This window comes from Bradyrhizobium sp. WSM1417 (assembly GCF_000515415.1).
Lineage (GTDB): Bacteria > Pseudomonadota > Alphaproteobacteria > Rhizobiales > Xanthobacteraceae > Bradyrhizobium.
Map to the genome: position 1 here is coordinate 3,105,724 of NZ_KI911783.1, position 111,428 is coordinate 3,217,151.

110 protein-coding genes, 1 tRNA gene and 1 pseudogene (2 of these 112 only partly in view) are annotated in these 111,428 nt (G+C 64.7%); 65 read left to right on the forward strand and 47 right to left on the reverse strand.

All coding sequences use genetic code 11. From position 1 onward, the window contains the following. Window positions 1–2,377, reverse strand: the 5' portion of a protein-coding gene (locus BRA1417_RS0114970; protein WP_035969399.1) for a phosphoketolase. 38 nt of this gene lie to the left of the window's left edge; 2,377 of the gene's 2,415 nt are visible here — the first part of the coding sequence; its start codon is at window positions 2,375–2,377; the stop codon falls past the left edge of the window. Between BRA1417_RS0114970 and BRA1417_RS44795 the strand changes: the two genes are divergently transcribed. From BRA1417_RS44795 to BRA1417_RS0114990, 5 genes are all read left to right on the forward strand, one after another. Beyond that, window positions 2,376–2,558 carry a hypothetical protein gene (locus tag BRA1417_RS44795; RefSeq protein ID WP_197031178.1) on the forward strand — a complete coding sequence of 61 codons (183 nt, stop codon included), beginning with the start codon at window positions 2,376–2,378 and terminating at the stop codon, window positions 2,556–2,558. The two genes, BRA1417_RS0114970 and BRA1417_RS44795, sit on opposite strands and share 2 nt — an antisense overlap. A gap of 30 nt (window positions 2,559–2,588) precedes the next feature. Further along, window positions 2,589–3,752, forward strand: coding sequence for a PA0069 family radical SAM protein (locus tag BRA1417_RS0114975; protein WP_027516435.1), 1,164 nt, complete (start codon window positions 2,589–2,591; stop codon window positions 3,750–3,752). A 24-nt stretch (window positions 3,753–3,776) separates the two neighbouring features. After that, a complete protein-coding gene (locus BRA1417_RS0114980; protein WP_027516436.1) occupies window positions 3,777–4,232 on the forward strand; it encodes a VOC family protein in 456 nt (151 codons plus the stop codon). 77 nt (window positions 4,233–4,309) lie between these two features. Then, window positions 4,310–5,167, forward strand: a complete 858-nt coding sequence (locus tag BRA1417_RS0114985; protein ID WP_027516437.1) for a ribonuclease HII — start codon at window positions 4,310–4,312, stop codon at window positions 5,165–5,167. A 98-nt stretch (window positions 5,168–5,265) separates the two neighbouring features. Next, window positions 5,266–6,774 carry a glycosyltransferase family 39 protein gene (locus tag BRA1417_RS0114990; RefSeq protein WP_027516438.1) on the forward strand — a complete coding sequence of 503 codons (1,509 nt, stop codon included), beginning with the start codon at window positions 5,266–5,268 and terminating at the stop codon, window positions 6,772–6,774. A 125-nt stretch (window positions 6,775–6,899) separates the two neighbouring features. Here BRA1417_RS0114990 and BRA1417_RS0114995 read toward each other — a convergent pair whose 3' ends face one another. Continuing rightward, a complete protein-coding gene (locus tag BRA1417_RS0114995) occupies window positions 6,900–7,709 on the reverse strand; it encodes a uracil-DNA glycosylase family protein (protein WP_027516439.1) in 810 nt (269 codons plus the stop codon). A 135-nt stretch (window positions 7,710–7,844) separates the two neighbouring features. Here BRA1417_RS0114995 and BRA1417_RS0115000 point away from each other — a divergent pair, with 135 nt between their 5' ends. The 3 genes from BRA1417_RS0115000 to BRA1417_RS0115010 all read left to right on the forward strand — a co-directional run bounded on the left by BRA1417_RS0115000 (window position 7,845) and on the right by BRA1417_RS0115010 (window position 12,557). After that, the gene (locus tag BRA1417_RS0115000) at window positions 7,845–9,506 is read left to right on the forward strand and encodes an electron transfer flavoprotein-ubiquinone oxidoreductase (RefSeq protein ID WP_027516440.1); all 1,662 of its coding nucleotides are present in this window, start codon (window positions 7,845–7,847) and stop codon (window positions 9,504–9,506) included. 335 nt (window positions 9,507–9,841) lie between these two features. Then, window positions 9,842–11,644 (forward strand): tetratricopeptide repeat protein, encoded by a 1,803-nt coding sequence (locus tag BRA1417_RS0115005; protein WP_027516441.1) that lies wholly within the window; start codon window positions 9,842–9,844, stop codon window positions 11,642–11,644. A gap of 28 nt (window positions 11,645–11,672) precedes the next feature. Next, on the forward strand, window positions 11,673–12,557 hold the full coding sequence (locus BRA1417_RS0115010) for a 4-(cytidine 5'-diphospho)-2-C-methyl-D-erythritol kinase (RefSeq protein ID WP_027516442.1): 885 nt from the start codon (window positions 11,673–11,675) through the stop codon (window positions 12,555–12,557). Here the strand turns inward: BRA1417_RS0115010 and BRA1417_RS0115015 are convergent. From BRA1417_RS0115015 to BRA1417_RS0115035, 5 genes are all read right to left on the reverse strand, one after another. Beyond that, window positions 12,554–13,414, reverse strand: coding sequence for an alpha/beta fold hydrolase (locus BRA1417_RS0115015; protein ID WP_027516443.1), 861 nt, complete (start codon window positions 13,412–13,414; stop codon window positions 12,554–12,556). The genes BRA1417_RS0115010 and BRA1417_RS0115015 overlap by 4 nt on opposite strands. Before the next feature lie 7 nt (window positions 13,415–13,421). Beyond that, window positions 13,422–14,054 (reverse strand): LysE family translocator, encoded by a 633-nt coding sequence (locus tag BRA1417_RS0115020; RefSeq protein WP_027516444.1) that lies wholly within the window; start codon window positions 14,052–14,054, stop codon window positions 13,422–13,424. 60 nt (window positions 14,055–14,114) lie between these two features. Continuing rightward, a complete protein-coding gene (gene fabF / locus BRA1417_RS0115025; RefSeq protein ID WP_027516445.1) occupies window positions 14,115–15,371 on the reverse strand; it encodes a beta-ketoacyl-ACP synthase II in 1,257 nt (418 codons plus the stop codon). 1 nt (window position 15,372) lies between these two features. Then, complete coding sequence (locus BRA1417_RS0115030) at window positions 15,373–15,888, reverse strand: helix-turn-helix domain-containing protein (RefSeq protein ID WP_027516446.1); 516 nt, start codon at window positions 15,886–15,888, stop codon at window positions 15,373–15,375. 313 nt (window positions 15,889–16,201) lie between these two features. Continuing rightward, the gene (locus tag BRA1417_RS0115035) at window positions 16,202–17,209 is read right to left on the reverse strand and encodes a polyprenyl synthetase family protein (protein WP_007594965.1); all 1,008 of its coding nucleotides are present in this window, start codon (window positions 17,207–17,209) and stop codon (window positions 16,202–16,204) included. A 132-nt stretch (window positions 17,210–17,341) separates the two neighbouring features. On the opposite strand from BRA1417_RS0115035, the gene BRA1417_RS0115040 reads away from it, so the two are divergent. The 6 genes from BRA1417_RS0115040 to glyS all read left to right on the forward strand — a co-directional run bounded on the left by BRA1417_RS0115040 (window position 17,342) and on the right by glyS (window position 23,023). Then, the gene (locus BRA1417_RS0115040) at window positions 17,342–17,569 is read left to right on the forward strand and encodes a DUF2007 domain-containing protein (RefSeq protein WP_007594964.1); all 228 of its coding nucleotides are present in this window, start codon (window positions 17,342–17,344) and stop codon (window positions 17,567–17,569) included. Further along, window positions 17,562–18,332, forward strand: coding sequence for a tRNA1(Val) (adenine(37)-N6)-methyltransferase (locus BRA1417_RS0115045; protein ID WP_027516447.1), 771 nt, complete (start codon window positions 17,562–17,564; stop codon window positions 18,330–18,332). Before BRA1417_RS0115040 ends, BRA1417_RS0115045 begins: the two co-directional genes overlap by 8 nt. Window positions 18,333–18,543: 211 nt before the next feature. Further along, a complete protein-coding gene (locus BRA1417_RS0115055) occupies window positions 18,544–19,452 on the forward strand; it encodes a S49 family peptidase (RefSeq protein ID WP_027516448.1) in 909 nt (302 codons plus the stop codon). A gap of 116 nt (window positions 19,453–19,568) precedes the next feature. Further along, window positions 19,569–19,760 carry a hypothetical protein gene (locus tag BRA1417_RS0115060; RefSeq protein ID WP_007607173.1) on the forward strand — a complete coding sequence of 64 codons (192 nt, stop codon included), beginning with the start codon at window positions 19,569–19,571 and terminating at the stop codon, window positions 19,758–19,760. Between the two features lie 228 nt (window positions 19,761–19,988). Then, the gene (locus BRA1417_RS0115065; RefSeq protein ID WP_027516449.1) at window positions 19,989–20,924 is read left to right on the forward strand and encodes a glycine--tRNA ligase subunit alpha; all 936 of its coding nucleotides are present in this window, start codon (window positions 19,989–19,991) and stop codon (window positions 20,922–20,924) included. After that, window positions 20,924–23,023 carry a glycine--tRNA ligase subunit beta gene (glyS, locus tag BRA1417_RS0115070; RefSeq protein ID WP_027516450.1) on the forward strand — a complete coding sequence of 700 codons (2,100 nt, stop codon included), beginning with the start codon at window positions 20,924–20,926 and terminating at the stop codon, window positions 23,021–23,023. Before BRA1417_RS0115065 ends, glyS begins: the two co-directional genes overlap by 1 nt. 248 nt (window positions 23,024–23,271) lie before the next feature. Here the strand turns inward: glyS and BRA1417_RS0115075 are convergent, their stop codons facing one another. After that, the gene (locus tag BRA1417_RS0115075) at window positions 23,272–23,625 is read right to left on the reverse strand and encodes a DUF1236 domain-containing protein (RefSeq protein ID WP_027516451.1); all 354 of its coding nucleotides are present in this window, start codon (window positions 23,623–23,625) and stop codon (window positions 23,272–23,274) included. Between the two features lie 222 nt (window positions 23,626–23,847). Here BRA1417_RS0115075 and BRA1417_RS42810 point away from each other — a divergent pair, with 222 nt between their 5' ends. From BRA1417_RS42810 to BRA1417_RS0115095, 3 genes are all read left to right on the forward strand, one after another. After that, window positions 23,848–24,003 carry a DUF3096 domain-containing protein gene (locus BRA1417_RS42810; protein ID WP_007594951.1) on the forward strand — a complete coding sequence of 52 codons (156 nt, stop codon included), beginning with the start codon at window positions 23,848–23,850 and terminating at the stop codon, window positions 24,001–24,003. A 96-nt stretch (window positions 24,004–24,099) separates the two neighbouring features. Continuing rightward, the gene (gene ppdK / locus BRA1417_RS0115090) at window positions 24,100–27,054 is read left to right on the forward strand and encodes a pyruvate, phosphate dikinase (RefSeq protein WP_027516452.1); all 2,955 of its coding nucleotides are present in this window, start codon (window positions 24,100–24,102) and stop codon (window positions 27,052–27,054) included. Window positions 27,055–27,550: 496 nt separating this feature from the next. Beyond that, a complete protein-coding gene (locus tag BRA1417_RS0115095; protein ID WP_027516453.1) occupies window positions 27,551–29,005 on the forward strand; it encodes a cell wall hydrolase in 1,455 nt (484 codons plus the stop codon). Window positions 29,006–29,167: 162 nt separating this feature from the next. Here BRA1417_RS0115095 and nadC read toward each other — a convergent pair whose 3' ends face one another. Genes nadC through nadA form a run of 3 tightly spaced genes read right to left on the reverse strand, consistent with a single transcriptional unit; the run spans window position 29,168 to window position 32,775 of the window. Then, window positions 29,168–30,046 carry a carboxylating nicotinate-nucleotide diphosphorylase gene (gene nadC, locus BRA1417_RS0115100; protein WP_027516454.1) on the reverse strand — a complete coding sequence of 293 codons (879 nt, stop codon included), beginning with the start codon at window positions 30,044–30,046 and terminating at the stop codon, window positions 29,168–29,170. Window positions 30,047–30,057: 11 nt separating this feature from the next. Continuing rightward, window positions 30,058–31,659, reverse strand: a complete 1,602-nt coding sequence (locus BRA1417_RS0115105) for an L-aspartate oxidase (RefSeq protein ID WP_027516455.1) — start codon at window positions 31,657–31,659, stop codon at window positions 30,058–30,060. Window positions 31,660–31,668: 9 nt separating this feature from the next. After that, entirely contained in the window at window positions 31,669–32,775 is a 1,107-nt protein-coding gene (nadA, locus tag BRA1417_RS0115110) for a quinolinate synthase NadA (RefSeq protein WP_027516456.1), read from the reverse strand. 329 nt (window positions 32,776–33,104) lie between these two features. On the opposite strand from nadA, the gene BRA1417_RS0115115 reads away from it, so the two are divergent. From BRA1417_RS0115115 to BRA1417_RS0115150, 8 genes are all read left to right on the forward strand, one after another. Then, window positions 33,105–34,358 (forward strand): MFS transporter, encoded by a 1,254-nt coding sequence (locus BRA1417_RS0115115; protein WP_027516457.1) that lies wholly within the window; start codon window positions 33,105–33,107, stop codon window positions 34,356–34,358. A 39-nt stretch (window positions 34,359–34,397) separates the two neighbouring features. After that, complete coding sequence (locus BRA1417_RS0115120) at window positions 34,398–35,384, forward strand: MDR family oxidoreductase (RefSeq protein ID WP_027516458.1); 987 nt, start codon at window positions 34,398–34,400, stop codon at window positions 35,382–35,384. 112 nt (window positions 35,385–35,496) lie between these two features. Then, window positions 35,497–36,096, forward strand: a complete 600-nt coding sequence (locus tag BRA1417_RS0115125; RefSeq protein WP_027516459.1) for a hypothetical protein — start codon at window positions 35,497–35,499, stop codon at window positions 36,094–36,096. Between the two features lie 160 nt (window positions 36,097–36,256). Beyond that, window positions 36,257–36,508 (forward strand): hypothetical protein, encoded by a 252-nt coding sequence (locus tag BRA1417_RS0115130; protein WP_027516460.1) that lies wholly within the window; start codon window positions 36,257–36,259, stop codon window positions 36,506–36,508. A 207-nt stretch (window positions 36,509–36,715) separates the two neighbouring features. Further along, entirely contained in the window at window positions 36,716–38,449 is a 1,734-nt protein-coding gene (locus BRA1417_RS0115135; protein WP_027516461.1) for a methyl-accepting chemotaxis protein, read from the forward strand. A gap of 410 nt (window positions 38,450–38,859) precedes the next feature. After that, window positions 38,860–40,929, forward strand: coding sequence for a methyl-accepting chemotaxis protein (locus BRA1417_RS0115140; RefSeq protein WP_027516462.1), 2,070 nt, complete (start codon window positions 38,860–38,862; stop codon window positions 40,927–40,929). Between the two features lie 193 nt (window positions 40,930–41,122). Beyond that, on the forward strand, window positions 41,123–43,093 hold the full coding sequence (locus BRA1417_RS0115145; RefSeq protein WP_027516463.1) for a methyl-accepting chemotaxis protein: 1,971 nt from the start codon (window positions 41,123–41,125) through the stop codon (window positions 43,091–43,093). A gap of 284 nt (window positions 43,094–43,377) precedes the next feature. Further along, complete coding sequence (locus BRA1417_RS0115150) at window positions 43,378–45,066, forward strand: methyl-accepting chemotaxis protein (protein WP_027516464.1); 1,689 nt, start codon at window positions 43,378–43,380, stop codon at window positions 45,064–45,066. A 3-nt stretch (window positions 45,067–45,069) separates the two neighbouring features. Here BRA1417_RS0115150 and BRA1417_RS0115155 read toward each other — a convergent pair whose 3' ends face one another. The 6 genes from BRA1417_RS0115155 to BRA1417_RS0115180 all read right to left on the reverse strand — a co-directional run bounded on the left by BRA1417_RS0115155 (window position 45,070) and on the right by BRA1417_RS0115180 (window position 51,574). Next, on the reverse strand, window positions 45,070–47,784 hold the full coding sequence (locus BRA1417_RS0115155; RefSeq protein ID WP_027516465.1) for a DUF2339 domain-containing protein: 2,715 nt from the start codon (window positions 47,782–47,784) through the stop codon (window positions 45,070–45,072). A 49-nt stretch (window positions 47,785–47,833) separates the two neighbouring features. Then, window positions 47,834–48,802, reverse strand: a complete 969-nt coding sequence (locus BRA1417_RS0115160) for an NAD regulator (RefSeq protein WP_027516466.1) — start codon at window positions 48,800–48,802, stop codon at window positions 47,834–47,836. 19 nt (window positions 48,803–48,821) lie between these two features. Next, window positions 48,822–49,328: a tyrosine phosphatase family protein gene (locus tag BRA1417_RS0115165; RefSeq protein ID WP_027516467.1), complete on the reverse strand. Its 507-nt coding sequence runs from the start codon at window positions 49,326–49,328 to the stop codon at window positions 48,822–48,824. Window positions 49,329–49,458: 130 nt separating this feature from the next. Further along, a complete protein-coding gene (locus tag BRA1417_RS0115170; protein WP_027516468.1) occupies window positions 49,459–50,073 on the reverse strand; it encodes a YfbR-like 5'-deoxynucleotidase in 615 nt (204 codons plus the stop codon). After that, window positions 50,070–50,696 (reverse strand): DNA-3-methyladenine glycosylase I, encoded by a 627-nt coding sequence (locus BRA1417_RS0115175; protein ID WP_027516469.1) that lies wholly within the window; start codon window positions 50,694–50,696, stop codon window positions 50,070–50,072. Before BRA1417_RS0115175 ends, BRA1417_RS0115170 begins: the two co-directional genes overlap by 4 nt. Then, on the reverse strand, window positions 50,693–51,574 hold the full coding sequence (locus BRA1417_RS0115180; protein ID WP_027516470.1) for a folate-binding protein YgfZ: 882 nt from the start codon (window positions 51,572–51,574) through the stop codon (window positions 50,693–50,695). Before BRA1417_RS0115180 ends, BRA1417_RS0115175 begins: the two co-directional genes overlap by 4 nt. A gap of 101 nt (window positions 51,575–51,675) precedes the next feature. Here BRA1417_RS0115180 and BRA1417_RS0115185 point away from each other — a divergent pair, with 101 nt between their 5' ends. From BRA1417_RS0115185 to BRA1417_RS0115205, 5 genes are all read left to right on the forward strand, one after another. After that, a complete protein-coding gene (locus tag BRA1417_RS0115185) occupies window positions 51,676–53,010 on the forward strand; it encodes a dihydroorotase (RefSeq protein WP_027516471.1) in 1,335 nt (444 codons plus the stop codon). 155 nt (window positions 53,011–53,165) lie between these two features. After that, window positions 53,166–54,035 carry a sulfurtransferase gene (locus BRA1417_RS0115190; protein WP_027516472.1) on the forward strand — a complete coding sequence of 290 codons (870 nt, stop codon included), beginning with the start codon at window positions 53,166–53,168 and terminating at the stop codon, window positions 54,033–54,035. A gap of 87 nt (window positions 54,036–54,122) precedes the next feature. Beyond that, a complete protein-coding gene (locus BRA1417_RS0115195) occupies window positions 54,123–54,827 on the forward strand; it encodes an RNA polymerase sigma factor (RefSeq protein ID WP_027516473.1) in 705 nt (234 codons plus the stop codon). A 91-nt stretch (window positions 54,828–54,918) separates the two neighbouring features. Then, window positions 54,919–55,452, forward strand: a complete 534-nt coding sequence (locus tag BRA1417_RS0115200) for a DUF4142 domain-containing protein (RefSeq protein ID WP_027516474.1) — start codon at window positions 54,919–54,921, stop codon at window positions 55,450–55,452. Window positions 55,453–55,462: 10 nt separating this feature from the next. Continuing rightward, entirely contained in the window at window positions 55,463–55,780 is a 318-nt protein-coding gene (locus tag BRA1417_RS0115205) for a cupredoxin domain-containing protein (protein ID WP_007594893.1), read from the forward strand. 113 nt (window positions 55,781–55,893) lie between these two features. On the opposite strand, the gene BRA1417_RS0115210 is transcribed toward BRA1417_RS0115205, so the two are convergent. The 4 genes from BRA1417_RS0115210 to BRA1417_RS0115225 all read right to left on the reverse strand — a co-directional run bounded on the left by BRA1417_RS0115210 (window position 55,894) and on the right by BRA1417_RS0115225 (window position 57,826). Further along, window positions 55,894–56,160 carry a hypothetical protein gene (locus tag BRA1417_RS0115210; RefSeq protein ID WP_007594892.1) on the reverse strand — a complete coding sequence of 89 codons (267 nt, stop codon included), beginning with the start codon at window positions 56,158–56,160 and terminating at the stop codon, window positions 55,894–55,896. Between the two features lie 285 nt (window positions 56,161–56,445). Continuing rightward, window positions 56,446–56,823, reverse strand: a complete 378-nt coding sequence (locus BRA1417_RS0115215) for a TIGR02301 family protein (protein WP_007607220.1) — start codon at window positions 56,821–56,823, stop codon at window positions 56,446–56,448. A 49-nt stretch (window positions 56,824–56,872) separates the two neighbouring features. Further along, a complete protein-coding gene (locus BRA1417_RS0115220) occupies window positions 56,873–57,307 on the reverse strand; it encodes an NUDIX hydrolase (RefSeq protein ID WP_027516475.1) in 435 nt (144 codons plus the stop codon). A gap of 18 nt (window positions 57,308–57,325) precedes the next feature. Next, window positions 57,326–57,826, reverse strand: coding sequence for a hypothetical protein (locus tag BRA1417_RS0115225; RefSeq protein ID WP_027516476.1), 501 nt, complete (start codon window positions 57,824–57,826; stop codon window positions 57,326–57,328). Window positions 57,827–57,889: 63 nt separating this feature from the next. On the opposite strand from BRA1417_RS0115225, the gene BRA1417_RS0115230 reads away from it, so the two are divergent. Further along, window positions 57,890–58,645, forward strand: a complete 756-nt coding sequence (locus BRA1417_RS0115230) for an SOS response-associated peptidase (protein WP_027516477.1) — start codon at window positions 57,890–57,892, stop codon at window positions 58,643–58,645. A gap of 12 nt (window positions 58,646–58,657) precedes the next feature. Here the strand turns inward: BRA1417_RS0115230 and BRA1417_RS0115235 are convergent, their stop codons facing one another. From BRA1417_RS0115235 to BRA1417_RS0115260, 6 genes are all read right to left on the reverse strand, one after another. Then, the gene (locus BRA1417_RS0115235; RefSeq protein ID WP_027516478.1) at window positions 58,658–59,851 is read right to left on the reverse strand and encodes a CaiB/BaiF CoA-transferase family protein; all 1,194 of its coding nucleotides are present in this window, start codon (window positions 59,849–59,851) and stop codon (window positions 58,658–58,660) included. Between the two features lie 36 nt (window positions 59,852–59,887). Next, window positions 59,888–60,817, reverse strand: a complete 930-nt coding sequence (locus tag BRA1417_RS0115240; protein WP_027516479.1) for a glycine reductase — start codon at window positions 60,815–60,817, stop codon at window positions 59,888–59,890. A gap of 70 nt (window positions 60,818–60,887) precedes the next feature. Further along, entirely contained in the window at window positions 60,888–61,469 is a 582-nt protein-coding gene (locus BRA1417_RS0115245) for a GDP-mannose pyrophosphatase (RefSeq protein WP_027516480.1), read from the reverse strand. A gap of 9 nt (window positions 61,470–61,478) precedes the next feature. Continuing rightward, the gene (locus tag BRA1417_RS0115250) at window positions 61,479–61,922 is read right to left on the reverse strand and encodes a GNAT family acetyltransferase (RefSeq protein ID WP_027516481.1); all 444 of its coding nucleotides are present in this window, start codon (window positions 61,920–61,922) and stop codon (window positions 61,479–61,481) included. Continuing rightward, a complete protein-coding gene (locus BRA1417_RS0115255; RefSeq protein WP_027516482.1) occupies window positions 61,919–63,346 on the reverse strand; it encodes an FAD-binding oxidoreductase in 1,428 nt (475 codons plus the stop codon). The genes BRA1417_RS0115250 and BRA1417_RS0115255 overlap by 4 nt, the downstream gene beginning before the upstream one ends. Window positions 63,347–63,368: 22 nt before the next feature. After that, on the reverse strand, window positions 63,369–64,358 hold the full coding sequence (locus tag BRA1417_RS0115260; protein WP_027516483.1) for an L-threonylcarbamoyladenylate synthase: 990 nt from the start codon (window positions 64,356–64,358) through the stop codon (window positions 63,369–63,371). Between the two features lie 68 nt (window positions 64,359–64,426). Between BRA1417_RS0115260 and BRA1417_RS0115265 the strand changes: the two genes are divergently transcribed. The 3 genes from BRA1417_RS0115265 to BRA1417_RS0115280 all read left to right on the forward strand — a co-directional run bounded on the left by BRA1417_RS0115265 (window position 64,427) and on the right by BRA1417_RS0115280 (window position 66,718). Beyond that, window positions 64,427–64,503 (forward strand) — tRNA-Pro (locus tag BRA1417_RS0115265). A 332-nt stretch (window positions 64,504–64,835) separates the two neighbouring features. Then, window positions 64,836–65,678, forward strand: a complete 843-nt coding sequence (locus tag BRA1417_RS0115275; RefSeq protein WP_027516484.1) for a hypothetical protein — start codon at window positions 64,836–64,838, stop codon at window positions 65,676–65,678. Window positions 65,679–65,743: 65 nt separating this feature from the next. Beyond that, the gene (locus tag BRA1417_RS0115280; RefSeq protein ID WP_027516485.1) at window positions 65,744–66,718 is read left to right on the forward strand and encodes a tripartite tricarboxylate transporter substrate binding protein; all 975 of its coding nucleotides are present in this window, start codon (window positions 65,744–65,746) and stop codon (window positions 66,716–66,718) included. Window positions 66,719–66,750: 32 nt separating this feature from the next. On the opposite strand, the gene BRA1417_RS0115285 is transcribed toward BRA1417_RS0115280, so the two are convergent. From BRA1417_RS0115285 to BRA1417_RS0115300, 3 genes are all read right to left on the reverse strand, one after another. After that, window positions 66,751–67,077: a hypothetical protein gene (locus BRA1417_RS0115285; RefSeq protein WP_027516486.1), complete on the reverse strand. Its 327-nt coding sequence runs from the start codon at window positions 67,075–67,077 to the stop codon at window positions 66,751–66,753. A 214-nt stretch (window positions 67,078–67,291) separates the two neighbouring features. Further along, window positions 67,292–67,516, reverse strand: coding sequence for a hypothetical protein (locus BRA1417_RS0115295; protein ID WP_027516487.1), 225 nt, complete (start codon window positions 67,514–67,516; stop codon window positions 67,292–67,294). A 142-nt stretch (window positions 67,517–67,658) separates the two neighbouring features. Further along, window positions 67,659–67,919, reverse strand: coding sequence for a hypothetical protein (locus tag BRA1417_RS0115300; RefSeq protein WP_027516488.1), 261 nt, complete (start codon window positions 67,917–67,919; stop codon window positions 67,659–67,661). 174 nt (window positions 67,920–68,093) lie between these two features. On the opposite strand from BRA1417_RS0115300, the gene BRA1417_RS0115305 reads away from it, so the two are divergent. The 6 genes from BRA1417_RS0115305 (at window position 68,094) to BRA1417_RS0115330 (ending at window position 73,685) form a co-directional block, all read left to right on the forward strand. Continuing rightward, a complete protein-coding gene (locus tag BRA1417_RS0115305; RefSeq protein WP_027516489.1) occupies window positions 68,094–68,552 on the forward strand; it encodes a hypothetical protein in 459 nt (152 codons plus the stop codon). A gap of 192 nt (window positions 68,553–68,744) precedes the next feature. Beyond that, a complete protein-coding gene (locus BRA1417_RS0115310; RefSeq protein WP_027516490.1) occupies window positions 68,745–69,704 on the forward strand; it encodes an N-carbamoyl-D-amino-acid hydrolase in 960 nt (319 codons plus the stop codon). 1,195 nt (window positions 69,705–70,899) lie between these two features. Then, on the forward strand, window positions 70,900–71,520 hold the full coding sequence (locus BRA1417_RS0115315) for a TetR/AcrR family transcriptional regulator (RefSeq protein ID WP_035968551.1): 621 nt from the start codon (window positions 70,900–70,902) through the stop codon (window positions 71,518–71,520). Between the two features lie 52 nt (window positions 71,521–71,572). Then, window positions 71,573–72,766: an MFS transporter gene (locus BRA1417_RS0115320; protein WP_027516492.1), complete on the forward strand. Its 1,194-nt coding sequence runs from the start codon at window positions 71,573–71,575 to the stop codon at window positions 72,764–72,766. A 139-nt stretch (window positions 72,767–72,905) separates the two neighbouring features. Beyond that, window positions 72,906–73,325 carry a hypothetical protein gene (locus BRA1417_RS0115325; protein ID WP_027516493.1) on the forward strand — a complete coding sequence of 140 codons (420 nt, stop codon included), beginning with the start codon at window positions 72,906–72,908 and terminating at the stop codon, window positions 73,323–73,325. Window positions 73,326–73,475: 150 nt separating this feature from the next. Next, window positions 73,476–73,685 carry a hypothetical protein gene (locus BRA1417_RS0115330; RefSeq protein WP_027516494.1) on the forward strand — a complete coding sequence of 70 codons (210 nt, stop codon included), beginning with the start codon at window positions 73,476–73,478 and terminating at the stop codon, window positions 73,683–73,685. Window positions 73,686–73,942: 257 nt separating this feature from the next. Here the strand turns inward: BRA1417_RS0115330 and BRA1417_RS0115340 are convergent, their stop codons facing one another. Beyond that, window positions 73,943–74,908, reverse strand: a complete 966-nt coding sequence (locus BRA1417_RS0115340; protein WP_027516495.1) for a LysR family transcriptional regulator — start codon at window positions 74,906–74,908, stop codon at window positions 73,943–73,945. A 122-nt stretch (window positions 74,909–75,030) separates the two neighbouring features. Between BRA1417_RS0115340 and BRA1417_RS0115345 the strand changes: the two genes are divergently transcribed. The 9 genes from BRA1417_RS0115345 to BRA1417_RS0115385 all read left to right on the forward strand — a co-directional run bounded on the left by BRA1417_RS0115345 (window position 75,031) and on the right by BRA1417_RS0115385 (window position 84,212). After that, window positions 75,031–76,068 (forward strand): class 1 fructose-bisphosphatase, encoded by a 1,038-nt coding sequence (locus tag BRA1417_RS0115345; RefSeq protein WP_027516496.1) that lies wholly within the window; start codon window positions 75,031–75,033, stop codon window positions 76,066–76,068. Between the two features lie 12 nt (window positions 76,069–76,080). Continuing rightward, window positions 76,081–76,956, forward strand: a complete 876-nt coding sequence (locus BRA1417_RS0115350) for a phosphoribulokinase (protein ID WP_027516497.1) — start codon at window positions 76,081–76,083, stop codon at window positions 76,954–76,956. Window positions 76,957–76,972: 16 nt separating this feature from the next. Next, window positions 76,973–78,994 (forward strand): transketolase, encoded by a 2,022-nt coding sequence (gene tkt, locus BRA1417_RS0115355; protein ID WP_027516498.1) that lies wholly within the window; start codon window positions 76,973–76,975, stop codon window positions 78,992–78,994. Window positions 78,995–79,008: 14 nt separating this feature from the next. Next, window positions 79,009–80,094, forward strand: coding sequence for a class II fructose-bisphosphate aldolase (gene fba / locus BRA1417_RS0115360; protein WP_027516499.1), 1,086 nt, complete (start codon window positions 79,009–79,011; stop codon window positions 80,092–80,094). 31 nt (window positions 80,095–80,125) lie between these two features. Next, complete coding sequence (locus BRA1417_RS0115365; protein ID WP_027516500.1) at window positions 80,126–81,586, forward strand: form I ribulose bisphosphate carboxylase large subunit; 1,461 nt, start codon at window positions 80,126–80,128, stop codon at window positions 81,584–81,586. 11 nt (window positions 81,587–81,597) lie between these two features. Further along, window positions 81,598–82,005, forward strand: coding sequence for a ribulose bisphosphate carboxylase small subunit (locus BRA1417_RS0115370; protein ID WP_007594833.1), 408 nt, complete (start codon window positions 81,598–81,600; stop codon window positions 82,003–82,005). 97 nt (window positions 82,006–82,102) lie between these two features. Then, entirely contained in the window at window positions 82,103–83,038 is a 936-nt protein-coding gene (gene cbbX, locus BRA1417_RS0115375) for a CbbX protein (protein ID WP_027516501.1), read from the forward strand. Further along, on the forward strand, window positions 83,035–83,772 hold the full coding sequence (gene rpe, locus BRA1417_RS0115380; protein ID WP_027516502.1) for a ribulose-phosphate 3-epimerase: 738 nt from the start codon (window positions 83,035–83,037) through the stop codon (window positions 83,770–83,772). Before cbbX ends, rpe begins: the two co-directional genes overlap by 4 nt. A 227-nt stretch (window positions 83,773–83,999) precedes the next feature. Further along, window positions 84,000–84,212: a hypothetical protein gene (locus BRA1417_RS0115385; RefSeq protein WP_027516503.1), complete on the forward strand. Its 213-nt coding sequence runs from the start codon at window positions 84,000–84,002 to the stop codon at window positions 84,210–84,212. A gap of 115 nt (window positions 84,213–84,327) precedes the next feature. On the opposite strand, the pseudogene BRA1417_RS40530 reads toward BRA1417_RS0115385, so the two are convergent. After that, window positions 84,328–85,163 (reverse strand): annotated as a pseudogene (locus BRA1417_RS40530) (universal stress protein). A gap of 208 nt (window positions 85,164–85,371) precedes the next feature. Here BRA1417_RS40530 and BRA1417_RS0115395 point away from each other — a divergent pair. Together BRA1417_RS0115395 and BRA1417_RS0115400 are read left to right on the forward strand one after the other, a co-directional pair. After that, window positions 85,372–86,907 (forward strand): Do family serine endopeptidase, encoded by a 1,536-nt coding sequence (locus tag BRA1417_RS0115395; protein WP_027516504.1) that lies wholly within the window; start codon window positions 85,372–85,374, stop codon window positions 86,905–86,907. 265 nt (window positions 86,908–87,172) lie between these two features. Continuing rightward, window positions 87,173–87,535 (forward strand): hypothetical protein, encoded by a 363-nt coding sequence (locus BRA1417_RS0115400; RefSeq protein WP_007607279.1) that lies wholly within the window; start codon window positions 87,173–87,175, stop codon window positions 87,533–87,535. Between the two features lie 6 nt (window positions 87,536–87,541). Here the strand turns inward: BRA1417_RS0115400 and BRA1417_RS0115405 are convergent, their stop codons facing one another. Together BRA1417_RS0115405 and BRA1417_RS0115410 are read right to left on the reverse strand one after the other, a co-directional pair. Continuing rightward, a complete protein-coding gene (locus tag BRA1417_RS0115405; protein WP_027516505.1) occupies window positions 87,542–87,859 on the reverse strand; it encodes a DUF6496 domain-containing protein in 318 nt (105 codons plus the stop codon). A gap of 86 nt (window positions 87,860–87,945) precedes the next feature. After that, on the reverse strand, window positions 87,946–88,158 hold the full coding sequence (locus tag BRA1417_RS0115410) for a DUF3072 domain-containing protein (protein ID WP_027516506.1): 213 nt from the start codon (window positions 88,156–88,158) through the stop codon (window positions 87,946–87,948). Between the two features lie 115 nt (window positions 88,159–88,273). Here BRA1417_RS0115410 and BRA1417_RS0115415 point away from each other — a divergent pair, with 115 nt between their 5' ends. Together BRA1417_RS0115415 and BRA1417_RS42820 are read left to right on the forward strand one after the other, a co-directional pair. Beyond that, entirely contained in the window at window positions 88,274–88,495 is a 222-nt protein-coding gene (locus BRA1417_RS0115415; RefSeq protein WP_027516507.1) for a hypothetical protein, read from the forward strand. Window positions 88,496–88,511: 16 nt separating this feature from the next. Continuing rightward, on the forward strand, window positions 88,512–88,721 hold the full coding sequence (locus tag BRA1417_RS42820; protein WP_084462248.1) for a hypothetical protein: 210 nt from the start codon (window positions 88,512–88,514) through the stop codon (window positions 88,719–88,721). 98 nt (window positions 88,722–88,819) lie between these two features. On the opposite strand, the gene BRA1417_RS0115425 is transcribed toward BRA1417_RS42820, so the two are convergent. Next, window positions 88,820–89,068, reverse strand: a complete 249-nt coding sequence (locus BRA1417_RS0115425; protein WP_027516508.1) for a hypothetical protein — start codon at window positions 89,066–89,068, stop codon at window positions 88,820–88,822. 96 nt (window positions 89,069–89,164) lie between these two features. Beyond that, a complete protein-coding gene (locus tag BRA1417_RS0115430; RefSeq protein ID WP_027516509.1) occupies window positions 89,165–89,422 on the reverse strand; it encodes a hypothetical protein in 258 nt (85 codons plus the stop codon). 138 nt (window positions 89,423–89,560) lie between these two features. Between BRA1417_RS0115430 and BRA1417_RS0115435 the strand changes: the two genes are divergently transcribed. Next, on the forward strand, window positions 89,561–89,782 hold the full coding sequence (locus BRA1417_RS0115435; RefSeq protein ID WP_027516510.1) for a hypothetical protein: 222 nt from the start codon (window positions 89,561–89,563) through the stop codon (window positions 89,780–89,782). On the opposite strand, the gene BRA1417_RS0115440 is transcribed toward BRA1417_RS0115435, so the two are convergent. Next, the gene (locus tag BRA1417_RS0115440; protein ID WP_027516511.1) at window positions 89,779–91,269 is read right to left on the reverse strand and encodes an HWE histidine kinase domain-containing protein; all 1,491 of its coding nucleotides are present in this window, start codon (window positions 91,267–91,269) and stop codon (window positions 89,779–89,781) included. The two genes, BRA1417_RS0115435 and BRA1417_RS0115440, sit on opposite strands and share 4 nt — an antisense overlap. A gap of 13 nt (window positions 91,270–91,282) precedes the next feature. Continuing rightward, on the reverse strand, window positions 91,283–97,570 hold the full coding sequence (locus BRA1417_RS0115445; RefSeq protein WP_027516512.1) for a HAMP domain-containing protein: 6,288 nt from the start codon (window positions 97,568–97,570) through the stop codon (window positions 91,283–91,285). A 280-nt stretch (window positions 97,571–97,850) separates the two neighbouring features. Between BRA1417_RS0115445 and BRA1417_RS0115450 the strand changes: the two genes are divergently transcribed. Further along, complete coding sequence (locus BRA1417_RS0115450) at window positions 97,851–98,132, forward strand: hypothetical protein (RefSeq protein ID WP_027516513.1); 282 nt, start codon at window positions 97,851–97,853, stop codon at window positions 98,130–98,132. Between the two features lie 15 nt (window positions 98,133–98,147). On the opposite strand, the gene BRA1417_RS0115455 is transcribed toward BRA1417_RS0115450, so the two are convergent. Then, window positions 98,148–98,660, reverse strand: a complete 513-nt coding sequence (locus BRA1417_RS0115455; protein ID WP_027516514.1) for a DUF4142 domain-containing protein — start codon at window positions 98,658–98,660, stop codon at window positions 98,148–98,150. A gap of 96 nt (window positions 98,661–98,756) precedes the next feature. Between BRA1417_RS0115455 and BRA1417_RS0115460 the strand changes: the two genes are divergently transcribed. Together BRA1417_RS0115460 and BRA1417_RS0115465 are read left to right on the forward strand one after the other, a co-directional pair. Next, on the forward strand, window positions 98,757–98,951 hold the full coding sequence (locus BRA1417_RS0115460) for a hypothetical protein (RefSeq protein WP_027516515.1): 195 nt from the start codon (window positions 98,757–98,759) through the stop codon (window positions 98,949–98,951). A 314-nt stretch (window positions 98,952–99,265) separates the two neighbouring features. Beyond that, entirely contained in the window at window positions 99,266–99,472 is a 207-nt protein-coding gene (locus tag BRA1417_RS0115465; RefSeq protein ID WP_027516516.1) for a hypothetical protein, read from the forward strand. Between the two features lie 164 nt (window positions 99,473–99,636). Here the strand turns inward: BRA1417_RS0115465 and BRA1417_RS0115470 are convergent, their stop codons facing one another. Beyond that, window positions 99,637–99,885: a hypothetical protein gene (locus BRA1417_RS0115470; protein WP_027516517.1), complete on the reverse strand. Its 249-nt coding sequence runs from the start codon at window positions 99,883–99,885 to the stop codon at window positions 99,637–99,639. Between the two features lie 176 nt (window positions 99,886–100,061). Between BRA1417_RS0115470 and BRA1417_RS44800 the strand changes: the two genes are divergently transcribed. After that, window positions 100,062–100,229, forward strand: a complete 168-nt coding sequence (locus tag BRA1417_RS44800) for a hypothetical protein (RefSeq protein ID WP_198034836.1) — start codon at window positions 100,062–100,064, stop codon at window positions 100,227–100,229. Here the strand turns inward: BRA1417_RS44800 and BRA1417_RS0115480 are convergent. The 7 genes from BRA1417_RS0115480 to BRA1417_RS0115510 all read right to left on the reverse strand — a co-directional run bounded on the left by BRA1417_RS0115480 (window position 100,226) and on the right by BRA1417_RS0115510 (window position 105,529). Next, a complete protein-coding gene (locus tag BRA1417_RS0115480; protein WP_027516518.1) occupies window positions 100,226–100,714 on the reverse strand; it encodes a hypothetical protein in 489 nt (162 codons plus the stop codon). The two genes, BRA1417_RS44800 and BRA1417_RS0115480, sit on opposite strands and share 4 nt — an antisense overlap. After that, window positions 100,714–101,061 (reverse strand): DUF3147 family protein, encoded by a 348-nt coding sequence (locus BRA1417_RS0115485; protein WP_027516519.1) that lies wholly within the window; start codon window positions 101,059–101,061, stop codon window positions 100,714–100,716. Before BRA1417_RS0115485 ends, BRA1417_RS0115480 begins: the two co-directional genes overlap by 1 nt. Beyond that, window positions 101,058–101,642, reverse strand: coding sequence for a phosphatase PAP2 family protein (locus BRA1417_RS0115490; protein ID WP_027516520.1), 585 nt, complete (start codon window positions 101,640–101,642; stop codon window positions 101,058–101,060). The genes BRA1417_RS0115485 and BRA1417_RS0115490 overlap by 4 nt, the downstream gene beginning before the upstream one ends. Window positions 101,643–101,741: 99 nt before the next feature. Beyond that, window positions 101,742–102,632, reverse strand: a complete 891-nt coding sequence (locus BRA1417_RS0115495) for an SDR family oxidoreductase (RefSeq protein WP_027516521.1) — start codon at window positions 102,630–102,632, stop codon at window positions 101,742–101,744. A gap of 236 nt (window positions 102,633–102,868) precedes the next feature. Then, the gene (locus BRA1417_RS0115500; protein ID WP_027516522.1) at window positions 102,869–103,420 is read right to left on the reverse strand and encodes a DUF4142 domain-containing protein; all 552 of its coding nucleotides are present in this window, start codon (window positions 103,418–103,420) and stop codon (window positions 102,869–102,871) included. Window positions 103,421–103,505: 85 nt separating this feature from the next. Next, window positions 103,506–103,733 (reverse strand): hypothetical protein, encoded by a 228-nt coding sequence (locus tag BRA1417_RS0115505; protein ID WP_007594757.1) that lies wholly within the window; start codon window positions 103,731–103,733, stop codon window positions 103,506–103,508. A gap of 8 nt (window positions 103,734–103,741) precedes the next feature. After that, window positions 103,742–105,529 (reverse strand): thiamine pyrophosphate-requiring protein, encoded by a 1,788-nt coding sequence (locus BRA1417_RS0115510; protein WP_027516523.1) that lies wholly within the window; start codon window positions 105,527–105,529, stop codon window positions 103,742–103,744. 156 nt (window positions 105,530–105,685) lie between these two features. On the opposite strand from BRA1417_RS0115510, the gene BRA1417_RS0115515 reads away from it, so the two are divergent. The 7 genes from BRA1417_RS0115515 to BRA1417_RS0115545 form a co-directional block, all read left to right on the forward strand. Further along, a complete protein-coding gene (locus tag BRA1417_RS0115515; protein ID WP_027516524.1) occupies window positions 105,686–106,060 on the forward strand; it encodes a PRC-barrel domain-containing protein in 375 nt (124 codons plus the stop codon). 24 nt (window positions 106,061–106,084) lie between these two features. Next, entirely contained in the window at window positions 106,085–106,243 is a 159-nt protein-coding gene (locus BRA1417_RS44805; RefSeq protein WP_007594751.1) for a hypothetical protein, read from the forward strand. 194 nt (window positions 106,244–106,437) lie between these two features. Continuing rightward, on the forward strand, window positions 106,438–107,592 hold the full coding sequence (locus BRA1417_RS0115525) for an HlyD family secretion protein (RefSeq protein ID WP_027516525.1): 1,155 nt from the start codon (window positions 106,438–106,440) through the stop codon (window positions 107,590–107,592). Then, window positions 107,589–109,208 (forward strand): DHA2 family efflux MFS transporter permease subunit, encoded by a 1,620-nt coding sequence (locus BRA1417_RS0115530; RefSeq protein WP_027516526.1) that lies wholly within the window; start codon window positions 107,589–107,591, stop codon window positions 109,206–109,208. Before BRA1417_RS0115525 ends, BRA1417_RS0115530 begins: the two co-directional genes overlap by 4 nt. Before the next feature lie 110 nt (window positions 109,209–109,318). Beyond that, window positions 109,319–110,320 carry a nitronate monooxygenase family protein gene (locus tag BRA1417_RS0115535; protein WP_027516527.1) on the forward strand — a complete coding sequence of 334 codons (1,002 nt, stop codon included), beginning with the start codon at window positions 109,319–109,321 and terminating at the stop codon, window positions 110,318–110,320. Between the two features lie 107 nt (window positions 110,321–110,427). Beyond that, window positions 110,428–110,847 (forward strand): hypothetical protein, encoded by a 420-nt coding sequence (locus BRA1417_RS0115540; RefSeq protein ID WP_027516528.1) that lies wholly within the window; start codon window positions 110,428–110,430, stop codon window positions 110,845–110,847. Window positions 110,848–110,964: 117 nt separating this feature from the next. Then, window positions 110,965–111,428, forward strand: partial view of an alkaline phosphatase gene (locus BRA1417_RS0115545; protein ID WP_027516529.1) — the 5' portion only. The gene runs 1,102 nt beyond the window's last position; only the first 464 of its 1,566 coding nucleotides appear in the window; it begins with the start codon at window positions 110,965–110,967; the stop codon falls past the right edge of the window.

Sequence of the window (111,428 nt, forward strand, 5' to 3'; positions counted from 1 at the left end):
TGTTCTGCCAGACCCATTCCTGGATTTCCGGCATGTCCTCGCCGTATTCGCGCACATAGCGCGAATGCTCGATCAGCTTGTCGCGGAATTGCTGCTTCACCTGCGCCGCCCTGGTCGCGAGCCCCGGCACGCGCTCGATCGCCTCGATCGCGAGGTGATAGCGGTCGAGCTCGTTGAGCACGACCATGTCGAACGGCGTCGTCGTGGTGCCTTCCTCGGCAAAACCGCGGACGTGCATGCCGGCGTGGCTGGTGCGGTTATAGGTCAGCCGGTGGATCAGATAGGGATAGCCGTGATAGGCGAAGATCACCGGCTTGTCGCGGGTGAACAGGCCGTCGAAGTCGCGGTCGGACAAGCCGTGCGGGTGCTGCTCCCTGGGTTGCAGCGTCATGAGGTCGACGACGTTGACGACGCGGATCTTCAGCTCGGGCAGCGCCTTGCGCAGCAGATCGACGGCGGCGAGCGTTTCCAGTGTCGGCACGTCGCCGGCGCAGGCCATCACGACATCGGGCTCGCCATTCGCGTCTTCAGTGCCGGCCCAGCTCCAGATGCCGATGCCGGCATCGCAGTGCGTGGCTGCCTCCTGCATCGACAGCCATTGCGGCGCCGGCTGCTTGCCGGCGACGATGACGTTGATGCGGTCATAGGTGCGCAGGCAGTGATCGGCGATCCACAGCAGCGTGTTGGCGTCCGGTGGGAAGTAAATGCGGACGATGTCGGCCTTCTTGTTGGCGACGAGATCGACGAATCCGGGGTCCTGATGGCTGAAGCCGTTGTGGTCCTGCCGCCAGACATGCGATGTCAGCAAATAGTTGAGCGAGGCAATCGGGCGTCGCCACGGCAGATGCCGCGTCACTTTCAGCCATTTGGCGTGCTGGTTGAACATGGAATCCACGATGTGGATGAACGCCTCGTAGCAGGAGAAGAAGCCGTGGCGTCCGGTGAGCAGGTAGCCCTCTAACCAGCCCTGGCAGAGATGCTCGCTCAGGACTTCCATCACGCGTCCGTCCTGGGCGAGATGCACGTCGTAAGGTTTTGTCGGCTCCATCCAGACCCGTTCGGTGGCCTCGAACACCGCATCGAGCCTGTTTGACGCCGTTTCGTCCGGGCCCATGATGCGGAAGTTGCGGGCCTCGGCGTTGAGGCGGATGACGTCGCGCAGGAATTTGCCGAGCTCGCGGGTTGCCTCCGCCACGATGCCGCCCGGTTGAGGGACCTCGACGGCGAAGCTGCGGAAGTCCGGCAGCTTCAGCTCCTTCTTCAGAAGGCCGCCATTAGCGTGCGGATTAGCGCCCATGCGGCGATGGCCTTCGGGCGCGAGCGCCTGGAGCTCGGCAATGAGCGCGCCGTTCGCGTCGAACAGCTTTTCCGGCTCGTAGCTGCGCATCCAGTCTTCGAGAATCTTCAGATGCGCCGGATTCTCGCGACAGTTCGCGACCGGCACCTGATGTGCACGCCAAAAACCTTCGACCTTCTTGCCGTCGACTTCCTTGGGGCCGGTCCAGCCCTTGGGGCTGCGCAGCACGATCATCGGCCAGCGCGGGCGTTCGACGCTCTCGCGGCCGTCGCGGGCGTGCTGCTGGATCGACCGGATGCTGGCGAGCGCGACGTCGAGCGCGTCCGCCATGGCCTGGTGCATCAATTTAGGATCGTCGCCCTCGACGAACAGCGGCTCGTGGCCGAGCCCGCGGAAGAGATCGCGGATCTCGTCGTCGCGCATCCGCCCGAGCACGGTTGGATTGGCAATCTTGTAACCGTTGAGATGCAGGATCGGCAGCACCGCGCCGTCATGCGCTGGATTGAGGAACTTGTTGGAGTGCCAGGACGCCGCGAGCGGGCCGGTCTCGGCCTCGCCGTCTCCGACGACACAGGTGACGATCAGGTCGGGATTGTCGAAGGCCGCGCCATAGGCATGCACCAGCGCGTAACCGAGCTCACCGCCTTCGTGGATCGAGCCCGGCGTTTCCGGCGCCGCGTGACTCGGGATGCCGCCGGGGAAGGAGAATTGCCTGAACAGCTTGCGCAACCCCTCGGCATCGCGCGCGATATCGGGATAGATCTCGCTGTAGCTGCCTTCGAGATAGGTGTTGGCGACCATGCCGGGGCCGCCGTGGCCGGGACCGCAGACATAGATCACGCTCAGGTCCAGCGCGCGGATGACGCGGTTGAGATGGGCATAAATGAAGTTCAAACCGGGAGTCGTGCCCCAATGGCCGAGCAAACGCGGCTTGATGTGCTCGGGCCGCAACGGCTCGCGCAGCAGCGGGTTGTCGAGAAGGTAGATCTGCCCGACGGAGAGATAGTTCGCGGCGCGCCAATAGCGGTCAACGAGGTCGAGGTCGCTGCTTGCTGCGGCCAATTGTTGTTGATTTGTCATGTTCCTGCCGACCTTCACCCGGGATCGTCACCAACCGAGTTCCGGCGAGATCGATCCCTCGGCAGCATCAAACGAGATCGCCGTGACGCCACTGTTGCGTGAGGTCAAAAGCGGGCGCGCGAAGTTTGGGCAGCTCTACTGTGCATGGGGTTGTTTTCACGTTTTTGGTTTGTGTTCTTGATTTGTTCCTTCGACGTGCTATCTTAGCTTCATGAGTCCAGCATCCTCTCATGCTCTCAAGCACCCGACGGTCACGGCGCCCTCCGAGCCGGCGGGTGCGCCTTCTGACTTCCCTGAGCTGGCGGTCGCCATCGACCGCCAGCGCAGGCGAGGCCGGGGCGCGCAGTCTAACGCCAGCGGCCGCTTTGAGGCCGAGGCGCGCGTCGCATTCGACGATGGCTGGCAGAGCCTTGAAGAACTGCCGCCGTTCAAGACCACGGTCGGGATCGACACCTCGCGCAAGGTGATCACCCGCAACGAATCTCCCGACATCGGCTTCGACCGCTCGATCAATCCCTACCGCGGCTGCGAGCACGGCTGCGTCTATTGCTTCGCGCGGCCGACGCATGCCTATCTCGGCTTGTCGCCGGGGCTCGACTTCGAGTCGAAGCTGTTCGTGAAGCCCGAGGCGCCGGCGCTGCTTGAGAAGGAGCTTGCGGCGCCGGGCTACGAGCCGCGGATGATCGCGATCGGCACCAACACCGATCCCTATCAGCCGATCGAACGCGAGCGCAAAATCATGCGCGGCATTCTGGAGGTGCTGGAGCGCGCCGGCCATCCCGTCGGGATCGTCACCAAGTCGGCGCTGGTGACCCGCGACATCGACATTCTCGCGCGCATGGCCAAGCGCAACCTCGCCAAGGTCGGCATCTCCGTGACCTCGCTCGATCCGAAACTGGCGCGCACCATGGAGCCGCGGGCGTCCACGCCGCCAAAGCGGCTGGAGGCGCTGAAGCAGCTTTCCGAGGCCGGCATTCCGACCACCGTCATGGTCGCGCCCGTCATCCCCGCGCTGAACGATTCCGAGATCGAACGCATCCTGGATGCTGCGGCCCATGCCGGCGTCAAGGAAGCCTCCTACGTGCTGCTGCGGTTGCCACTCGAGGTGCGCGATCTCTTCCGCGAATGGCTGATGGCGAACTATCCGGACCGCTATCGTCACGTCTTCACGCTGATCCGCGACATGCGCGGCGGCCGGGACTACGACGCGAAATGGGGCGAGCGCATGAAGGGCACCGGCCCGATGGCCTGGACCATCGGCCGCCGCTTCGAGATCGCCTGCGACAGGCTCGGGCTGAACAAGCGGCGCTCCAAGCTGACGACGGATCATTTTGCCAAGCCGAAGCGGAACGGCGATCAGCTCAGCCTGTTCTGAGGGACGAAGTGAGAGAGGCGGCGTATGAGCAAGGAACTGCCAGCTCCAATCCCGCGACTTACCGTCATCACGCTGGGCGTGAACGACATCCGTGCCAGCATTGCCTTTTACGACGCGCTCGGCTTTTCGCGCCGGCTCAAGGCGACCGGCGAGGCCGTTGCGTTCTATGACACCGGCGGTCCGGTGCTCGCGCTGTTTTCCTGGGATCAGCTCGCGGTCGACGTCAAATTGCCGGATCATCCGAGGCCATCGACGTTCCGCGGCATGACGCTCGCCTGGAACTGCCGCGCGCGTGAGGAGGTGGATGCGGTGCTGGCCTTCGCCGTCGGCAAGGGAGCCGCGCTGCTGAAGGCCGCACACGAGACCGACTATGGCGGTTATTCCGGCTATTTCGCAGATCCTGACGGCCATCCCTGGGAAGTCGTGGTCGCGCCCGGCATCGACGTCGGCGAGGACCGGCGGGTGCATCTGGCGGAATAGGGCGGCTGACTTGAATAACGGGAATTGTCCGAGGTTCCCGGTTGCGCAGACCATGCCGCTTGCGCACGATCCCGGCCATGATTCGGGATCAATCCGCCAAGAAGCCGGCCAAAGGCGCGTCCAAGAAGGTTGCGCCTGAGAACAAGAAGGTTGCGCCTGAGAAAGAGAAGGCTGCGCCGAAAAAAATCGCCAAGGCGCTGGCCGGCACGAAGGCAGCCATTATTGTCGCCCCAAGCTTCCGCCGGGAGCGCGCGTTGATCAAGCGCGGCGTCTGGCCGGTGGCGGGCTGCGATGAGGCCGGCCGCGGGCCGCTGGCCGGTCCGGTGGTGGCGGCGGCGGTGATTCTCGATCCCGACCGCATCCCGCGCGGCATCGACGATTCCAAGCGCCTGACCGCCGAGGAGCGCGAAAGGCTGTTCGACAAGATCTGCGAGACCGCCCAGGTCTCGGTGGCCGTCGCCTCGCGCGCCCGCATCGACCGCGACAACATCCTGCGCGCCTCGCTGTGGGCGCTGAAGCGCGCCGTCGTGGCGTTGCCCGAGCAGCCCCGGCACGTCTTCGTCGACGGCCGCGACCGGCTCGACACGGCATGCGATTGCGAGGCCGTGATCGGCGGTGACGGCATCGTCCTGTCGATCGCAGCGGCCTCGATCGTCGCCAAGGTGACGCGGGACCGCCTGATGTGCGCGCTGGCTCAGGACTGCCCCGGGTACGGTTTCGAGCAGCATAAGGGCTACGCCGTGCCCGAGCACCTCGATGCGCTCAACCGCCTCGGCCCCACCGTCCACCACCGCAGCTTCTTCGCCCCCGTCGCCGCCGCACGCGCCAAGCACATGCCATGGACGGTCGAGCCGGCGCAGGATCTGTTTGCGGTGACCGAGATCGAGCTGCAGGTGGATACGGGCTTGGAAGTCGACGTGTCGGCAAATCTCTAGACGAGACTCGGTTGCCACGACGCGCCGCGCCCTCTATCAAAATAGTCGTGAGCGAATAGGGCCGGCTTCACGGGTTGGCTGCATCTTTCGGACGTTGCATGCGGTTTACCTCCCTGGTCATCGAGCTCATTCGCGCGCGGCCGCGACTGATCGTCTGGATCGCCGTGCTGCTCCAGGCCGCGATGTGGCTGTTCGTGGCGCTGGTGTTTTATCGCAGCCCGCCCGGCAGCCTCGCGACTCTGCTGGCCTTCGGCCGCGAATACCAGGTCGGCACTGATTTAGGCCCGCCCTTGCCGGTCTGGCTCGCCGACATCGCCTATCGCGCTGCCGGCGGCCACGTGTTCGGCGTCTACGTCCTGGCGGAGCTCTGTGGGGTCGCGACCTTCATTGCGCTCTATCATCTGTCCCGCGCGGTGGTCGGCGCCCAACAGGCAGTGCTGGCCGTGCTGCTGACCATGACGCTGCTGGCCTTCTCCTCGCCCGTACTCGACTTCGGCCCGCTGGTGCTGGCGCGGCCGCTCTGGGCGCTGCTGCTGCTGCATTCCTGGCAGATCATCGGCCAGCGCCGCGGCAACGCCTGGTTCGCCTGGTCGATCGAGGCCGGCCTCTTGCTGCTGACGACCCCGGCTGCGATCTTCCTGCTGCTGCTGATCGTCGTCTTCGCGCTCGCAACCGCGGATGGCCGCCGCACGTTGCGCGCATTCGACCCGCTGTTTGCGCTGGTGGTGGTCGCCGTGCTGGCATTGCCCTATGCCGTCTGGCTGATGCGCGCCGAGGTGCTCGTCCTGCCGGCCTTGCCTGCGGTTAGCGAGCTCAATGCCCGCGCCCTGCACGCGGCTTGGCTGCTCGGGGGTCTTCTGCTCGGCGCGGCGGCGATTCCGGCTCTGACGGTGCTCAACACCGGCCTGTTCGTTCCCAAGAGCGAGGAGGCGCCGATCATCTATCGTCCACCGGTCGAGCCGCTCGCGCGCAATTTTGTCTATTTCTTCGCGCTGGCGCCGGCGCTCGGCGCGGTGCTGATCTCCGGCCTGCTGGGCCTCGACGCCGTCCTCGGCGGCGCCGGTGTCGTGCTGGTCTTGTCGGGGCTTGCCGTGGTCGTGGGGGCCGGCGACCTCATCGCGATGCGCCGCGCGAGGATGCTGCGGATGGTCTGGGCGGCCGCGGTCATCGCGCCCGCAATCGGCGTCGCGCTCGCCGTCTTGCTCCTGCCGTGGACCGGTGCCAACGAGATCGCGACCTCGATGCCGGCGCGCGCGATTTCCGACTTCTTCGACGAGAGCTTTGCCCGCCGCACCAATCATCGTCTGCGCGCGGTCGCCGGCGAGACCCAGCTTGCGAGCTTGATCACGCTGCATTCCGGCCGTCCCCATCTCTTCATCGATGCCGAGCCCGCGCGGACGCCCTGGATCAATCAGGCCAAATTCAGCGAGACCGGGGGCGTCGTTGTCTGGCGCGCTTCCGATACCGCCGGCACCCCGCCGCCGGACATTCTCGCGCGCTTTCCCGGCATCGTCCCGGAAGTCCCGCGCGCCTTCGAATGGCTGGTGACCGGACGCCAGCAACTCCTGCGCATCGGCTGGGCCATCGTGCGGCCGAAGGGGACGTAGTCGCTCGCTCTTTTCCGTCGTCATTGCGAGGAGCCCTTGCGACGAAGCAATCCAGAGTCCCTCCGCAGAAAGATTCTGGATTGCTTCGCTGCGCTCGCAATGACGGCGAGAGGTCGTACGCCTCCTCACGCGCCCGCCAGCACCTTCGCGATCGCGCGCAGATCCTGCCAGGCCAGCCGCTTGTACGACGGCGAGCGCAACAGATAGGCGGGATGGAAGGTCGGCAGCGCGCGGATGGTGCGCCCGCCCGTCTCGTAGTCGAACCAGCGGCCGCGGGTGCGCATGATGCCTTCGCGGGTCGACAGCAGCGTCTGAGTCGAGGGATTGCCGAGCGTCACCAGCACATCCGGATTCACCAGCTCGATCTGGCGCTGGATGAAGGGCAGGCAGATTTGCGTCTCCTGCGGCGTCGGCGTGCGGTTGCCCGGCGGCCGCCAGGGAATCACGTTGGCGATGTAGGCGGTGGTGCGGTTGAGGCCTATGGCTCCTATCATCAAATCGAGCAGCTTGCCGCTGCGCCCGACGAAGGGGAGCCCCTCGATGTCCTCGTCGCGGCCCGGTGCCTCGCCGACGAACATGATGCGCGCCTGCGGATTACCGTCGGCGAAAACCAACCGTGTCGCCGTGTGCTTCAGCGCGCAGCCGTCAAAGCTCTGCATCAACTCGCGCAGCGCCTCTAAGGTCGGCGCGGTGCGTGCGGCCTCGCGCGCCGAGGCGATCGCGATGTCGGGCGCGGGCGCGGCCTCGCCGCGGATGACCGCGGGAGCCGCAACCGGCCGTGGGGCCTCGACCGGAGGTGCGGCGCGCGGGGCCGGAGGCGGGGCATCCAATTCCGCCAGGCGGTCGATCGGTTCCTCCGCGAGCGTGCAATCGACTCCGGCCTCCAGATAGAAGGCGAGAAGCTCTCGGACCGTGGGTGCGGGTTCTGGGATCATGGGAAAGTCTGACTATTAGTCCAGTTTGGGGCGCCTTGCACCCCGGCGAAACGCATTTCCGAGGTTGTCCTACCCGGAAAAATCGGAAACAAGAGGGCGCAATCGACCAAGGACCGTCTCAAGGGCTGAGATCAGATGAGCACCGAAGAACTTCCCCCGCGCGAATCCATGGAATTCGACGTCGTCATCGTCGGCGCCGGCCCCTCGGGCCTTGCTGCGGCGATCCGGCTGAAGCAGATCAATGCCGATCTCAATATCGTCGTGGTGGAGAAGGGCTCCGAGGTCGGTGCGCATATTCTCTCCGGCGCCGTGATCGACCCGGCCGGGCTCGACAAGCTGATTCCTGACTGGCGCGAGGATTCCGATTGTCCGCTCAAGACGCAGGTCAAGGACGACCGCTTCTTCTGGTTCACCGAGACCAGCGCGATCAAGCTGCCGAACTTCATCATGCCGCCGCTGATGGACAACCATCACTGCTATATCGGCTCGCTCGGGAATGTCTGCCGCTGGCTGGCGCGCAAGGCGGAAGCGCTAGGTGTGGAGATCTATCCCGGTTTTGCCGCGGCCGAAGTGCTCTATGACGACAATGGCGCGGTGCGCGGCATCGCCACCGGCGACATGGGGATCGGCCGGGACGGCAAGCCGAAGGACTCCTTTACCCGCGGCATGGAATTGCTCGGCAAGTACACGCTGTTCGCCGAAGGTGCGCGCGGCAGCCTGACCAAGCAGCTGATCTCGAAATACGCGCTCGACACCAAGAGTGAGCCGCCGAAATTTGGCATCGGGCTGAAGGAAGTCTGGCAGATCGATCCGGCCAAGCATCAGAAGGGCCTCGTGCAGCACGCCGTTGGCTGGCCCTTGAACAATAACACAGGCGGTGGGCTGTTCTTCTACCATTATGACGAGAACCTGGTGTCGATCGGTTTCGTCGTTCATCTGAACTACAACGACCCCTATTTGTCGCCATTCGACGAATTCCAGCGCGTCAAGAACCATCCGGCCGTCCGCGCGACGCTTGAAGGCGGTAAGCGGCTGGCTTACGGCGCGCGCGCCATCACCGAAGGCGGGTACCAGTCGGTGCCGCGGCTGAGCTTCCCGGGCGGTGCGCTAATCGGCTGCGCGGCCGGCTTCGTCAACGTGCCCCGGATCAAGGGCGTGCACAATGCCATGGGCACCGGCATGCTTGCGGCAGAACATGTTAACGCGGCTCTCGCTGCGGGCCGCGCTAATGATGAACTGGTCGAATACGAGAACGCTTGGCGCGATTCCGTCGTCGGTAAGGACCTCTATCCTGTTCGCAACGCCAAGCCGCTGTTGTCGAAGTTCGGTACCTTCATTGGCGCCGGGCTCGGCATCTTCGACATGTGGTGCAACACGCTGTTCGGCGGCTCGCTGTTTGGCACCCAGTCGCACGCGAAGCCCGATCGCGCGACGCTCGATCCGGCCAAGACCCACGCGCCGAGGACCTACCCGAAGCCGGACGGCAAGATTTCCTTCGACAAGCTCTCGTCGGTGTTCCTGTCCAATACCAACCATGAGGAAGACCAACCGGTCCATCTCAAGGTCACGGACATGAACCTCCAGAAAACCTCCGAGCACGACGTGTTTGCAGGTCCTTCGAATCGTTATTGCCCGGCCGGCGTCTATGAGTGGATCGAGGAAGGTTCGGGCCCGCGCTTTCAGATCAACGCCCAGAACTGCGTCCACTGCAAGACCTGCGACGTGAAGGACCCCAATGGCAACATCACTTGGGTTCCCCCTGAGGGCGGCGGCGGTCCAAACTACGAGGCGATGTAGCCGGGGTCAGCGAGCCACGATCCATGTGGCCAAGGCCCAATCTGACCAAAGTCGCGTGATCTTCGCCCTGTGACGCACGTTCGCGTGAGAACCCGGCCGCGGTCGCGGTCCGTGGTCACGATAAGGCCATACTGGCGGCGTCTTGGGGCGCTCTTGACCGGTCACTTGGCCGATTTGGGCCGTGCGGAGGGGATCGTCCGGCCCGAATCCTTGCGGTGAAGCGCCAAAAGCGGCATTGTCGGCCCGACGGTTCCGGGTCCCCATGCCACCGGCCGCGTTCGCATGCGATACGGCCTTCTTCAGACCCAGGCACTACCAACTCAAGGCGAGCCCTGATGTTTTCAAATCGTTTCAACCGCTGGACTGTTGCCGCCATCGCCCTCATGGGCACAGCGATCGCGACGGTCCCCGGCAGGGTCCTGGCGCAGACGCCGGATCATCCGTCCGACACGGCGGCGCAGTTTCCGACCCGAAACGATCTGAAGGCGCTGACCACTTCCGGCAGCTATCTCGCCGCCCGCCACGCCAGCGTCGAGCGCGATGCGGCCTCCGCCGCCGCGTTCTATCGCTCGGCCCTGCGCACCGATCCCAAGAACAACGAGCTGCTCGACCGCGCCTTCATCTCCTCGGTTGCCGACGGTGACATCGACGAAGCCGTCAAGCTCGCCGAGCGCATCCTGACCATCGACAAAACCAACCGCGTTGCGCGCCTCGTCGTCGGCGTGCACGATCTCAAGTTCAAGAAGTACGCGACCGCGCAGACCAACATCAACCAGTCGATCCGCGGTCCGATCACCGATCTCGTCGCCACGCTGCTGTCGGGCTGGGCCGCCTATGGTGCGGGCGATGCCAAGGGCGGTGTCGCCACCATCGACAAGCTGGCCGGTCCGGAATGGTATCCGCTGTTCAAGGATCTCCACGCCGGCATGATCCTCGAGCTCGCGGGCAAGGAGAAAGACGCCGGCACCCGGTTCGAGCGTGCCTACAAGCTCGACGATTCCATGCTGCGCGTCACCGAGGCCTATGCGCGCTGGCTGTCGCGCAACAAGGACTCCGCCGCCGCGACCACGGTCTACCAGGCTTTCGACAAGAAGCTCGCCCGCCATCCGCTGATCGTGGAGGGGTTGCGCGACACCAAGGCAGGCAAGAAGATGCCGCCGCTGGTCGATAGCGCGCAAGCCGGCGCCGCCGAAGCACTCTACGGCATCGGCGCCACACTGACCCGCCGCGGCGGCGAGGATCTGGCGCTGGTCTATCTCCAGCTCTCGCTCTACCTCCAGCCCACCCATCCCCTGGCGCTGCTTTCGCTTGCCGATCTCTATGAATCGGTGAAGCGGCCGCAGATGGCGATCAAGGTCTATGAGCGGGTGCCGGCGTCCTCGCCGCTCAAGCGCAATGCCCAGATCCAGCTCGCCATCGATCTGGATTCCGCCGACCGCACCGAGGAGGCGATCAAGATCCTCAAGGGCGTCACCACTGAGGATCCCAAGGATCTCGAAGCGATCATGGCGCTCGGCAACATCGAGCGCGGCCGCAAGAAGTTTGGCGAATGCGGCGCGACCTATTCGCAAGGCGTCGACGTGCTGCCGGCCGGCAACGACAAGGCCAACAGCGTCTGGTATTATTATCGCGGCATCTGCGAGGAGCGCTCCAAGCAGTGGGGTAAGGCCGAAGCCGACATGAAGAAGGCCCTCGAGCTGCAGCCCGACCAGCCGCACGTCCTCAACTATCTCGGCTATTCCTGGATCGACCAGGGCATCAATCTCGACGAAGGCATGAAGATGATCAAGCGGGCGGTCGAGCAGCGCCCGGATGACGGCTACATCGTCGACTCCCTTGGCTGGGCCTATTACCGCATTGGCAATTACGAGGACGCGGTGAAGAACCTCGAGCGCGCCATTGACCTCAAGCCCGAGGATCCCACCATCAACGATCACCTTGGCGACGCCTATTGGCGCGTCGGCCGCACGCTGGAAGCCAAGTTCCAGTGGGCGCACGCCCGCGATCTCAAGCCCGAAGCGGATGAGCTTCCGAAGATCGAGGCCAAGATTGCCAACGGAATGACCGACGACAATTCGAACTCCTCGGCTGCGCAGGCGGAGAAGGAGAAGAAGAAGGACGACGGCAAGGGCGGCTGAGCGAGTTGAAGTTGGGGGCGTGTCGTCAATGCCGGCGTTGATTGAAGAAGGGCGCGCGAAGGTCAATCTGAGCCTTCGCGTGGTCGGCCGTCGTGCCGACGGCTATCATGATCTCGAAAGCGTGGTCGCCTTTGCCGACTGCGCCGACCGGCTCACGCTGGAGCCCGGCGGCGAGCTGAAGCTCACCACGACGGGGCCGCTCGCGGCGGCCTGCGGCGATATGGCCGACAACCTCGTGTTCAAGGCGGCCAAGCTCCTGGCCGAAGCCGTCCCGAACCTGAAGCTGGGCGCCTTCGCGCTCGACAAGGTGCTCCCGGTCGCCGCCGGCATCGGCGGCGGCTCGGCCGACGCCGCGGCGGCGCTGCGGTTGCTGGCGCGTCTCAACGATCTGTCGCTCGACGACGCCCGCCTCCAGAAGGTTGCGCTTGCGACCGGTGCCGACGTGCCGGTGTGTCTGTTCTCGCGCGCCTGTGACATGACCGGTGTCGGCGAACAGCTGCTGCCGCTCGCGTTGCCGAGTATGCCCTGCGTGATGGTCAATCCGCGCGTGCCGGTCGCGACCAAGGATGTGTTCCAGGCGCTGGGCCTGCGCAACGGCGAACTCCTGGTCGGCGCCACCTCCGTCTTCGACGGTCCGGCCTGGCCGGGCGAGGGCGCCTCCATTGCCGATTGGGTCGACACCCTCGAGACCGTCGCCAACGATCTCGAAGCCCCCGCGATGCGCATCGAGCCTGTCATCGGCAACGTGCTGGAAGCCTTGCGTGGCTCCGCTGGAGTCAAGCTCGCCCGCATGTCCGGCTCGGGTGCGACGTGTTTTGCGATCTATGGCGCATCTGCCGAGGCGCATGCCGCCGCCGAGAAGGTCCGCAGGGATCATTCCGGCTGGTGGGTGCACGCGGGGACGCTGAGCTAGGCCAGCCCGAGAAACCGCCGGATCTCGCCCAACACCTCCTGCGGCTTGTCATGTTGCAGCCAGTGTCCGGCGCCGGCGATGGTCTCGACACGCGCCTGCGGAAAGTAGCGCTCCAGGCCCGCGGCCCTCGCGCCAGCCAGAAAGCTTTCGCCGGCATTCAAGAGCAGCGTCGGACAGGTGATGCGCGACCACAGCGCGATGTGATCGTCCGGCCAAAGCCGGTGCGGTGCAGAGGCGCGCTGGTAGGGGTCGAACTTCCAGCTATAGGTGCCGTCCTCGTTCTGCCGCGCGCCGTGGGTGGCGAGATGCAGCGCGAGGTCGCGGGACAGCCGCTTGTTGTGAAGCACCATCTGCGCCGCCGCATCTTCGAGCGTCGAATAGCGGCGCGGTGCGCGGTCGTGCAGCTTGTCGAGCTGACCGACCCATTTGCCGATCCGCTCATGCACCGGCGGTTTTGGTGTATCCGGCAGCATCGTCACGCCGTCGAGCACGACCAGCTTCGAGACCTGTTCGGGGAATGCCCCTGTAAAGATCAGGCTGACCATGCCGCCCATGGAATGGCCGACGAGAGTGACTTGAGGCGCCGCAATGGCACGGACGAGCTGGGCCAGATCGTACACATACTCCGTCAGCGCGTAGCTGCCACCTTTGGTCCAGTCGGAATCGCCGTGACCGCGCAGGTCGGGTGCGACCACGTGAAAATGCGGCTGCAGCGACCGGGCGATGACGTCCCAGCTCCGGCAATGATCGCGGCCGCCATGAACCAGGATGGCGACCGGCGCGCCGTCGTTGCCCCAGTCGGCATAGTGCAGTCGCAAGCCGTGAGACTCGTAAGTGCGGCTTTGCGGGGCGAGCATGGTGGAGCTATCCATTCGCGGGCCGCCGCGCCAGTGCGAGCGACAGGCCGAGCCCTGCGATGAAGACGCCGGAGCCCTGGGTGAGACGTCGCATCAGATGCGGCCTTCCGATCAACTGCGTGCGTGTCGCGGAGGCCATCAGCACCACCACGATATCGGCGAGCGTATTCAGCGTCACCGAGATCGCGCCCAGCATGATGAATTGCAGCGTCGGGTTCGATCCCGCCGGGTCGAGGAACTGGGGAATGAAGGCGAGGAAGAATGCGGCGGTCTTCGGGTTCAGCGCCTCGACCAGCACGCCGTCGCGAAAGGCGCGCTTGTCGCCGACGGGCTTGCTGTCGAATGACAGCACGCGGCTGGCGCTGCGAAAAGTCCTGATGCCGAGCCAGACCAGATAGAGTGCGCCGACGAATTTCACGGCGCCAAACAGCTCGGCGCTAGCAAGAATGATCGCGGAGATGCCGAGGCTGCCTGCGACCACATGAACCAGCCCGCCGAGCGCGGTGCCCGCGGTCGATGCAAAACCGCTGGCGCGCCCTTCCGACAAGGTCCGTGCCGCGACGTAGAAAATGCCGGGGCCGGGAACGGCGGCGATGAGGCAAGCGGCGGCCAGGAACAGCCAGAAATTCGTGTTGATCATCCTGCTTTGGTAGCGATGCTTGCCGCGATTGCAAGGCCCGTCGTTTGCAAGGCCCGTCGTTCAGCCCATCCGGCGGAAAATCACGCTGGCATTCACTCCGCCGAAGCCGAACCCGTTCGAGATCGCGTGCTGCATCGGCATCGGGCGCGCCGCACCGGCGACGATGTCGATGCCGTCAGCGGCGGGATCAGGGTTTTCGAGATTGAGCGTCGGCGGTGCGATCTGGTCGCGCAGGGCGAGCACGGTGAAGACCGCTTCCAGGCCACCGGCAGCGCCAAGCAGATGGCCGGTGGCCGATTTGGTCGCGCTCACCGCGATGCCGCGGTGGCGGCCGAACAGCGCGGCAATCGCGCCGAGCTCGCTCTCGTCGCCGGCGGACGTCGAGGTCGCATGCGCGTTCAGGTGCTGCAAATCCGCGGGCGCAAGCTTGGCCTGCCGCAGCGCGATCTCCATGGCGCGCCGGGCGCCGTCGCCGTCAGGCGGACCCGACGTCATGTGATAGGCGTCCGCGGTCGTGCCGTATCCGACGATCTCCGCGATCGGCGTCGCGCCACGTGCTAATGCATGCTCCAGCTCCTCGATCACCAGGATGCCGGCGCCTTCGCCCATGACAAAACCGTCGCGGTCGCGATCGAACGGGCGCGAGGCGCGCGCGTCATTGAACCCGCTCGACAATGCGCGGGCCGCGGCGAAACCGCCGAGGCTGACGATGTCGATGCAGGCTTCCGTGCCGCCGCAGATCGCGACATCAGCCTCGCCCGCGCGGATCATGCGCGCGGCATCGCCGATCGCCTGAACGCCGGCGGCGCAGGCCGTGACCGGTGTGCCAAGCGCTCCCTTGTAGCCGTATTTGATCGAGACGTGGCCGGCGGCGAGATTGGCGAGGAAGGAGGGGATCGTGAACGGCGACAGCCGGCGCGGGCCGCGCTGTTCGGTGATGCGTACCGCTTCCGCCATCGCCGGAAAGCCGCCGACGCCGGAGGCGATGATCGTCGCAGTCCTCTCCAAAGCCGCCGCGTCCTGCGGCGTCCAGCCGGCCTGCGCAACCGCTTCTGCGGTGGCGAGCAGCGCGAACAGGATGAAGCGGTCCATCTTGCGCTGGTCTTTCGGCGCGGCGGCCTGCGCGGGATCGAAGCCGCCGTCGGCGTCATCGGCCTTATCCGGCACGAGGCCGGCAATACGCGCGGGCAGCGCCTGCGACCATTCCGGCAGCGGGCGCAGCCCGCTTTGACCGGCCAGTAGCCGGCGCCAGGACAGTTCGACACCGCAGCCAAGCGGCGACACCGCGCCCATTCCCGTCACGACGATACGACGCATGTCAGTCTCCAGCCGGCGCGACGGCCGGGTTCATGGCTTTGAGCGAGGTCAGCCGTTTACGCATGAGACGGCTGGCGCAGGGACCGGCGATGATGACCGCATTGGTGAGCGTGATCGGCTGCATGTCGGCGGCATCGACCACGACCGGATTGAACGGACGACGATCGTGCCGGTTCGCCAGCAGGATCGCTTCGCCCTTCGGTGCGAGATGCTTGTTGCCCCAGGCGAGCAAGGTTGCGACCACGGGAAAGAAGTCTCGGGCCTTGTCCGTCAGCACATATTCATAGCGCGGCGGCCGTTCATTGTAGCGGCGGCGGACGAACATGCCGCTTTCGGTGAGATGGGCCAACCGCCGCGATAGGATGTTCGGCGCGATCCCGAGGCTTTGCCAAAATTCGTCGAACTTCGTTGCGCCCTGGAACGCATCCCGCAAGATCAAAATGCTCCACCATTCGCCGACCGTCTCCACGGCGCGGCCGACCGGACATTCCTGAATGGAAGGAGATTTGGGCTGCATGGCGTGAAGCTAGGCAAGTTACTTGCAAAATGCAAGTCACTGGGCGAGCAGTGGCCGATTCGGGTGGAGGGAGCCAAGGCAGCTGCGAAGCTGGAGCTGTCGCTGCGCTCGCAATGACGGTGTTGATGAAGTGGCGAGGCTATCTCAACGATGTCGTCCCGGCGAAGGCCGGGACCCATACCCACGACTGTTGTTGTGGTGCACGATGGTGGCCAGAGCCGCTAAGACAACGCTGACCGGGGTAATGGGTCCCGGCCTTCGCCGGGACGACACTGAGGGTGTGGCGACCAGCAAGCGCTAGGGATGCGAAAAGCTAATGCGACCGTGCCAGGCAGAACGCCACGACCTGCTCCAGCGCACTCTTCATCGGGGAGGACGGGAACAGCGCCAGCGCGTCCACCGCCATGGCGCCGTAGTGCTGGGCGCGGCTGCGCGTGTCTTCGAGCGCACGATGCTTGTTCATCAACCCGATGGCGTGGTCGAGGTCGGTGTCGCCGATCTCGCCGCGCTCGAGCGCGCGGATCCAGAAGGCGCGCTCGGTGTCGTTGCCGCGGCGGAAAGCGAGCACGACGGGCAGCGTGATCTTGCCCTCGCGGAAATCGTCGCCGGTGTTCTTGCCGAGCTTGGCGCTCTTGCCGCCATAGTCGAGCACGTCGTCGACGAGCTGGAAGGCGATGCCGAGATTCATGCCGACCGAGCGGCAGGCGGTCTGCTCCGCCTTGGGGCGGTTGGCGATCACGGGGCCGACCTCGCAGGCGGCCGCAAACAGCTCGGCGGTCTTGCCGCGGATCACGGCGAGATATTCGTCCTCGGTGGTCGCTGTGTTCTTGGCGGCGGCAAGCTGCATCACCTCGCCCTCGGCGATGGTGGCGGCGGCCGCGGAGAGAATGTCGAGCGCGCGGAGCGAGCCGACCTCGACCATCATGCGGAAGGCCTGGCCGAGCAGGAAGTCGCCGACCAGCACGCTCGCCTCATTGCCCCAGAGCATGCGCGCCGACAGCTTGCCGCGGCGCATCTCGCTCTCGTCGACGACGTCGTCATGGAGCAGGGTGGCGGTATGCATGAACTCGACGCTGGCGGCGAGCTTGATATGGCCGTCGCCGGTGTAGCCGGCGAGGTTGGCCATGGCCAGCGTCAGCATCGGCCGCAGGCGCTTGCCCCCGGAGGAGATCAAATGGTTGGCGACTTCCGGGATCATGGTCACGTCCGAACCGGTCCGCGACAGGATCGTGGCGTTGACGCGCTCCATGTCACCGGCGACAAGGGCAACCAGCTCTTCGATCGACGCGCCGGGAGTTTCGAAAGGTACGATGACGGCCACGCCGGTCTCCAATATTTGCCCCGGAAGGGCTATTCTGATGGAAAGACAATAGAAACTGGACGGGGATGCGGCAAGGGCCGTGGAACCATTGACATTTGGCGCTTAATCCCCGTCAGGCAGGAGGCCTGTGTTTTGCGAGAACTGGTTCGGACCAACGATATGGTGCTGGTGTCGGCGATCGGCGCGCTGCTCGACGGCGCCAACATCCATCATCTGGTGCTGGACCAGAACATGAGCATCATCGAGGGCTCGCTCGGCATTTTGCCGCGGCGGATCCTGGTCCATGAGGACGACGCCCTCGAAGCCCGGCAGCTTCTGACCGAGGCCGGCCTCAGCCACGAACTGCGCGGCGATGAGTGAAGCCCTGGCAGACCTCACCGAGGACGCCTTTCTCGGCGGGCAATTGCGGCTGAAGCAGAAGCGGTCCGGCCATCGCGCGGGGCACGACGCCATTCTGCTCGCGGCGGCGACGGAGGCGAGCGCGGGCGACCGCGTCGTCGATCTCGGCGCCGGCATCGGCACGGCCGGGCTTGCGTTGGCGCGGCGCGTTGCCGGGATCAGGCTCGGCCTGGTCGAGATCGATCCCGAGCTGGCGGAGCTTGCGCGCGCCAATGCGGCAGCGAATGCGATTGCCGCCGAGACGATCGTGCTCGACGTCACCGCGGACGCGCAGGCCTTCGCGGCCAGCGGGCTCGCGCCGGACAGCGTCGACGTGGTGCTGATGAACCCGCCCTTCAACGATCCCGCTCGCCATCGCGGCTCGCCCGATCAGGTGCGCCAGCTCGCGCATGTGGCGACGGATGAGACGCTGAATGCCTGGGTGCATGCGGCGCGGCGCATCCTCCGCTCGAATGGCGCGCTGACATTGATTTGGCGCGCAGATGGGATCGCGGAGGTTTTGGCGGCACTGTCTCGCGGCTTCGGCAGTCTCGCGATTCTGCCGGTTCACGGTGAAGCCGGGCGGCCCGCGATCCGGGTGCTGGTGCGCGCAATCAAGGGCGGGAGGGCACCGGCACGATTGTTGCGGGGCCTCGTGCTCAACGAGGAGTCACGCATGCCTAAAAAAGAGGTGACGGATATTCTGGAGGGAAGGGCGGTTCTACCCCTGGTGGAACCGTGCTGAGCTATTGCGGAAGCGATTCCGACTGCTGCTCTTGCGGAGTCGTCAGGCGGATCGCCATGAACAGCGCACCGATCAGCAGCATCAGCAGATAGATTTTCATGGTGTTCTCCGCTGGCCCATTGCAGCCTCTCAACGGGATTTCTGCAAAACACGTTCCGGGCCCTTCCAATGACAGTCGCGTGATAAGAAATAGTTAATCAGAGGTAACGGCATGGCCGAACAATTGAACGATCGTGAGAGTTCCGGCCTGGCCGACAAGCTCATGCAATATCTGCCGGCGCGCTTCCGTCCCGGCGCGGCCGTGGTGCCGGTGGTGCGGCTGTCCGGTGTGATCGGCGCAGTGACGCCGCTTCGCCCGGGCATGACGCTCGCGACTGTTTCGCGGGTGCTGGAGCGGGCGTTTTCGACGCGTAACGCCAAGGCGGTGGCGCTGGTGATCAATTCGCCCGGCGGTTCGCCGGTGCAGTCGCGCCAGATCTACCTGCGCATAAAGCAGCTCGCGGCGGAGAAGAAGCTGCCGGTGCTGGTGTTCGTCGAGGACGTCGCGGCCTCCGGCGGCTACATGATCGCCTGCGCCGGCGACGAGATCATCTGCGATCCGTCCTCGATTCTCGGCTCGATCGGCGTGGTCGGCGGCAGCTTTGGTTTCCAGGAGGCGATCAAGCGGCTCGGCATCGAGCGGCGCCTCTACACCGCCGGCGCGCACAAGGCGATGCTCGACCCGTTTCTTCCTGAAAACCCCGACGACGTCGCCAAGCTGAAGGCGCTCCAGCGCGAGATCCATCAGATCTTCATCGCGCTGGTGAAAGAGAGCCGCGGCGCGCGCTTGAAGGGCGCCGACGATACCCTGTTCACGGGCGAATACTGGGCCGGCGAGAGTTCGATCGCGCTCGGGCTTGCCGACAGCATCGGCGATCTCCGCTCAACTCTTCGTGCCCGCTTTGGCGAGAAGGTTCTCACCCCCGTGATTGCCCAGCCGACCGGTCTGCTCTCCGGCCTTTTGGGTCGGAAATCGCCCGGCGCGGGGCAGCTTTCGGCCATGGAATCAATGGCCAGCCTGCCGGACGACCTGATCTCGGCGGTCGAGACGCGGGCGATCTGGGCGAAATTCGGGTTCTAGGCGGAGCCGCGCCGCGCCATTTGGCCCCAAGGAGACTTGAAGCCGTGCCAATTGCGGCCCGGCCCGGTCTGCGCAAGAATGCACGTGGGGGCTGAGCACTGAACAAGGAACGACCGATGCCGCCGTTCGTCGCATTCGCGGGCGTCCTGGGCGGTCTTGCCGTGGTCCGCTGGGCCTACAAGACCGCTGTCCGGATCAACCAGGAGCTGGAGGAGATGCGCCTCTCACGCGTCGCCGAGGCCGCCCATAGGGGGGCCGTCCAGACGCTGAAACAGGATCCCGTGACCGGAGCCTATCGGCCGGGTTAGCTCTCTCCACGCGGGCGGCGCGCTCCCTCTCCCGCTTGCGGGGGAGGGCCGGGGAGGGGGTATCTCCGCGGGCGAGAGCGCCCAAGAGGATAGAGCCCTCACCCGCGCCTTCGGCGCGACCTCTCCCGCAAGCGGGAGAGGTAAGAACCGCCCCTCTGCCTTGATTCCCACCCCTGCCGTCGATACGGTCCCGCGCGATTCAACCCCCCGCGAGAGCCCGATCTGACGATGGACGCCTCCTTGCCCGCCCATATGCGCCCGGAACGCTCGTTCCAGGGCTTCATCCTCGCACTCCAGCGGTTCTGGGCCGAGCAGGGCTGCGTGATCCTGCAGCCCTACGACATGGAAATGGGTGCGGGCACCTTCCATCCGGCGACCACGCTGCGCGCGCTCGGGCCAAAGCCCTGGAATGCGGCCTATGTGCAGCCCTCGCGGCGGCCCAAGGACGGCCGCTACGGCGAGAATCCGAACCGGCTGCAGCACTACTACCAGTTCCAGGTGATCATGAAGCCGTCGCCGCCGAACCTTCAGGAGCTGTACCTGAAGTCGCTCGCCGCGATCGGCATCGATTCCGCCGTGCACGACATCCGCTTCGTCGAGGACGATTGGGAGAGCCCGACGCTGGGTGCCTGGGGCCTCGGCTGGGAGTGCTGGTGCGACGGCATGGAAGTGAGCCAGTTCACCTATTTCCAGCAGGTCGCGGGTGTCGAATGCGCGCCGGTCGCGGGCGAGCTCACCTACGGGCTCGAGCGGCTCGCGATGTACGTGCAAGGCGTCGATCGCGTCTATGACCTCAACTTCAACGGCCGCGACGGCGACGCCAAGGTCACCTATGGCGACGTCTTCCTGCAGGCCGAGCGGGAATATTCGAAGCACAATTTTGAGATCGCCGACACCGCGATGCTGTTCGAGCAGTTCAAGATGGCGGAAGCCGCCTGCCGGAAATACCTCGATGCGGGTTGGAAGGACAGCAAGCGCGAGGCGCATCTGATGTCGCTGCCGGCCTATGACCAATGCATCAAGGCGAGCCACGTGTTCAACCTGCTCGACGCGCGCGGCGTGATCTCGGTGACGGAGCGGCAGAGCTACATTCTTCGCGTGCGCGAACTGGCAAAGGCTTGCGGCGAGGCCTGGATACATACTGAAGCGGGCGGAGCGGCCTGATGCCCGATCTTTTGCTTGAACTGTTCTCCGAAGAAATCCCCGCGCGCATGCAGGCCAAGGCGGCGGAGGATTTGCGCCGCATGGTCACCGACAAGCTCGTCGCCGAAGGTCTCGTCTACGAAGGCGCGAAGGCGTTCGCGACGCCGCGCCGCCTCGCGCTGACCGTGCACGGCATCCCTGCGCGCCAGCCTGACCTGAAGACCGAACGCCGCGGACCGAAGATCGGCGCGGCCGATGCGGCCGTGCAGGGGTTTCTGAAAGCGACGGGTTTGACGTCGCTGGATGAGGCCAAGATCCAGCGCGACCTGAAGGGCGACTTCTACATCGCGCTGATCGAAAAGCCCGGCCGCGATGCGATCGACGTGCTCGCGGAAATCCTTCCCGTCATCATCCGCACTTTCCCCTGGCCGAAATCGATGCGCTGGGGCGCGCGCTCCGGCAAGCCGGGCTCGCTGAGCTGGGTGCGCCCGCTTCATGCGATCACCGCGACGTTCGGACCGGAGACGGAAGAGCCCGATGTCGTCAAATTCTCGGTGGACGGCATCGAGGCCGGCCAGACCACCTACGGCCATCGCTTCATGGCACCTAGTGCGATTTCCGTGCGCCGCTTCGAGGACTACGAAGCGAAGCTGAAGGCGGCAAAAGTCATCCTCGATCCGCAGGCGCGCAAGGACATCATCTTCGCCGATGCCAAGGAGCTGACCTTCGCGCAAGGCTTCGAGCTCGTCGAGGATCAGGTGCTGCTCGACGAGGTCTCGGGCCTCGTCGAATGGCCCGTCGTCATGATGGGATCGTTCGAAGCGGAATATCTCGCGATCCCGGACGAGGTGATCCGCGCCACCATCCGCAACAACCAGAAATGCTTCGTCGTCAAAGATCCCAAGACGGGCAAGCTGACCAACAAGTTCGTGCTCACCGCCAACATCGAGGCGCCCGACGGCGGCAAGACCATCGTCGCCGGCAACGAGCGCGTGATCCGTCCGCGTTTGTCGGATGCAAAATTCTTCTATGAGACGGACCTGAAGACCAAGCTAGAAGACCGGCTGCCGAAGTTCGAGCAGATCGTGTTTCACGAGAAGCTCGGCACACAGGCTGAACGCATCAAGCGCATCGAGCGTCTCGCCGCCGAGATCGCGCCGCTGGTCGGCGCCGATGTCGCAAAGGCCACGCGGGCCGCGCATCTGGCGAAGGCGGATTTGTTGACCGAAGTCGTCGGCGAATTCCCCGAGGTGCAGGGCCTGATGGGCAAGTACTACGCGCTGGCCCAGGGCGAGGACGCCTCCGTAGCGGCGGCTTGCGAGGAGCATTACAAGCCGCAGGGGCCTGCTGATCGCGTGCCGACCGATCCGGTTAGCGTCGCGGTGGCGCTCGCGGATAAGCTCGACACACTTATCGGCTTCTGGGCGATCGACGAAAAGCCGACGGGCAGCAAGGACCCGTATGCGCTGCGTCGTGCGGCGTTGGGTGTGATCAGGCTGATCACCGAGAACGGACTACGTCTGTCGCTCATGAAGATGGCGGCATCCGCACTCGCCGGCTTGTCCTTGAAGCCTGCCGATGCGCAGAAGCTTCCGAGCGACCTGCTTGCTTTCTTCGCCGACCGTCTGAAAGTCCAGCTCCGCGAACAGGGTGCGCGCCACGATCTCGTCGACGCCGTGTTCGCGCTCGGTGGCCAGGACGATCTCTTGATGATCGTTCGCCGCGTCGAGGCGCTCGGCAAGTTTCTCGAGACCGACGACGGCAAGAATTTGCTCGCCGGGATCAAGCGCGCCAGCAATATCCTCGGCATCGAGGAGAAGAAGGACAAGCGCAGCTTCGACGGCGCGCCCGATGCAGCGCTCTACGGCCTCGGCGAGGAGAAGGCGCTGGCTAAGGCGATCGGCGAGGTGAAGGCGGAGGCAAGCGCTGCTGTCGTGAAGGAAGACTTCGCTGCCGCGATGAGTGCGATGGCAAAACTGCGCCCGCCGGTCGATGCGTTCTTCGAGAAAGTTCGCGTCAACGACGAGGATGCGAAGGTGCGTGAGAACCGCCTGAAGCTGCTGGGCGAGATCCGCAGCGCCACGCGTGCGGTGGCGGATTTCTCGAAGATCCAGGATTGAGCGCGGTCTCGCGGCCACCAACACTGTCATTCCGTGGCGCGCCACTTGGCGCGGCCCGGAATCCATTTCTCCCCATCACGCACCGCATGATGGAGTCTTAGCTCGTGCTTCGCGGGCCTCGAACAACGAAAGCACAAAAAGCCCCGCCCGGCGGGGGGAGGACCGGGCGGGGCCTGATGTCCGACTCTACTGCTCGCGTCAGCCTGATTGATGTGACGCGCCGGACACCTAGTCGATTCCTGAAGACGCTAGTCCATCACCTCGACGATGCGCCGTGAGCGCGGCTCGACCAGCACGGTCTCGCCGTTCACGACGGTATAGCGATAGGTGGTGGCGCCGAAACGTTGCGGCACGTCATAATAGGTGACGCCGCTTTCAGGTAAGGTGGCACCGACCACCACGCGATCCGGGATGCGGAAGGCCGGCACACGTTGCTCGACGACATAGTCGCGGAAAGCCGGCCGCTGCTCGACCGCGATGGTCGGGCCGCTGTCGACGACGACGGGCGCGCGTCCCACGGTGACGCTGGTTTGCGCCTGCGCCGCAAGGGGCCAGCCGATCGCGGCCGCGAGCGCTGCAAGAGCAAGAATCCTGTTCCGCATGGGCAACTCCTTCGAGAAGGTTTTCGGAAGCGCCAATGGCGCGACCGGTTGCCAATGCACGCGTCTTCGCGATGTTCCGGAAAACGCCCGCCGCATTCGCGGCATTTTCGGGCAGTTTTCGCGAAGCCGGGAACTCGTGCGGGCCTAGTGCGTCTCTACCCGCGGAACCCAGTCCGCTATGATCCCGCCGCGATTCGCCCCCACCGCACGGAAAGAAAGTTCATGCACATCACCGTCGCCCACATCTCGCCGATCCTGTCGCTGCTTGCGGGTGTGCTCATCCTGATCATGCCGCGCCTCCTGAATCTTATCGTCGCGATTTTTCTCATCATAAATGGTGCGATCGGGCTCGGATTGTTGAAGTGGCTCCATCTCTAGGCCTTCATTCTACGGAACTCTTCGACTTGCGCGGACCTGCCCAAAGTGGTGTAAGGCCCGCAATTACCCATTCCTCTCGCAGGTTGTGTGCAAGCTATGGCCAAAGTCGCCTCGAAAACTTCAGCGAAAATGCCAGCGAAATCAAAGTCCTCCGCCAAGACGAAAGCCGCGCCGGCGGCGCGCAAGGCACTTGCCAAGCGCGCCCCGAAGCCGGTTGCCAAGGCTGCCGCCAAGCCGGCTGTGAAGCCTGCCGCCAAGGCCGTTTCAAAGGCTGTTGCGAAGGCGCCAAAGAAGCCGGTTGCGCCGAAGGTCGCCGCGAAGCCGGCACCGAGCAAGGCTGCCCTAACCAAGGCTGCGCCTGTTGCGGCCAAGGCCGGCAAGTGGGTGTTCACCTTTGGGGACGGCAAGGCCGAAGGCAAAGCGGAGATGCGCGACCTGCTCGGCGGCAAGGGCGCCAACCTCGCCGAGATGGCCAATCTCGGCCTGCCGGTCCCTCCGGGCTTCACCATCCCGACCTCGGTCTGCACCTATTTCTACGCGCACGACAAATCCTACCCCAAGGAACTGCGGTCTCAGGTTGAGAAGGCGCTCGATCATATCGGCAAGTTGACCGGCAAGATCTTCGGCGATTCCAAGAACCCGCTGCTCGTCTCCGTGCGCTCCGGCGGCCGCGCCTCGATGCCGGGCATGATGGACACGGTGCTCAATCTTGGCCTCAACGACGAGACCGTGGAAGCGCTGTCGGAACTCTCGGGCGATCGCCGCTTCGCTTATGACAGCTATCGCCGCTTCATCACCATGTATTCGGACGTGGTGCTCGGCTTCGAGCATCATCATTTCGAGGAAATCCTCGACACCTTCAAGGACAGCCAGGGCTACACGCTCGACACCGATCTCACCGCCGACGACTGGGTCGATCTGGTCGGCAAGTACAAGGACGCCGTCGCGCGCGAAACCGGCAAGGATTTTCCGCAGGATCCGCACGACCAGCTCTGGGGCGCGATTGGCGCGGTGTTTTCATCCTGGATGAACGCGCGCGCGGTGACCTACCGCAGGCTGCATGATATTCCGGAATCCTGGGGCACGGCGGTCAACGTGCAAGCCATGGTGTTCGGCAACATGGGCGAGACCTCGGCGACCGGCGTTGCCTTCACGCGCAATCCCTCGACCGGCGAGAGCAAGCTCTACGGCGAGTTCCTGATCAACGCGCAAGGCGAGGACGTGGTGGCGGGCATTCGCACGCCGCAGGACATCACCGAGGAAGCGCGCAATGACTCGGGCTCCGACAAGGCGTCGATGGAATCGGCGATGCCGGAGGCCTTTAAGGAGCTGACGCGGATCTACACGCTGCTCGAGAAGCACTACCGCGACATGCAGGACATGGAGTTCACGGTCGAGCAGGGCAAGCTCTGGATGCTGCAGACCCGCGGCGGCAAGCGTACGGCCAAGGCGGCGCTGCGCATCGCGGTCGAGCTCGCCAATGAAGGCCTGATCACCAAGAAGGAAGCGGTGACGCGGATCGACCCCGCCTCGCTCGACCAGCTGCTGCATCCGACCATCGACCCCAACGCCAAGCGCGACGTGATCGCGACCGGCCTGCCGGCCTCGCCGGGTGCGGCCTCCGGCGAGATCGTGTTCTCCTCGGACGAAGCGGCCAAGCTTCAGGCCGACGGCCGCAAGGTGATCCTGGTCCGGATCGAGACCAGCCCCGAAGACATCCACGGCATGCACGCTGCCGAAGGCATCTTGACCACCCGCGGCGGCATGACCTCGCACGCTGCAGTGGTCGCGCGCGGCATGGGCAAGCCCTGCGTCTCCGGCTGCGGCACCATCCGCGTCGATTACGGCCGCGGCACCATGAGCATCGGCTCGCGCACCTTCAAGACCGGCGACGTCATCACCATCGACGGCTCGCTCGGCCAGGTGCTTGCCGGCCGCATGCCGATGATCGAGCCCGAGCTGTCCGGCGAGTTCGGCACGCTGATGAAATGGGCCGACCAGGTCCGCAAGATCGGCGTGCGCGTCAACGCGGACACGCCGGAGGACGCGCACACCGCGATCAAGTTCGGCGCGGAAGGCATCGGCCTCTGCCGTACCGAGCACATGTTCTTCGAGGAGACGCGCATCCGCACGGTGCGCGAGATGATCCTCTCCGAGGACGAGCAGTCGCGACGCGCTGCGCTGGCAAAGCTGCTGCCGATGCAGCGCGCCGACTTCGTCGAGCTGTTCGAGATCATGAAGGGCCTGCCCGTCACGATCCGCTTGCTTGATCCGCCGCTGCACGAGTTCCTGCCGCACACCCATGCCGAGGTCGAGGAAGTGGCGCGCGCCATGAACACCGACCCGCGGCGCCTGGCCGACCGCGCGCGCGAGCTGTCGGAGTTCAATCCGATGCTCGGCTTCCGCGGCTGCCGTATCGCGATCGCCTATCCCGAGATCGCCGAAATGCAGGCGCGTGCGATCTTCGAAGCAGCGGTCGAGGCCGAGAAGCGCACCGGCAAGGCCGTCGGCCTCGAGGTGATGGTGCCGCTGATCGCCACCAAGATGGAGCTCGACCTTGTCAAGGCGCGAATCGATGCCACCGCGAAGGCGGTGATGCGCGACACCAACACCAAGCTGACCTATCAAGTCGGCACCATGATCGAGCTGCCGCGCGCCTGCCTGCTCGCGGCCGAGATCGCGGAGAGCGCCGAGTTCTTCTCATTCGGTACCAACGACCTCACGCAGACGACGTATGGCATCAGCCGTGACGATGCCGCGAGCTTCCTGGGGACTTACGTGTCCAAGGGCATCCTGCCGATCGATCCCTTCGTCGCGCTCGACCAGGAAGGCGTCGGCGAGCTCGTCAAGATCGGCGTCGCACGCGGTCGTAAGACGCGCGCCTCGCTCAAGGTCGGCATCTGCGGCGAGCACGGCGGCGATCCCGCCTCCGTCGCCTTCTGCCATGCGATCGGCCTCGACTACGTCTCCTGCTCGCCCTACCGCGTCCCGATCGCCCGCCTCGCCGCCGCGCAAGCCGCGCTCGGCAAGGCGGTCGCGAGCCAGGCATAAGCCGATTTGAAATGCTGAATGCGGAGAGGCGGGGCCAAACCCCGCCTCTTTCTTTTTGAGGCTCGACTGCTTCCGCACCGTCATTGCATCACCACACACTCGCTGTCATCGCCCGGCTTGACCGGGCGATCCAGTACGCCGAGACGTGAGTGCTAGAACGTAGAAGCCGCGGCATACTGGATGCCCCGATCAAGTCGGGGCATGACAGCGGATGATGTTGCAACACCGGGAACCCATCGCACGTCCCGCAATGACACGTGCGCGCAACAGTTCCTTCACCATTCGCGTTGACCAATTGTTTACCCCGTCGCGTGAGGGCGCATTTACCAACGCGCATCATCACCCCGTGAAAACACCTGCGATTGCTTGCGTGTGCCGCATGCGCAACGCCGATTAACGCCCCGGCAACCTAAATTAGATACTCACGATAAAGATCGAATTGCACGGATGTACTGCGGCTCGATTTTTCTAGCGTAAGCGTAGCGTGAGCGTATCGATGTTTTTGTTGCGTACCCATCCGAAGGGCGCGCGGTTCGCGTCCTTCGGCATCGGTCTCTGCATCTTCGCATTGATGCCGAGAGAGACCGGCTATCAGGACATTGCCTCGCTGCTGGCGCGCCAACCCGGCGTCGCGGAGCGTTGGCAGAAGCAGGTGTTCTCTGCTGCGTCCTCCATACAGCTCGCCACCTACAGTTTTTCCCGGCCGATCGGCACTTCGGCGCCGCAGAGCGCTATGGTTCGCCTCGCGAGCCTCGACGGCCGCGATGTCACCGGCGCGATCAGCCGCAATCCGGCGCTTCAGGCGCCGCCGCGCTACCAGGCCGCCGATTTTCCCAAGGTCGATCGCTCCATGAAGGGTGACCGCCTCGCAACCGTCACACCGACGCAGGCTCCCGAAGCGGGCGCGCCGACGGCAGCGCCGACGCAGGAAGATCCCGCGACGTCGAACAGCTCGGTGTTCGGCGCCAAGACCGTCGCGCTGCCACAGGCGATGTCGCCGGAGTCCGCGGCCGCGCTGGATCCTGAACTCGCGGAAGCGCTGCGCGCGCCGCCGCTGCCGCAATACACCAATGCGCCACAAGCCAGTGACGTTGCGCGCTCGATCGCGCTCCAGCCGCTTGAAGCGCTGAAGCAGGCCACCATTCCGGCTGCGCCGCCGCGCGATCCATTCCGCGTCAAGACGTCGAACCTGTTCTTCGGCAGCTCCTCGCTCGGCGGCAACGTCGAGAGCATCGAGAGCTGGCAACCCGGTGCAGAGCCGCTGATCGTGATGCCCGACCCCGACATGAAGGTGACGGCCTCGCTGTCGCCGCCGTCGCAGGATATTGCGAAGGATATCGAGAGCGGCGAGAGTGTCGCGCCGAAGGGAGAGGTCAACGTCGACAACCAACGCGCCAGATCGCCGGCGGAACGGCTCGCGCTCGACGACAAGTCGCGCGCGAAGTCCGAAAAATGCCTCGCGGAGGCCGTCTATTTCGAGTCCCGCGGCGAGGCCGTGCGCGGTCAGATGGCGGTTGCGCAGGTGGTGATGAACCGCGTGTTCTCCGGCAAATATCCGGACACCGTGTGCGGCGCGGTCTATCAGAACAAACACCGCCATCTCGCCTGCCAGTTCACCTTCGCCTGCGACAACAATGCCGACGTGATCCGCGAGCCCGAGATGTGGGAGCGTGCGAAAAGGATTTCGAAAGCCATGCTCGACGGCCAGATCTGGCTGCCCGAGGTCGGCAAGTCCACGCACTACCACGCCTACTGGGTTCGCCCGTCCTGGGTCGCCGAGATGAAGAAGATGTACAAGACCGGTGTCCACACCTTCTATCGCCCGCGCGCCTGGGGCGACGGCAGCGAAGAACCGAGCTGGGGGACCCCCGCGCAGACCGCCGCGCTCTCGGCCGAGCTCACCCAGGAAGCCAAGAGCTCCGCCGAGATGGGCGCGACCGAGCGGCGGTAGACGTTCTTCACCTCGCCCCGCTTGCGGGGAGAGGTCAGATTACATCGAAGATGCAATCTGGGTGAGGGGGACTCTCCACGAGTCCAACTCTCACCTTCCCTGTGGAGGCTCCCCCTCAACCCAACCCTCTCCCCGCAAGCGGGGCGAGGGAGAAGACTGGCCTCACGCATCGATATCCAGCGCGCAGTCGAGATTCGGCGCCGAATGCGTCAACGCGCCGGCTGAAGCGTAGTCGATGCCGGTCGCCGCGATGGCGGCGATCGAGTCCAGGGTGACACCGCCGGATGCCTCCAGTTCGAGGCGTCCCTCGTTGATCCCAACGGCTTCGCGCAGCGTCGCAATGTCCATGTTGTCGAGCAGCACGGCGTCGGCAAGGCCGGTGTCGAGCACCTCGCGCAACTGCGCCAGCGTGTCGACCTCAATCTCGATCTTGACGAGATGGCCGGCATGGGCGCGGGCGCGCTCCAGCACGGGGCGGATGCCGCCGGCGACCGCGATGTGGTTGTCCTTGATCAGGATCGCGTCGTCGAGCCCAAAGCGGTGATTGAAGCCGCCGCCGCAGCGTACCGCGTATTTCTCCAATGCGCGCAGCCCAGGCGTGGTCTTTCGCGTGCAGCAGATCCGCATCCGGGTGCCCTCGGTGCGCGCAACATAGTCCGCTGTGAGCGTCGCAACGCCCGACAGGCGGCCGACGAAGTTCAGCGCGGTCCGCTCCGCCGTGAGGATGGCGCGGGCCGACCCCGAGATCGTCAGCACCTGCTGTCCGCGGGCGACACGCACGGCGTCGCGAACATGTGCGCGTATCTCGATCTCGGGCGAGAGTTTTTGCAACGTGGCGAGCGCCAGCGGCAAGCCGGCGATCACGCCGGATTGCCGTGCGACCAGGATCGCTTGCGCCTTCGTTGCCTCGGGGATCGTCGCGAGCGAGGTGATGTCGCCGGCGCGGCCGAGATCCTCATCAAGCGCGCGGTGCACGGCCTCGTCGAGCGCGAGCGGGGAGAGGAAGGCGTCGGGATAGAGCAGAGAAGTCGGGATGATCATGGCAAACTCCGTCAGGCGATCATGGGTTGCGCGGTGCGCGGTGTCGGGCGTTCGGTCAGGCCATCTGCGATCTCGCGCACTGCTGCGAGAGTCGTCATCGTGCGCTGCGCGAGTGCGGGAACGTCCGCGGAATGGTCGGAGCGGAAATGCGCGCCGCGGCTTTCGCACCGGTTCCAGGCCGACGCCGCCACGAGCAGGGCTGCCGTGGCCATGTTGCGCACCGCAATGCTCGTGGCCTCGCGTTCGAGCGCGGCGAAGCTGCGAACGGCTTCCGCGAGCCCGTCACGATCGCGGATCACGCCGACATGCGCGCTCATCAGCGTCCGCAGCCGCTTCACGGCCGCAGCATCCGGCGCGCCGCTCTGCGGCGTCGCTAACTCCGCCAGTCGTGTGGGCGAGCGAATGGTGCGGCCAGCGATGTCGTCGGCGATACGCGCGGCGTAGACTACGGCCTCCAGCAGCGAATTCGACGCAAGCCGGCTCGCACCGTGCGCGCCGGTGGACGACACTTCGCCGCCGGCCCAGAGCCCTTCGATCGAGCTGCGTCCGCGATGGTCGACCGCGATGCCGCCCATGTGATAGTGCGCCGCCGGTGCGATCGGGATGGCCTGCGTGGCGGGATCGATGCCGGCGGCGATGCAGCTTGCATGAACGGTCGGGAATTTGGCGGCGAAGCGCGCGCCCAGCGCTTGCCGGGCATCGAGGAAGGCGCCGCGCCCGGCTGAGATCTCCGCGAACACGCCGCGGGCCACGATGTCGCGCGGTGCAAGCTCGGCGAGCGGATGACGCGCCGCCATGAAACGCTCGCCACGGCCGTTGATTAGCGTCGCGCCTTCGCCGCGCAGCGCTTCCGTGGCGAGCGGCGCGGGATCGCGGCCGACCATGATGGCGGTCGGGTGAAACTGCACGAACTCGGAATCCGCGATGACCGCGCCTGCGCGTGCAGCAGTCGCAAGGCCGGATCCGCTGGCCTCGCGCGGATTGGTGGTGACAGCATAGAGATGGCCGATGCCACCCGTGGCCAGCACCACCGTCCGCGCGGCGAGCAGGACCGGCCGTGCGGCGAAATTGTCGGGTTCGCGCAACTGAAGGCCGGTGACGGCGCCGTCCTCGGTCAACAGCGCCTCGGCGACGAAACCTTCGATCAGTCGGATCGACCGCGTGCGCCGCACGGCATCGCTCAGCGCCGCGATGATGGCGGCGCCCGCGCCATCGCCACGCACATGCACGATGCGGCGCGCCGAATGTGCGGCTTCGCGCCCGACTGCGAGCCTGCCTTCGAGATCGCGGTCGAACGGCACGCCATAGGCGAGAAGATCGTGAATCCGCGGTGCGGCCTCGCGCGCGATCCCGAGTGCGACAGCTTCGTCGACGATGCCGCCGCCAACTGCAACCGTGTCCGCGGCGTGCGCTTCCGGCGTATCGCCTTCAGCCATTGCTGCGGCGATACCGCCTTGCGCCCATGCGGACGACGCGCCCTGTCCGAGCGGCGCGGCCGAGATCAATGTCACAGGCCGCGGCGCGAGCTTGAGCGCGCAGAACAATCCGGCAAGGCCGCCGCCGACGATGACGACGTCGTCGGAGCGGGTGAGCGTGTTGATGTTGTTTGTCATGGCTTTATCTCAATTCTTTATATTGATCATCCGCTCGACCGAGCGCCTTGCGCGGTCCGCGAGCGTGGGATCGATCGTCACTTCCTCGCGAAGCGTCAGCAGGCTCTCCAGAATGTTAGCGAGCGTGATGCGCTTCATGTGCGGGCAGATGTTGCAGGGGCGCAGCATCTCCACATCGGGCAGCTCGGCGCGGACATTGTCGGCCATCGAGCATTCCGTGATCATCACCAGCCGTCGCGGTCTTCGCTCGCGCACCCATTTGATCATGTGCGCGGTCGAGCCCGTGAAGTCGGCCTCGGCCAGCACGTCCGGTGGGCATTCGGGATGGGCGATGATCTGCACGGAGGGATCGGCCTCGCGGTAGCTGCGCAGCTCGGCGCCGGTAAAACGCTCGTGCACCTCGCAGGCGCCCTTCCAGGCGATGATCTTCACGTCGGTCTTCGAGGCCACGTAAGTGGCGAGATAGCGGTCGGGCAGGAAGATCACGCTGGGCGCGCCGAGGCTCTCGACCACCTGCACCGCGTTCGACGAGGTGCAGCAGATATCGACCTCGGCCTTCACCTCCGCGGAGGTGTTGACATAGGCAACGACGGGCACGCCGGGAAATTTGTCGCGGAGCAGGCGGACGTCGGCTCCGGTGATGCTGGCGGCGAGCGAGCAGCCGGCGCGCGTATCAGGAATCAGCACCGTCTTGTCCGGATTGAGCAGTTTCGACGTCTCCGCCATGAAGTGCACGCCGCACTGGACGATGATGCCGGCCTTCACCCTGGTGGCTTCGAACGCGAGCTGGAGCGAATCACCGCCGATGTCGGCGACGCAGTGAAAGATCTCCGGCGCCTGGTAATTGTGCGCGAGGATCACCGCACCCCGGGCCTGCTTCAGCTCGTTGATCGCCTTGATCGTCGGGGCCATCAGCGGCCATTCGGTCGGCGGGATGACGTGTTTCACGCGCTCGTAAAGCGGCGCGGTGGCTCGCTCGACCTCCGGCGTCCAATCCAGCGAAGGCATCGGCAGCGAAGGTCCGGTTCGCGCCTGCTCGGTCCGGGCCGGGGTGATGATCTCGCCCAGGGGCCGGTTGGCAAAGTCGTCGGGGCCGTAAATTCCAGCTAGCGGCATCGAAGCCTCCTGTGCACGTTATTATACTCAATCTGAGCATATATTGAGCCTGAGAAATCCGGCCGACAGGCCGGGCATCATTTGATATGCTCCATATGAGCAAATAGAAATTAACACGTCATGTTGGGAGCCGCTAGATCTCGCCGCACACATTTCCGTCAAGTCGGGCCCCTCGGCGTGTCAGCTGAGGCCGCTAGGAAATGCAATGCTCCCGCGTCAGCTCTTCGCGGAACGCAATCGTTTTTGGCTTGGGGTTTTCATGCAGATGCATTAAACGAGCTGGCTCGCGGCTGCTATTTGCGAATCCGCGACGCCGCACGAGGAAAAGCATGTCGACACAGATGGGCGAGCTCGGTTCGGTCTCCCGTTCCTCTTCCTGGCGCACGCCGGCGATCATCATTCTCTGCGGTTGCGCGATCGGGATGCTCGGCTTCGGCCCCCGCTCGGCGCTGGGCTTCTTCGTACAGCCGATGAGCCATGAATATGCCTGGGGCCGCGACGTGTTCGGCCTCGCGATCGCGTTTCAGAATTTGCTGTGGGGACTGGGCCAGCCCGTCGCCGGCGCGGTCGCCGATCGCTTCGGCCTGTTCCGGGTGATGTGCGTCGGCGCTCTGCTCTATGCCGGCGGCTTGCTCTTGATGCGCTATTCCTCGACGCCGCTGTCGCTCAACATCGGCGCTGGTGTCATGGTCGGCTTCGGTCTCGCCGGCTGCTCGTTCAATCTGGTGCTCTCGGCCTTCACCAAGCTCTTGCCGGCCGAGAAGCGCGGCCTTGCGCTCGGCGCCGGTACTGCGGCGGGATCGTTCGGGCAATTCCTGTTCGCACCGATCGGTGTCGCGCTGATCGACAATTTCGGCTGGCAACAGGCGCTCACCGTGTTCGGCTTCCTGATGCTGCTGATCATCCCGCTGGCGCTGGCGCTCTCGACGCCGCCGGTCGCAAGCACCGCAAACGCGGCGCCTGCGGACCAGCAGACCTTCACCAAAGCGCTCGCGGAAGCCTTCGGCCATCGCTCCTACGTGCTGCTGGTGCTCGGCTTCTTCACCTGCGGCTTTCAGCTTGCCTTCATCACGGTGCATCTGCCGGCCTTCCTGGTCGATAGCGGCATCTCCACGCAAATCGGCGGCTGGGTGATCGCCGCGATCGGCCTGTTCAACATCATGGGATCGCTGAGCGTCGGCTATCTCCAGAACAGCCTGCCCAAGCGCTATATCCTCTCGACCATCTACTTCACCCGCGCGCTTGCGACGCTTGCCTTCATCTCGTTCCCGATCACGCCGTTCTCCGCGATTGCGTTCGGCGCGGTCTCCGGCCTGACCTGGCTGTCGACGGTGCCACCGACCTCGGCGCTGGTCGCGATCATGTTCGGCACGCGCTGGTTCGCCACCCTCTATGGCTTCGCCTTCGTCAGCCATCAGGTCGGCGGCTTTCTCGGCGTCTGGCTCGGCGGCATCGTGTTCGAGCGGTTCGGTTCCTACACGCCGATCTGGTGGCTCTCGATCCTGTTCGGCGTGCTGTCGGCGCTGATCAATCTTCCGATCGTGGAGAAACCGGTCCAGCGGGCGGTTGCGCAGCCTGCCTGATCGGCTAAACATCCCCTGAAACAAGTCAGGGAGTTTGCTGTGGCGACGTTCAAGGCGATCCGGATCGACAAGGCGGACAAAGGCACCACCGCGCAACTCACGCAGTTCGACGAAGCCGAGCTGATGGAGGGCGACGTCACCGTCCGCGTGGAATGGTCGACGTTGAACTACAAGGACGGCCTTGCGCTCACCGGCAAGGCGCCGGTGGTGCGCCGCTTCCCGATGATTGCCGGCATCGACTTCGCCGGCACCGTCGAGCAGTCCTCGCATCCGCAATGGAAGGCGGGCGATAAGGTCGTCTGCACCGGCTGGGGCATGGGCGAGACCCATCTCGGCGCCTATGCCGAGAAGGCGCGGGTGAAAGGCGACTGGCTGGTCGCTCTTCCGCAGGGCCTGTCGGCCCGCGACGCCATGGCGATCGGCACCGCCGGCTTCACCGCGATGCTGTCCGTGCTGGCGCTGGAGAAGCACGGAGTCTCGCCGAACAGCGGTCCGGTCGTGGTGACGGGCGCGGCGGGCGGCGTCGGCTCGGTTGCGACCGCCGTGCTCTCAAAGCTCGGCTATCATGTCATCGCCTCCACCGGCCGTGCGTCCGAAGCGGACTACCTGAAAGAGATCGGCGCGACCGAGGTGATCGACCGCAACGAATTGTCGGCGGCCGCCAAGCCCATCGCGAGGGAGCGCTGGGCGGGTGGCCTCGACAGCGTCGGCTCCACCACGCTCGCAAACCTCCTGTCGATGACGAAGTACGGCGGCGCGATCGCGGCGTGCGGCTTGGCCGGCGGCATGGACCTGCCGTCTTCCGTCGCACCCTTCATTTTGCGCGGGGTGTGCCTTCTCGGCATCGATTCCGTGATGTGCCCGATCGAGCCGCGGAGGGCCGCCTGGCAACGCTTGGCGTCCGATCTGGATCGGACGAAACTAGCTGAAATTACTCACGAAATTCCGCTTTCCGAAGTTCCGGAGTGGGGCGCGAAAATCCTGGCCGGCCAGGTCCGCGGTCGCACCGTGGTAAAAATTGTCTAACGGCGTTCAGACTTTACCAACCATGCTGCTTCAATGTCGCCATGGTTAGTATGGTAAGCAGCGGGTAAAGAGATAAGGCATAGCCCGCTGCGGGGTTGGTTCGGAGTTGAGCATGCTTGCGCGTATTGTGTTGGGGGCGGTCACGGCGATAGCGACGCTTGCGCCGGCCATTGCTGGAAGCATGAACGCCGATGAGGCGCGCCGCTTCGTCGCCGGGAAGGTGTTTGCTTTCACCTGCTTTGATGGCACCCGCGGCGCTGGCCGCATCATGGACGACCTCGGCGCCGCCGGCGCCGTGCAGTTCTCAGGTGCAGGTCCAGTGAAACATCTCCGCCTGCCCGGCAACACGCTTCAGATTCGCGGCCAGAACGTCTGCGCCTCGATCAAGGGCATTCCGTTCGAGCCCTGTTTCAACCTTGAAAAGACCGACGATCGCAGTTTCCGCGGCTCGGTTTCGGGGATGGGCTTCGCCTATTGCGACTTCCATCACCAGGGCGGCAACCAGATGCTGATGGCGCGCGCCGTCGCGCGGCCGCGCTCGCTGCGCACCTCTGAACACACGGGTTCAGTCGGCACGCCCAACACCGAAGTCGCCGCGCGTGTCGAGACCCCGCGCATCGAGAGTAGCCGGCTCGAGCCGGTGAAGCCGCAAGCCAAATCGGAGCCCGCCAGGGACGACGCCCCACTGGAGCTGCGCCGCTCGACCCAGTGAGTTGGGCGCTGGACAGCCCGCGCATCTTGTCGTTGAGAACTGCCATCAAACACGAAGCCGCCGCGCCGTAGTCATACGGACGGCGGCTTTCATGCGTTGGTAGCTGTTCGCGCGCCAGTTTGCGTACGGCCGGGGGCGCGGCCCGATTAAGGGTTCAACGATGTCGCTGTACTTCTTCCGTATCAGCACGGGCCGCTATTCCGGTGCTGCCGACCAGCCATATGAGTTCGAGGATCGCGCTGCGGCCTGGACCGAGATGACCGAGGTCTGTGCCAATTTGCTCGGCGGCATCTCACGCAGCCTGAAGCAGAACGCCGAATGGCGCATGGAGCTGCTCGACGAGAACAAGGAGCCGGTGTTCCGGATCAGCCTGATCGGCGAGAGCCAGAAAGCCCTTGGTCGCACTGGCTAGAAATCGGGCATCCTACCGCCGCGTGTGGTTAACCTGTTAAGCGCGCAGACCGTGCCATTTTTAAAGGGATTTTTGGCGAGTCCGGTAGTTGTCCGGGGGCGGCCGTTAACCGGATAACCACACCTGAAGCTCAGTTTTTAGGCAAGGGCGATCAACGCCGAGGGCGGCCGACAATGACTTGGCCGCGCAGTCCCGGGAAACGCCCTCATGTCGAGACTCATCCAGAATCTGCAAATCGGCACCAAGCTCGCGCTCGCTTCGGCGTTCGGCGTTGTTCTCGTCGGCGCCATGATCGCGAGCCAGGTCATCGGCAACAACACCGTGCGTCATTCCAACCAAGCAGCGATTGCGCAGCAGGAATTGGTGCGCGAGGCCACCGAAGCCAAGCTTGGGATACGTGGCATGCAGCTCGCTGTACGGGACATGCGTCTCGCCAACAATCAGGGTGATTTGCAGAAGGCGAGCGAGATTCTGCTGGAGCGGTCGAAAGCACTGAACGGCGTTGTCGATTCCATGCTCAGGTTGTCGCACGCCCCGGAAAACCGCGCGCGGATGGAGAAGCTCAAGTCTACGTCGGCCGATTACCTGAAGGGCGCGCAGCAGAACGCCTCTGTTCGCAGCGAGGCCATTGCGGTTGCGGCCACGGACCCCGTCCGCGCCGCCAAGATTTCCGAGGAAGGCGCGCGCCAGATCCGCGAGGTGACGCTGCCGCTTGCCACACAGCTGGACAATTTGACCAGCGAGATTGCCGATTTCGCCAAGCACAAGAGCGATGAAGAAATCGCTGCCGCGAGCCAGGAGATGGCGGCGAGCGAGCGTCTCGGCATGGTAGTGGGTGCGTGCGCCGTGCTCGTCCTCATCGGCTCGTGGCTGATGTCCTTCCTGACCATCGCGCGGCCGATCCGCGCGCTCACGGTTGCCATGGACAAGCTCGCTGGTGGTGACTTCTCTGTTATTCTGCCGGGTCTCGGCCGCAAGGACGAGGTCGGCGGCGTCGCCGCGGCCGTCGAGAAATTCAAGATCGTGTCGGAGCAGAAGGCGCGCGAAGAAGCGGAAGCCAAGATGCGGCAGGACCAGGTGGCGGCCGAGCAGCGCAAGGCCGATATGCGCAGGCTTGCCGACAGTTTCGAAGGCGCCGTCGGCGAGATCGTCGATACCGTCTCCTCCGCCGCGACGGAGCTCGAGGCTTCGGCCGCGACGCTGACCTCTACGGCGGAGCGGGCACAGGAAGTGACGATAGTGGTGGCCGCCGCCTCCGAGGAGGCGTCCACCAACGTGCAGTCGGTTGCCTCTGCGACCGAAGAGCTGTCGTCCTCGATCACCGAGATCAGCCGCCAGGTGCAGGAATCGGCGCGGGTCGCGAGCGAGGCGGTAACTCAGGCCCGCACCACGACCGACCGTGTCGGCGAATTGTCCAAGGCGGCGGCGCGCATTGGCGACGTGGTCGAGCTGATCAACACCATCGCCGGCCAGACCAATCTGCTGGCGCTCAATGCCACCATCGAGGCCGCGCGCGCCGGCGAGGCCGGCCGCGGTTTTGCCGTCGTCGCATCCGAGGTCAAGGCGCTGGCCGAGCAGACCGCAAAGGCGACCGGCGAAATCGGCCAGCAGATTTCGGGCATTCAGGCGGCGACGCAGGACTCGGTCAGCGCGATCAGCGCCATCAGCAACACCATCGAAAAGCTGTCCGAGATATCGTCCACGATCGCCGCGGCCGTCGAGGAGCAGGGCGCGGCGACGCAGGAGATTTCCCGCAACGTGCAGCAGGCGGCCGAAGGTACCCATCAGGTCTCGTCCAACATCACCGACGTGCAGCGCGGTGCAGGCGAAACCGGCTCGGCATCGTCGCAGGTGCTGGCAGCCGCGCGGTCATTGTCCGGCGACAGCAACCGCCTCAAGCTCGAGGTCGGAAAATTCCTCGAGACCGTGCGCGCCGCCTAAGAACCTCGTTCCAGACAGTTCGGGAGACGCCCTACCTCCTCAGGCGGGGCGTTTTTGCATCCGATCGTCGCCGCGAACGTCTCGCGCATGCCTTTGGCGAACGTCGGCTGCAAAAACCAGCAGCGGCCACCTCAAGCTGAAATTTACAACTTTCTCGCGAAATTATCTCTGCCATTTCAACTATTTGGGCTGAATCTCAGTATTTCTCCGAACCCTCCCGTTAACCAGAATGCGAAGCCTGAGGACTAGATTCTCCGGCAAGGGCGATCAACGTCCATGCAGCCGGCAAGGACTTGGCTGCGTGTTTCCTTTGGGGGAAACGTACCATGTTGAGCCCTGCTCATCAGCAGGCCCGAACTCAGGCCGCCAGCGCGTGGAGACGAATCGGACATGTTCGGATCGGCACGATCTTGCCGATCATCATCTCTGCCCTGGTCTTGCTTGGGTTGGCCTCGGCCGGATTCATCGCCTATGAGGCCATCCTCAAGAGGCGAGAGTCCGAGGCATTCCTGAAGGTCAATGCAGTTGCCCAACTGCTGCTGCGCAGCGCAGGACATTGGGCGATTGAACGCGGGCTGACCAACGCCGTGCTGAAGTCTCCTGATGTCGTCAGCGCCGAGCGCCGTGCCGAAATCGCAAAGGCGCGCGCGACAGCGGACGAGGCCTTTCGCCAAGCCGTGCTCGATATCAGCGCGATTCCCGAAATGACGGCGGGGCAAAGACAGATTGCGGACGCCGCGGCGAAATTCGAGGCGCTGCGTCTCTTGCGTGAGAAGGCCGACGCGGGAATGTCGCGCCCGCGCGTCGAACGCGAGCCTGACCTCGTAGATGGCTTCGCGCCAATAATCACGGAGGTGATCGACGTCGCGAGCAACCGCTTGCGGCTGACGCTCGAAACGCTCACCAGCCCGCCCGTAGCCAGGCTGGCCCAGCTCATCGGCTTGCGACATCTGACAGCTCAGATGGCCGAGAATGCCGGAAGGGAACGGGCCCTGCTGGCTGGGGTCGTCGGTGCGCGCGCGAAGCTCGGGATGGAGGGCTATGAGCGCCTTTCGGCGCTGCGGGCCAAGGTCGAACTCGCATGGGACACGGTATTGCCGGTGCGGCTGCGCTTCGACCTCACCGTGCAGATCGGCGAGGCGATGACGGAGGTCGAGAAGTCCTATTTTGGAGCCTACGGTGAAACGCGGGCGCTTGTGCTCGCCGGTGGCGAAAGCGGGGACTACAAGATCACGGGACCCGAGTACTTCACGCGGGCCACTGCCGGCATCAATGCGGTGCTGAAGCTCGGTGAAGCCATTGGCGCGGCCGCTGACCGCGAAGCCACGATGCAGGCGGAAGTCAGCACTCGCAATTTCGTTTTCACGGCCGTGTTGCTCTGCGCCTCGGTAATGCTCGCTGGCCTCAGTTTCTGGATCACCTTTGGCCGCATCCTCAAGCCGCTTTCAGCCATTTCGGCAGCGATGGGTGGGCTCGCCAATGGCGACTTCACGACGGTCGTGCCAGGCACCCGCCGAGGTGACGAAGTCGGCGAGATGGCCCGGACCGTTGAAGTCTTCAAGCAAAACGGCCTCGAAGTCGAACGCATGCGTGGCGAGCACGCTGCGGTCGAGAAGCGGGCAGCCGAGCAGCGCAAGGCGGAGATGCGGAAGCTGGCCGACGGCTTCGAAGCCGCGATCGGGGAGATCGTCGAAACCGTGTCCTCGGCAGCGACCGAGCTGGAAGCCTCGGCGTCGACGCTCACATCGACTGCGGAGCGTGGGCAGCAGCTCACGACCGTGGTTGCTGCGGCCTCCGAGGAGGCGTCCACCAACGTGCAGGCGGTGGCGTCCGCGACCGAGGAGCTGTCGTCCTCTATCACCGAGATCAGCAGGCAGGTGCAGGAATCGGCCCGCGTGGCCAACGAAGCTGTCGGCCAGGCGCGTGTCACCACCGAGCGTGTCAGCGAATTGTCCGAAGCGGCGACGCGGATCGGCGACGTGGTCGAGCTGATCAACACCATCGCGGGTCAGACCAATCTCCTGGCGCTCAACGCGACCATCGAGGCCGCGCGCGCCGGCGAAGCCGGTCGCGGCTTTGCGGTCGTCGCTTCCGAGGTCAAGGCACTCGCCGAACAGACCGCGAAGGCCACCGGCGAGATCGGGCAGCAGATCGCCAGCATCCAGACCGCGACCGAGCATTCGGTCGGCGCAATCAAGGACATCAGCGGCACTATCATGAAGCTCTCGGAGATTTCCTCCACCATCGCGGCTGCCGTGGAAGAGCAGGGCGCGGCGACACAGGAAATCTCCCGCAACGTGCAGCAGGCGGCGGAAGGCACCCATCAGGTCTCGTCCAACATCACCGATGTGCAGCGCGGGGCGAGCGAGACCGGCTCGGCGTCGTCGCAGGTGCTGGCGGCGGCCCAGTCGCTCTCCGGAAACAGCAACCGCCTTAAGCTCGAGGTCGGCAACTTCCTCGATACCGTGCGCGCAGCGTGACGGGCGCATATCATGAGAGAACTGCAACCGCCGCGCGTAGAAGCGCGGCGTTTGCGCGCGTGCGTATCGCGGCGCCGCGACGAAGACCGCGCAGGGTTAACCTTCCGGAAAACCGATGCAGTCATGATCCCCGCAATATTCCGGGCGCTGAGTCGCCCTCCTGTATTGCGTATCGACGTATTGGAGCACACTCATGAGCGGCCTTTCCATCCGTCTCACTCACAAGGTCATGGCGATCGGACTTTTCGGTCTCGTCGGTCTCACCGCCTTCGGCGCCATCTACCAGATCGGCAGCCTCTCCCAGGATGCCTCGCGGGCCGTCGCCAACCGCGCTCGTGCGATCGCTGATCTGAACAAGCAGCTCTCGATCGAGATGCTGGAGGCCCGCCGCAACGAGAAGAACTTTCAGCAGCGCCGCAACGAGAGCTACGCCAAGGCCCATGCCGAATTGATGGGGCCGATCAATCGCGACTTCGACGAGGTCGAGCGGCTGATGTCGGCCGGCGGCATGAGCGCGCTGTCCGACCGGATGAAGCAGGCCCAGGACGGCTTCAAGCGATACGCCTCGGACTTCGGCAAATTGGTTACCGCGGAATCCCGGCTCGGCCTGAACGAGACGCTGGGCCTGTCCGGCTCGCTCCGCGCCGCGGTGCACGACATCGAAGCCAAGCTCAAGGAGATCGACGATCCCAGGACCACGAGCTGGATGCTGATGATGCGCCGGCATGAGAAGGACTTCATGCTGCGGCGCGACCCAAAATACATCGCCGAGATGAAGAAGGCCGCAGTCGAATTCTCCAAGGCGATAGAGGTCGTCGCGGTCCCTACGGCGGTGATGAACGACATCACGGCCAAGCTGCAGAAATACCAGTCCGAGTTCACGGCGTGGGCCGACACTGCACAGCAGAGCGCAAACCTTGACGCCAGCATGATGAAGACTTTCCGCGAGCTCGAGCCGGGTATGGTCGAGGTGCGCAATACAGTCGAAAGCTTGTACAAGCAGGCCGACGTTGCGGAAGCTGCGACCCGCGATGCCGTGCGCATGTGGATGATGGTCGCCTTCGGCGTTACCGTCGTCGTGCTCGCCGCGGTCGGGTTCCTTCTGGGGCGTTCGATCTCGAAGTCGCTTGCCGGCATGGTCGGTGCGATGACGCGGCTTGCGCGCGGCGAGCTTTCGATTTCCGTCCCCGGCGTCGGGCGCAGGGACGAGATCGGCGAGATGGCCAGTGCCGTCGAGGTGTTCAGGACCAACATGGCGGAGGCCGAGCGGCTGCGCATCGAGCAGATCGAAGCTGAGGCGCGCGGGCGCCAGCAGCGTAAGGCCGACATGCACCGGCTTGCCGATAACTTCGAGGGCGCGGTCGGCGAGATCATCGATACTGTGTCGTCGGCTGCAACCGAGCTCGAGGCCTCCTCGAACACGCTGACGCAGGCCGCCGAGCGCGGCAACGGACTTGCCACCGTCGTGGCGGCCGCCTCCGAAGAGGCCTCCGCGAACGTGCAGTCGGTATCTTCAGCGAGCGAGGAAATGACCTCCTCAATCTCCGAAATCAGCCGCCAGGTGCAGGAATCGGCGCGTGTCGCTGATGTCGCGGTCGGGCAGGCCCAGCGCACCAATGCGCGCGTCGCCGAGCTGACCAAGGCCGCCTCCCGCATCGGCGACGTGGTCGAGCTGATCAACACCATCGCCAGCCAGACCAATCTGCTGGCGCTCAACGCGACGATCGAGGCGGCGCGGGCGGGCGAAGCCGGCAAGGGCTTTGCCGTGGTCGCGACCGAAGTGAAGGCGCTCGCCGAGCAGACTGCGAAAGCGACCGGCGAGATCAGCCAGCACATCGGCGCGATCCAGACCGCGACGCAAGACTCAGTCGGCGCGATCAAGGAGATTGGCGACACCATCGCGCGGATGTCGGAGATCTCGTCGACCATTGCCGCCGCGGTCGAGGAGCAGGGCGCCGCCACGCAGGAGATCTCCCGCAACATCCAGCACGCCGCGAATGGCACCTCCGAAGTCTCGGCGAATATCGGCGACGTCCAGCGCGGCGCAGGCGAAACCGGGGCTGCCTCGGCGCAGGTGCATTCGGCAGCGCAATCGCTCTCGCAAGAGAGCAACCGGTTGAAGAGCGAAGTCGCACGCTTCCTGGAATCGGTACGGGCGGCGTGACAGCCGCCGCCTCGGTTCCATGTTATGGCGCAAGCGGGCAGGCTGCGCGCCGCAGCATGAGGTGGCTGCGAGCTGCAACAGATGGTTGCAAGAGAAATTGCGACTGCCGGAAGTGTCCCGTAATTTTACGTAGGCCCCTGTTAACGCCTGCTTGCGATTATGTGTGCAATCTCACGGGATAAGAACCAGCCAGCATTGTTGAACTGACATCCGTCTCGCCACCGTCGTGGCGGTTACGGCGCAAGTGATTTGCGCGTTGTCAGGTAACATCGGGATTTGTCGTGATGTCGAAATTGTCGATCGTCTTCAAGCTTCTGGCCGTGCTGTCGGTCCTCGTTCTTTCGCTCGCCGGCGTCGGCGTGACGGCGATCGGCACCATGCAGAACATCAATTCCCATACGGTCGAGATCGCGGAGAGCTGGCTGCCCAGCGTGCGCGCGCTCGGCTCGCTTCGCGCCGACATCAACGAGCTGCGCGTCGCGCTCCGTCTGCATCTGATGCAGGACAGCGTTGAGGGCAAGGACGCCGCCGAAAAGCGCTTGGCCTCGTTGCGGGCGCGTATCGACCAGACCCGCAAGGTCTACGAGCCGCTGATCACCTCCGCCGAGGAGCGCTCGCTCTATGGGCAATGGAGCACGGCGTGGGCCGACTATCTGAACGGCGTGCAGGACGTGATGGCGCTGTCGCGCAAGAATGTCGGCCGCTTCCCGGCCGACGCCAACGAGCTGCTGCAGACCAAGGTCGCGAAGATGGCGCAGGCCGCCGACCCCCTGCTCCAGAAGGGCATCGAGATGAACAATCGCGGCGCCGAGCTGGAGACCAAGCAGGCCGCCGACAGCTATGCCATGATCTTCCGCGTGCTGGTCGGGATCATCGTGCTTTCGGTCGTGATCGCGATCGGCGCCGCCTATTATCTCGTGCGCGACGTTTCTCGTGGCATTGCCTCGATCATCAGCCCGATGCAGTCGCTCGGCGAGGGCGATCTTTCGGCCGAGGTGCCGCATCGCGGCGAAAAGACCGAGATCGGCTCGATGGCGGATGCGCTGCAGATCTTCAAGGAGGCGCTGATCGCCAAGAAGGCCGCCGACGAGGCCGCCGCGCGCGATGCCGAAGCCAAGATCGAACGCGGCCGCCGCGTCGACGCCATCACCCGCAAATTCGAAGCCATGATCGGCGAGGTCGTCGGAACCGTGTCCTCGGCCTCGACCGAGCTCGAGGCCTCCGCCTCGACGCTGACCAACACCGCGCAGCGCGGACAGGAACTCGCGACCGTCGTCGCGGCCGCCTCCGAGGAAGCCTCGACCAACGTCCAGGCGGTGGCATCCGCTTCGGAGGAGCTGTCGTCCTCCATCACCGAGATCAGCCGCCGCGTGCAGGATTCGGCGCGGATGGCGGCGGAGGCCGTCGAGCAGGCGGCGCGGACCAACGACCGCGTCAACGCGCTGTCGCAGGCAGCGTCTCGCATCGGCGACGTCGTCGAGCTCATCAACACGATCGCGGGCCAGACCAATCTGCTGGCGCTGAACGCGACCATCGAGGCCGCGCGTGCGGGCGATGCGGGCCGCGGCTTCGCGGTCGTCGCCTCCGAGGTCAAGGCCCTGGCGGAGCAGACTGCGAAAGCAACGGGCGAGATCGGGGCGCAGGTCGCGGGCATCCAGGGGGCGACGCAGGAATCGGTCAGTGCCATCCAGGAGATCGGCGGCACCATCGAGCGGCTGTCCGAGGTGGCTGCGGCCATCGCTGCCGCCGTCGAGGAGCAGGGCGCCGCCACGCAGGAAATCTCGCGTAACGTGCAGCAGGCCTCGGTCGGCACGCAGGAGGTCTCGTCGAACATTACCAACGTGCAGCGCGGCGCGATCGAGACCGGCGAGGCTTCGACCGAGGTACTGTCGGCGGCGAAATCGCTGGCGACCGACAGCACCCGTCTCAAAGTCGAGGTCGCCCAGTTCCTGGAATCAGTTCGCGCGGCCTGATCCTCAAATGCTCGTCTGCGGAGCCGGCGGCGGTGCGACCTGCCGCCGGAACAGGATACGCTGGTAGAGCCAGCCGATCGCGACCAGCACGATGCCGAGGCACATGAAGGACAGCGCGCGGTAGACGCCCGTCAGTGTCGACATGTCGATGACGAAAGCCTTCAGGATCGTCAACGCGATCACGACGGCCGACGCCAGCCGCGCCCGCTCGGAATTGACGAGAATGCCGACGCCGAGCAGCACCACGCCGAAGCCGAGCCAGCCGATCGAATAGGTGTATTGCTCGGCACCCATCGTCGCCCCGCTGGAGAGGATCGGGCCGTGATAGAAGCGGCGGATCTCCAGCGTGACATAGGCAAGCGCGAACAGCAGTGCGCCGCCCGCAATCGTGTTGGCGTAGGCCTTGCCGCGTTCGCCAACCACGGCATAGGACAGCAGCAGCATCAACACCGCTGGCAGCGCGTAGCCGAGCAGCAGCAGGTTGAACACGGCGCCGCCAACGTCGGTGCGCCACAGCAGCGGGTTCTCCAGGATCAAGAGGCCGAACACGCCCACGAGCCCGGCGATCGCCGTGAGCACGACCGCGCCGACATTGTGCACGACGCTGCGGCTGCGCTGCCGCAGGCGCTCCAGCCCGATCGCCAGGGCGAGCATGACGCAGACCTGCAGCGCGCATTCGAGCAGCGACGGAGCGTCCGTCATCTTGCCGCCGGTCGCAAAATGCCGGATCTCCATGAAGGCGAGCAGCGCGGTGAACAGGATCGCGGCGCTCTCGACCATGCGCAGCGGGGCGTCGTCGGCGCGGCGGCGCAGGAACAGGCTCGCCGCCCAGAACGATGCCGCCGGCAGGCCGTAGCCCCACAACAGCCAGTTGAAGATTGGCGTGGTTCCGACGGCGTCGCCGACGATGCGTGGATCATAGCCGATCCGAGCGGTGACGAGGCCTGCGAAGATCGCGGCCAGCCAGCGCAGGAACGGGATCGGCCGCTGCATCGAGATCCAGGCGGTGCCGAGCGACATCAGCGCCAGTGCGATCGTGAGCCAGCCCTTCTCCAGCGCAAACGTCAGCGCCAGCGCCAACGCACCGAGCGTGCCGGTCGCGAACAAGGCCGTGGAGATCATGGCGCCCGGCCGGGTCTCGCGGCGCGCAAGGGCTTCGGTGGCAGCGCCAAAGGCGGCGGCGAGCAACACCGCGAGGATGGCGAACGGAATCGAGCGGTCGAGATGCGCGACGCGTGCGTAGAGCGCGACCAGGATCGCGATCGGCGTCGCGACACCGGCGACCGACCACACCACCGGAATGATCGCCGAGTTCGAACGGCCCTGCGCGAGGAAACCCGCGATGCCGAAGCCGGCGGCGAAGATCGCCGCCATCACCAGATGCAGCGTCACCGCGCTGTCGATCGCCGTCGGTGCGATGCCGGCGATGGGGCCGCCCGGCAGCACCAGCATGTCCGGATTGGCGCGCACGGCCCATTCGGCGAACACGACGAAGACGGTCGCAGCGGCTGCGCCGAGCGCGCCCGTGGCCGCCGGCGCGCGCCAGGCGACGAGCAGCGTCGCGCCGACCAGCAGCGTGAAGGCGAGCAGCGCCAGGTCCGCATGCGCGCTCGACAGCACGATCAGCATCGCGCCGAACAGATAGGCACCGAGCGAGCCCGACGAGACCGGCTCGATCTCGCCGTCCTCAATCGTCGGGCCGAACATGAAGCCGCAGACCACGAGAAGAGCGGCAAGAACGAAGCCTGCGATCACATGGAAAGCGTGCGGCGCGACCTGCAAGTCGCTGGTATCGAGACCCGGGAAGATCCAGAGCACGGCGAAGGCGATCGTGGTGACTGCAAGCCAGCGCCACAGCCGGATACGGGCGAGGCCGAAGCTCGCGGCGGTGACGATCGCGAGATAGATGTAGAGCGCCCAATAGTCCGGCTTGCCGCTGGAGACGAGGATCGGCGTCACGAACGCGCCGACCACGCCGAGGCCCGCAAGTGCGGGCCCGTGCAGAAGCGCCGCGGCCAGCGTGCCGAGCGCGACGAGGCCGAGCAGCACGAAGGCGGTCGCGGGGACCAGGAAGCCGTAGAGTGCGTAAGCCGCGTAGATGGTCGCAAATGCCACCGCCGTGCCGGCCGCGGTGAGGATCGCGGGAATGTTGGCGATCGGCAGCGCGGCGATGTTGGAGATGCTCTCCTTGCGCCGCGACCACTCGCCGGCGCCCAGCAGCGCCAGCGCGAATACGCCGCCAAGGAACACGCGCACGCCGGGGCCGACGAGGCCGGCCTCGATCGAATAGCGCACCATGAAGAAGCCGCCGAGCGCGAGCGCAAGGCCGCCGATCCACACCACCCAGCGGGTGCCGAGCCGTTCCTCGAAGCCGGGCGCGAGCGCGGGAGCGGCCCGCGGCGGCGGCGCGTCGGCCTCGGTGTTCGCTGCGAGCGGTGGCGGTGAAACATCCTCGGTGACGAGCGGGGGCGGCGTCCCGGCTTCCGCTTCGGCTTGGGGCACAAGCGGCGGCGGCGCAGCGGAAGGCGTCGCGGACGCTTCAGCCCACACATCTGCCGGGATCCGCGGCGGCTGTACGGGCCGTTGCGCGTGGAACATCTCTTCGAGCGAGCTTAGCCGTCGTCGCAGCTCGGCCGCCTGGCTGGAGGCCTTGATCGCGATGATGAAAGCGATGACCGCAATGATCAGCGCGAAGACGTCAAACGGGCCGTCAGACATAAAGCCTCCAGGCAATCGGCGGGCAGGGGCCGATCACACATATATCGGGTTAGCGCCGGGAGCGTACGCGCAAGCCCGGCGCGGGCCGCTCCTGGAGCACGTCGCGGCGGAAGCGGTAGAGCGCCGCCGGACGTCCGCCCGTCTGTGTCGACATCACCCCGGTCGGTTCGACCAGGGCTTCCATTTCGACCAGGCGGCGGAAATTTTGTTTGTGCAGGTGTCGGCCGGAGATCGCCTCCACCGTATACTGCAAGTCGGTAAGTGTGAACTCGGCGGGCAAAAGTTCAAAGACCACAGGACGATACTTCAATTTTGCACGCAGCCGCGCGACCGCTGTCGCAAGAATCCGGCGGTGGTCGAAGCGCATGGATGTGCCGAGCGCGGGCAGTGCCTTGCGCGCTAATGCCGCAGGACGGCCGTCGCGCCGCGCTTCCTCGACCAGCCCAGCCTCGTACAGGAGCTCGTAGCGGTCGAGCACGCGCTCCTCATCCCAGGACGCGCCGTCGAGCCCGAAATAGAACCGCACGCGATCCTTGCGCGGCAATGCGCGCGTCGTCTCCGGCGTCTCCTCTTCGGCCCACTCGGTCAATGCCGGGATGATGTCGTCCGCGATGATCGGGGGCGGCCCCTCGCGCCGGTCCTCCCAGGGCAGGAAGCGATACCATGGCGCGAAGCTCGCACTCGTGGCTGCGAGTTCGCCGCCGATGGCGCGCGTCAGTGCGAGATAGCCGATCGACACCATGTGCGCGCCGGTATCGCCGGCCTCGGCATGCCGGCCGCGATCGCCAAATGTGTAGAGCTGTTCGACATAGCCGAGCCGCAGCCCCGTCTGTTCCTCGACCCAGGCCCGCAGGCCGATCTCGAAGGTGCGATGGCTCGGCGCATCGAACGGGCCGAACGGCAGGCCGGCCAGTCCGTCACTGTCGCGCGCGGCGAGGATCAGCGGCTCATGATTCTCGATCGCAACGATCGCGGCAGTCAGGCCGATCTCGATCGGCGTCAGCAGCTTTTCGCTCATGCGACGGCGATCGCAGGTGTCATTCGAGCTCGATCACGAAGGGGCGGCCCTCGACCATCATTGCGCCTGGGCCCATCTCGTCGAGCGCGCGCAGCATGCGGCCGTTGCGCCCCAGCGCACGGTCGGCAAGGCCGACGATGCGGCGGTTCGGCGAGGCGATCGGGGAAGCCGCCCGGATTTTCTTCGCGATCTCGGTTTCGTCGCGATCCGGATTGAGCGCGCACACGGCGGCAAAGGCGCTCGCGGTGGAGCGGCTGATGCCGGCATAGCAATGCACCACCAGCGGCGCGTCGCGGTCCCAGCCGCGTACGAAGTTCAGCACCTGCTCGATATGCGCTTCCGATGGCGCGACGAAGCCGTCCATCTCCTCGGTGATGTCGTCCATCGACACCTTGAGATGGTTGGCCGGCAGCACCGATACCGGCCGGGCCACCTGCTCGACATTGGCCATCACGGTCAGCACGTGGCTGGCCTTGGTGAGGCGGACGGTCTCGGGAAGGGCGGCGAGAGAACAGACGTGGATCATGGCGGACCTTTTTCCGCAGATTATAGCGAGCGTTGGCGGGGTGGGCAAAGCGAAGCGGACCCACCACTTTCGTCTCATTGCGCAAAATCAATGGGGCGGCGCAAGGGCCCCTTTGCCCGCCCTGCAGGACCTACGCAAACACGGCGCCAAACCGCTCCAGAAACTGCTTCTCGGCCCGGGCAGCCGTCCAGGGGGTGAGATAGTCGCGCCGGACGCTGTCGGAGAGGCCGGGATCCTTGCCGAACAGGCGCTTGGCCTCGCTCTCGCTGAAGCCGGCAAGCGTCGTTGCCTCCAGATAGGCCGCGCCGCGATCGGCAGCCTTGAGCTCAAAGGTGATCTCCTCCGGCAGCGCCGGCGGCAAGCCAAAGCGGATGTGGATGGCGCCGAGCAGGCGTTTCTCGACCGCCTTGTAATGGCCGTCCAGAACCGCCTTGAACGGCGATATCATATCGCCGATCACATATTCGGGCGCATCGTGCAGCAGCGCGGCGAGCCGCACGCGGCGATCGACCCGCGGCCATTCGTGCCGCAGCACGGTCTCAACCAGAAGCGTGTGCTGTGCGACCGAAAAGATGTGCGCGCCGGTGGTCTGGCCGTTCCAGCGTGCCACCCGCGCCAGTCCGTGCGCGATGTCGGCGATCTCGATATCAAGCGGGGAGGGATCGAGCAGGTCCAGTCGCCGGCCCGACAGCATGCGTTGCCAGGCGCGGGATGCCACGCCGCGTTCGGTCTTCTTTGCGCTCATTTGGCCTTGAGGCGCGGCTTGCGCTGCGTCTTGCCGCAGCTCGCGTGACAATGGCAGTCGACGAGATGATCGTTGACCATGCCGGTCGCTTCCATGAAGGCATAGACGATGGTCGGGCCGACGAACTTGAAGCCGCGCGAGGACAGCTCCTTGGAGATCTGCATGGAGAGCGGCGTCGAGGCCGGTACGCTCGCGGTGGTCTTGAAATGATTGACCTTGGGCCTTCCGTCCATGAAGTCCCACAGGAATTTTGAGAAGCCGGGGCCCTTCTCCATGATGTCGAGATAGGATTTCGCGCTTGATATCGCGCCGTCGATCTTGGCCTTGTTGCGCACGATGCCGGCATCGTTCATCAGCGCCTGAACTTTCTTCTCGTTGTAGCGCGCGATCTTTTCCGGCTGGAAATCGTCGAAGGCTTTCCGAAAATTGTCGCGCTTGCGCAGGATCGTGATCCAGGACAGGCCGGCCTGGAAACCGTCGAGGATCAGCTTCTCATAGAGCGCGCGGTCGTCATATTCCGGCACGCCCCATTCAGTGTCGTGATAGGCGACGTAAAGCGGATCTTCGCCGGGCCAGGGGCAACGGGTCTTTCCGTCGGGATGCAGGCGGGGAGCACGGCTCATGCGATGGGTTGCTTCGTTGGAATGCGCACGACGTCTGGTTCCGCAAGTGTCAATGCCAGGCCGCCGGCGGTGAGCGGTTGGCCGGCATCGAGCGCGTCGGCAACGCGGTCGATGCGCACCAACGCGATGCCCTTTCCTTTCGCCGACGAGCCCATCGTGCCGACGGGCTTGTCGCCGGCCATGAGGCTGACGCCGGGCTCCGGCGAGGAGTCCTCGAGCAGCACCTTGACGCTGCGGGTGCGCGCGGTGCCGCGATGCTGCATGCGCGAGACGACCTCCTGGCCGACATAGCAGCCCTTGTCGAAATCGACGCCGGAAAGGCGGTCCATGTTGGTCTCGTGCGGGAACGCATCGCTGTACGTGAAATCGAGCCCGCCGCGCGGCACGCCGAGCGCGATGCGGTGGGCCTCGTAGGCGGCGGCGTCGACCATCTCGGCGCCGATCAGATCGGACAGCTTCTGTTTGAGATCTTCGGGGATCAGGATGCGGGTGCCGAGGTCCTCATTGCGCGGATCGGCGAAGGCGAGGTCGGGCTGGGCCGCAGGCTTGCCGTCCCAGGCCGCGAGCACGCCGAGATCCTCGGACAGGTTTTCCACCGTGACCTTGGCGCGCAGCTTGTAGAATTTCAGCTTGGCGGCGAGGCCCTCGGCAAGCGGCTTCGGGCAATCGATCAGGAACCCGCCGCCATGGCCGGCAGGTGCTTCCGTGATCAGGAAATCCACGATGATCTTGCCCTGCGGCGTTAGCAGCGCGCCGAATCGGCCCAGGCCCGGCTTGAGCTTCTCGACGTCGGTCGTGACGAGGCCATTGAGGAAGTTGCGCGCATCCTCGCCCGCGACCTTGATCACGCCCCGGTCCGGAAGAAACGCTGATTTCATACGAAAATCTCTTGCGACATGTTGCTCCGGAACGTAAGCCCGCAAGGCAAAAACGACAAGACCTCAAGCCCTGCGCTTGGGGACGAGAGAGGCCTTCAGCCATGACCCAGCGTTTCGACGTGATCCTCAAGGGCGGCACTGTCGTCAACCAGGACGGCGAAGGAGCCCGCGATATCGGCGTCGTCAACGGCCGCATTGCCGAGATCGGCGCGCTGTCGCAGGCTTCCGCCGCGGAGGTGATCGACTGCAAGGGCCTGCACATCCTGCCCGGCGTGATGGACACGCAGGTGCATTTCCGCGAGCCCGGGCTGGAGCAGAAGGAAGACCTCGAGACCGGCTCGCGCAGCGCCGTGATGGGCGGCGTCACCGCCGTGTTCGAGATGCCGAACACCTCGCCATTGACCGTGACCGAGGCCACCTTCACCGACAAGGTGAAGCGCGCCCATCACCGCATGCATTGCGACTTCGCCTTCTTCATCGGCGGCACCCGCGAGAATGTGCAGGATCTGCCGGTGCTGGAGCGTGCGCCCGGTTGCGCCGGCGTCAAAGTGTTCATCGGCTCCTCGACCGGCGCGCTCCTGGTGGAAGACGACGAGAGCCTGCGCCGCATCTTCCAGGTGATCCGCCGCCGCGCCGCGTTCCACGCCGAGGACGAATACCATCTTAATGAACGCAAGCCGCTGCGCATCGAGGGCGACACGCGCTCGCACCCGGTGTGGCGCGACGAGACCGCGGCGCTGATGGCGACGCAGCGGCTGGTGAAGCTCGCGCACGAGACGGGCAAGCGCATCCATGTGCTGCACATCTCGACCAAGGAAGAGATCGAATTTTTGCGCGACCACAAGGATGTCGCCTCCTGCGAGGCGACGCCGCATCATCTCACGCTAGTCGCGCCCGAATGCTACGAGCGGCTCGGCACGCTGGCGCAGATGAATCCGCCAGTGCGCGGCGCCGATCATCGCGCCGGAATCTGGCGCGGCATCGAGCAGGGCATCATCGACGTGCTCGGCTCTGACCACGCCCCGCATACGCTTGAAGAGAAACAGAAGACCTATCCGGCCTCGCCCTCCGGCATGACCGGCGTGCAGACGCTGGTGCCGCTCATGCTCGACCACGTCAATGCCGGCCGCCTGTCGCTGGCACGTTTCGTCGATCTCACCAGCGCCGGCCCCGCGCGCCTCTACAACATGGCCTGCAAGGGCCGCATCGCGGCTGGTTATGACGCCGACTTCACTGTCGTCGATCTCAAGCGCAGCGAGACCATCACCAACAAATGGGTCGCGTCCAAGGCCGGCTGGACCCCCTATGACGGCGTCCGCGTCACCGGCTGGCCCGTCGGCACCTTCATCCGCGGCCGCCGCGTGATGTGGCAGGGCGAACTCGTGACGGCCTCGCAAGGTGAGCCGGTGCGGTTTCTGGAGACATTGAAGGCGTAGGCGATGTGCGGGGACGTACGGTGCTTCCCCAGCCGTCATTGCGAGCGCAGCGAAGCAATCCAGAACCTTCCGCGGTGGCAGCCTGGATTGCTTCGCTGCGCTCGCAATGACGCGTTGAGAGGTCTACACTTCCTCGCGAACGGGAGAGCGGTCCGATGCTTCAGCCAACAGCCCTGATATCGACCGAGCAACTCGCCGCCATTCTCGGCGATCCCAACCTGCGCCTCTACGACTGCACGACCTACAACGAGCCGGTGCCGCCAGGCAGCGACGTGCCCTATCGCGCGGTGCCCGGCGACAAGACGTTCGAGGCGGGCCACATCCCGGGCGCCGATTTTCTCGACCTGCAAGGCGAATTTTCCGACGCCTCCGCGCAGCAATTCTTCATGATGCCTGATGTGGCCCAGCTGGAGGCCGCCTTCGGCCGCCACGGCCTCGATGCATCGAAGTCCGTCGTCCTCTACAGCATCGGCACCATGATGTGGTCGACGCGGTTCTGGTGGATGCTGCGCTCGCTCGGCGTCGACGCGCGGGTGCTCGACGGTGGCCTCGACAAATGGAAGCAAGAGGGACGGCCGGTCGTATCAGGAGGACCGAAGGGTTATCCCGCCACGACCTTCAAGGCGGCGCCGCGTGCGGGCTTCTTCGTCGACAAGAATGCAGTGAAGGCGCGGCTCGGCGATCCCGCGACCGTTATCGTCAACGCGCTCGGCCCGCAATTTCATCGCGGCCTCGAGCCGAGCCGCTACGGCCGGCCCGGCCGCGTTCCCGGCAGCGTCAATGTTCCCGCGGCAACCCTCACCAATGCCGACAAGACGCTGACGACGCTCGCCGATGCCGAAGCCAAATTCGCCGCGGCAGGCGTCACCCGCGACAAGAATGTGATCCTATATTGTGGCGGCGGCATCTCGGCGACGATCGACCTGCTGCTGCTGACGCAACTCGGCTACGACAAGCTGACGCTCTACGACGCCTCGATGGGCGAGTGGGCGAGGGATCCGGCGCTGCCGATCGAGACGGATTAGGCCTCCGGGGGAGGCGAAAAAGTTGGGAACCTTTCCCTTGGGGCGGCATCCAATGTCCGGACGAAGCCAAACGAGCAGGTGACCGCCATGCCACGGACCGCAGCCGGCCTATCCGCCGGCGCCAAAACATCGGAAATCCGGATCTTGGAAGCCGAACTGGTCGAGCGGGCGCGGGGCCGTGATGAGGCCGCGCTACGCGAGATCATGCAGGCCAATAACCGCAGGCTCTATCGTCTGGCGCGCGGAATCCTGCGCAGCGACAGCGAAGCCGAGGATGTCGTTCAGGAAACCTATATCCGCGCCTTCACCCATCTCGACGGTTTTCGCGGCGAGTCCGGTCTGTCGACGTGGCTGTCCCGCATCGCCATCAACGAGGCGCTTGGCCGGGCGCGAAGCGCCAGGCCGCATATCGAACTCGGCTCGGTGCCCGAAGCGACGCTCGAGGCACAGATCATCAAATTTCCCGCTTCCTCCGCAGGCGATCCGGAAAGGACCATGGCCCAACGTGAAATCCAGCGCGTCGTCGAGCGCGCCATCGATGAATTGCCGGACGTCTTCCGCATGGTCTTCGTCGCACGCGTCATGGAAGGCATGAACATCGAGGAGACCGCGGAGCTGCTCGGCGTCAAGCCCGAGACCGTGAAGACGCGGCTGCACCGTGCGCGGACCATGCTGCGCGAGAACGTCGAGAAGGAGATCGGTCCCCTAGTGATGGATGCGTTCCCGTTCGCCGGGTGGCGCTGCGAGCGGCTGACCGTGTCAGTGCTGAAGCGGCTCGGCATCGGCGGCTGAAGTTTTTCGGGAACGTTCGCGCGAGAATCCCATCCAACGCCTGTGAAGCAACGCGCCGGCAAAACGTCCGGCACCACAGGAGTGTCAAACCATGTTCGTTCGTTGGACCACGGCGATCGCCGCTGCAATTTTGTTGTCGAGCCCCGCGCTGCTGCAAGGCGCCAGAGCAGCCGACAAGCTGACCGATCCGCAGATCGCCCACATCGCCTATACCGCGGGCGTGATCGACATCAACGCAGCCAAGCAGGCGCAGAAGAAAGCCAAGAACAAGGACGTGAAGGCGTTTGCCGACGACATGCTGCGCGACCACGAGGCCGTCAACAAGCAGGCGCTCGCGCTGGTCAAGAAGCTGAACGTCACGCCTGAAGACAACGACACCAGCAAGGCGCTGTCAAAGCAGGCGAGCGAGAAGCTCGCCGAACTGGACAAGCTGAGCGGTGCGGCCTTCGACAAGGCCTACGTCGCGAACGAGGTCGCCTACCACAAAACCGTCAATGGCGCGCTGGAAACCGAGCTCATTCCGTCCGCCAGCAATGCCGAACTGAAGAGCCTGCTGCAGACCGGCCTGAAAATCTTTCAGGGCCATCAGCAGCACGCCGAGCACGTCGCGGCGGAGCTGAAATAGGGAGGCGACGATGCCGGGACGATTGTCTGCGATCGCGTCAGCGGTCCTGCTCGTGGCGTTGGCCGTCCCGGCGCACGCTGCGACCATAGAGATCACGATGGAGAATCTCGAAGTGTCGCCGAAAGACGCTTCGGCCAAGGTCGGCGACACCATTGAATGGATCAACAAGGACGTCTTCGCCCACACCGCGACGGCCAGGAACGGCGATTTCGACGTCAACCTGCCTGCCAAAAAATCAGGGACGTTAGTTCTCAAGAAGGCAGGCACGGTCGATTATTACTGCCGCTATCATCCCAACATGAAAGCGACGCTCAAGATCGAGCCGTAACGGGGTGGGGAGCGTATTCCCGACGGCAGCGGAAGCTGGCCCCGCCGGCGTGGCGGGGGCCATTTTCGGCAGGGCTTACTGCCTGGAGGAAGGCTTACTGCCTGGAGGAAGACTTACTGTCTGGAAATGTCGACCGAGAATTCGCCGTTGCGGATGCGGCCGGGAAAGCCTTCGACGAACTTCGCCACGGCGTCCTCGCCATAGGTGCCGACGAGCTCGGCAAGCGCCGCGAACAGGCTCGCCTGCGCCAGGCAGTCGCCATCGACGCCGTCATGGCGCGCTTCGGCCCAGGCCTCGTTGAGATAGCTCAGTGCGGCCTGTTTCTGCTCGTGATCGGGCAGCGGCGCGCGTGCGGGGGCGTAGGACACTGGATGGCTCATGAAACTCGATCAGGGCTGGGGCGCAATCCACGGCGATGCGCTGTGCGAGAGGTGTAGCATGCGCGTTAACGCCCGCTAGGCCACATCTTTAGGAACGGTTAACGGCTGTGTACAAAGTCGATGACAGGGTTCCCCGATGCCCAACCTTATAGTGAGGAGCGCGTTCTTCGCGCACGTCTCGAACCATGCAGGCCCCGCTAGAGCAGGGCCTTTCATCCTTCGAGACGCGCGTTCCGCGCTCCTCAGGATGAGGAATTTACAAGTCTGGATGTGATTGGCGGTGGATCAGTTCGCGTAACGCGCCGTGAGATCGCGCGAGATCTTCGCGCCTTCCTCGATGTAGCGGCGGATCGCCACCGTCGCGGCCGGCGTGCAGCTCCGGTAGGTCTGCTGAAAGCCGTTATAACCGCGGTTGAAGCCGGCGATCATACGGGTGCGGCGTTCGCCCGCGGGGGTTTCGGCATCGATCAGCGCCTGCATCTCGCTGCGCCATTTGTTGCCCTCGTTGGACCCGCAGATGCCGCGCAGATAGTGCAGCCCACCGAGGATCTCCGCCAGCCGCTGCAAATCGCCGTCAAACGGCGCTGCCCCGTCCTGAGCCCTCGTGGGCACCGAGGCACAGGCGAGAATCAGGGCAAAAATGGCCAGAAATCGCGTCGACATCGGCCGGGTGTATGCCTCCTCGGGGCGGTGGACGCAAGGCGGGGGGCAGTCAGGGGCCGATCAGCCGGTGGGCGGACTGGATGACCTCTTCCAGCCCGCCGGTCAGCTTGAGGTCGCCAAGGCCCGCCAAGGCCTCCGGGGCGATCCAGCGGTAGTCGTCGAGCTCGTCGTTGAGAACCGGCTCCCGGGCCACCCAGCGGGCGGCAAAGGACATGATCAGGTAGTGGCCGGCGCCGGCCGCGGCCGGGAGCACTTCGCGCCAGCCCGCGAGGCCGATGACGTCGATATCGAGCCCGGTCTCCTCGTCGATCTCGCGCGCCAGCGCCTGGTGCAGCGATTCGCCGAACTCGACCCGGCCGCCTGGCAGCGAATAGAACCCCTTTGCCGGCGAGCGCGCGCGACGGGTCAGAAGCACCTTGCCGTCACGAAAAATCGCGGCACTGACCGCGATCTGGGGACGGGTGGGCTGAACGATCGCAGCCATGACTTCACCTGCTCGGGCCTAGTTCGCCATGATGTTGTCGACGTCGGCTTCCGCGCCGCCATTGATGATGCCGCCGCAGGCCGCGATCAGCGGCTTGACCCAGTGGGCGGCCTGCTCGGCGAGGCGAACGCGGGTCGTGTCCTTCTCGACCTCGCGCATGGCCGAGCCGACCGCCGTCAGGATCGAGGTCATGGTGTCGGTGAGGTGGTCGAACTGGGCGCGCACGTTCGGGTCGGCTTTTTCATAGGCCTCGATCGCCAGATCCCGGGCTTTGAAATTCGAGGCCGTGAAATGCTCGGCATAGGACAGCGGCGACCAGGTCAGAAAATCTTCCGCGCATTCCGGCATGTCCGGGACCATTTCCAGCAGCATCACGGCTTCATTGAAATGGTTGAGATAGTCGGTGGCAAGCCCGGTCCGCGGGTTGATGTTGGCCACGCGCAGCCGCTCGGCCCAGGCCGCGGCCTCGGGCGCCGTCTGTCCATGCATTCGCGCCGGCTGGGAGACCGTTGAGCTCATCTGCCGCAGTGTTAACGTTCGGGGTTAAAAGGACCTGAACGGACCCTATATAGGCCCTCGAGGATGTGTGGACGCTTCGTCATAACTTCGGCCCCCGCGGCTTTGCGGCAACTGTTCGGCTACATTGAGCAGCCGAATTTCCCGCCCCGGTTCAACGTGGCCCCGACACAACCGATTCCGGTCGTGCTGGCCGAGAATGGCGCGCGCCATTTTCGGCTGATGCGCTGGGGACTGCTGCCGGGCTGGGTCAAGGATCCCCGCGGGTTTACGCTCCTGATCAATGCCCGTTCCGAGACGGTGCTGGAGAAGCCGGCCTTCAAACGCGCGATTCGCCGGCGGCGCGGCCTGATTCCGGCTGACGGCTATTACGAATGGAAGACGAAGGATGGCCGCAAGCAGCCCTTCTTCATCCATCGCGCCGACGGCGCGCCGCTCGGCTTTGCTGCGTTGTTCGAGACCTGGGTAGGGCCAAACGGCGAGGAGCTCGACACGGTCGCGATCGTCACGGCGGCCGCAGGCGAGGATCTCGCCACGCTGCATGACCGCGTGCCCGTCACCATCAGCCCGCGCGATTTCGAGCGCTGGCTCGACAGCCGCAGCGATGACGTCGATGCCGTGTTGCCGCTGATGACCGCCCCGCGCATCGGCGAATTCGCCTGGCACCCGGTCTCCACCCGGGTCAACCGCGTCGCCAATGACGACGACCAGTTGCTCCTTCCGATCAGCGCGGAGGAGATGGAGGCGGAGGCGCCGAGGAAGAAGGTGGCGCGGAAAGCGGCGGCCGGGTCGGCGGATGACGGGCAGGGATCGTTGTTCTAGGCGGCTTCGCCCTTAAACAATCTCCCTCGCCCTCAACGCCGCGATCTCGGCCGCGTCAAATCCCAGATCGCCCAGCACCGCGTCCGTATCCGCACCGAGCTCCGGCGCCATCCGGTCGAGCCTGCCGCCGCCATGCGCGAGCTTGAATCCGCTGCCGGCGAAACGAAGCCGCCCATAGGGCGTATCGAGCTCCTGGATCGCGCCGCGCGCCTTGATCTGCGGATGGTCGATCACTTCCTCGACTTTCCAGATGCTGGCGCAGGGCGCGCCGGCATCTTCCAGAATGGTCTCCCATTCGCGCGCAGGCCTGGCCGCGAGCGCCTCTTCGATGATGGCGCGCAGCGCCGGCTCGTTCTCGTTGCGCGCGAACCAGTCGGCAAAGCGCGGGTCGCCGAGCGTATCCTCGCGGCCGAGCGCAGACATCAGCGCGCGATATTGCTTCTCGTTGTTGACAGCGAGCAGGATGTGACCGTCGCCGCATCTGAACAAATTCGCCGTGGTCCTGCGGCTGACGGCCTGATTGCCCGACAGCTGCTGGCGATGGCCGGCGACCGACCAGTCCGCGATCTGCCCCGACAGAAACGCCATCGTCGCCTCCAGCATGGAGACGTCAATGAGCTGGCCCTTGCCGGTGCGATCGCGCTGGTACAGCGCGCTCGACACGCCGAACGCAGCGGTCGCGCCCGACAGCACGTCGCACACTGCAAAGCCCGCACGCGTCGGGCCGGTTTCGGGATGACCCGTGATCGCCATGATGCCGGACAGCGCCTGCATCTTGCCGTCATAGCCGGGGCGCAGCCGGTCCGGACCGGTCTGGCCGAAGCCTGATACCGCGCAGTAGATCAGCTTCGGATTGATCGCCGACAGCGCCTCATAGCCGATGCCGAGCTTGTCCATCACGCCGGGGCGGAAATTCTCCATGACCACGTCGACCTGCGCGGCGAGCTTCTTCACGATCGCGATCGCGTCGGGCTTTTGCAGATCGAGCGTCAGGCTGCGCTTGTTGCCGTTGATGGCCTGGAACGCCGGCGCGAGACCGCGGTCGGCCCATTCGCGCGACAGTGGCGTGCGGCGCATGTCCTCGCCCTCGCGCCGCTCGACCTTGATGACGTCGGCGCCCAGGAGCGCGAGCTGGTAGCTCGCATAGGGGCCGGCCAGCACTTGCGTGAAGTCCAGAATCTTCACGCCCTCGAACGGTCGCGTCACGTCGCTCTCCCTTTTTGTTGTGGTTGTCGGAGGACGTCAGGCGGCGCGATTGCCGCGCGCGATCTCCTTCTGCTTGTCGAATTCCGCGCGGCGGCGCGCCAGCTCTTCAGGCGAGAGCTGCGCGACGTTGTTGTAGTCGAGCTTCCAGGAGGCGTCCTCGCTCCAGCGCAGCGGCGACTGCATCGTGGTCTGCGGGCCGCTCGCGGTCTCCAGCAGCCTGAGGGCCAGCTCGAGCGTCTGTGCCTGCGAGGTGAGGTCGTGCGGCTTGCCGGCGGAATTGCCGAGCGGGAAATCCGAGAACAGGAAGCGCGGCACGGCGGCGTGCTCGATGATGTCCTTGGCGCAGCCCATGATCACGGTCGGAATGCCGTTCGCCTCGAGATGCCGCGCCACCAGGGCCGTGGTCTGGTGGCAGACCGGGCAGTTCGGCACCAGCACGGCGACATCGACCTTGTCGGCAACGCAGCGCGCTAGAATCTCCGGCGCGTCGGTGTCGAGCGTGACGCGATGGCTGCGGTTGGTCGGCGCGCCGAAGAAGCGCGGGGCCACCTCGCCGATGCGCTCCGCAGCGCTCGCCTTCAAGAGTTGCGGCAGCGGAAACCAGGTGCCGTTGTCGGTGGCCGTGGTGTGCTTGCGGTCGTAGCCGATATGCGAGATGCGAAGGTCGTGCTGGTTCGCCGTGTCGCCGTCATAGACCTGGTAGAATTTTGCGCCGCCATTATATGCCGCACCCGGTCCCTGATCGCCCTTGGTGGGGTCGTATGGCGCGGCCGTCGTGATGATGGTGACGCGTGATTGCGACAGCGGCTTCTTCAGCGGCTGGAACGGCGCCTCGGTGTAATGGGCCCAGCGATACGCGGTGGTGTAGCCGATCGCGGCGTAATAGTCCCGCGTGCGCTGCATATAGGGGACGGGAGCGTCGTAGTCGGGCGCAAAGCCGAATTCGTCGTCGCGCGAAGCGGACATGGGCGCGTCTCCTGGTTCTTGTTGGCGACAGACTAGAGATAGTCGGGGGTGAGCTCAAGAGTAAGCAAGTTCACCGAAACACATGCAGCGCCACGTGCTGCAGCAGCATGATCGCCTTGGCGTCGATGATGCGGCCGTCCGCGATCATCGCCAGCGCTTTGTCGATGCCGAGCTCCAGCACCTCGATGTCCTCGCCTTCGTGCTCGAGGCCGCCGCCGTCGCTGACCTGCATCTCCGGCTCGTACTCGGCGATGAAGAAATGCAGCTTCTCGGTGATGGCGCCGGGGCTCATGAACGCCTCGAACACCTTGTGAACGTGGTGCAGGCGATAGCCGGTTTCTTCCTCCGCTTCGGCGCGGATGCGTATTTCGGGCGAGGCGTCGTCCAGCACGCCGGCGGCCGCCTCGATCAGGAGATCGTCGTAACCGCGGATGAAGGCCGGCAGGCGGAATTGCTTCACCAGGATCACCGTACGGCGCGCCAGATTATACGGCAGCACGGCGGCGGCGTTGTCGCGCTCATAGGTCTCGCGATGCTGCGTCTGCCATTGGCCATTGGCGCGCCGGTACTCGAACGTCGTAGTCTTCAGGGGAGTCCAGCCGTCCGAGAGCACGCGGACGTCCTTGATGCGGACGCGGTCGGAAATCGTCATGCTTCGATCTCAATTGCTTGGCGTTGTGGTGCGGCCGTCGAGCCATTTCTGGAACATCACCGAGGTCGATTCCTCGAAACCCAGCGACTGGTAGAACGCATTGGCCTGCTCATTCCCGCGCCGGACCAGCAGCTGGAGCTTCAAAATTCCAGCCTGGCGCAGCCAGTTTTCGGCCGCGGCCATGATGACGCGGCCGTAGCCGCGCTTCTGGCTATTCGGATCGACCGCGACGTAATAGACCCAACCGCGATGGCCGTCATGGCCGACCATCACGGTGGCGACGATGGCGCCGCCGTCGCGGCCGAGCAAGATGGTGGAATTATCGCGCCGCCGCGCCAGCGCGATGTCGGCATGCGGATCGTTCCACGGCCGCGTCAGCCCGCAGCGCTGCCACAGCGCCACCACGGACTCGACATCGGACTCGGTGATCGCGTCGATCCTGAGTGCACTCACAGCACTTTTCCCGGGTTCATGATTCCAAGCGGATCGAGCATCGCCTTGAGCTGTCGCATCAGCTCGATTGCGGTCTTGTCCTTCACGTCGGGCAGCTCGTCGCGCTTGAGCACGCCGATGCCGTGCTCGGCCGAGATCGAGCCGCCCATGCGCAACACGATGGCGAACACCACCGCGTTCATCTCGTGCCAGCGCGCCAGATAGTCCGCGGTGTTGGCGCCGATCGGCTGGCTGACATTGTAGTGCAGATTGCCGTCGCCGAGATGGCCGAACGGCACCGGCCGCGCGCCGGGGATCAGCTTCACCACGGCTTCATTGGCCTCGGCGATGAAGGCGGGCACGGTGGCGACCGGCACGGAGATGTCGTGCTTGATCGAGCCGCCCTCCGGCTTCTGCGCCGACGACATTTCGTCGCGCAGCTTCCAGAAGCCGGCGCGCTGGGTCAGATTGGCCGCGATCACCGCGTCGTCGACGATCTCGTCCTCCATGGCGCGGCCGAGGATTGTCTCCAGCGGCGTGCGGGCGTCGTCGCCTGGCGACGACAATTCCATCAGCACGTACCAGGCATGCTTTTGCGCGAGCGGATCGCGCACGTCGATGCCGTGGCGGATCGAGAAATCGACCGCCATCTGCGACAGCAGCTCGAAGCTCGTCAGCGCATTGGCGGCCTCGCTTTGCGCGATCGCCAGCAGTTTCAGCGCGGCGTCCGGCGACTTCAGCCCGACGAAGGCGGTCTCGATCGAGCGCGGCTTCGGAAACAGCTTCAGCGTCGCCGCGGTGATGATGCCGAGCGTACCTTCCGCGCCGATGAAGAGGTTGTGCAGATTGTAGCCGGTGTTGTCCTTCTTCAGCTTCGACAGCACGTTGAGCACGCGCCCGTCGGCCAGCACCACTTCCAGCCCCAGCGCCATCTCGCGCGCGACGCCATAGGCGAGCGCGGCCGTGCCGCCGGCATTGGTGGAGAGATTGCCGCCGATCGTGCAGCTCCCTTCCGCGCCCAGCGAAAGCGGAAACAGCCGGTCCACTTCGGCGGCCTTCTGCTGCGCGATCTGCAGCACCACGCCGGCCTCGCAGGTCATGGTGTTCGACGCAGTATCGACCTCGCGGATCTTGTCGAGCCGCCGCAGCGACACTACCACCTCGCCATTGTGCGGGGTCTGGCCGCCGACCAGCCCGGTGTTGCCGCCCTGTGGCACCAGCGCGATCTTGTGCTCCGAAGCGAGCTTGCAGATCGCGGCGACTTCGGCGGTCGAGCCGGGGCGCAGCACCAGCGGCGAGCGGCCGTGGAACAGATTGCGCTCCTCGGTGACATAGGCCTCGATGTCGGCCGCATCGGTAATGGCGTGCCTCTCGCCGACGATCTTCCGGAATTGGTCGATCAGCTCGGGCGCAAGCGGAGGGGTGGCGGAATGATTGACGTTCATTGTCGTGTCTCTTGCTTCGCTCTTATCGCGCGACCGCCGCCCGGCGCAGCCGGTCGTTGATCGCTTCGCCCAGATCCTGTTCGGGGATCGCCATCACCGCGATCGCCCGCGGGCTCCCGGCATCGAGGGCGCGAAGATAGCCGAACAGATTGGCGGCGGCTTCATCGAGATCGCCGCTGGGCGACAAATTCATGACCGCGGTGGCGGCCTCCAGTCCGGGCAGGCGCGCGGGGCCGAACGCCAGCAGCGCTTCGCCGGGCGCGATATCCTGCGCATTGAGCCGCACATTGGCGCGCGGCGCGTAATGCGAGGCCAGCATGCCCGGCGCCAGCGGCTGGCTGTCGTCGATGTCGGTCTCTGCGGGCAGACGCGCCAGCGGTGCACCGAGTACGGCCTCGATCCGCTCGCGTGACAGCCCGCCGGGCCGCAGCAGCATCGGCGCCGCAAAGCAGCCGACGATGGTCGATTCGACGCCGACCGTAACCGGCCCGCCATCGACGATCAGGTCGATCCGCCCCGCAAGGTCGCCCTCGACATGGGCGGCCAGCGTCGGAGAGACGTGGCCGGAGAGGTTGGCGGACGGCGCCACCACAGCCCCGCCAAAGGCGCGCAGGATCGCCTGCGCCACCGGATGGGCCGGAATGCGGATCGCGACCGTGTCGAGGCCCGCGGTCGCAAGCTCGGCCACCGGGCAGTTTTCCGTCTTCGGCACCACCAGCGTCAGCGGCCCCGGCCAGAACGCCTCCGCGAGGCGCAAGGCGCAGGCGTCGAATCGCCCGATCCGCCGCGCGGCCGCGAGGTCGGCGACATGCGCGATCAGCGGATTGAACGACGGTCGCCCCTTGGCGGCGTAAAGATGGGCGATCGCGCTGGCATTTCCGGCATCCGCCCCGAGCCCATAGACCGTCTCGGTCGGGAACGCGACCAGCCCGCCGGCGGCCAATGTCCGGGCGGCGGCTTCCGCGCCGGCCTCGCCGGCCGGTAAAATCAGCGTTTCAAGACCCGTTTTCACAGGGATAAGATTCCTCAGCTCGGCCGCTTGCGGTGCGCCAAACCCGACGCTATAAGCCGGCCTCTTGTCGGAGTGTGGCTCAGCCCGGTAGAGCACTGCGTTCGGGACGCAGGGGTCGCAGGTTCGAATCCTGCCACTCCGACCATTCTTCCAAAAGTCGACGTTTTTCTAGAGGCTCGGCGGACCGGCCGCCGGGGCCTCGGAAGCGCCTTATTGCAACGAATTAGGGCGCAGGTCCACGGCCGATTTGGGTCGGCAGGCGGCCTGCCGCAGCGGCACGGCTTCTGATTTGCCGGCATCGATGGTCCGGCGTTCTGCTGTAGGTCAGCCCCCGGCGAGCCGATCAAAGTGCCAAGCAAGGATCGACACGAGGCTTTCGAACGATGCCCGGCGAATGCCGCGTTCATGCAATTCGATGGAACTCTCGTGCATATCCGTTATGTCTGCGCGTGCCGTTAAATTCCAGAAGAATGCTCCATGGCTGGTCGCGAACTCATCGATCGCTCAGTTGTTCTCGCCGAGTACACTGCTGTGCAGGTGGATGTAGACGAATGGGCGGACATTCACCGCCCCGCTGTTTACAGAGGTACGTTTGGTTCTTCGGAAGTGGAGCACTTTCTGTATCTCGGATCGGATATCAACCGTCACACATACTTGCTTGGAAAGTTCGGCTTTCGGGCGCCTGTCGCAGAGAGCTTTTCGTTGGCAGCACTGTCGAAATACGGACATCCTAATTTTCGAGTTTGGCTGGCATCCCAAAATAACCATATCGGATGCATGATGAATTTTAGCTTGGAACGCGTGAATATTGCGACCAAGCAACTTAATTCACGCGTCCCTGTTTCCGCTGATATCGGAAGACGAACCGAATACATCGCGAATCAACTGTCCGATTTGCTACCGGCCATTCGGGAGATCACGACACTTCCAAGATTTCTTGAGGTCTTAGCTGCCGATACTGAGCCTTGGCCTTGGTTCGCCGCAAATCCTATCATTCGGGCTGCTCAAATTGTTGCTGTCGGATCCCATTTGAAGATTTCGCCAGAAGCCCTCCGCGAGATGCTCATGACCTACCGTCCGCTCATCTGTAAGAACCTGCAAGTTCCGGATCTAGATTCTTTTTTGTTCGGGCTGATCACTGACTTGCACGAGATGATCGCTATGACGGCCCTGACCCGGGCTGATCTCTTCCAGGCGGCACTGGACACCGCCTGCCAAGCAAAAACCTTCGACTACAGCTCTCGGATTTTAGTGCTGCGCTCCGTCGATCCCTGCGCGGAGATAACCCGTTGTCAGCCCGCCATTCCAGCGGCTAGATGAGTGCATAGTCGGTTGCGCACGCGATCCGCGCAATCGGCCAATAACAAAAAACAGGGCAGGAAATCATGAACGAGAAAATCATCGCGCTCGTTGCAGCTTTTGGCTTCACTGCTTGCGGATCGGCATGGGCCGCGTGGCCGGAGGACAAGCCAATCGAAGTCGTCGTCGGCTTTGCGCCCGGCGGCGGTACCGATGTCATGGCTCGCAAGCTTCTTCCCTTCGTCGAGCGCGCGCTGGGCGGCAAGGCGAAGTTTGTCGTCCTGAACAAGCCTGGGGCCGGTGGAGAGATCGCGTTTGCCTCGATCGCGCGCGCGGCGCCCGACGCCTATTCGATCGGCGTCGTCAACGTCCCGGGCTACAACTTTCTGCCGATGACGCGCAAAACCCAATACACCACGGACGAAATTCGGCTGGTCGCGCGGCTGGTCGAGGATCCGAACGTAGTCGTAGTGCCCGCGGACAGCAGGTTCAACAATCTGCCGGACGTCATTGCCGCACTACGCGGCAAGCCGGGCTCGGTGACGTTTGGACACAATGGTGCTGGCACGAACGGTCATCTGGCCATTCGCATGCTCGCCGCAGCCGCGAAGGTGGAGCCCAACGAAATCTCCTACAGGGGAACGGCCGCACAGAGGACCGATCTGCTCGGCGGGCATCTGGAAGTCGGGATGGTCAGTCTCAGCGAGATTCCCGAATTACATGGCAGCAACAAGGGCCCGCTGCGCGTCATCGCGATCCTGTCGAAGAAGCGCTTTGCATCGCTGCCCGATGTGCCGACCGCAGAGGAGGTGGGCTTTCCGGTCACGTCGACGGCAGAGCGCGGTTTCGCGGTCCCGAAGGGCGTGCCGGATGACATCGTCAAGAAGCTGGAAGCCGGGATTGCCGCAGGCCTGCGTAATCCAGAGTACCTGACAGGCTCGCCCGGCGACGAGCCGGTGATCTCCTTCATGCCTGGGAATGCGTGGCAAAAACGCCTCGACGACATGTCCGAGGCGTTGCGTCCTTACGCCGAGGCCATGCGCGAGAACGAGCAGAAGTAATTAGCTGCTATCGCCGGCCGTTGTCGGGCGATCTACCGCCGCGCCACCAGCACGCCGATCATGAACGCAATCATCAGCGCGGGCAGCGGCGCCTCACGCACCATGCCGCGTACGACGTGGGACCAATGTTGCTCCGGGACGAGTTTCGGAGACCTGATCTCGGGCGCTGGCTTGATGCCCCATTCCGAGGCGAGTTCGGCGATCTCGCTTGAGGCGAGCCGCACGCCGTCGCGGACGCGGAAGATGGCGGCGTCCGCGCGCTCGCGCGGTGCCAGCAACATCATCGTCGTGACGGCCGTACGCAGGGTCATCTCGCCGTAGCCTTGCAGCCTGACCGATTCCTCGGGGTCGGATGTCATCGCAAATACCTCACAGCGCCAAATGCCTTACCACGCGAAGTGGCGCGCGATGGTGAACGCCATCGTCGCGCACAGGACCAGCGTGGATACCGCGCCGGCCACGCCGCGCGCGAGATCGGTCCGCGTCAGGTGCCTGGTCATGATTCTGCTCCATGCTCGGCATGGCAATGGCGGGGAGGCGACGTTGGTTCCTGCCGCGACGGGCGAACGCCGGCTATTTCCGCAGCAGCTCGCTCAGCGCCGCCGTCGCCTCGGCGCAGCGGATGTCGTCGATCTCGCGCGACAGGCTGAGTGCGCTCGATCTGAGCTCTTCGACTTTCCAGCTCTCGGGGTGCTGGGTCTCGAGTTGAGCAAGCCGCTTGTTCAGATCGTCCAATCTGGTTTGCAATTGTTCGACGCTGGCGGCCCCATTCACCACCCAGACTCTTTGCGCACGCATCGTCGTTCCCCTGCTCGTCTCACGGCGTTGTGAGAGGGGTTCGTGGCCGCAATGGGAGTTTCTTTTGTCCGGCTTCAGACGGACGGGAACCGTTGCAGATCGGCAACGCGAGTTCCTTCGCGCTGACCGGCCATCGCGCGTATCAGGCCGCGCGCGGCCACTCGGTCGATTGCTTTTCAAGCCGGCTTTCGAGAATGGCGATGCTCACCCGAATATTGTCGCGCCGGGCCCGCAGGTTCTGCGCGAGCATGGGGTAGGCGACGTTCTGGGGATCGGAGATTCCGGCTTTCCGTTCTTCCTCCAGAATGTCGGCGTCGATCATTCGCATGCGCCAGCGCAGATCGGAGATCAATGCGTGGAGCTGGGTTGGCATGGTCGCTTCGAAACGGGACGTCGGGTGCATGATCGCCTCACGATGAAACAGACCCACTGCGGGTCTGAGGGATTTGACTGCCGTCCAGCAAGCAGAATGCCAGTGACCGGCTGATCTCCCGCAATTGCGCGACGGCGCACCGGAACGATTGCCACTCTTTCCCGTTGCTGCAGGGGCCTCGACAACGAGGCGATCGAGGGACCCATGCCGCTCATCCGCTATTTCGTCTTCACCGGCGGCGCTCTGCTCGCCGTCCTGTACCTTGCTGATTACTACATGGCTGGTCCCGTGAGCGCCGCTGCCGAAACCGGGCCGGACCTCTCGATCGTCCGAATTCATTCTGCGCAGACATGGCCGGAGAAGATCGTCTTCGACACCAACGTGCGACAGATTCCGTTGACCAAAACTGTGGCGTCATCGACACCGGACGCGGCGGCGCCGGCCGCGCCGGAAGGTGCGCGCCAGGCATTTGCGATGGCGGCGCAGCCCGCCGCGGAGAAGGCTTCGGACTCCAAGGCTTTGGAGTCCAAGGCCGCGGAGCCCAGGCAGGCCAAGGCGGCCGCTCCGAACAAGCGCGTTGCGGAGCGGCATCGTCGCCGCCAGCCGTCGCGCATGGCGGAACGCGGTCAGTTCTTCAACGAGCCCGTCGCCGCAGAATGGTGAGCGGCGCTCCGTGAGGGTGTTTTCGCGCGACCTGGATGCGGTCAATCGCAATTCATCCTCGGCGCTTCCCACGTGACGATCGGGCTGCCTCTCGGTTGGGCACCCGTGCCGGACAGCGAGGCTGTGCGCGCGACGCATCGCACGATAGTCTCTGCCGCGACCTGACCCGGGAAGCAGAAGAGGGAAAGATTCGTGGCGAGATTTGTGACGATCGCGGCTGGCCAGCTTGGCCCTGTCGCGCGGACCGAGGCGAGAACCGCCGTCGTGGCGCGCCTGATGGCCTTGATGCGCCAGGCGCACGCCAACGGCTGTGACCTGATCGTCTACCCCGAGCTGGCGCTGACCACGTTCTTTCCGCGCTGGTATTTCGAGGACCAGGCGGAGATCGACAGCTTCTTCGAGCGCGAGATGCCGGGGCCGGAGACGAGAGGCCTGTTCGATCTCGCGCGCGAGATCGGCATCGGATTTTACCTTGGCTATGCCGAGCTGACGGTCGAGGCCGGAATTGTCCGGCGCTACAACACCTCCATCCTGATCGAGAAGAGCGGCGCCATCGTCGCCAGATATCGCAAGGTTCATCTGCCGGGGCATGCCGAGCACGAGCCCTGGCGCGAATTCCAGCATCTGGAAAAGCGCTATTTCGAGCCCGGCGATGGCTTTGGCGTGACCGAGGCCTTTGGCGGCGTGATGGGGATGGCGATCTGCAATGATCGCCGCTGGAGCGAGACCTACCGGGTGATGGGCCTGCAGGGCGTCGAGATGGTGATGATCGGCTACAACACGCCGGTGCACAATCCGCCCGCACCCGAGCATGACGATCTCTCGCTGTTCCACAATCATCTGGTGATGCAGGCCGGCGCCTACCAGAACGGCACGTTCGTCGTCGGCGTCGCCAAGGCGGGTGTGGAGGAGGGCGTCGACCACATCGGCGGAAGCTGCATCATCGCGACCTCGGGCGAGATCATCGCGCGATGTACGACCAAGGGCGACGAGATCGCGCTCGCTCGCTGCGATCTCGATCTCTGCAACTCCTACAAGCGCACCACGTTCAATTTCGACGTTCACCGTCAGCCGCAGGCCTACGGCATGATTGTCGAACGGAAGGGCGTGACACTCATGGCGGACGGAACGCCGGTGCCGCCGAAGCGGTGATGCTTCTTTCTCTGTCGGCACACCCACCGCTGTCGTCCCGGCCTGGTGCGCAATTGCGCACCAGGCCGGGACGACGGTCGAGCTTGTGACTTGATGCCGAGCGCCTCACTGCCCGACGGGCAAAACACCTGCAGGGCTGTCAATCCGTCTGCGCGAATATATTCCACTTTACCGAAATTCGGAATTGGCGTATGTGTCGCCCATCCCGGCTCATCCTTGAGGGGCGATCTTGTGGTCGTCACGTTCGCGAGCCGGGCTTGCGGTGGACGCGGCAGCGTTCGGGTGCGAGAGGCCAAGGGCAGGGCGGATTGCTCTCCGTGAGCCCAAAACTTCGTGCCGACGAGCGGCGCTGCTAGGCTTCGTCTCGTCTGTAGGTTTCCGGCTCCGTCGACAGGGCTGGAAAAACTGCGGCGAAATGGCGGGCCGTGCGTACGGCAAAATCGTGTGGTCCTGGCCGTCGTTGCTACGGTCAAGCTCTTGCGGATGCGGCATCTGCGTCAACCGGCGCAGTGTCGGCGACTTCTGTGAGAGTGAGGGAGGCCAAAAGGAACTCGGCTCCCGGGAGAGCACGGCATAAGCCGTCCAACCATCGCGCAGGGAAGGCCGAGTGATTGGCTACACCTGTATGCTGCTGTGCGGTTTCCTTGCGCTACATCTTCGCGCAGCGGACCGCGGGTGCCAGCCGGCACCCGGCTTTCCCTGCGCCCTCTTGGAATAGAGGGTGGAGTGAACGAAGCAAAGCTCGGGCGAAACGCGCCGCGAGGATGCGAAGCTGTGTCTGCGGCTACACACTCCCTGTCATCGCCCGGCTTGACCGGGCGAACCAGTATTCCGAGACAGTTATGATTGAACCGAGAAGCCGCGGCGTACTGGATTCCCCGCTTTCGCGGGGAATGACAGTGGTGCTGGGAGGACGAAGCCGTCACCTCATACTCCGTCATTGCGAGCGCAGCGAAGCAATCCAGTCTGCCGCCGCGGAGGGATTCTTGCTTCCGCCTTCGCTAAAGCTTCGGCGGACAAGTCGCTGCGCTCGCAATGACGATCTAGAGAGAATGTCCGCCAAACTCCTCCCTGGGGTCATGGGTCCTGGCCTTCGCCAGGACGACGCCGGAGTTGGTGGCCATCAGTCTGACCCACCGCCCCAATCACAACCAAGTGTCTTTATTCGGAAACAATCATTCCCTATTATCCCGCAATGCAAAAAGCCGCCCGCAAATCCCAACCCCTTGCCCGTCCGCCCGGCCGTCCCCGCGAGTTCGACATGGACATTGCCCTCGACAGGGCCGTGCGCGTGTTTTCCGAGCGCGGTTATCATGCGACCTCGATCGGCGATCTCACCGCGGCGATGCGGCTGGCGACCGGCAGCGTCTACAAGGCGTTCCGCGACAAGCATGCGGTGTTTCTCGCCGCCTTCGAGCGCTACGTCGCTCTGCGCCAGGAGCAGACGCGTAGCGCCGCGGCGAAAGGCGCCAATGGCCGCGAGCGGCTGCGCAACCTGCTGCTGTCCTACGTAGAGCATTCCCAGGGCAGCGAGGGGCGGCGCGGCTGTCTCGTGGTCGGCAGCGCAGTCGAGTTGTGCGCGGTCGATCCGGTGGTGGCCGCCCTCGTCAGCGCGCGGCTCGAGACCAACGAAGGCTTCATCGCTGGCCTCATTCGCGAGGGGCAGGCCGACGGCTCTATACCCCGCCATGTGGCCGCCGACGACACCGCGCGGCTGATGATCTGCATCACGCAGGGTCTGCGCGTCGTCGGCAAGGCGCGCCTTTCGCTCGACGCCAAGCGCCTGGTCGCCGTCGCGATGAAGCTGCTCGCCTGAATTTTTTGTCATATTAGGAAGCAAGCGTTTCCTATATCTGGAGACTATGTGAATGACGATGAATGCCACGATCGAGACAGCCCCCGAGCCGGATGCGGTGTCGCAGCGCCTGACCTTCGTGCTTGCCGCGGCCTGTGGCATGGTCGCCGCCAACATCTATTACGCTCAGCCGCTGATCGCCCCGATCAGCGCCGCGCTCGGCCTGTCGCATGAAGCGGCGGGACTGATCGTCACCATGACGCAGATCGGCTACGGCGTGGGGCTTCTCTTTATCGTGCCGCTCGGCGACCTGGTCGAGAACCGCACCCTCATCTGCTCCGTCATCACGCTCGGCGCGGCAGCCCTGCTTGCCGCGGGGGCAGCGTCCCACGCGCTGCCGTTCCTGATCGCCGCGCTGTTCATCGGGCTCGGCTCGGTCGCGGTGCAGATCATCATTCCCTATGCGGCGCACCTTGCGCCGGCAGCCATTCGCGGCCGTGTCGTCGGCAACGTCTCGACCGGCTTGATGCTCGGCATCATGCTGGCGCGGCCGGTGTCGAGCTTCGTCACGGCGATGCTGTCGTGGCACGCGGTGTTCTTCTGCTCGGCCGCGCTGATGATCGTGCTCGCAGCCGTGCTCTGGATGACGCTGCCGAAGCGCAAGCCGGTCGCGCGGATGCATTACGGCGAGTTGCTACTGTCGATGCCGCATCTGGTGCGGACCACGCCGCTGCTGCGCCGCCGCGCGCTGTACCAGGCCAGCCTGTTCGGCGCCTTCAGCCTGTTCTGGACCGTGACGCCGCTGCTGCTCGCGAGCGAGTTCGGCTTCAGCCAGCGCGGCATCGCGCTGTTCGCGCTTGCCGGTGTCGCCGGCGTGTTCGCGGCGCCGATCGCGGGGCGGCTTGCCGATCGCGGCCACAGCCGCATGGCAACCCTGGTCGCGCTGCTGCTCGCGGCCGTAGGCTTCCTGATCACGCATGTCGGCGCGCCCGGATCGGTGCTGAACCTCGCCTGCCTGGTCGTCGCCGCGATCGCGATCGACATCGGCGTGCAGGGCAACGTCGTGCTCGGCTTCCGCGCGATCTTCGCGTTGGGGCATGAGCACCGCAGCCGCCTCAACGGCCTCTACATGGCGACGTTCTTCACCGCGGGCGCGGCGGGCTCGGCGGTCGGCGCCTGGGCATTTGCGCAAGGCGGCTGGACGCTCGCATCGGCCATTGGCCTCGCGCTACCCGTCGCAGGCCTGGTCTATGCGGCCACCGAGTAGGGGCCGCGGTGGTCCAGATTGTGCGGTTCGGCCCGTTTACCAAGGCCGTCCGGCCGGCAATTTCCACCTCGCAGTTTCCCTGCCGCTGTAGTACTTTGGTCGCAAGCGAGCCTGGTTAACGGGCGGCAGGGGGAGGCTGATGAGGCGTGCGGGGCTGGTTGGCGTACCGCGGGTACGACCGTGGTCGTGGCAGGCGTTTCTGCTTGGATTCGTCATTGTCGTAATGTCGGCTGCGCTCCAGGGCGCCTGTGTCGCACTCGGCGCAAAACTCTATTTCGCGGCGTTCCTGCCCAGCCTGTTCGTGCTCGGTCTCGTCGCGGGCGCACCGGCGGCGGCGTTCGCCGCGGTGCTCACCATTCCGCTGGTGTGGTGGGCGTTCATGCCGCCCTTCTTCGAGTTCAATTCGCTGACCAGCGCGCATGCCGATTCCATCAAGCTGTTCTGCCTGCTCGCCGTGCTGGTGATCGGCCTTGCCGATCTCTGCCGCGCGACGATGGCGATCATCAGCCGCGGCGGGTTGCAGCGAGGAAGCGAGAGCGCGGCAACGAATTCGCAATAGATCGGCCTTGTACGGCCGCGCACGTTGCGCGCGGGCAACAGTCCGGAAACCATTCGCGCGCTTGCCGCGCGGCGCTAACTTTTCAAAAAAGATTTGGCCGCAATTTCTCCCCCGGGAATGACGAGGGAGTTTTCGGACATGAACGGCCAAATAACCGGTCAAGTCACCGGTCACGCCATCTTGGAGAACGTGCGCCGCTACCGCGGAATCGCATCGCTCTATCGCCAGACCGCTGCATTCCGCCCGGGCCAGAGCTGGTCGCTGCTCGAGCAGGCGAGAGATTGGGAAGCGCGGGCGCTGCTGGAGCTGGAATCCTATTTCGCCGCGCGGATGGATTACGCTGCTACCCGTCCGGCCTGATCGTTAACCATCGGCGCGGCCTTGCGCAGGCCCGCCGAAGGGGCGGTCATCGGGTCGTGTACGGAGACCACGGGGCGATTACGGAGTTCTCTCGACGCCCGCCTGTGCTAGCAACGTCCCGACCGAGACATCCCAATTCGGCGGGGGCAAGCGATGACCACCTTCAACCGCATCTTCACGACCGAGCGCCTGCTCCAGATCATCGTCATTCTCGCGGCCACGGTCGCGATGAAGCTGATGGGCTGAATTTCGGCGGACTATCGCGCGCCGAATTCGGGCAATTCGGGCAGATAGTTCGATCCCTCCGATCCCAAGAAATCGAACATCGCCTGCGCCGGCGGCAACAGCACCTTGTCGCTGCGGCGGATCACGTACCATTGCCGCACGATCGGCAGCCCCGCGACGTCGAGCACGATGAGCCGGCCCTCGGTGAGCTCGTGCGCCACGGTGTGGGCCGAGATGAAGGCGATGCCGAGCCCGGCGATGACAGCCTGCTTGATGGTCTCGTTGCTGCTCATCTCCATGCCGATGATCGGCTCGAGATCCGACCTCTGGAACATGCCTTCCATCAGTGTCCGCGTGCCCGAGCCGGGCTCGCGAGTGAGGAAGGTCTCATGCACGAGGTCGGTGAGGTTGAGGCCGGAATCCTTCTCCAGCCAGTGCCCCTTCCGCGCGACGATGATGTGCGGATTGCGCCCGAGCTGCCGGACGTCGACGCTGACGTCGGCCGGTGGCCGACCCATCACTGCGAAGTCGAGGTCGTAGCCGTGCATGGCCTCGCGGATCTCCTCGCGATTGCCGACCGTGAGCTTGAGCTCGATCTTCGGATACCGCTTCGAGAATGCCGCGATCGCGTGCGGCACGAAATATTTTGCGGTCGAGACCGCGCCGAGATGCACCGTGCCGCCGGTTCGCCCCGCAAGCAGGTCGAGCGCGCCCTGGCAGTCGGCGATCGCAGCTTCGACGCGCTCGGCCAGGGTCAGCACCTCCTTGCCCGCCTCCGTCAGCAGCATGCCCTCGCCGGTCCGCTGCAGCAGCGGCAGGCCGGCGAGATCCTGAAGCTGGCGCAGTTGCTGGGTCACGGCCGGCTGCGTCAGGCCGAGCTGGGTCGAGGCTGCCGTGACGCTGCCCTTGGCCGCGAGCGCCGCGAGCGAGCGGAGCTGCCGGATCGTCAGATGCCGGAGCTGGGCCGAGGCATTATAAGATAATTCTTTGGCGCTCATTATGAATAGAAATTTTCCTTATTAAGCCGCCCCTGTCAATCTCGTCGTTGTTGGCACTGACCGCACCGGACCTCCAGCGAGGAGGGAACTGGATACGGCACCAGCAAAGGGGATGGACGCAGATGACCGGGCAACTCAGGCTGGACGACCACCTTCAGCGGTATTCGGAGACGGCGCCGCATGCTCTGGCCGTAGCGGCCGCGGTCGATGCCATCGCGGCGGCCGCGATCGAGATCGCCAATCTCATCGCCACGGGAGACCTTGCGGACGCCTCCGGCCTGACCACCGGGCGCAACAGCGACGGTGACGTCCAGCGCGATCTCGACGTGCAGGCGGATGCGATCCTGCGCCGCTGTCTCGGCAAGCTCCCGATCGCGGCACTGGCGTCGGAGGAGATGCGCGAACCGCAGATCGGCGACCGCAAGGCCAAGATCTGCGTCGCGATCGATCCGCTCGACGGCTCCTCCAACATCGACATCAACATGACAGTGGGCACGATCTTCTCGATCCTGCCCGCGCCCGACGATCTCGCGCTCGCCTTCCATCAGCGCGGCTCGGCGCAGCTCGCGGCGGGGTTCGTCACCTACGGTCCGCAAACCTCGCTGGTGCTGACGCTCGGCGAGGGCGTCGATATCTTCACGCTGGACCGCAAGTCCGGTTGCTTCCGTCTCGCGCGCAGCGCCGTGCAGATCTCCGAGACCTGCGAGGAGTTCGCGATCAACGCCTCGAACCGCCGGCATTGGGAACAGCCGGTGCGCGCCTTCGTCGACGAATGCCTCGCCGGTGTGGAAGGGCAGGCCAACCACAATTTCAACATGCGCTGGGTCGGCTCGCTGGTTGCCGAGGCCTATCGCATCCTCACCCGCGGTGGCGTGTTCCTCTATCCCTCCGATGCACGGCCCGGTTATGGCGACGGCCGCCTGCGCCTCGTCTACGAGGCGCATCCGATGGCGTACATCGTCGAGCAGGCTGGCGGCTCGGCTTCGACCGGGCGCGAGCGCATCCTCGAGCTCTCGGCGCAGAGCCTGCATCAGCGCGTGCCGCTGATCATGGGCTCGAGCAACGAGGTGCAGCGCGTCGAGGAACTGCATTGCGATCCCTTGCTGGTCGCCAGCGTCTCCGCACCGCTGTTCGCGCGGCGCGGCTTCTTCCGGCTGTGAGAGAGGCGCCCGATGTCCAGGAAGCATCCGATCATCTCCATCACCGGCTCCTCCGGCGCCGGCACCACGTCGGTCAAGAAGACTTTCGAACAGATATTCTTCCGCGAGAAGGTCAACGCCGCCTACATCGAAGGCGACGCCTTCCATCGTTACGATCGCGTGGAAATGCGCACGCAGATGGCGAAGGAGGCCGATCGCGGCAACAGGCATTTTAGCCATTTCAGCCCCGAGACCAATCTGTTCGAGGAGCTGGAGCGGGCGTTCCGCGACTATGGCGAGACCGGTACGGCGACGACGCGGCACTACGTCCACGATGCCGAGGAATCCGCGCTGCATGGTGCCGCACCCGGCACCTTCACCGAATGGAAACGGCTGCCGGAGAGCTCCGACCTGCTGTTTTACGAGGGCCTGCACGGCGCGGTCGTCACCGACAAGGTCAACGTCGCGCGCTATGCCGACCTCAAGATCGGCGTCGTGCCCGTCATCAATCTCGAATGGATCCAGAAGCTGCACCGCGACCGCAGTGCGCGAGGCTATTCGACCGAGGCCGTCACCGACACAGTTCTGCGGCGGATGCCCGACTACATCCACTACATCTGCCCGCAATTTTCCGAGACCGACATCAACTTCCAGCGCGTGCCGACGGTGGACACCTCCAATCCGTTTATCGCGCGCTGGATCCCGACGCCGGACGAATCGATGGTCGTGATCCGCTTCAAGAACCCGCGCGGCATCGACTTCCCCTACCTGCTCTCGATGCTGCCGCAAAGCTGGATGTCGCGTGCCAATTCGATCGTGTGCCCCGGCGCGAAACTCGATCTTGCCATGCAGCTGATCCTGACGCCGCTGATCATGCAGCTCATCGAGCGCAAGCGAAACCTGAAGTGAATAAGGGGAGGATCCGATGAACATCTCCGTCCACGCCGACGCCGACCTCACGCCGGTCTCGCCCAGCGATCTCGCCAACGCCGTCCGCTTCCTCGCGGTCGACGCCATCGAGACTTCGCAGTCCGGCCACCCCGGACTCCCCATGGGCATGGCCGATGTCGCCACCGTGCTGTTCTCGCGCTTCCTGAAATTCGACTCGGCCCATCCCCATTGGCCGGACCGTGATCGCTTCGTGCTGTCGGCGGGCCACGGCTCGATGCTGCTCTATGCACTGCTCCATCTCACCGGCGGCGACGTCAGCCTCGACGACATCAAGGCCTTCAGGCAATGGGGCTCGAAGACGCCGGGGCATCCGGAATACGGCCACACGCCAGGCGTCGAGACCACGACCGGCCCGCTGGGGCAGGGGATTGCGACCGCGGTGGGCATGGCCCTCGCCGAGCGCATGGCCAATGCCCGGCATGGCGACGAACTCGTCGATCATTTCACGTACGTCATTGCCGGCGACGGCTGCCTGATGGAAGGCATCAGCCAGGAAGCGATTTCGCTCGCCGGCCATCTCGGGCTCGGCCGCCTGATCGTGCTGTTCGACGACAACGGCATCTCCATCGATGGCCCGACGTCGCTTGCGACCTCCGACGACCAGCTCGCGCGCTTCGCTGCCTCCGGCTGGTCGGTGCGCCGTGTCGACGGGCACGATCCCGAAGCAGTTGCGCAGGCGATTGCGGAGGAGCGCGAGAGCGCAAGACCGTCGTTGATCGCCTGCCGCACCATCATCGGTTACGGCGCGCCGGATCGTCAGGGCACCGAGAAGGCACATGGCGCGCCGCTCGGCACCGAGCAGACGGCCGCGGCGCGGCGAGCGCTCGGCTGGGACTATCAGCCCTTCGTGGTGCCTGTCACGATCCAGAAAGCATGGCGGATGATCGGGCAACGCGGGCAGGTCGCGCGTCTCGCCTGGCTCGATCGCTACGAACGCGCGACGCCCGAGCAGCGCGACCTGTTTATCGAGGGCAAGGCGGTTGCCCTGCCGAACGCCTATGCCCAGGCCTCGGCGAAATTACGCGAACGCTTTGCCACCGAGCGTCCGAAGCTCGCGACGCGGCAGGCGTCGCAACAGGTGCTCGACGGCATCGCAGGGACGATTCCCGGATTTGTCGGTGGCTCGGCGGACCTGACGCATTCGAACCTGACGCATGCCAAGGCGCAGACCCCGGTCAAGCGCGACGCGTTCGCCGGCGATTACATCCATTACGGCATCCGCGAGCATGGCATGGCGGCCGCGATGAACGGCCTCGCGCTGCACGGGGGCTTCATTCCCTATGGCGGCACCTTCCTCGCGTTCTCCGATTACAGCCGGCCGGCGATCCGCCTTGCGGCCTTGATGCGGATCCGCGTCATTCATGTGATGACCCATGACTCCATTGGTCTCGGTGAGGACGGCCCCACGCACCAACCGGTTGAGCATCTCGCAGCGCTTCGCGTCATTCCGAACCTGCTTGTGTTCCGGCCGGCGGACGCAGTCGAGACGCTGGAAGCATGGGACTGCGCGCTCCAAGCTGAAAATCGTCCCTCCGTGCTGTGCCTGTCCCGTCATGCCCTACCGACCTTCCGCAGCGATGTGCGCGGCAGAAACCGCGTCGCACGCGGCGCCTACCTCATCGTTTCGCCGGACGGCGGCCGCGACGTGACGCTCATCGCAACGGGTTCGGAAGTCTCGATTGCGCTGGAAGCGGCCCGCCTGCTTGCCACCGAGCACGTCCGCGCGGCCGTGGTCTCCGCACCCTGCTTCGCGTTCTTCGAGGAGCAGCCGGAGGACTACCGCGCTGCCGTGCTCGGCACTGTGCCACGGATCGGCATCGAGGCGGCAGTCGCCGGCGATTGGCATCGCTGGATCGGCACCGAGGGCGAATTCGTCGGCATGCGCGGCTTCGGTGCTTCGGCGCCGGCCCCGGTGCTCTACCGCGAATTCGGCATCACGCCGCAAAGCGTTGCGGAAGCCGCCCGGCGGGCGATGGCCCGCACAGGCAAGCAATAACAGGAGGAATTGTCGTGGCCCGTATCACCCTTCGCCAACTGCTCGACCACGCCGCCAGTCACGGTTACGCGGTGCCGGCGTTCAACATCAATAACATGGAGCAGGGTATCGCGATCATGCAGGCGGCGGCCGATGTCGATGCGCCCGTCATCATCCAGGCTTCGCGCGGCGCGCGCAGCTATGCCGGCGACCTCATGCTCTCGCACATGATCGACGCGCTGGAGCGGACCTATCCGGACATCCCGCTCTGCATGCACCAGGACCATGGCAATGACGAAGCGACCTGCGCGTCCGCTATCGCCCATGGTTTCACCTCGGTGATGATGGACGGCTCGCTCAAGGCCGATGCCAAGACCGCGGCCGACTACGACTACAACGTTGCGATCACCAGCCGCGTCGTCGATCTCGCCCATTGGGTCGGTGCCTCCGTCGAAGGCGAGCTCGGCGTGCTCGGCTCGCTTGAGCATGGCGGCGGCGAGCAGGAGGATGGTCACGGCGTCGAAGGCACGGTCAGCCACGATCAGTTGCTGACCGATCCCGACCAGGCGGTCGACTTCGTCCGCGCCACTAAGGTCGATGCGCTCGCGATCGCGATGGGTACCTCGCACGGCGCCTACAAGTTCAGCCGCAAGCCGGATGGCGACATTCTGGCGATGCGGGTGGTCGAGGAGATCCACCGGCGGCTGCCGAACACGCATCTCGTGATGCACGGCTCGTCCTCGGTGCCGCAGCCGCTCCAGGACATGTTCAACCAGTTCGGCGGCGAGATGCCGCAGACCTGGGGCGTGCCGGTCGAGGAAATCGTCCGCGGCATCAAGAGCGGCGTGCGCAAGGTCAATATCGACACCGACTGCCGGCTGGCGATGACTGCGGTGTTCCGCAAGGTCGCCGCGCAAACGCGCTCGGAGTTCGATCCGCGCAAATTCCTCAAGCCCGCCATGGATGCGATGCGCGAGCTCTGCCGCGAGCGCTTCGAGCAGTTCGGCACCGCTGGCCACGCCAGCCGGATCAAGGTCGTTCCCTTGAGCGAGATGGCGCGGCGCTACCGCGCCGGAGAACTCGATCCCAGCATCGACGCCCGCGAGCCCGTCGCGGCCTAATCATTCAGAGAGAGAAGAGCAGGAGAGAGCCATGAATGCACATGCAGGAACCGTCCGCGGCAAGGAAAGATATCGATCGGGCGTGATGGAATACAAGCGCATGGGCTATTGGGAGCCTGATTACGTGCCAAAGGACACCGATGTCATCGCGCTGTTCCGCGTCACGCCGCAAGAGGGCGTCGACCCGATCGAGGCGTCGGCCGCAGTCGCCGGCGAATCCTCGACCGCGACCTGGACGGTGGTGTGGACCGATCGCTTGACCGCCGCCGAGAAGTATCGCGCGAAATGCTACCGCGTCGATCCGGTGCCGGGCACGCCGGGATCGTATTTCGCCTACATCGCCTATGACCTCGACCTGTTCGAGCCTGGCTCGATCGCCAACCTCTCGGCCTCGATCATTGGCAACGTGTTCGGCTTCAAGCCGCTGAAAGCGTTGCGGCTGGAGGACATGCGCTTCCCGGTCGCTTATGTGAAGACGTTCCAGGGACCGGCAACCGGCATCGTGGTCGAGCGCGAGCGGCTCGACAAGTTCGGCAGGCCGCTGCTCGGCGCCACCGTTAAGCCCAAGCTCGGCCTCTCGGGCCGCAATTACGGTCGCGTGGTCTACGAGGCGCTGAAAGGTGGACTCGACTTCACCAAGGATGACGAGAACATCAACTCGCAGCCGTTCATGCACTGGCGCGACCGCTTCCTCTATTGCATGGAGGCGGTGAACCGCGCGCAGGCGGCCTCCGGTGAGGCGAAGGGCACCTACCTGAACATCACCGCGGGAACGATGGAGGACATGTACGAGCGCGCCGAGTTCGCGAAGGAGCTCGGGTCGTGCATCGTCATGATCGACCTCGTGATCGGCTACACCGCGATCCAGTCGATGGCGAAATGGGCGCGGCGCAATGACATGATCCTGCATCTGCATCGCGCCGGTCACTCGACCTATACGCGGCAGAAGAGCCATGGCGTGTCGTTCCGCGTCATCGCCAAGTGGATGCGGCTTGCTGGCGTCGACCACATCCATGCCGGCACGGTGGTCGGCAAGCTCGAAGGCGATCCCAACACCACGCGCGGCTATTACGATGTCTGCCGCGAAGACTTCAACCCGACCAAGCTCGAACACGGCCTGTTCTTCGACCAGTCCTGGGCGAGCCTGAACAAGATGATGCCGGTCGCCTCCGGCGGCATCCATGCCGGCCAGATGCACCAGCTGCTCGACCTGCTCGGCGAGGATGTCGTGCTGCAGTTCGGCGGCGGTACCATCGGCCATCCTATGGGCATCGCGGCCGGCGCCATCGCCAACCGCGTGGCGCTGGAAGCGATGATCCTCGCCCGCAACGAGGGCCGCGACTATGTCCACGAAGGTCCGGAGATCCTGGCCAGGGCGGCCGAGACCTGCACGCCGCTGAAAGCTGCGCTCGAGGTCTGGAAGGACGTCTCCTTCAATTATGAATCCACCGACACGCCCGACTTCGTGCCGACAGCGCTCGAAACCGTTTGAGGAGATTTGACATGAAGCTGACCCAAGGCTGCTTCTCGTTCCTGCCCGATCTGACCGACGACCAGATCACCAAGCAGGTGCAGTATTGCCTGACCAACGGTTGGGCGGTGAACATCGAGTTCACCGACGATCCGCATCCCCGCAACACCTATTGGGAGATGTGGGGCCTGCCGATGTTCGATCTCCAGGACGCCGCCGGCGTGATGATGGAGCTCGCCGAATGCCGCAGAGTGTATGGCGACCGCTACATCCGTCTCAGCGGCTTCGACTCCAGCCATGGCTGGGAATCGGTGCGGATCTCGTTCATCGTCAACCGCCCGCCGCAGGAGGCCGAGTTCGAGTTGGTGCGGCAGGAGGTGGGCGGACGCGCGATTCGCTACACCACCGTGCGCCGGCAGCCCGCGCACGCGCCAACCTAATTCATTCTCCTCCGCGCGGAGCACTCCCTGCTCCGTTTCCTTGGCGGACCACTGCTTCGCCGCTTTCCGCGGCGAAGCCCTTTTCTTCGAGGTGCCAATGCTGGATGTTCCCCACGCAATGACCACTGAGCCCGGCGAGACCAGTTTCGATCTCCGCAAGGAGGCCGAAGAGGCTGGAATCACCGGCACGCTGCAGCAGCTCGAGCAGGAGCTGATCGGATTGAAGCCGGTGAAGAACCGCGTGCGCCAGATCGCGTCGCTCTTGCTGATCGAACGTATCCGGCAGCGTGCGGGACTGGCTTCGTCGCCGCCGACGCTGCACATGTCGTTCACCGGCAATCCCGGCACCGGCAAGACGACCGTCGCGCTGCGCATGGCAAAGATCCTGCACGGCCTCGGCTTCGTGCGGCGCGGGCAGGTGATCTCGGTGACGCGCGACGATCTCGTCGGCCAGTATATCGGCCACACCGCGCCGAAGACCAAGGAGATCCTGAAGAAGGCGATGGGCGGCGTGCTGTTCATCGACGAAGCCTATTATCTGCACCGTCCTGACAACGAGCGCGACTACGGCCAGGAGGCGATCGAGATTTTGCTCCAGGTGATGGAAAACCAGCGCGAGGACCTCGTCGTGATCCTTGCCGGCTACGGCGAGCGGATGACCAGCTTCTTTGCGTCAAACCCCGGCTTCCGCTCGCGCATCGCGCATCACATCGACTTTCCCGACTATGCGGAAGCCGAGCTGCTCGTCATTGCCGAGCTGATGCTGAAGGAACGGGGTTATCGCCTGTCGGCGACGGCGCGTGAGGCTTTCGAGAAATATATTGCGCTGCGCCGGACCCAGCCGTTCTTCTCCAATGCGCGCTCGATCCGCAACGCCGTCGACCGCATCCGCCTGCGGCAGGCCGATCGGCTGGTATCCGATCTCGATCGCATGCTCGAGATCGCCGATCTCGAAACGATCGATCCCATGGACGTCCTGGCGAGCCGTGTCTTCAGCGGCGGTGCGGACGTGCAGGGGAGTGCGAAACCATGACGAGAGAAATCCTCATCGCGCCATCGATCCTGGCTGCGGATTTCGCACGCCTCGGCGAGGAGATCGTGGCGATCGACGCTGCGGGCGCCGACTGGATTCATTGCGATGTCATGGACGGGCATTTCGTTCCGAACATCAGTTATGGCGCGGACTTCATCAAGGCGATCCGGCCGCTGACGAAGAAAATATTCGACGTGCATCTCATGATCGCGCCGGCCGATCCCTATCTCGAGGCGTTCGCGAAGGCCGGCGCGGATGTCATCACGGTGCATGCCGAAGCCGGTCCGCACCTTGATCGCTCGCTCCAGGCTATCCGTGCGCTCGGCAAGAAAGCCGGCGTCAGCCTGTGTCCCGCCACTCCCGAAAGCGCGATCGAGTATGTGCTCGATCGTCTCGATCTCGTCCTGGTGATGACGGTCAATCCGGGTTTTGGCGGCCAGTCCTTCCTCGAGTCCCAGCTCGAGAAGATCGGGCGTATTCGAAGCATGATCGGCGACCGGCCCATCCGGCTCGAGGTTGACGGCGGCATCACGCGCGACAATGCCGCGGCCGTGGCCGCCGCGGGCGCCGATACGCTGGTGGCGGGTTCCGCCGTGTTTCGCGGCAGGAGCAGCGCGGACTACGCCGGCAACATTGCGGCCATCCGCACTGCCGCGGAAGCCGGCAGGGTTCCGAAGCTGCAACATAGTTCGGCGCAGGCGATGCGAGCCGGCGGGCCCGCGTTCATCCGGTAGGCTACGCAAGACAGGCAAACGAGCCAGTACCGGAATGGCTGTGCCAGGGCCTGCCCCTTTCCACCGGACATATTGAAGCCGCGCCGATTGGAACTTTCGCCCGAACACGCGTTTGCCTAGAAACAAGCGCGTCAAACGCGCGGCGGGCGCAGCAAATCTTTTGCATAGCCGCCATCGCCCTGACGCAAATAAGGGCAATAAGCTCTGTGAATGCGAGGGAGGGTCTGATGGATAACGTACGTCGCTACCGCGCGCTAGCGTCCCTCTGTCGTCAGCAGGCCGCCTACCGGCCGCTCCAGAGCTGGGAACTGCTCGGCCAGGCCGAACATTTCGAATATCTCGCCGAAGTCGAGCTCAAGGCGCATTTCGACGCGTGCAATGCGCAACAAGACGAGGACGGCGTCGAGGTCACGGCGTGGGAGAGACCCGCTGCGGCGTGACGGTCGAACTCGTTCGAAGATGACCTGAACTTGCCGGTTCCGGCACCGCTCAAGGACGCGGTTGTCAGCCCGAACGACAAGGCTTGTGACCGGCCCGACCTGGATCGTCCCTCGATTAATGCGACATCAGCGTCGGGACGGTCATGGCTTCCAGCATGGCGCGGGTGACGCCGCCGAGGAACCGTTCCTGCAATCGCGAATGGCCGTAGCCGCCCATGACCAGAAGATCGAGGCTCTCATCGGCTGCCAACGACAGCATGGTCGGCTGAATGTCAGAGCGCGCCGCCGACAGGTTGACCGTGCGGGTCAACAGTCCGCGCCGGCCGAGATGCCTTGCCAGATTGCGGGTCGAGACCTCGTCGGGAACCGTATCTGTTTCGTTGATCGCGATGATCACGATCTCCTCGGCGCGGGCCAGGAACGGTGCAGCGTCGCGCATCGCGCGCGCGGCGAGGCGGCTGCCATCCCAGCAGATGCGATTCGTTTCGCCTTGAATGCTCCATGGAAGGTGTAGGGCAGGAAAAGCACCGGCCCACCCGCCTGGAACAGGATCTCACGGGGCACATCGTTGTCGAGTGAGCCTTGCGCCGGATCCGGCTGGAGCACGATGCTGAGATCGTGCAGCCGCGCCATCTCGCCGAGCAAGCCGACCGCCTCCCCCGGCATCGTTCCGAGCGGGTGGCATGTGTAGGAAATGCCGGCGTTCATCGCTTCGCTCTTGAACACCGCGAGCGCCGCCTCGGCCCGCTCCACTGCGCTTTCGCGCTCCATCTCGAACACCGCCGCCACCGCAGCGCCGCCCTCCATGACGTAGGCCGCGCTGGTTGCCACATATCCAACCGCGACTGCATCGAGATGGGCGTTGAGGCCCGCTGCGAGTGAGATCGAGCCATCGATCACCGGGCGCATCGGGCGCTCGGTGGGGATGTGGACGAGAATGTCTTTGTACATGACGCGCCTCCGATGGACATCATCCGGTGACCGCAGTCTTTCACGGTGCGCAGGGCCCGCGTTGAGCTGCATCAAACGTGCAGCCTCGAGTTTTGGACCTTCGCCGGCCCGGCTACTTTGCCAAGATTTAACCGCGCGGACGGGACGCTGTAAGGTGGCGACCACCATGTTGGGTGCAAGGCGACTTACCCAACATGGACATATCGACATGAGCGATCGCGTCAATTCCGACACCACAACGCCCCGCAAGATCCTGAGACCGCGCCGGCTCGCGCTGCTCGGCACCGTGGCCGCGCTTGGGCTGGCCGTGCTGGCGACTGCCCCCGGCTCTTCGCCGTTCAGCGCGAACTCCTTCATTGCGCCCGCCCAGGCCGCGGAGACCGCTGCGACACCGCCGGGCTTCGGCGACCTCGTCAGCAAGGTCAAACCTGCCGTGATCTCGGTGCGGGTCAGGATCGACCAGGACAACGATAAGAGCGCGATGCTGCAACAGAACCGGATGGATTCGGACGAGGCATCGCCGTTCGACCAGTTCTCGCGGCAATTCGGCTTCCGCGGCCCTGGCATGGAAGGCATGCCGCGCCAGCACCGCCAGATGATCACGGGTGAGGGCTCCGGCTTCTTCATCTCCGCCGACGGCTACGCCGTGACCAACAACCACGTCGTCGATCACGCCGAGTCCGTGCAAGTGACGATGGACGACGGCACGATCTACAGCGCGAAAGTGGTCGGCACCGATCCGAAAACGGATCTCGCGCTGATCAAGGTCGAAGGCAAGAAGGATTTTCCGTTCGTCAAATTCTCCGACCAGAAGCCGCGCATCGGCGACTGGGTGGTCGCGGTCGGCAATCCCTTCGGCCTCGGCGGCACCGTGACCGCCGGCATCGTCTCGGCCAGCGGCCGCGACATCGGCAACGGTCCCTATGATGACTTCATCCAGATCGACGCGCCGATCAACAAGGGCAATTCCGGCGGCCCGGCCTTCGACATGAACGGCAACGTGATCGGCGTGAACACTGCGATCTTCTCGCCCTCCGGCGGCTCGGTCGGCATCGGCTTCGACATTCCGGCCTCGACCGCAAAGCTCGTCGTCGCACAGTTGAAGGACAAGGGCGCGGTCACTCGCGGCTGGCTCGGCGTGCAGGTGCAGCCGGTGACATCGGATATCGCCGACAGCCTCGGCCTCAAGGAGGCGCGCGGCGCGATCGTCGACAATCCGCAGGATGGCAGCCCGGCGGCGAAGGCGGGCATCGAGGCGGGCGACGTCATCACCGCCGTCAACGGCACTGCGATCAAGGATTCCCGCGATCTCGCCCGCACCATCGCCACCCTGGCGCCAGGCACGTCCGTGAAGCTCGACGTCGTCCACAAGGGCGACAGCAAGACGGTGACATTGGCGCTCGGCGAGTTGCCGAACGAGCGGCAGGCAAGAGCCGACGAGGGCAAGTCGCAGCCAGATGCCGGCATGCCGCCGCGTCTCGGACTCAGCCTGGCTCCGGCCGGGGACATCCAGGGCGCCGGCCAGAAGGGCGTCGTCGTCACTGAAGTCGATCCGCAAGGGCCGGCCGCGCAACGCGGCATCCAGACCGGCGACGTCATCCTCAATGTCGGCGGCAAGGCCGTCGCCAATATCGGCGATGTCCGTTCGGAGCTGGCGCAGGCGAAATCGTCCGGCAAGCGCAGCGTGCTGCTGCAGGTCAGAAGCGCACAGGCGACCCGGTTCGTCGCGGTGCCGCTCGCATAAGTCGAACGTCGATCGGCGCAAGTCCAAAAAGGCGGCCCAAGGGCCGCCTTTCCTGTTCGCCTTCCGGATTCCGGATGCCCGCCGATAACATTCTCGTTAACGGCAGGGAGGATGACCCGGTTCGTCCGAAAAAGCCGTGTTCGCTCATCACAATTGCGGATCTCGTATGGACTCGGCGGCAATGAAGCCGCCGACGATTGCAAGCGTGGAACTTCGAACTTGTCGCCGCTGAGCCGGCCGGCAATTCGTATTGATCGGTGCCGACATGGATCGATTGAAGCTCTCGCTAAGGACTGCGCTGCTCGTGGCGCCATTCGTGCTGTGGGGTGGAAACGCTCTCGGGCGTGACGATGGCCGCTACGCGGACTCTCCCCTCAAGCCATGGTTCGATGGCCTGCGCAGCCATCTCGGTCCGTGCTGCTCGGATGCAGATGGGTTTGCCGTCGCCGATCCCGATTGGGACTCGCACAATGGACATTATCGCGTGCGGCTCGACGGCGAGTGGGTCGAGGTGCCGGACGAAGCCGTGATCACCGAGCCGAACCGGGCCGGCCGCACCATGGTGTGGCCGGTGAAGACCGCGTTCGGCGTTTCGATTCGCTGCTTCATGCCGGGCAGCATGATCTGACGGAGGTCAGCGCGACCGTTTGGAGGATTTGCGCTTCGACCTTTTCTTCGAACTCTTCTTCGAAGTCTTCTTGGATGTTTTCCGAGATGTCTTCTTTGAGGTCTTCTTGGACGTCTTCCGCTTTGCGGCTTTCTTCGGGACCTTCTTGCCCTTCTTGCGCGCTTTCGACAGGCCGATCGCGATTGCCTGCTTGCGGCTCTTCACGCGTCCGCCTCGACCGCCCGGTCCGCTTTTGGCGGTACCCTTCTTGTAGCGCTTCATCTCACTTTCGACATCGCTGCCGGAGCTGCGCGAGTAGCGGCGCTTCTTTGCCTTGCGTGCCATGCATGTTCTCCCTTGGCCTGGGAAAACAATCCGAGACAGGCATGGTTCCGAAAGCGCGCATGCACGTCCCGGATACGCGGCTTAGTCTAGAACGAATCCGCCAGCTCGATCTCGGCTTCCAGCACCTGAATGCGCCGCGCTGCCTCGCTGGAGGACAGATCCCGCGCATATTGCGCGGGTTGATACGCCTCTTCGCTCAGCCGTTTCAGCCGGAGGCCCTGCGCCCGCGTCATCTGCTCGGTGAGGAAAGTCTTGGCGGTGAGGAAAGTCTTGGCGTCGTATTTACGCTGAACCTGCATGTCGCTTCTCCCTTCTGAAATTGTGACTTGACTATATGTTCTTATTTTGTTCTAACAAGTCATGGACAACAGAATTAATGAAATTCGACGTAAAATCAGCGCCTTGAGGCTGGAAATGGCCGATATCGAGGTGTCCGTCCGCGAACTCGTCGACCGCGAGCACGATTGCACAGAGAAGGCGCTGGCGCAGATGGATCTGCGCCGGAAAATCAATCTGCTGATCGGCGAATGGAAAGCTGCGGGTGGCGGCGATGTCCTGCCGAATGTCCGCGACAGGATGCGTCTTCGCTCAGCGAAGACATCAGGTAGTCCTCTGCGCGTGATCGCGCGCCCCTGAGAGCTGGGAGCGCACGGTGGAGGAAGACCCGGATGCATACCGGATTCTAAAGCTGCGCGCCGAGATTCTCGAACTGGGCTCTGCGATCCGGCAGTTGCAACGCGAGGGGCTCGACGACGCCGCGGCCCAGCTCTTGATCGCGCGCAAGCGCGCACGACTCGATCATCTGGTGAGAGCTGATCCCACCGGCGTTCATCCTGACATCCTGGGCAGCCATCGTAGCTGAAGCGTGCGCGCAACGCGACCCGAGAAAAAGTTCGTTCGAACACCATAAGCAAAAAGGCCCCGCGATCGCGGGGCCTCTATGAGTTGGACGAACAAAACCTACTTGGTGTTGCTCATGCCGCTCTTGTTGTTCGTCATGGTGCCGCCTTGGTCGGAGCCGGGGCCGGAGCCGCCCTGACCGGAGGGATCAGCACCCTTGGAGGGCTTGGTGTTGGCGCCCGTGGTGGTCTGCGACGACGACATCGAGGATCCGTGTTTTGCCTTGTGCGACTTGGCCTGCACGGCGAACGGTGCGGCGGCGAGGCCGGTGGCCAACATCACGGCAAGAGCGAGCTTTGTGGTCTTCATGTGCGGGAACTCCCTGAGTTGAATTGACGCAGGCAGCCAACTGCCATTCGTCGCAGGAGTTCCGAACAAAGGAAGTTCCGGTAAAGGACGCATCCTTCAAGATTGCTTGTCCTCTGCGAGGATGAATACGACGCCGGTCAATGTCGCGCCGATCGCGAACGTCGTCACGAATGTGAGAGCGAAAACGACTACGGCCTGGCTTCCGCCGTGACTTAGCAAATTGGCGACGCCTGGATTGGACAGCACGAGCACGAGGCTGAAAGCGAGCCCGAGGGCTGCGCCCATCATGGCGTGCGTCATCAGCTTGATGAGCCCGCTGGGAGAGATCAGGTCCGACGACTTCTTCGCGCGCATGGAACTCTATCCCAATCTCGCATGCAACGCCTGCGTCACGCGCCGGTTCCACCCGCATGAAGGAATTGTCATCCTGCGCTTCATCCGACGTTCATGCCGGGTGGGCAAGAATGACCACGCAACACGGGAACATTCGATATGGGTAAGGTGGTCTTTCTCTATCGCTCTCTGGCTTATCGTAACGCCGCTGCGGACATCCTCCGCAAGGCCCGCAAGCTGCCCCGCGGCGCGGAGCGAAGCGCGGCGTGCCGCTATGCCAAGGCTCTGCGCGATCTCGCCCAAACGGAAGCCTGGCTTGAAGGACGGGTCGCGCGCGAGCTGCAAACGACGCAGCCCAGGAAGAGTGCGGCCTCCGGTTAACCGGACGCGCGCTGCAATTCGGCGGAGCTGGCGGCTTCGAAGTTGCCGGGCGCGGTCGTCGCGGCAGTCTTGCGGACCAACGGCACCTCGAGCCGGCACAACAGACCCTCGGCGCGCCAATCGAAACGCGCCTGCCCGCCGAGCTGGGACTCGACGCTCGCAAGCAGGCTCCGCGTACCAAACCCGCGGGATTTCGGCGTCATGACGAGCGGGCCGCCGGACTCCTCCCAAGTCAGCGTGAGCAGCTCGTCCTCGACCTGCCAGCCGATCGCGAGCCGTCCCGTCCGCGTCGAGAGCGCGCCATACTTCGCCGAGTTGGTGAAAAGCTCATGCAGCGCCAGCGCCAGCGTCTGGGCGGTTGCCGGCAGCAACTGAACTTCGGATCCCGCCAATTTGATCTGGCCGCCGAGGGAATAGGGCGCAAGCTCCTCGTCGATCAGCTTCGAGAGTTCGGCGCCCTGCCAGCTCGATAGCGACAGGATCGTGTGCACGCGCGCCAGTGCATTGATGCGCCCCTCGACGGCGCTGACATAGGCTTTCACCTCGTCGGCGCGGGTGAGGCGCACGATCGATTGCGCCAGCGCCAGCGCATTCTTGGCGCGATGATCGACTTCCCGCGCCAGGAGAGTCTGCCGTTCCTCGGCGCGCTTGCGTTCGGTGATGTCCACCGTCACGCCGCTGACGCGCATGACCCGACCGCTATCGTCAACCGTGGCGGCGGCCGTGCCGACACACCAGCGCACATCGCCGTCGGGCCGCACGATGCGGAACTCCGTTTCATAGGAGCGTGTGCCCTTGTTGAATTCGGCGATCGCCTTGCGCAACTGATCGACGTCATCCGGATGCAACAGCGCCTGAACGTTGGCCGGATTCACCTCGAAGCTGTCCGGGCCAACACCAAAGATGCGGTATTGCCCCTCGTCCCACATCCAGTCGCCGGTGACCCAGTCCCAGTCCCACGAACCCATCTTGCCGGCGGCGATCGCCATGCTGCGCCGCTCTTCGCTCTCGCGGAGCTTTGCGGTGGAATTCTCCAGCTCGGCCGTGCGTGCACGCACGCGGTCCTCGAGATCCTGGTTCAGCCGCTCGAGTTCGCGCGTCTTGCGATAGAGTTCTGCAAACACCTTGACCTTGGCGCGCAGCACCTCCGGCACGACCGGCACGGGGACGTAGTCGACGGCGCCCATCTCGTAGCCGCGCAGGCGGTCGATGTCGCTGACTTGAATGGCCGAGATGAAGATCATCGCGGTCTTCTGGAAGCGCGGGTGCTCGCGGATCATCGCGGCGAGCTCGAAGCCGTCGAGCTCGGGCATGCAGACGTCGACCAGGATCACCGCGATCTCGGTCTTGAGCAGCACCTCCAGACCCTCCCGACCGGACGAGGCGATCACGAGGTTCTGGCCGAGATCCTTCAGGATCACCTCATAGGCGAGCAGCTTGGCCGGCTGGTCGTCGACGAGGAGGATGTTGACCTTTTCGTGGTCCATACGGGCATCCAACTCAGCGGTGCAGCCACATGCGGATTGCAAGCAGCAATTGATCGGTGTTGACGGGTTTGGCGAGGTAGTCGGACGCGCCGGCCTCGAGGCATTTCTCGCGGTCGCCCTTCATGGCTTTGGCCGTCAACGCGATGATCGGAAGACGGGCGAAGGTCGGATTTTCACGAATGACGCCGATGGTCTGATAGCCATCCATCTGCGGCATCATGATGTCCATCAGCACGATGGCGATCTCCGGATTGGATTCAACCAGGGCCACCGCCTCGTTGCCGGTCGTGGCCGTCAGCACCTTCATGCCGCGCCGCTCCAGCACGCTCGACAGCGCGAAGATGTTGCGGGCGTCGTCGTCGACGAGCAGGGCGGTCTTGCCGATCAGGTCTTCGTCGGAACTGTTCAGCTTCTCGAGCATGCGCTGCTTCTCGATCGGCAACTCCGTGATCACGCGGTGCAGGAACAGCGCGGTCTCGTCAAGCAGTCGCTCCGGCGATTCCACGCCCTTGACCACGATGCTCCGCGCCATGGTGTGGAGTTCCGCATCTTCCTCGGCCGACAGCTCGCGGCCGGTGAAGACGACGACCGGAACATTCGATAGCGCGTCGTCGTTGCGGATCTGATCCAGCACCTCGAAGCCGGTCATGTCGGGCAGGCGCAGGTCGAGCACGACGCAATCACAGGGGTTCTCACGCAGCATCGAGAGCGCGTCGGCGCCGGTGCCGGTCGTCACGATCTCGATGTCGTCGTGGTGCAGGAGCTCGCGGATCGAGAGCTGCTCGGCCTCGTTGTCCTCGACGATCAGCAGCCGCTTGCGCCGCGGCCGCGCATATTCCTTGATCTGCGTCAGCGCGGCCGAGACGCCCTCGGTCGTCGTCGGCTTGTTGACGAAGGAGAAGGCGCCGCGCGCCAGCGCATGCTGGCGGTCCTCGTCGAGCGTGATGATCTGCACGGGGATGTGGCGGGTCAGCGGATTGTGCTTGAGCTGGCTCAGCACGGTCCAGCCGAGCATATCAGGCAGGAATACGTCGAGGGAGACGGCCCTCGGCTGGTACTGCTTTGCAAGCTCCAGCGCCTCCGCGCCGCGGGCGGCGACCAGCACCTTGAAGCCCTTGTCGCGCGCGAGATCGACCAGCACACGCGCGTAATGCGGGTCGTCCTCGACGATCAGGAGGATGCTGTCGCCTGGTTCGAGGTTGAGCCGGTCGTCGGGAAGCTGCTCGATCACACGCTGCGGTTCGGCTGTCGCAGGCTGCAGCGCCGGCGGCTGGCTCTGTTGGGGCGCCGCGCGGGGCGCGAGCGTCGGACCCGAATATTTCAGCGGCAGGTAAAGCGTGAAGCACGAGCCCTTGCCCGGCAAGCTGCGCAGGTGGATCTCGCCGCCGAGCAGGCTTGCGAGCTCGCGGCTGATCGCAAGGCCGAGCCCGGTGCCGCCATATTTGCGGCTGGTGCCGGCATCGGCTTGCTGGAAGGCCTCGAAGATCAGCTTCTGCTTCTCCAGGGGGATGCCGATGCCGGTATCGGACACTTCGAATGCGATCACCGCCGGCGCCGAGTTCAGCACGGGATGATCCGTGCCCCAGCCGCCGACCGCGGCGGCGACCTTCAGGCGCACCTCGCCTTCGGCGGTGAACTTGAAGGCGTTGGAGAGCAGGTTCTTCAAAACCTGCTGCAGGCGCTTGGAGTCGGTGACGAGGCTGCGCGCGAGGTTCGGATCGACGTCGATCTTGAACGACAAATTGCGGTTCTCCGCCTCGTGACGGAACGGCCGCCCGACCGTTTCGAGCAGGTTCGCGGTCAGGATTTCCTCGGCGTCGACCGTCACCGTACCGGACTCGATCTTGGAGAGATCGAGAATGTCGCTGATGAGATTGAGCAGGTCGGTGCCGGCGCCATGGATGGTGCGGGCGAATTCGACCTGCTTGCCGGTGAGATTGCCGTCGGGGTTGTCGGTGAGCTGCTGGCCGAGGATCAGGATCGAGTTCAGCGGCGTGCGCAGCTCGTGGCTCATATTGGCCAGGAATTCGGACTTGTACTTCGAGGTCAGCGCGAGCTCGGTCGCCTTTTCCTCCAGTGCGCGGCGGGCCTGCTCGATCTCCTGGTTCTTGCGCTCGACTTCGACATTGCGCTCGGCGAGCTGCTGCGCCTTCTGTTCGAGCTGATCATTGGTCTGCTGCAATTCGCGCTGCTGGGTCTGGAGCTCGCCGGCGAGCTGCTGCGACTGCTTGAGCAGGCCTTCGGTCTGCATCGTCGCCTCGATCGAGTTGAGCACGATCCCGATCGAGTCCGTGAGCTGCTCCAGGAAGGTCATCTGCGAGGTCGTGAAGGAGGTGAGCGAGGCGAGCTCGATGACCGCTTTGACCTGGCCTTCGAACAGCACCGGCAGCACCACGAGGTTCTTCGGCGCGACGCGAAGCAGCGCCGAATTGATCGGCACCACGTCGGGCGGAATGTCCGCAATCACGCGCGGGCGCCGGTCGAGCGCGCATTGGCCGATCAGGCCGTCGCCGAATGGCAGCACGCGCGGATACGGATAGACGCCGTCGCCGGCATAGGAGGCAAGCAGCAGGAGCCGAGGATTGTCTTCGTTCTCGACCTGATAGATCACGCCGGTATGCGCGTTCACCAGCGGTGACAATTCGGTCAGCAGCAGGCGACCGACGGTGGTGAGGTCGCGCTGGCCCTGAAGCATGTTGGTGAATTTCGCCAGATTGGTCTTCAGCCAGTCCTGTTCGGTGTTCACATCCGTCGTGAGACGGAGGTTCGTGATCATCGTGTTGATGTTGTCTTTCAGCTCCGCGACCTCGCCACGGGCGTCGACCTGGATCGACCGCGTCAGGTCACCCTTGGTCACGGCGGTCGCCACTTCTGCGATCGCACGCACCTGCGAGGTGAGGTTGGCCGCCAGCAAATTGACGTTGCCGGTGAGATCCTTCCAGGTGCCCGCGGCGCCGGGCACGTCGGCCTGACCGCCGAGCCGGCCCTCGACGCCGACCTCGCGCGCCACCGACGTCACCTGGTCGGCGAAGGTCGCAAGCGTCTCGGTCATGTTGTTGATGGTGTCAGCCAGTGCCGCGACCTCGCCTTTCGATTTCACGGTGAGGTTCTGCTTGAGGTCGCCGTTGGCGACCGCGGTCACCACCTTGACGATGCCGCGGACCTGCTCGGTCAGGTTCGCCGCCATGAAGTTGACGGTGTCGGTGAGATCCTTCCAGGTGCCGGCGACGCCGGGCACCTGGGCCTGGCCGCCGAGTTCGCCTTCGGTGCCGACCTCGCGGGCCACGCGCGTCACTTCGCCGGCGAACGCATTGAGCTGGTCCACCATGGTGTTGATGGTGTTCTTGAGCTCGAGAATTTCGCCCTTCACGTCGACGGTGATCTTGCGCGACAGGTCGCCGCGCGCGACGGCGGTGGTGACTTCGGCGATGTTGCGGACCTGGGTGGTGAGGTTCGCGGCCAGCAGGTTGACGTTGTCGGTGAGGTCCTTCCAGGTGCCGCCGACGCCGGGCACGACGGCCTGGCCGCCGAGCCGGCCCTCGGTGCCGACCTCGCGCGCGACGCGCGTGACTTCGGCGGCGAAGGAGCGGAGCTGCTCGACCATGGTGTTCAAGGTGTCCTTGAGCAGCAGAATCTCGCCGCGCACGTCCACCGTGATCTTCTTCGACAGGTCGCCGCCGGCGATCGCGGTCGCGACCTCGGCGATGTTGCGGACCTGCGCCGTCAAGTTCGAGGCCATGAAGTTGACGTTGTCGGTGAGATCCTTCCAGGTGCCCGCAACGCCGGGCACCTCGGCCTGGCCGCCAAGCTTGCCTTCGGTGCCGACCTCGCGCGCGACGCGCGTCACTTCACCGGCAAAGCCGTTGAGCTGGTCCACCATGGTGTTGATGGTGTTCTTCAGCTCCAAAATTTCACCACGGACGTCGACGGTGATCTTGCGCGAGAGGTCGCCGCGCGCCACGGCGGTGGTCACTTCGGCGATGTTGCGGACCTGGGCGGTGAGGTTGCCCGCCATCGAATTGACGCTGTCGGTGAGATCTTTCCAGGTGCCGGCGACGCCGGGCACGTTGGCCTGGCCGCCGAGCCGACCTTCGGTGCCGACCTCGCGCGCGACGCGCGTCACCTCGCCCGCGAAGCGGTTGAGCTGGTCGACCATCGTGTTCAGCGTGTCCTTGAGCTGAAGGATCTCGCCGCGCACGTCCACGGTGATCTTGCGCGACAAGTCGCCACCGGCGATCGCAGTCGCGACTTCGGCGATGTTGCGGACCTGGGCGGTGAGGTTGCCCGCCATCGAGTTGACGCTGTCGGTGAGGTCCTTCCAGGTGCCGGCGACGCCGGGGACTTCGGCCTGGCCGCCGAGCTTGCCTTCGGTGCCGACCTCGCGCGCGACGCGCGTGACTTCGCCGGCGAAGGCGTTGAGCTGGTCCACCATGGTGTTGAGCGTTTCCTTCAACTGAAGGATTTCGCCGGACACGTTGACGGTGATCTTCTTCGACAAATCGCCCTTGGCCACCGCGGTCGCGACTTCGGCGATGTTGCGGACCTGGCCGGTCAGGTTCGAGGCCATCGAGTTGACGCTGTCGGTGAGATCCTTCCAGGTGCCGGCGACGCCGCGCACCTGGGCCTGGCCGCCGAGTTTGCCTTCCGTGCCGACCTCGCGCGCGACGCGCGTGACTTCACCGGCGAAGGCGTTGAGCTGGTCCACCATGGTGTTGATGGTGTCTTTCAGCTCCAGGATCTCGCCGCGGACATCGACGGTGATCTTTTTCGACAAATCGCCGCCCGCGACCGCTGTCGTCACCTCGGCGATGTTGCGGACCTGCGCGGTGAGGTTCGAGGCCATCGAGTTGACGCTCTCGGTCAAGTCCTTCCAGGTGCCGGCGACGCCGAGCACGTTGGCCTGGCCGCCGAGCCGGCCCTCAGTGCCGACCTCGCGCGCGACGCGCGTGACTTCGCCGGCGAAGGCGTTGAGCTGGTCGACCATGGTGTTGAGCGTTTCCTTCAACTGAAGGATTTCGCCCGAGACGTTCACCGTGATCTTCTTCGAGAGGTCGCCGCTCGCGATGGCCGTGGCAACATCGGCGATGTTGCGGACCTGCGCGGTGAGGTTCGACGCCATGAAGTTGACGTTGTCGGTGAGGTCCTTCCAGGTACCGGCCACGCCCGGCACCTGGGCCTGGCCGCCGAGCTTGCCTTCGGTGCCGACCTCGCGCGCGACGCGCGTCACTTCCGAGGCGAACGAGTTGAGCTGGTCCACCATGGTGTTGATGGTGTCCTTCAGCTCCAGGATCTCGCCGCGGACGTCCACCGTGATCTTGCGCGAGAGGTCGCCGCGCGCCACGGCGGTAGTGACGTTGGCGATGTTGCGCACCTGCGCGGTGAGGTTGCCGCACATCGCGTTGACGCTGTCGGTGAGATCCTTCCAGGTACCGGCGACGCCTGGCACGATGGCCTGGCCGCCAAGCTTGCCGTCGGTGCCGACCTCGCGCGCCACGCGCGTCACTTCCGAGGCAAAGGAACGGAGCTGGTCCACCATCGTGTTGATGGCTTCCTTGAGCTGAAGGATCTCGCCGCGGACGTCGACCGTGATCTTCTTCGAGAGGTCGCCGTTCGCAACTGCGATCGTCACCTCGGCGATGTTGCGAACCTGGTTGGTCAGGTTGTTCGCCATCGAGTTGACGCTCTCGGTCAGATCCTTCCAGACGCCGGTCACCTCAGGCACCTGGGCCTGGCCGCCGAGCTTGCCTTCGGTGCCGACCTCGCGCGCCACGCGCGTCACCTCCGAGGTAAACACGCCGAGCTGCTTGATCATGGTGTTGACGATGGTCGCCGACTGCAGGAATTCGCCGCGCAGGGGTCGGCCATCGACGTCGAGCTTGACGGTCTGGAGCAGGTCGCCCTGCGCCACGGCTGCGACCGCGCGCGTCACTTCGCGCGTCGGCCACAGCAAATCGTCGATCAGCGTGTTGACCGAGCCTTCCATGTCGGCCCAGGACCCCGAGGCCAGCCCAAACTTCACGCGCTGCCGCGTCTTGCCCTCGCGGCCCACGACCTGGCCGACCAGCTCGAGCTGTTGCGCCATGCGCTGATTGGCGGCGATGATGTCGTTGAAAGTATCGGCGAGCTTGCCGTCGATGCCGAGATAGTCGCCGCTCATCCGCACGGAGAAGTCGCCATTGCGCACGGCCTGCAGGGCGAGCAGCAATTCTGCCCGGGAATCAGGCTCCGACATGCCGTTGGTTTTTGGCTTTGGAACGCGACGACCGGAACGTGATGCAGATCCGGGATCGAGGTCGCTCATACTGATTCCCCCGCAGGCGTCGGCCGATTCCCAGGCGAGACGCGGTTTATCAAAATAGAGCGTCAGCCAAATTCGAAATCAAGCGCCAACGTCACGGCGCCCGGAAGTGGAACCTGCTTTGCTCAGCCCGATTAACATAAGTGCCATCCCTCGGAATGGTTCCATCCGGTTCCAGTCTTTCCGGGCCGGCAGATCGGTTTGTTTTCAGCGACTTGGTCATCTGCCTTCCGGAACGGAGCGCCGGGCCTGCCGTTAGCCCGCAGATGCAGGGAGAGCGCACATGAAAGCAGGATTTGTCGTCATCGGGACCGTGATGTTGTTGGCCGGATCGGCGTTCGCACAGGGCGGCGCGCCCAGCGGCCGCGGGGCCGTCACCGGCGATCCCGCCGCAAGCTCTGCCACCCCACGCGCGGACACACCAACCACGGGTACGTCCACCCGGTCTAATCCCAGCGGTAGCGGCACGTCGAGTTCGGGCGGCAAGGATGACAATGGGGATGCCGGCCGCGACAAAATGCTGGAGGGCAGCCGCAGCGCGCAGCCGGAGAGCCGGCAAAAGTAAGGGTGCTTGGCAGCCCTACTTGTCCGCCATGGTGCGCTCGGCGTCCTTGACCTGCGAGCGCAACATCGGGAGCTGCTCGCGCGCGAACGCTGCAAGCGCGGCATTGTCGGGTGCCTTCAGATAACGCTCGAGCAGGTCGATCACCGATTCATATTCGGGAATCTGCGCGGCATAGAAGCTTCTGACGAAAGTCGGTCCGTCCGAAGTTTCGGGTTCGACCATGCTCGCGCTCGCCGGGGTCGTCTTGGCGACGCGCGGTTCGGTGCCGATCGCCTCTTGAATTTGCTTCAGAGCCTTGTCGCGCCGGGCCGCTTCCTCGGCGCGCAGGGCGGCGAGGTTCTTGACCTCGGCATTGCCCTTCAGGTCGGTGCTCTCCAGCAGGCCCTGCTGGAAGCGGCTGAAGGTGTAGAGGTCGCTGATGGTCTCGGTTGCGGTCGGCGTGCGGCCGGCGGGCCTTCGCTCCCCGGTGCTGTCGGCAAGCGCTGCCGTGCTGATAAATGCCAAAACTATCGCGAGAAAAATCCGCATGGACATCCAATGGCGGATGGCGGTCGAAAGTTCCGCAGATGTTACGATCCGGTAAGGGCGGTTGCGACGCGACGGTTCCGTCCCCAATTCATGTTGATGAAACAGTCCGAGATCTTCAGGGATAACGCCGACAACTGCCTCCAGCTCGCTGAGCGCGCTGAAGGACAGCCGTCACATAATCGTTTTCTGCGCATGGCGAATGCGTGGACGGCACTCGCCAACGAGCAGGATTGGCTCGACGGCGAGGTGCCGCCCGTTCCAGCCCGCATCCGTCAAAAGCAGGATGCGTAACCCTCTCGTTTCGTGGATCTGCGTGTGAGACTGCTCACGGACGGCAAGCAGGATCATTCGTAACAGTCGGTCGCGTTGATTTCCTATTCCGGGAGGTTTTTGCAATGGCTCCACGTCTGGCTCTTCTTTCGCTCATTTTTGCCTTTGGCGTGTCGGTCGCGTTCGCCACAGTGACGACGGTGCGGCAGGTGCATCATGAAAATGCATCGGCCCCGGTGCACTCAGCGCACAGTTAGCGGTCTGATCTCGCGGGTCGGAACCTTCGACGCTTCGGCGCGTAAGCGCTTCGACACAGCAAAGAGGCGAGAGCTATCATGGCCCATTCCGACCAAGGCATTATCAGAGATCAGCGCGGTGAACAGCAGCCGCGGGACAAGCAGCGTGCGCAGACCGTGCACAAGTCGGAGCCAACGGGCTCGCCCTCTCGTGAGGCCACGCGCGATCCCAAGCTGAATGACAACAGCAAGACGCCCGGCTCCGGTATGGCGCCGGATGATTCCGGCGACGCGCCGAGCGGCTAATTCATCAGGAACGAATTTGCACGCCTAATTCCATCAGGAACGAATTCGCACGCAAAGAGTCGAGGGATTGCTTCCGGTTGTCATGCCCCCGGTGATCCGGAAGCAATCTCCAAGGACGGCCCCGGCACCCGTGCCGGGGCCGTTTTCTTGAGCATCAGGCTGGACTAATCCTCGGCGTCGCGCTGCGGATGCGGTTGCGTATGGCCGTCCGGGCCGCGCCCGAAAACCCCGAACCTGCTCGATTTGACATTCGCCCCTGCATCGACCGCTGCGGTGGCGAGTCCGAGCTTCAGGAGCTCGCGCACGGCTGCGGCTCGCGTCGGCATGCGATGTTTGAACCGGAAGTCGTCAACCGCGGCCAGTTCTTCCGGTGACAGCATGACCTGGAGCCGCTCGGCGCGAAGGTCGTTCATGATCAATCATCCAAAATGAGCAAGTTGAGTAGTTTACTCAACGAACTCATTCGGCCGCGGTTCCACAAGATGCGGCTACGGCGCCAAGTGAGTTAAAAAGATCAACAACTTCAATAAGTTATATGATGCAAAGGTCCTTGGGCAGGTGTATACTCCCGGCAAATGGGAGAGACGTCATGACGAACGAAGTCAGATTGCCCCGCAACCATGTCGAAGAGAGCGACGCACCCAAGCCGGTGCGCCCGAGCCACCAGAAGGTGATCGAGCAGGTCGAGCGCTGGGCCAACAGCCCGGGCCTTCAACCGCCGAGATTGCAGCCGTCGACGCAGGCCAAAGCGGGCTAGCGCTTCGCCAGGGGAGAGCCCTTTGCTGATAGCGAAGGAGCTGATCGGTGCGGTTTGCGGGAGACGATGCGCAGCTTGCGCCTGAGCCACCAAGCCAACACCGAAATGACGGCCCCGGCTATCAACGCGGCAGCGAAGGCGCCCGGAACGCTCGCAGCCACGGTGAAATGAAAGACGGCGGCGAATGCCAGGAGACCGATGCTTCCCCAGGCGGCGCCAGCCGCGTCGAGCGCGGCGGCCTCTTGCCCGCGGCGCGTGCCGCTGAGGCCGGCCTTCTCCTTGGTGCGGCGTTCATGGCTTTCGACCAGCGTGGCGCTCGCGCAGAAGATGGCGGGAAGCGCAAGGAAAAGTCCGCCCACGGACACACCGAAGCGCGCTCCCAGAACCCCCGCGAGCACGGTCGCCAAGCCACCGAGCAGGAAACGAATGCCGTATTCGTACCAGCGTGTCTGCTTCAGCGCGGAGAGCGACAGCTTGACCGGCATCAGGCCGCACCTCCGAAGCCGGCGAGCAGGCCGAAGGCGACCACCAGCCACACGATGACAGCCAGGACCGTCGCGGGCAGCGCGGATACACGGTATCTGATCAGCAGATGGCACACCACGACGCTGTAGCAGCCGAGCGCGACCGCGCCATAGATCATCGTCCAGCTTTCGGCCGCGGCATATTGTGGGCCGTGCTGGACAACGGCGATGCCGAGCGTCGCGAGTGCGACTGACGGTGCTGCGCCGAGCAACCCCGCAAAACTTTTGGGCTTCAGCATATCGCCCAAGATCGCAAAAGCGGAGACGATGATGCCACCGGCGATGAAGCGCACGATATATTCGGTCACGGCTTTTCCCGCCGATTGACTTGCTTGCGGAACGATTGCGTCAATGTCCATGGCCGCAAGAGTCTCTCTACGGCAGCGCCAAGCGCAAAGCCTGCAACCACGTCGCTTGCCCAATGCGCGAGCACCGCGATCCGTGTCAGCGACAGCGCGATCGCGGCCGTGCGCAGCAATCGGCGCGGCGTCTTCGGCAGCAAGCCCGCCGCCGAGGCAAGTGCGCCCATATGGACCGCGTGACCGGAGGGGAAAGCGTCGCGCGCCTGTCCTGAGATGGGTACTCCATTTCGGTGTCCGCGTATGGTCAGCCGGTCTGGCCTGGTCTGATCGAATACGGATTTCAGGACATGCGGCAGGACGGCCGTCGCCAACGACACGGCCAGAATGTGATTTGCCACGGGCCGCTGTTGCGGCTGCCGAATGTGAGTATAGAGCCACCCTATTGCGGCCAGCGCGAGCAGCACGTGCTCGTCGGCGGCCCAGGTCAATGTCTGCGCGGTATGCTCGATGCCTGAATTGGTGTGATCAGCGATCTTATCCGCGATCGCGGTGTCGATCCGGCTGGGTTTGACCTCTACTAATGCCATCGGTCTGCAAGCGTGATGTCCTTCATGACAGTTTTGTAAAGCCCGCAGACAAAGAAGGTTCCTGAGTTCGACCTCGGGGCAGCCGCCTGCAGGGCCGGGCTACGGCTGTCCCGATCCACCAGCGGACCCATACACCTGGCCGGTCGCATAGCTCGCGTCGGCTGCGGCAAGCTGCACGTAAATGGAGGCCAGTTCGGCGGGCTGGCCGGGACGGCCGAGCGGCGTCATGCCGCCGAATTTTTCGAGCTTTTCCATCGTGGCGCCGCCGGAGACCTGGAGCGGCGTCCAGATCGGTCCCGGGGCGACGCCATTGACGCGAATGCCCTTCGAGGCGAGCTGCTTCGCCAGCGACTTCACGTAGTTCATCGTCGCCGCCTTGGTCTGCGCATAGTCGTAGAGATCGGGTGAGGGGTCGTAAGCCTGCTCGGACGTCGTGCCGATGATGCACGAGCCTGGCTTCAAATGCGGCAGTGCCGCCTTGATGATCCAGAACGGCGCATAGATGTTGGTCTTCATCGTCGCATCGAAGTCTTCCGAGGAGACGTCGAGAATGGACGCACGTGTCTGCTGCCGCGCCGCGTTGCAGACGAGGACGTCGAGTCCACCGAGACCTTGGACGGCCTGCTCGACCAGCTTCTTGCAGAAAGCCTCATCCTTGAGGTCGCCTGGAATCGCGAGCCCGGTACGCCCTTCCTTCTTGATCAGCGCGATGACGTCCTGCGCATCCGGCTCTTCCGCCGCTAGATAGTTGATGGCGACGTCGGCGCCTTCGCGTGCGTAAGCTATCGCAGCGGCGCGGCCCATACCGGAATCCCCGCCGGTGATCAGCGCCTTGCGCCCGGCGAGCCGGCCGGAGCCCTTGTAGCTGGTCTCGCCGTGATCCGGGGGCGGCTCCATCTTGCCGGCGAGGCCAGGCCAGGGCTGCGACTGTTTTTTGAACGGCGGCTTTGGAAAACGGGCGACTGGATCGACCAGTTTGTGCTCGGCCATTTTCTGCTCGGCCATGGACGTGTCTCCTTTCGCTGTGGAAGAGGCCAGCGAAACGGCAGCAAGCGTTGCGCTCGCCGCTTGGACGACGTGCCGGCGGGAAAGTGAAGTCTTGTCAGGTTTCGTCATGAGAGGCACCGCGCTTTTGCGAATGCCAATGCGCGGCGCGAGGCATCGTTGCTAGACGAAAGGACGCCGGAAGGTCCGGCGTCCTCAAACAAAGTTTACTTGAACCATGTTTACTTGGTCTGGCCGACGCTCGGCGCCTTGCCGAGCTCCTTGGCCATGTCGAGATGGTGCTTGAGCGCCGGCAGCGTCTTGCCGGCCCAATCCTTCAGGTCGGAATTGTCGCCGCCCTTGGCGTAACGCTCGAACAGCGAGACCGCGTCCTCATGGGCACTGACCTGGTACGAATTGTAATCCGAGCTGAAGTCCTTGCCGTTCGCGCTCTTGAGCTTGTCGAGCTTGCTCTGATGCGAGCTGTCGAGTGCTGTCGGCAGGGTCGCCTGCACCTTGCCGCCGCTGACCAGGCCCTTCAGTTCGCTGCTGGTCTTGGTGTGGTCGGTCACCATCTGTTGCGCAAAAGTCTTCTCCTGCGCGTTGCCTTTCTGCTCGGCAAGTTTGCTCGATTCGATCTCGAACATGTCGCTGATGGCGACTTCCTTGACGAAGTCGGCGGTGGCAGGCGCGACGCCGAGCGCCGAGTTGACGCCGGTCTTCTCGCCGAGCGACTGGGCGAGCGCGGGCCCTGCGAGCAGCACGCAGGCAGCTGCGATGATTGTACGTTTCATGGTCCGATCCCTTCGAATGGGCGCAGCCTCTCGCCGCGCGACGTTGCGCCCACCAACACGCTGCAGCGGCCGGAGTTCCTAACGGCTAATCCGTCGGTCTCCGCCCGCTCCGTGGGTTGATGGGATCCGTCGGCTTGCGCCGAAGCCGTTCGGGCAGAAACGGCTCGGTCGGCGTCGCGGTGGCCTCGGCACGCACGTCTGCATGGCGTTGTGCTCGCTCGTGCGGCGTCCGGTTATCATTGATCTGCCGCTTCACGTCGAGGCCATCCACAGGATCGTTGACGCCGTGCTGGATATCGCGGAAATCGCTCATGCTTTACCTCATTCATTTCCAGGCAGGATCTTTTCCAGCACCTGCCGCGCCGCCCCCTTGATCATTCCGCTCTCGTTGGGATCGCCCTTCAGCAGCGCAAGAGAGAAGTTCTTGGCCTGCTGCAAGGTGATATGCGGCGGCAGCGGCGGCACTTCGGGGTCGGTCTTCACCTCCAGCACCACGGGCATCTGGCTCGCCAGCGCCTGCTCCCAGGCCGAGCCCAGCATCTGCGGACTGTCGACATAGATGCCGGAGAGGCCGATCAGCTCGGCAAACCGCGAATAGGAAACGTTTGGGATGCGCTGCGATGCCTCAAATTTCGGATCGCCGTTGATGATACGCTGCTCCCAAGTCACCTGGTTGAGATCTTCGTTGTTGAAGACGCAGACGATGAAGCGCGGATCCGTCCAGTCGCGCCAATATTTCGCGGCGGTGATCAGCTCGGCCATATTGTTCATCTGCATCGCGCCGTCGCCAACGAGGGCAATCACCGGGCGATCGGAATGGGCGTATTTGGCGGCGAGCGCATAGGGCACTGCGGCACCCATCGAGGCGAGGCCGCCTGAGAGCGAGGCCGTCATGCCGCGGCGCATCTTGAGGTCGCGCGCGAACCAGTTGGCGCAGGAGCCGGAATCGCTGGTGATGATAGCGCGGTCGGGCAGGCGCGGCGACAGCTCCCAGGTGACGAGCTGCGGATTGACCGGTGCTGCGGGCTGATGTGCCCGATCATCGAGCGTCTTCCACCACTTTGCGACGCCCTCTTGGATTCCCTGGCGCCAGGCGCCGTCGGTCTTGGGTGCGAGCCGCGGCAGCAGGGCGCGCAGCGTCTCGGCGGCATCGCCGACCAGGCCGACCTCCATGGGAAAGCGGATCGACATCATGCTGGCGTCGAGATCGATCTGCACGCCGCGCGCCGCGCCTTCCTTCGGCAGGAACTCGGAATACGGAAACCCGGAGCCGACCATCAGCAGCGTGTCGCATTCCATCATCATGTTGTAGCTGGGCTCGGTGCCGAGTAAGCCGATCGAGCCGGTGACCCAGGGGAGATCGTCCGGGAGCGCCGCCTTCCCGAGCAGTGCCTTGGCGCAGCCGGCGGACAAGCGGTCGGCGACCGCGATCACCTCCTCGGTGGCGTGGAGCGCGCCGGCGCCGACGAGCATCGCGACCTTCTTGCCGGCGTTGAGCACCTCGGCGGCACGGTCGAGGTCAGCGTCACGAGGCTTGATGCTTGGCGCACTATAGCCGATGCCGGAGTGCAGGGTGCCGTGAGCGCGCGGCGGATCCTCGTAGGGCTCCTCCTGGATATCGTTGGGCAGGATGATCACCGTTGGCGTCCGCCGAGCCAACGCGATCCGAATCGACCGATCGATCAGATGCCGGATCTGAGCCGGCGAGGATGCTTGCATGACATAGGCGCCAGCCACATCCTTGAACATCGAGACGAGATCGAGTTCCTGCTGATAATGTCCGCCCAGCGCATTGCGTGCCTGCTGACCGACGATCGCGAGCACGGGCTGGTGATCCAGCAGGGCATCGTAGAGCCCGGTGATCAGATGCGAGGCGCCGGGGCCTGAAGTTGCGATACAGACCCCGAGTTGGCCAGAGAACTTCGCATAGGCGGTCGCCATGAAGGCGGCCATCTCCTCATGCCGCGCCTGGACAAAGCCGATCTTGCCCTCAGCGCGCTGGAGGGCGCCGAATACGCCGTTGATGCCATCGCCGGGATAGCCAAAGAGGTGGCGCACGCCCCATTGATGCAGACGTTGAACGATGAAGTCGGAGACGGTCTGGGACATCGAGGGCGACCCTTGGTTTTCCGGTATTTGGATTCCGGGATTTGAACTTGAGAGAACCGCCCGTTTCCGGCGATGTTCCTCAAGTCTGACGGAACATGCCGGAACGATCGCGCACCTCTTCGGGTTGTCTCCACACTGGCTGAGTGGAGAATTGAGATGTTGAATCAGGGTGAACTGGACCAAAACGAGATGGGTCGGTTGATCGGCAGCGATAAGGTCGAGGGAACATCGGTCTACGGCGCCGATCGCAACAAGATCGGCTCGATCGAACGCGTGATGATCGACAAGGTCAGCGGCAAGGTGTCCTACGCCGTGCTCGGCTTCGGCGGATTTCTGGGCCTCGGCAACGACCATTATCCGCTGCCGTGGCAGTCGCTGAAATACGACACGGAGCTTGGCGGCTATGTCACCGGCATCACCACGAAGGAGCTGGAAGGCGCGCCGAAATACGGCGAGCGGAGTGATTGGAACTGGGGTGATGACGCCGCGGTGCGCGGCATCAACTCCTATTACGGCGTCCCCTTCGCGTAAGCGTTTCCACCGAAAGGAAGCTCGATGAGCAAGGAACGGCCTAATGACGATCCTCGGCAGCAGAGCGACTGGGGTTCGCACAAGCAGACGGACAAGCCCTGGAAGGGCACTCCGGAAAAGGAGCAGGGATCGGACGAGGTGAAGCCCGATCTCGAGAAATGGCACGCGACGAAGACGCACTGACTCCACGTGCGTTTCAATGAGACATCGAGGCGCGGCACCCAGCGTGCCGCGCCCGCTTTTTGGGCAGGCGTTCACGAACGCGATGGTGCTCGCAATAAGCGGAACCATGATCACGAGGCGCAGTTGGGCTCGCGTCGCGTGAGCCGGCTTCGGCTGCTCTGCCGCCAGTTTGATTCCCGAGAAAGGTGTTCACCGTGGATGCTCAAACACGGGAGCGTGGACCGTCCGCGGAGCAGCCGCAGAGGGCGAAGGAAGCTCCGAAGACATCTCCTGATCAGGCTCCCGACGCCAAGGACTCGAAGCCGGCGCAGGCGCCGTCGCTGCGAGACCGGATTCGCGAGCATTGGCTGCTGGCAACCGTTGCCACGATCGTCTTGCTCGCGGCCCTGATCGGTGGATTGCTCTACTGGCTCCAGGTGCGCCACTATGAATCCACCGACGATGCCTTCGTCGCCGCGCGAAGCTTTTCCGTGGCCTCCAAGGTCGGCGGCTACGTGACCGACATCCCGGTCACGGACAACCAGCATGTCAACGCCGGGGACCTTCTCGCCAAGATCGACGAGCGCGACTATCGCATCGCCATCGATCAGGCCAATGCGCAGGTCGCGGTCGCCAGGGCGAACATCGCCAATGTCGAGGCACAGATCGTTTCGCAGCAGGAGCAGATCAAGCAGGCGGAGGCGCAGCTCGAACAGGCCCAGGCCCAGCTTCAGTTCTCGCAGGAAGAATTCGCGCGCGCTCAGGATCTCGTCGAGAAGGGGGCCGGCACCGTGCAGCGCCAGCAGCAGACCCGCTCCGATCTTCAGGCGCAGCAGGCCAATACTGAACGCGCGAAGACCGCGGTGACAGCCGCGCAAGTCGGCATCAAGACGCTGCAGGCGCAGCTTGAGGGCGCCCGGGCGCAGCTCGAGCAGTCGCAGGCGCAGCTCGATCAGGCCAAGCTGAACCTGCAATACACCAGTGTCGTTGCGGCGCAGTCCGGGCGCGTCGTCAAACTCAGCGGCGCCAAGGGCACCTTCGTCAACGCGGGCCAGAGCCTGATGATGTTCGTGCCCGACGAGGTCTGGATCGTCGCCAACTACAAGGAGACGCAGCTCAACGACATGCGGCCGGGCCAGCCGGTCGAAATCCGCATCGACGCCTATCCCGGGCGCAAGCTCACCGGGCACGTCGAGTCCGTGCAGCCGGGCTCCGGCACCGCGTTCAGCCTGCTGCCGGCAGAGAACGCCACTGGCAATTACGTCAAGGTGGTGCAGCGCGTGCCGGTGAAGATCGTGGTCGACAGCTGGCCGGCCGATTTGCCCGTTGGTCCCGGCATGTCGGTCGTGCCCTGGACCAGGGTGCGATGACCGACACGGCGCAGGGCGGCGCGTCCGCGGGCGGCTGGTCGCCCGAGCGCTCGGCGGCGGGCGGTCATAATCCCTATCTTATCGCATTCGTCGTCTCGATCGCGACCTTCATGGAGGTGCTCGACACCACGATCGCCAACGTCGCCTTGCGCCACATCGCCGGTGGGCTTGCCGTCGGCATCGACGAGAGCACCTACGTCATCACCAGCTATCTCGTCGCCAACGCCATCGTGCTGTCGATCTCGGGCTGGCTATCGACCGTGATCGGCCGCAAGCGCTTCTACATGATCTGCGTTGCGATCTTCACGGTCTCCTCGCTCTTGTGCGGCTTTGCCTGGAATTTGCAGGCGCTGGTGCTGTTTCGAATCCTTCAGGGCCTTGGTGGCGGCGGCATGGCGACCAGCGAGCAGGCGATCCTCGCCGACTCCTTTCCGCCGCACAAGCGCGGCCAGGCCTTCGCAATCTACGGCGTCGCCGTCGTGGTCGCACCCGTAGTTGGACCGACGCTCGGCGGCTGGATCACCGACACTTATACCTGGCATTGGGTGTTCCTGATCAACGTCCCCATGGGCATGTTGTCGCTGTTCCTGGTCGGCACGCTGGTCAAGGAGCCGTCGGGCGCGGAGGAGGAGAGGGAGAAGCTGCTGAGCAAGGGCCTGCGGGTCGACTATGTCGGCTTCCTGCTGGTCGCGATCGGGCTCGGCTCGCTCGAATACGTGCTCGATGAAGGCCAGCGCAACGACTGGTTCGGCTCGAACGTGATCGTGTTCTTCGCGGTGCTTTCGGCCGTCTCCCTGCTTGCGCTGATCCCGTGGGAGCTGACGCGCGAGGATCCCATCGTCGATCTGCGCCTGCTCGGTCGTCGCCAGTTCGCCGCCTGCTTCCTGGTCATGCTGGCGACCGGCGCGGTGCTGATCTCGACGACGCAGCTCTTGCCGCAACTGCTCCAGAGCGATTTGAACTACACCGCCATGCTGGCGGGCCTTGCGCTGTCACCTGGCGGAATCGCGACCCTGGTGCTCATGCCGGTGGTGGGGCGTCTCGTCAGCAGCGTGCAGCCGAAATACCTCATCATGTTTGGTGCCACCATCGTCGCGTTCTCGATGTGGCATCTCACGGGCCTCACCGGCGACATCACCTATGGCTATGCCGCGATGTCGCGCATCTTTCTCGCCCTCGGTCTGCCTTTCCTGTTCCTGCCGGTCACGACCGCGTCGTATGACGGCGTGCCGCCCGACAAAACCAATCAAGCCTCGGCGCTGATCAACGTCGCACGCAATATCGGCGGCTCCATGGGCGTCGCACTGGCGCAGACAATTCTGGCGCAGCGCCAGCAATTCCACCAGAGCCGCCTGATCGAGCACGCCGCGCCATCGGACCTCGGCTACCAACAGACCATCGAGACGATGACCCGCTTCTTCCAGGCTCAGGGCTCAAGCGCGAGCGATGCGGCCTCGCAGGCGGTCGCCTGGGTCGGCCGCACCTTGCAGCACCAAGTCGATTTGCTCGCTTATATCGACGTGTTCTGGACGCTCGCGATCATCGCGGTGCTGATGATCCCGACCGCCGCGGTGCTGCGCCCGATCAAGCTGGGCGCTCCCGCGCGGGGGCATTGAGCCAACAGCCTCTCGGCGAGAAATGGCGAGAGAGAGAAAGGGATGACCGCGGCGCAAAAGTCCGGCTAGACTGGTCCGAACGTCAAGCAAGAGCCCGGGAGGTAGTTTAAGTGAAGACCGCGATCACCGAACTGTTCGGCATCGAGCACCCCATCATCCAGGGCGGCATGCATTTCGTCGGCTTTGCCGAGCTGGCGGCTGCCGTCTCCAATGCCGGCGGGCTCGGCATCATCACCGGTCTCACGCAAAAGACGCCGGAGCTGCTGGCAAAGGAGATCGCACGTTGCCGCGACATGACCGACAAGCCGATCGGCGTGAACCTCACCTTCCTGCCGACCTTCGCCGCGCCGCCTTATCCGGAATACATCGCCGCCATCGTCGAAGGCGGCATCAAGTCCGTGGAGACCGCGGGCCGGAGCCCGGAAGCCTACATGCCGGCGCTGAAGGCTGCCGGGATCAAGGTCATCCACAAATGCACCTCGGTGCGCCACTCCTTGAAAGCCGAGCGCATCGGATGCGACGCCGTCAGCGTTGACGGCTTTGAGTGCGGCGGCCATCCCGGCGAGGACGACATTCCCAACATGATCCTGCTGCCGCGCGCGGCGGAGGAATTGAAGATCCCATTCGTCGCGTCCGGCGGCATGGCCGACGGGCGCAGCCTCGTCGCGGCGCTGTCGCTGGGGGCGGCCGGCATGAACATGGGCACGCGCTTCATCGCCACCAAGGAAGCGCCGGTGCATCAGAACGTCAAGAACGCGCTGGTCGCGGCGACCGAGCTCGACACCCGCCTGATCATGCGGAGCCTGCGCAACACCGAGCGCGTGCTGAAGAACGCCAATGTCGACCGCCTGCTCGAGATCGAACGCGAGAAGGGCGACAAGCTGAAGATCGACGACATCCATGACCAGGTCGCGGGCGTCTATCCCAGGATCATGCTGGACGGGCAGATGGACGCGGGCGCCTGGAGCTGCGGCATGGTCGCAGGCCTCATCCACGACATCCCCACCTGCAAGGAACTCGTCGACAGGATCATGGCTGAGGCGGAAACCATCATCCGTACCCGTCTGATGGGGTTTCTTGAAGGGACGGGTGCACCGCGAAAGGTCGCCTGACACCGCCAAACTTCTTAACCACGGCGGCAGTTGACCGCTGGAATTGCGCGCGACGCCTCCTAAATAGAGGTAAATTACCTCTTAACAATCAATTTCAGGAGGCGTCCGTGTTTCTGAAGAGCGCTCCTTTTGCAATGGCCGTTGCCCTCGTGCTCGCATGGGGCGGCGTCGCGCGCGCTGACGACTACAAGCCCGACGAATATCTGGGCCTCGATCTTTCGAAGGCGGTGTTGTCGCCGAAGCGGCTCGGGCCCGAAACCCAGTTCGCGCCGGTCGCGCTGGAGGCGCGCGGCGGCAACGAGGCGCAGGCGCGCGCAGAGCCGGTCGACGTGCCCAAGAAAGTTGCCGCGGAACGCGTGCGCGTCTCGGAGCCGAAGGTCGCGCACGCCAAGCCCGCGCAGCCACGCGGCGCGGCACGCACCAAGCTCGCGCATCGCCACGGCAATCCGCTCGACGCGCAGGCGATGGACACCCGCATCCAGACATGGCCGTGCCGCAGCGGCGGCATCTGCAACTGGAAGCATTAGCTCAGTTCTGAGCGTCATCCGCACGTCGCAAAACCGTAGGCCCGCGGTCAAGAAACCGTAGACCGGGGGTCAAACGACGCAGGCACCTTCCGTCGCTAGTCGACGAAGGTTTCCTGAATGGTAGCGCTCCGCGCCTCGCGCGCCTGGACCCGGCGGCAATTCCTGGTCCGTTCCACCTCGAGCCTCGCCGTTGCCGCGCTCGCAACGCCACATCTCAGCCGCGCCGCGGATCGTCCGCAGATCGCAGGGGGCATCCAGTCCGGCGACGTCTCGGACGGCTCCGCCGTGATCTGGGCGCGCGCCGACCGGGCCGCACGGATGCAGGTGGATTATTCGACCGTGGAAAGCTTCAAGACCGTCATCGCGTCGGCTTCGAGCGATGCCTCGCCCGATGCCGACTTCACCTCAAAGCTCCAGCTGGACGGTCTGCCTCCCGGGCAGGACATCTTCTATCGTGTGCGCTTCGACGACATCGCGACCGGCATCGCCGGCGAAAGCCGCATCGGCCATTTCCGCACCGCGCCGGCTGCCGGCCGGTCGATCTCGTTCCTGTGGTCCGGCGATACTGCGGGGCAGGGCTG

Bases quoted from the DNA above. Each gene is read 5' to 3' on its own strand.
- BRA1417_RS0115000 (WP_027516440.1), top strand. From the start codon at position 7,845: ATGAGCACCGAAGAACTTCCCCCGCGCGAATCCATGGAATTCGACGTC.
- BRA1417_RS0115165 (WP_027516467.1), bottom strand. From the start codon at position 49,328: ATGATCCACGTCTGTTCTCTCGCCGCCCTTCCCGAGACCGTCCGCCTC.
- BRA1417_RS0115255 (WP_027516482.1), bottom strand. From the start codon at position 63,346: ATGAACGTCAATCATTCCGCCACCCCTCCGCTTGCGCCCGAGCTGATC.
- BRA1417_RS0115200 (WP_027516474.1), top strand. From the start codon at position 54,919: ATGTTCGTTCGTTGGACCACGGCGATCGCCGCTGCAATTTTGTTGTCG.
- BRA1417_RS0115505 (WP_007594757.1), bottom strand. From the start codon at position 103,733: ATGAGCGATTTCCGCGATATCCAGCACGGCGTCAACGATCCTGTGGAT.
- nadA (WP_027516456.1), bottom strand. From the start codon at position 32,775: ATGCCGCTAGCTGGAATTTACGGCCCCGACGACTTTGCCAACCGGCCC.
- BRA1417_RS0115055 (WP_027516448.1), top strand. From the start codon at position 18,544: ATGGCCGAACAATTGAACGATCGTGAGAGTTCCGGCCTGGCCGACAAG.
- BRA1417_RS0115465 (WP_027516516.1), top strand. From the start codon at position 99,266: ATGGCCCATTCCGACCAAGGCATTATCAGAGATCAGCGCGGTGAACAG.
- BRA1417_RS0115480 (WP_027516518.1), bottom strand. From the start codon at position 100,714: ATGCCGGTCAAGCTGTCGCTCTCCGCGCTGAAGCAGACACGCTGGTAC.
- BRA1417_RS0115320 (WP_027516492.1), top strand. From the start codon at position 71,573: ATGACGATGAATGCCACGATCGAGACAGCCCCCGAGCCGGATGCGGTG.
- BRA1417_RS0115300 (WP_027516488.1), bottom strand. From the start codon at position 67,919: ATGCACCCGACGTCCCGTTTCGAAGCGACCATGCCAACCCAGCTCCAC.
- rpe (WP_027516502.1), top strand. From the start codon at position 83,035: ATGACGAGAGAAATCCTCATCGCGCCATCGATCCTGGCTGCGGATTTC.
- BRA1417_RS0115315 (WP_035968551.1), top strand. From the start codon at position 70,900: ATGCAAAAAGCCGCCCGCAAATCCCAACCCCTTGCCCGTCCGCCCGGC.
- BRA1417_RS0115445 (WP_027516512.1), bottom strand. From the start codon at position 97,570: ATGAGCGACCTCGATCCCGGATCTGCATCACGTTCCGGTCGTCGCGTT.
- BRA1417_RS0115095 (WP_027516453.1), top strand. From the start codon at position 27,551: ATGTTTTTGTTGCGTACCCATCCGAAGGGCGCGCGGTTCGCGTCCTTC.
- BRA1417_RS0114990 (WP_027516438.1), top strand. From the start codon at position 5,266: ATGCGGTTTACCTCCCTGGTCATCGAGCTCATTCGCGCGCGGCCGCGA.
- BRA1417_RS0115105 (WP_027516455.1), bottom strand. From the start codon at position 31,659: ATGACAAACAACATCAACACGCTCACCCGCTCCGACGACGTCGTCATC.
- BRA1417_RS0115060 (WP_007607173.1), top strand. From the start codon at position 19,569: ATGCCGCCGTTCGTCGCATTCGCGGGCGTCCTGGGCGGTCTTGCCGTG.
- BRA1417_RS0115500 (WP_027516522.1), bottom strand. From the start codon at position 103,420: ATGAAACGTACAATCATCGCAGCTGCCTGCGTGCTGCTCGCAGGGCCC.
- BRA1417_RS0115210 (WP_007594892.1), bottom strand. From the start codon at position 56,160: ATGAGCCATCCAGTGTCCTACGCCCCCGCACGCGCGCCGCTGCCCGAT.
- BRA1417_RS0115045 (WP_027516447.1), top strand. From the start codon at position 17,562: ATGAGTGAAGCCCTGGCAGACCTCACCGAGGACGCCTTTCTCGGCGGG.
- BRA1417_RS0115400 (WP_007607279.1), top strand. From the start codon at position 87,173: ATGGATCGATTGAAGCTCTCGCTAAGGACTGCGCTGCTCGTGGCGCCA.
- BRA1417_RS0115425 (WP_027516508.1), bottom strand. From the start codon at position 89,068: ATGAAGACCACAAAGCTCGCTCTTGCCGTGATGTTGGCCACCGGCCTC.
- BRA1417_RS0115460 (WP_027516515.1), top strand. From the start codon at position 98,757: ATGAAACAGTCCGAGATCTTCAGGGATAACGCCGACAACTGCCTCCAG.
- BRA1417_RS0115285 (WP_027516486.1), bottom strand. From the start codon at position 67,077: ATGACATCCGACCCCGAGGAATCGGTCAGGCTGCAAGGCTACGGCGAG.
- ppdK (WP_027516452.1), top strand. From the start codon at position 24,100: ATGGCCAAAGTCGCCTCGAAAACTTCAGCGAAAATGCCAGCGAAATCA.
- BRA1417_RS0115415 (WP_027516507.1), top strand. From the start codon at position 88,274: ATGGCCGATATCGAGGTGTCCGTCCGCGAACTCGTCGACCGCGAGCAC.
- BRA1417_RS42810 (WP_007594951.1), top strand. From the start codon at position 23,848: ATGCACATCACCGTCGCCCACATCTCGCCGATCCTGTCGCTGCTTGCG.
- BRA1417_RS0115340 (WP_027516495.1), bottom strand. From the start codon at position 74,908: ATGAGCGCCAAAGAATTATCTTATAATGCCTCGGCCCAGCTCCGGCAT.
- BRA1417_RS0115150 (WP_027516464.1), top strand. From the start codon at position 43,378: ATGTCGAAATTGTCGATCGTCTTCAAGCTTCTGGCCGTGCTGTCGGTC.
- BRA1417_RS0115430 (WP_027516509.1), bottom strand. From the start codon at position 89,422: ATGCGCGCGAAGAAGTCGTCGGACCTGATCTCTCCCAGCGGGCTCATC.
- BRA1417_RS0115145 (WP_027516463.1), top strand. From the start codon at position 41,123: ATGAGCGGCCTTTCCATCCGTCTCACTCACAAGGTCATGGCGATCGGA.
- BRA1417_RS0115280 (WP_027516485.1), top strand. From the start codon at position 65,744: ATGAACGAGAAAATCATCGCGCTCGTTGCAGCTTTTGGCTTCACTGCT.
- BRA1417_RS0115295 (WP_027516487.1), bottom strand. From the start codon at position 67,516: ATGCGTGCGCAAAGAGTCTGGGTGGTGAATGGGGCCGCCAGCGTCGAA.
- BRA1417_RS0115135 (WP_027516461.1), top strand. From the start codon at position 36,716: ATGTCGAGACTCATCCAGAATCTGCAAATCGGCACCAAGCTCGCGCTC.
- BRA1417_RS0115190 (WP_027516472.1), top strand. From the start codon at position 53,166: ATGCTTCAGCCAACAGCCCTGATATCGACCGAGCAACTCGCCGCCATT.
- BRA1417_RS0115160 (WP_027516466.1), bottom strand. From the start codon at position 48,802: ATGAGCGAAAAGCTGCTGACGCCGATCGAGATCGGCCTGACTGCCGCG.
- nadC (WP_027516454.1), bottom strand. From the start codon at position 30,046: ATGATCATCCCGACTTCTCTGCTCTATCCCGACGCCTTCCTCTCCCCG.
- BRA1417_RS0115015 (WP_027516443.1), bottom strand. From the start codon at position 13,414: ATGCTCGCCCCGCAAAGCCGCACTTACGAGTCTCACGGCTTGCGACTG.
- BRA1417_RS0115515 (WP_027516524.1), top strand. From the start codon at position 105,686: ATGTTGAATCAGGGTGAACTGGACCAAAACGAGATGGGTCGGTTGATC.
- BRA1417_RS0115410 (WP_027516506.1), bottom strand. From the start codon at position 88,158: ATGCAGGTTCAGCGTAAATACGACGCCAAGACTTTCCTCACCGCCAAG.
- BRA1417_RS0115195 (WP_027516473.1), top strand. From the start codon at position 54,123: ATGCCACGGACCGCAGCCGGCCTATCCGCCGGCGCCAAAACATCGGAA.
- tkt (WP_027516498.1), top strand. From the start codon at position 76,973: ATGAACATCTCCGTCCACGCCGACGCCGACCTCACGCCGGTCTCGCCC.
- BRA1417_RS0115365 (WP_027516500.1), top strand. From the start codon at position 80,126: ATGAATGCACATGCAGGAACCGTCCGCGGCAAGGAAAGATATCGATCG.
- BRA1417_RS0115395 (WP_027516504.1), top strand. From the start codon at position 85,372: ATGAGCGATCGCGTCAATTCCGACACCACAACGCCCCGCAAGATCCTG.
- BRA1417_RS0115130 (WP_027516460.1), top strand. From the start codon at position 36,257: ATGTCGCTGTACTTCTTCCGTATCAGCACGGGCCGCTATTCCGGTGCT.
- BRA1417_RS0115005 (WP_027516441.1), top strand. From the start codon at position 9,842: ATGTTTTCAAATCGTTTCAACCGCTGGACTGTTGCCGCCATCGCCCTC.
- BRA1417_RS0115405 (WP_027516505.1), bottom strand. From the start codon at position 87,859: ATGGCACGCAAGGCAAAGAAGCGCCGCTACTCGCGCAGCTCCGGCAGC.
- BRA1417_RS0115240 (WP_027516479.1), bottom strand. From the start codon at position 60,817: ATGTCCGCTTCGCGCGACGACGAATTCGGCTTTGCGCCCGACTACGAC.
- BRA1417_RS0115495 (WP_027516521.1), bottom strand. From the start codon at position 102,632: ATGGCCGAGCACAAACTGGTCGATCCAGTCGCCCGTTTTCCAAAGCCG.
- fabF (WP_027516445.1), bottom strand. From the start codon at position 15,371: ATGCGTCGTATCGTCGTGACGGGAATGGGCGCGGTGTCGCCGCTTGGC.
- BRA1417_RS0115155 (WP_027516465.1), bottom strand. From the start codon at position 47,784: ATGTCTGACGGCCCGTTTGACGTCTTCGCGCTGATCATTGCGGTCATC.
- BRA1417_RS0115215 (WP_007607220.1), bottom strand. From the start codon at position 56,823: ATGTCGACGCGATTTCTGGCCATTTTTGCCCTGATTCTCGCCTGTGCC.
- BRA1417_RS0115175 (WP_027516469.1), bottom strand. From the start codon at position 50,696: ATGAGCCGTGCTCCCCGCCTGCATCCCGACGGAAAGACCCGTTGCCCC.
- cbbX (WP_027516501.1), top strand. From the start codon at position 82,103: ATGCTGGATGTTCCCCACGCAATGACCACTGAGCCCGGCGAGACCAGT.
- BRA1417_RS0115345 (WP_027516496.1), top strand. From the start codon at position 75,031: ATGACCGGGCAACTCAGGCTGGACGACCACCTTCAGCGGTATTCGGAG.
- BRA1417_RS0115455 (WP_027516514.1), bottom strand. From the start codon at position 98,660: ATGCGGATTTTTCTCGCGATAGTTTTGGCATTTATCAGCACGGCAGCG.
- BRA1417_RS0115185 (WP_027516471.1), top strand. From the start codon at position 51,676: ATGACCCAGCGTTTCGACGTGATCCTCAAGGGCGGCACTGTCGTCAAC.
- BRA1417_RS0114985 (WP_027516437.1), top strand. From the start codon at position 4,310: ATGATTCGGGATCAATCCGCCAAGAAGCCGGCCAAAGGCGCGTCCAAG.
- BRA1417_RS0115020 (WP_027516444.1), bottom strand. From the start codon at position 14,054: ATGATCAACACGAATTTCTGGCTGTTCCTGGCCGCCGCTTGCCTCATC.
- BRA1417_RS0115205 (WP_007594893.1), top strand. From the start codon at position 55,463: ATGCCGGGACGATTGTCTGCGATCGCGTCAGCGGTCCTGCTCGTGGCG.
- BRA1417_RS0115230 (WP_027516477.1), top strand. From the start codon at position 57,890: ATGTGTGGACGCTTCGTCATAACTTCGGCCCCCGCGGCTTTGCGGCAA.
- BRA1417_RS0115075 (WP_027516451.1), bottom strand. From the start codon at position 23,625: ATGCGGAACAGGATTCTTGCTCTTGCAGCGCTCGCGGCCGCGATCGGC.
- BRA1417_RS0114980 (WP_027516436.1), top strand. From the start codon at position 3,777: ATGAGCAAGGAACTGCCAGCTCCAATCCCGCGACTTACCGTCATCACG.
- BRA1417_RS44805 (WP_007594751.1), top strand. From the start codon at position 106,085: ATGAGCAAGGAACGGCCTAATGACGATCCTCGGCAGCAGAGCGACTGG.
- BRA1417_RS0115470 (WP_027516517.1), bottom strand. From the start codon at position 99,885: ATGAACGACCTTCGCGCCGAGCGGCTCCAGGTCATGCTGTCACCGGAA.
- BRA1417_RS0115115 (WP_027516457.1), top strand. From the start codon at position 33,105: ATGTCGACACAGATGGGCGAGCTCGGTTCGGTCTCCCGTTCCTCTTCC.
- BRA1417_RS0115325 (WP_027516493.1), top strand. From the start codon at position 72,906: ATGAGGCGTGCGGGGCTGGTTGGCGTACCGCGGGTACGACCGTGGTCG.
- BRA1417_RS0115275 (WP_027516484.1), top strand. From the start codon at position 64,836: ATGGCTGGTCGCGAACTCATCGATCGCTCAGTTGTTCTCGCCGAGTAC.
- BRA1417_RS0115530 (WP_027516526.1), top strand. From the start codon at position 107,589: ATGACCGACACGGCGCAGGGCGGCGCGTCCGCGGGCGGCTGGTCGCCC.
- BRA1417_RS0115510 (WP_027516523.1), bottom strand. From the start codon at position 105,529: ATGTCCCAGACCGTCTCCGACTTCATCGTTCAACGTCTGCATCAATGG.
- BRA1417_RS0115125 (WP_027516459.1), top strand. From the start codon at position 35,497: ATGCTTGCGCGTATTGTGTTGGGGGCGGTCACGGCGATAGCGACGCTT.
- BRA1417_RS0114975 (WP_027516435.1), top strand. From the start codon at position 2,589: ATGAGTCCAGCATCCTCTCATGCTCTCAAGCACCCGACGGTCACGGCG.
- BRA1417_RS0115435 (WP_027516510.1), top strand. From the start codon at position 89,561: ATGGGTAAGGTGGTCTTTCTCTATCGCTCTCTGGCTTATCGTAACGCC.
- BRA1417_RS0115385 (WP_027516503.1), top strand. From the start codon at position 84,000: ATGGATAACGTACGTCGCTACCGCGCGCTAGCGTCCCTCTGTCGTCAG.
- BRA1417_RS0115350 (WP_027516497.1), top strand. From the start codon at position 76,081: ATGTCCAGGAAGCATCCGATCATCTCCATCACCGGCTCCTCCGGCGCC.
- BRA1417_RS0115010 (WP_027516442.1), top strand. From the start codon at position 11,673: ATGCCGGCGTTGATTGAAGAAGGGCGCGCGAAGGTCAATCTGAGCCTT.
- BRA1417_RS44800 (WP_198034836.1), top strand. From the start codon at position 100,062: ATGACGAACGAAGTCAGATTGCCCCGCAACCATGTCGAAGAGAGCGAC.
- BRA1417_RS0115245 (WP_027516480.1), bottom strand. From the start codon at position 61,469: ATGACGATTTCCGACCGCGTCCGCATCAAGGACGTCCGCGTGCTCTCG.
- BRA1417_RS0115490 (WP_027516520.1), bottom strand. From the start codon at position 101,642: ATGGCATTAGTAGAGGTCAAACCCAGCCGGATCGACACCGCGATCGCG.
- BRA1417_RS0115170 (WP_027516468.1), bottom strand. From the start codon at position 50,073: ATGAGCGCAAAGAAGACCGAACGCGGCGTGGCATCCCGCGCCTGGCAA.
- BRA1417_RS0115180 (WP_027516470.1), bottom strand. From the start codon at position 51,574: ATGAAATCAGCGTTTCTTCCGGACCGGGGCGTGATCAAGGTCGCGGGC.
- BRA1417_RS0115065 (WP_027516449.1), top strand. From the start codon at position 19,989: ATGGACGCCTCCTTGCCCGCCCATATGCGCCCGGAACGCTCGTTCCAG.
- BRA1417_RS0115225 (WP_027516476.1), bottom strand. From the start codon at position 57,826: ATGAGCTCAACGGTCTCCCAGCCGGCGCGAATGCATGGACAGACGGCG.
- BRA1417_RS0115450 (WP_027516513.1), top strand. From the start codon at position 97,851: ATGAAAGCAGGATTTGTCGTCATCGGGACCGTGATGTTGTTGGCCGGA.
- glyS (WP_027516450.1), top strand. From the start codon at position 20,924: ATGCCCGATCTTTTGCTTGAACTGTTCTCCGAAGAAATCCCCGCGCGC.
- BRA1417_RS0115030 (WP_027516446.1), bottom strand. From the start codon at position 15,888: ATGCAGCCCAAATCTCCTTCCATTCAGGAATGTCCGGTCGGCCGCGCC.
- BRA1417_RS0114995 (WP_027516439.1), bottom strand. From the start codon at position 7,709: ATGATCCCAGAACCCGCACCCACGGTCCGAGAGCTTCTCGCCTTCTAT.
- BRA1417_RS0115370 (WP_007594833.1), top strand. From the start codon at position 81,598: ATGAAGCTGACCCAAGGCTGCTTCTCGTTCCTGCCCGATCTGACCGAC.
- BRA1417_RS0115440 (WP_027516511.1), bottom strand. From the start codon at position 91,269: ATGGACCACGAAAAGGTCAACATCCTCCTCGTCGACGACCAGCCGGCC.
- BRA1417_RS44795 (WP_197031178.1), top strand. From the start codon at position 2,376: ATGTTCCTGCCGACCTTCACCCGGGATCGTCACCAACCGAGTTCCGGC.
- BRA1417_RS0115305 (WP_027516489.1), top strand. From the start codon at position 68,094: ATGCCGCTCATCCGCTATTTCGTCTTCACCGGCGGCGCTCTGCTCGCC.
- BRA1417_RS0115220 (WP_027516475.1), bottom strand. From the start codon at position 57,307: ATGGCTGCGATCGTTCAGCCCACCCGTCCCCAGATCGCGGTCAGTGCC.